Raw genomic sequence first — 115343 nt, forward strand, 5'->3', positions numbered from 1 at the left:
CGAGCGGCAGGCGCTGAAGCCGGTGCTGGTGCTGGTGCTGGTGCTGGTGCCGAAGGAGCCTGAGCGGCCGGAGCGACGGGTGAAGCGGACGCTGCAGGCCAAGTAGGGCCAGCTGGTGCCGGTGCGGCCTGAGCAGGCGCGGTTTGTGCAGGAGCAGCTGGTGCCGGTGCGGCCTGAGCGGGCGCAGCCTGAGCGGGCGCAGCCGAAGCGGGCGCAGCCGGAGCAGCGGCCGTTTGATTGGCTACTTCTTCGCGAGCACGCAGTTCACGCAATTCACGGCGCGTCAGTTGGCTCACATCGGCGGAGGCATCCGGCGCCGAAGGAACAGGGGCGGGAGGCGCAACGGCATTACTCTGGCCGGTGAACGTGGGCGGTGGCGCTGCAAGGTAGGCAGCGGGTGCAGACTGCGGGGCTACTGGAGGCGCGACAGGTGTCGCAGCTGGCGCTGCTGGTGGGGCCGAGGGCGCACTGCGGGGTGACGCGGTAGCGTCAGAAATCTGGTTGTCGTCGGCTTGCGACGGGAAGGTGGTGAAGCCTTCAACCGTGGGCTGCTCGTCGGACGAGTGGGTGCGCTCACTCTGACGCGCCGCACGGCGCGACTGCGGCGGCGGATCGTGAAAAGTGGTCATTAGTTACTCCGATACAAGTGGTGCTTGGCGATGTACTGAACGACACCATCCGGAACCAGGTACCAGACCGGGTAACCCCGACTGACCCTGTTTCGGCAATCGGTGGATGAGATCGCAAGCGCCGGCACTTCTAACGAGCTTACGCCTTGCTCAGGCAATCCACTAATAGTTAAGGCGTGTCCTGGCCGTGAAACTGCTATGAAATGGGCGAGGGTCCAGACCTCGTCAACGTCCTTCCATTCCATGATCTGAGCCACGGCATCCGCACCCGTAATAAAGAAAAGATCGGCGTCAGGATAGGTTTTGCGCATGTCGCGCAGGGTGTCGATTGTGTAGGTCGCCCCTTCGCGCTCGAGGTCGGCTCTGCTGACATCGAACACTGGGTTCGCCGCGGTCGCAATGACCGTCATGAGGTAGCGGTGCTCCCCCGACGTCGCGGTGTCTTTCATCCACGGCTTGCCGGTGGGAACAAATACGACCTGATCGAGGTCGAACTGAAGCTGAGCTTCGCTGGCCGCAACAAGGTGGCCATTGTGGATGGGATCGAAGGTTCCACCCATGATGCCGATGCGGGCGCGCCGCGGCGCCGTCTCGGCGGTCACAAAAAAGCCTTAGTGGCCCGCGTTGTGAGCGTCGCCAGCCTTCGCCGGCTTAGCTACATGACGGTTAGCAACATCACGGAAGCTCCAGGTAACAAAACCAAGAGTGGTAAGAACCACGGCCGCAATGAGCGGAAAAGCGAGCGCAGGCAGCACGAGGGGTGCGAGCTCTTCGCTCGATGCAAGAACGTTCAGAAAAATCGACATCAGATCTCCATTCACAAAACCGATAACAGTCTAGCCGCGGACTTGGCCGCTGCCGCGCACAACCCACTTGGTACTCGTCAGTTCCGGCAAGCCCATTGGGCCCCTGGCGTGCAGTTTCTGTGTTGAGATACCCACTTCAGCACCGAATCCGAACTCTGCACCATCGGTGAAGCGAGTGGATGCGTTGACCATGACCACTGCGGAATCCACTTCAGCAAGAAAGCGGTCTGCATTCGCGAGGTCGTTCGTAATGATCGATTCGGTGTGCTTCGTGGAGTAGGTATCAATGTGTTCGATAGCGGCATCGAGATCAGCGACGACCCGCACCGCGACATCTAAACTCAAATGTTCGATCGACCAGGCGTCATCGCCAGCGATCTCGGCGGTGGGGAACAACTCTCTGGTGCGCTCGTCGGCATGAATCGTGACTCCGGCCTCAGCTAGGCGCGCGAGCACCGCGGGAATCAGTCGTTCGGCGGCAGCTTCGTGAACCAAGAGCGTCTCGAGTGCGTTGCACACGCTGGGTCGCTGAACCTTGGCGTTGTGCACAATCTCAACAGCGGTGGTTTCGTCGGCAGATTCGTCCAAGAAGATGTGAACAATTCCTGCACCGGTCTCGATTACAGGAACAGTCGATTCATTGACAACGGTCTGGATAAGCTGAGCACTTCCGCGCGGAATGAGCACGTCAACAAAGCCTCGGGCTTGCATCAGCGCCTTCGCACCGTCGCGGCCGAACTCATCGACCGTTTGAACGGATGCGGGATCGATACCGACGCTCGACAGTGCAGTCTGAATCACGTCAACAAGCACGCGGTTGGAGTCTTCGGCAGCGGAACCGCCCCGAAGCAGAACAGCGTTGCCGCTCTTGAGCGCGAGAGCAGCAATATCGATCGTGACATTGGGTCGAGCCTCGTAAATGGCGCCGATGACCCCGAAAGGAACCCGTGTTTGGGCCACTGACAGGCCATTGGGCAACACCGAGCCGCGCACAACTGTGCCGACAGGATCTGCAAGTTCGACAACTTCTAGCACCGCGGCGGAGAGCTGTGCAATTCGTTCCGGAGTCAAGCGGAGGCGATCTTGAAGCCCGACCGTCATCCCGCCGTTCTGGCCGCGTTCAAGATCGCGCGCGTTAGCTTCCACAATCCGGTCGGCGTGTTCTATAACGCCCGCCGCGATCGCTTCTAGCGCGGCATTCTTCTGCACCGTGGTGGCGGTGGCAAGAGTGCGCGAGGCGGCGCGTGCGGCCTGGAGTTTGTCGTCTATTGAGAGCGCGGTTGCTGCTGAATCACCCATGATCTGAGTGTAGCGGCGCGTGCCTTGGTCAATCGAACGTTACGGTACGTGCACTACACAGCGGTGGGGTCAGCCTCAAACCAAGTGCCGATGGACTCCCCCGCCAGCGCAGCAGCAACGCTGCCCGTTTCGGCGAGCAGTACGGGAATACCAGCAGCAGCGGCATGCTTGGCTGCAGCAACCTTTGTCCCAGCGCCGCCCGTGCCCACACCGGCAGCGCCGATGTCACCAAAGGTGACGTGACTGAGGTCGTTCGCGAACGAAACCACGTCAATCCGCTCGGCTCCGGGATCTGACGGCGGCTTGGTATAGAGGGCGTCAATATCTGAAAGCAGCACAAGCACATCTGCGCGCACCAACACGGAGACGAGGGCCGCAAGTCGGTCGTTGTCACCGAAACGGATTTCGTGAGTTGCCACTGTGTCGTTCTCGTTCACGATGGGCAGTATTTTCAGCCCCAACAATCGTTCGAGCGCGCGCTGAGCATTGCTGTGGTGGGTGGGGTTTTCCATATCCCCTGCCGTCAACAAGATTTGCGCGGCGACGACGCCGTAGCGGTCGAAGCTCTCCTGATAGCGGTAGATCAGAACGTTCTGGCCCACGGCTGCTGCGGCTTGTTGAGTCGCGAGGTCGGTAGGCCGACCATCCAGCTTCAGGAAAGGAATTCCCGTAGCGATAGCGCCGGATGAGACAAGGATGACTTCAGCTCCGGCGGCATGAGCTGACACGAGAGCGTCAACAAGAGCACCGATCTGGCCCACATTGGCACCGCTAACCGACGAAGAGCCGACTTTCACAACGATGCGGCGCGCACGAGGGATCTCGGCACGCACTGTGGGCTTGTTAGTCACGATCCTCCGGCTCATCGTCACGCTGAATCGCGAAACCTTCATCGTCTTGCCAGACGCCAGCTTCGCGCTCACCGGCAAGTTCTGCACGGGCAGCGGCCTTGGCATCCATGCGCTCAAGGTAGTTCTGGCGACGGCTGCGGTTGGTTTCACGAGGATTGTCGTCGAGTCGCGGGTCAGTTCCACGCGGGGCGACAATAAGCTCTGCGGCTGAGGAAAGCGTCGGCTCCCAATCGAAGACAACGCCTCCGTTGGCACCGATGAGGACGGTCGAACCAGGAACAGCGCCCGCCTTGAAGAGGTCATCTTCGACGCCGAGGCGCGCGAGACGGTCGGCGAGGTATCCCACCGCTTCTTCGTTGGCGAAATCAGTCTGTGCAACCCAGCGTTCGGGCTTTTCGCCGACAACGTGGTAGACGTTGCCGTACGTGCCACCCTCGACCTTGACCGCGAAATCTTTCGCGTTAACCGCGCGAGGGCGCAACACAATGCGTTCCTTGACAGGCTCGGCGATGCGAGCTTCCCGGTCTGCGAGAACGAGAGCCGCCAATGCGAAGGAAAGTTCGCGGAGACCGTGGCGGGACACTGCCGAGACTTCAAATACGCGGTAGCCGCGGCCTTCGAGTTCGGCCTTCACCATGTCTGCGAGTTCGTTGCCCTCGGGAACGTCGACCTTGTTGAGCGCGATGATCTGTTCGCGCTCCAGGAGGGGCTTCTGTCCCTCGGGAACAGGATAGGCAGCAAGCTCGCCAAGAATGACGTCGAGGTCAGTGATGGGGTCGCGGCCGGGCTCCAACGTTGCACAGTCAAGAACGTGCAAGAGCGCAGTACACCGCTCAACGTGGCGCAAGAACTCAAGACCGAGTCCCTTGCCTTCGCTTGCGCCCTCGATGAGACCGGGAACGTCAGCGATCGTGTAGCGGACCTCTCCCGACTCGACCACACCGAGGTTGGGGTGCAAAGTCGTGAATGGATAGTCAGCGATCTTGGGCTTGGCAGCACTCATCGCAGCGATCAGGCTGGATTTGCCAGCAGAAGGGTATCCAACGAGCGCGACATCGGCGACAGTTTTGAGCTCGAGGTAAATGTCACCTTCGAAGCCGGGCGTGCCAAGCAGAGCAAATCCGGGCGCCTTGCGCTTCGTGGATGACAGGGCAGCGTTACCGAGTCCGCCTTGGCCTCCGGGAGCAACGATCAGTCGCATTCCCGGTTCATCCATGTCGATGAGAACTTCACCAGAAGCATCACGGATCAGCGTTCCGACAGGAACAGGAAGCAGTAGCTCCGCTCCAGCGGTGCCGGCCTTGTGGTCACCCTGACCTGGCTGACCGTGCTGAGACTTGCGGTGAGGCGAGCGGTGGTAGTTAAGAAGTGTTGTTACCTGCGGGTCACTGACGACAACGATGTCTCCACCGTCACCGCCTTTGCCGCCGTCGGGGCCAGCGAGAGGCTTAAATTTCTCGCGTTTGACCGAAACACAGCCGTTGCCACCATGGCCTGCTAGGAGATGAAGGGTTACCTGGTCGACGAACGAAGCCATAATGGTTCCTCCTGTTCTCGTGAGCTGATGATTGGCCTGTAGTGCCATCTTAAATGGCGAGAGCGAGCCGAAGCTCGCTCTTCGCTGTAACGCGTGCCTGCAAGCAGGCTGCGTGGAAATGCCGCGGAAAGTTACGCGGAAACGATGTTGACGACCTTGCGGCCGCCCTTTGCGCCGAACTGAACTGCGCCCGGTGCGAGAGCGAACAGAGTGTCGTCGCCGCCACGGCCGACGTTGACGCCGGGGTGGAAGTGGGTGCCGCGCTGGCGAACGATGATCTCGCCGGCGAGAACCTCTTGGCCGCCGAAGCGCTTTACGCCGAGGCGCTGAGCGTTGGAGTCGCGGCCGTTACGGGTGGAGCTTGCGCCCTTTTTATGTGCCATCTGTCTAGAAGTCCTTTACGTCCGTCAGCAGTTACTTGATGCTGGTGATCTTGATGCGGGTCAGTTCTTGACGGTGACCCTGGCGAACCTTGTAGCCGGTCTTGTTCTTGAACTTCTGGATAACGATCTTGGGACCGCGCTCATCGTTCAATACCTCGGCAACAACCTTGATCTTCTCAAGCGCCTTAGCGTCATGAGTGATCTTGTCGCCGTCGACGAACAGAACTGGAGCGAGCTCAACATTGCCGTTCTTGTCGGCTGCGATGCGGTCGAGAACGACAATCGTGCCGACCTCTACCTTCTCCTGCCGCCCACCGGCGCGCACAACTGCGTAAACCACTTTTGACCCTTACTTAACGATTGAATAGCTAGAACTACTGAAGCTTGTGGCGAATTCTGCGGGCTTTGCCCAGCACACGCCAAGGATCAACAATACTCGACGTGGGCACTCCCGGTCAAACGACACGCTGCGGTAGCTTTCGACTGAATCAATCATGATTGACGACTCGACGAAAAAGAAAACGAGAACGTGTACACCAACAGTGGTTACGATCTCAACGATCGGAACCACAACTCGGGTGCAGCAGGCTCTATAGTACGTTGCGAAGCGGCACCGGGTCAAAACCTTCGCCTAGTGATTCGCTGTCAATTAGGCTCACGACATGACCGTGTTGATCGACCAGCCCATTTGGCCAGCCCACAACACCGTCTGGGCACACATCATCAGCGACACTTCCCTCGAGGAATTGCACAAGTTTGCCGACCGCGCGGGCATCCCTCGCCGCGGCTTCGACCTCGATCACTACGACGTGCCTGCTCGCATGTGGGAAGAGCTCGTCTCCCTCGGAGCAGAACCAGTTGGCGTGCGCGAGTTCGTACGACGGCTCGAGGCCAGCGGACTGCGCGTAGCCCAGCGCGACCGCCCCACACAGTGATCACGGTGCCAAAAGCGGCCTGTGACGCGGACTACTATCCCGCGGCCCGCTGCAGTCCTCGCAGCGCTGCCATGGCGGCATCCGTCGATCCAGTGGGCACAAAAATATGGTCATGGTGATGGCCGGCAATGACATTGCAACTGATCTGAACATCACCAAGCGCCTGCGCGAACGCCGCCGTAAGCCCCACCGCTTCGAGAGCTGACGTTACCGTCAACGTTATCCACGACGAGCGAAACTCGTGCGGGATGCCCTGACGCAGAGCATCCGACTCGGTCATTACGACAGAAAGCCCTTCTGGTTCTTGCATGAGCGCGACGACCGACGCCCCGTCAACGTCTGCGATCGAGCCAACCGTCGCGAATACATAGACTCCCTCGTTGAGACGAGGTTCCATAGACGCTACCAACTCGTTGAGATCAGAAATCGCTGCCATCTGACGAATCTAGCGCCACAGGAAGCCAAAGCCCTCCACGCTGCGCGTCACCGTTCCTGTCGCAATCTCCACGAGATAGGTGGTCACGCTCTGTGGACGTGGATTCACCACGTACTCATCAGAGTCGAAATTGGAGACATTCGGCTGCACTTCAACCGCCACGAACTGGTTATTTGGCGAAACCTGGAAGTCCAAGATCGCCCCCTTATCGTCGACCGTTTGGTACAGGATCCGAGATTGCTCACCGTCATCGAACGCGAGCACGCTGCTGAACGAACCGCCGTCTTCGCTCACCAACACCATCTTGGCCACAAGGTTTCCGGCCACATCCGCATCGGTTTGTCCTAGGAACGGCTGTTCGTCACCGATCAATGACGGGAACAGCCGCAATTCGGCTCCGTCGGACAGCGTTACCGAAGCGCTGCCTCGCGCATCAACAACCACCACCGTCGAGCCGTCCGCCGAGACCCGATCGAACTCGAAGTAGCCGCCGAGTGGCACCACCAAGCCTGACGTCGTATCGACCCGCACCAGAGTGCTCTCGGTCGTGAGCGCCACGATCGTGGTGGAGTCGGGCACGAACTGCCAGCCGACAACACGCATCGGCTCGCCATCCAAATCGGTGACCGCGACAACATCGCGCCCCCGATCAACATCCATCGTATATAGCGTGTGGGAGACGGCTGAGATAGGCCCAGGGTCGAGGCTGGAGATGGTGAACCCCAAGAGTGAACCGGAACTCGTGGCATCCAGATCTGCAACCTCGCCTTCTTCAGGAAGGAGCACCTGTTCGCTCACCGCCGTCTCCGGGTTCACGAGCGTGAGAGTGCCAGCACGATCTGCGGCCGCGGTCGTGACCGCAAGCACATCGCCCACCGGCACGAACTCCTGAATGCCTTCGCCCGAGAACAGCACCGTGCGGTCCTGCGAACTCAGCGCAGTTTTAACGATTTCGTCGTTCGGCTCTCCACGGTCGAGGTAATAGAGCTGCGGTTCACCAGTAGTAAACGAATAATCCAGGGTGGACTCAGACCCGCCGGAGGGGCTCATAACGCCCTCAACCGTCACCGTGTACTCGGTGTTGTAATCCAGCGCCTCAGCGAACTGCACAGAGACCAGATCACCCTCACTAGACACGGTGGCAGCGGCGTCAGGTTCGACGGTGACCGCACCAGCCTCCACCGACGCGAGAGTCTGATTCGCAAAGAGGCGCAGGGTTTGATCTGATGACGACACCACGGCATCCACATCGACCTGAGCGCTCGACAACTTAGGCCCCTGAAGGTAACCCAGCGTCAGGAAAATGCCGCAGAGAACAAGCAGCACGGCACAGGTCCACGCGAACGTTCGCCGAAACGAGCGGATGCTGTGCTCTCCCTCCGGAGGACGCGGACTAATAGAGATAGGGCTCACTTGGCCGCTCCACTACCGTCATCGATTCTGGAACAAGGACGAGCGGCAGATCACTGCGCGAGCTCGGGTTGATTTCGAAAGAACCACTGATCTCGACCCACGCGTCAACATCGAAGTCGTTCGCCCAGTTTGGCGCATAGACAGCGACACCGGTGGGCTGCGCATCAACCGCACAGCACGTGACCGTGAAGCGAGACAGGTAGAAAATGTTGTCAGGATCATCTTCACTTTCCGTGATGAAGCCGATGACATCCGCCGTCTTGTTGGCATAGAAACTCGGGTCGCTCGTCTGACGCAACAGCGATGACCAATCGACGACAGTGAAACTCGCGATGAGCTCGTCGTCGGCGTTCTCAACCTCATCGGCGTTCTGGCTGTCAGAACCCACCGTGGAACCGACGATATCGCGCTGACTCGCCGTTGCACTCGACAGCGTTGCCGGGGGCACGAGGACCAGAGAGAGTGCTACAGCACCAGAAAGTAGCAGCGCTACTCCCCCAACAACTCGTGACCACCCGCGCGGACGTGGCGCTTCTTCGGTGTTCGCTGGCCGGACCGCGAGACTGAGAACTCCCATCACGAGGGCAATAGCCGCCATCACGACCGTGAACACCACGTAGCGGGGGTGAATGTAGAGAACGAGCTGCTGGGTGGCGGCAAGCCACACTGTGGCGCTGACGGCCACAAGAATCAGGATGACGCCCCACCAGCGTTGGAGGCTAGACCACATAGTTGATCACCAATCCGATAAAGGCACTCATCAGGGCAACAACAAGCGAGAGCTGCAGCAGCACCTTGGCCGTAAAGGTCGTGCGCATGATGGCCAGCATCTTGATGTCGATGATCGGCCCAAACACAAGGAAGGTGACGATCGAACCTGGCATGAAGGTGCTGGCGAACGGCAAAATAAAGAACGCATCAACACTGGAACAAACCGAAATCACAAACGCCAACAACATCATCGCGAGAATCGACCAGAGTGGATTGCTGCCCAGCGTGACCAGCACATCCCGCGGAACCGCGACTTGAATTGCGCCGGCGATAAGCGAACCGATAAATACAGCGGGCATCAGCACGCTGGACTCCCGCATGAAGATGTCGAGGCTTTTCTCGGTACGCGATTGCCGAGGCCCGTGAGAACCCACCGCACACTGCTGAGCAAAACGACCAGTGAGCATGGCGTTTGGCTGCGGGTGCAAGCTGAAGAGCCAACCCACGATGTTGGCGATTGCAAGGCCACCAAGAATTCGCCCTACCAGAATGCCGTCCTCAAAGCCGAAAGCCTGATGGGTCGTCACAATCGTGATCGGATTAATGATCGGTGCTGCCAAGAGGAACGTCATCGACTCGGGCACCGAGAAGCCTTTGAGAATAAGCCCGCGAGCCAAGGGCACGTTGCCGCATTCACACACGGGCAACGCAATACCGAATAGCGAGATCGCTGCGCGTCTCAGCACCGGTGTCTTCGGCAGGTAGCGCATCAACAGGTCTTCTGGGATCCACGCCTGCACCACGATTGACAGCAAAACACCGAGCACCACAAATGGCAACGACTCGATGATGACGCTCGTCGCCAACGTCACAAGGTCTGCGGTTAGACCGGGAACCCCGAGCGAATCTAGCTCGCCGGTGAACGCCCTAAGCGCGAATATTGCCGCGACGCCAATCGTGCCGATCGCCAACCACAACAGACGGTTGCGTGACCGGCGAGGTCGAAGATCATGCTGATGATCATGATCATCGACGCTCGCAGGCAAAGTTGTGGTCACTAGTAAACCTTACAAAGTCGAAACTCGAAAAGTACCGAGTGCCACAGTGTTAGTTGTCGTCGGCAGGCGTTGCGTTGACGGTCTTGCCTTGGCTGCTAGCACGACGCGAACCGCGAGCCTTGCCATGACCAGGCTGCTTGGGCTCAGGAAGAGCCTCAAGGACCGAGCCCAAGATCTGCTCCGCATCCTGCGTGCTGATCTTAGGAGTCGTGACCTCTGGCTTAGTGATCGGGATGTCGAAAATGGCCACTGAAGCCTCAGCAACAGGCTCGACAGCGTCACTCGACGCGGCCGCAGGCTGAGAAGACTTGTTTCCGCCCTTGCTGCGTCGTGACTTCTTTGGCCCGGGAGCCGCTGACGTCTCGGTCACTGCGGGAGCGCTCGCTGCGGCATCCGCTGCTGCCACCTCGCTCGCTGGGTTATCGACAGTAGGAACAACCGTGCTCGCTGCGACACGAGCAAGCGCGTTGCGAACGTCTTCCGTGATCGCATGAGTGCCGTTGCTCGGGCTCGAGGCCGACGCAGCCGCCTTCGCGGAACCGTTGGACTGCTGGGCTTGCGCCCCACCGCCGTTGCCGTTGTTGTTGCCATTGGAGTTGCTCGAATTATTGTTCGAACCACCAGCGTTATTGTTACCGCCACGGTTGCGCCCACGGCGTCCACCGCCTGCCTGCTCGTTCTGAGTCGGCTGCGAGCGGTGCTTGGTGACGGGGTCGTGATGAACGACAACACCGCGGCCAGCACACACATCACAGTTCTCACTGAACGTCTCAAGCAAACCAAGACCGAGCTTCTTACGCGTCATTTGCACGAGGCCCAGTGACGTCACTTCGGCGACCTGGTGCTTCGTGCGGTCACGGCTCAAGCACTCAACGAGGCGGCGCAACACGAGATCGCGGTTGGACTCAAGAACCATGTCGATGAAGTCGACGACGATGATTCCACCGATGTCGCGCAGACGCAGCTGGCGAACGATCTCTTCTGCAGCCTCGACGTTGTTCTTAGTGACTGTCTCTTCGAGGTTTCCGCCAGAGCCGACAAACTTGCCGGTGTTGACGTCGACAACCGTCATCGCCTCTGTGCGGTCGATCACAAGCGAACCACCAGAGGGCAGCCAGACCTTGCGGTCGAGAGCCTTCTCGATTTGCTCAGAAATGCGGTACTCCTCGAAGGAGTCAACGGTTCCCTCGTGAGCCTTCAGACGGTCAAGCAGGTCAGGCGCGACTGAGCGCACGTAACCCTCGATCGTCTTGCGGGCGTCGTCACCCTCGATAACAAGCTTGTGGAAGTCTTCGTTGAAGACATCGCGAATGATCTTGATCAGAAGATCGGGTTCCGAGTGCAGCAATGCTGGACCCTGGTTTTGGGCGTTGTCAACCTGCGCGCTGATGTCAGCCCACTGGTTCGTCAAACGGTTCACGTCGAGCGTGAGCTGCTCTTCAGTCGCGCCCTCGGCAGCGGTGCGCACAATGACACCGACGTTCTCGGGAAGCACACCCTTGAGGATCTTCTTGAGACGCGAACGCTCCGTGTCGGGCAGCTTGCGGCTGATGCCACTCATCGACCCGTTCGGAACGTACACGAGGTAACGACCTGGCAAAGAAACCTGACTCGTGAGTCGGGCACCCTTGTGGCCTACTGGATCCTTCGTGACCTGAACGAGAACACGGTCGCCTGGCTTGAGCGCGAGCTCAATGCGACGAGCCTGCGGCTTGCCATCGGCAGAGTTCTCAGCAGCGGCATCCCAGTCGACTTCACCGGAATAAAGCACGGCGTTGCGGCCGCGCCCGATGTCGACGAATGCTGCTTCCATGCTGGGCAGGACGTTCTGCACGCGACCAAGGTAAACGTTGCCGATGAGGCTCGCGTCTTGAGCCTTTGCTACATAGTGCTCGACCAAGACGCCGTCTTCGAGAACACCAATCTGGATGCGATCGAACTTCGAGCGGACCACCATGACGCGGTCAACGCTTTCGCGGCGCGCCAGGAACTCGCTCTCCGTTACAACGGGACGACGACGACCAGCATCACGGCCATCGCGGCGGCGCTGCTTCTTGGCTTCAAGGCGAGTCGAGCCCTTGACGCGCGTTGGCTCGTTGCTGGGCTCAGCCTGCTTGCGTGGCTGGCGAACGCGCACAACAGTGTTGGGCGATTCGTCACCGGGGCGAGCATCCTCACCCGAACGACGACGCGAGCGACGACGAACATTACCTGCTTCGTCTTGAGCATCATTGTCGTTCTTGCGACCGTCGTTGCCACGGTTGTCGCGGCTATCGCGGCTATCGCGGCTATCGCGGCTGTCGCCATTGCGGCTATCCGAGCCAGCACCGTTGTCGTTGCGCGAACGCGACGAACGAGCGGGAAGCTCTGGCAGGTCGGGAAGATCAGGTGCTTGAAAGAGCAGCGACGTCGTTGAAGGAGCAGTTCGCGGAGCGGTCTTCGCTGTCGCTGCTTTCTCGGTCGTCGCGTTGCCTGCTGGCTTCTTCGCAGCAGGACTCTTTCGTGTGCGGGTGCGAGCGGGCGTCGCCGTGCCAGTCTTCGCGTCGGCAGTTGCGTCTGCGTTTGCGTCGGACTTCGCCTCTGAGTTCGCCTCCGACTGTGCACCAGCCGGAGCTACTGAAGTGGCACTCTCAGTCGTGGGTTCAGCCGCAGCATTAGCCTTCATGCCGGTAACGGCATCCGGAACTTCGAGCCCGAGGTGTTCGCTGGCCGTCTTAGCGGCAGGACGCTGAGCAACCTTCGCTGTGCGGGGAGCGCTCTCCACAACCGGAGCCTCAACGGCGGGTTGTTCCACCTGCGGCTTCTGTGCCACTGGCTTCTCTACGGCTGCCTTTGAAGAAGGAAGAATGCGGCCGAAAAGGCCCTTCTTCTTCGGAACATCTTTCGAATTATTGCTTTCATTCACCATTGCTGGTGTACTCCTTGCCCTGTGTAGGCGACCGCGCCACCTACCGGGTACTCTCTCGTGCGCTATTCCCCCACCAAACCTATGGTTCAGGAACCGCTACTAATTCTTCAGGTCCTGCAACGGGCCCGTGGCTCGCGTTGCAGTTGTGCTCTCTCACAGCACTTCGGAACTGGCTATCCGACGCACGCAACTAGCGTTGCGCAACTGGTCCGGTCGCTATGCCCGGGAAGACTTCTTGGTGTTGTTCCGAGCGCGGCTCGGAATAACTACGCTTCATTATCGCACGCATTCTCAGAAAGTGAGCCTGACGCGCGTGCGATAATCCCAGCATGACTGCTTCCGGGGTTCGCAACAGGCCCATCGCCCTCGCTATTTTTCTGATCTTTGCTGGGGTGGTTGGACTCTGGGCCTCGTTCCAGCTCACGCTAGAGAAACTCCACGTGCTCGAAAACCCGGATGCCACGTTGAGCTGTGACTTCAGCATCGTTGTGCAGTGCGCGGCCAATCTTGAGTCAGCGCAGGGCGCGTTGTTTGGGTTTCCTAACCCCATCATTGGTCTGGTGGCGTTCATGGCCCCTGTCGTTGTCGGCGCCGCAATACTGGCGGGAGCGCGATTCAACAGTTGGTTCTGGGTCACGTTCAACCTTGGCGTAGCTGGCGCTTTCGTCTTCATCCTGTGGCTCGCCTACCAGAGCATTTTCCACCTTGGCACGCTCTGCCCCTGGTGCATGGTTGTCTGGTCCGTCACGATCCCCATGTTCTGGGCAGTGACACTTCGAAACATCAAAGTTGGCGCGATTCGAACTCCCCGCGCGCTTCGCAAAGCTGCCAGCGCCGCGTACAGCTGGGTGCCCGTGATCACGATCGTGGGATACATCATCATCGCCGTAGTCGCCCAGCTTCGCCTCGACGTTCTCTCTTACCTATAAACATATTCCCCAGCGGGAACACAACAATGGCGAGAGCCTGACGATGGTCAGGCTCTCGCCATTGTTGTCGTGGGATCAGCTCAACAGTTGCCTATTTCAGCACAGTGCTGCATCCCGTGCCCGTGAGGGCAAGAATCACCGATCTAGGAAAACCAGAGTGCGAGCTCGCGGGCTGCAGACTCAGGTGAGTCGCTGCCATGCACGAGGTTCTGCTGAACAGCGAGGCCCCAGTCGCGCCCAAGATCTCCGCGGATCGTTCCCGGCGCTGCCGTGGTGGGGTCAGTCGTTCCAGCGAGCGAACGGAATCCCTCGATAGCGCGGTTACCCGCGATGCGCAGAGCGACCGTCGGGCCCGACTGCATGAAGTCGAGCAGCGGCTCGTAGAACGGCTTGCCTTCGTGCTCGGCGTAGTGCTGCGACAGAAGGTCAACATCCGCCTGCACGAGACGCACGTCGACGAGCTGGTAGCCCTTTGCTTCGATGCGGCGCAGGATTTCGCCGGTGAGATTGCGAGCAACGCCGTCTGGCTTGATCAGTACAAGAGTCTCTTCGATATTCATTGTGTCTCCTCAGAGTGGTTTGTCATGGACTGGGTGTTAAGAATTTCGGCCTTGGCGCGGTCGAGTTGCTGGCCCTTGATGAAGCAATAGATCCAGATGCCAGCAAAACCTGCTCCCACGAAAAACATCGGCGTGAGGATGAAACCAAGAGCAATGAGACCGACCTGCAACGCCCAGCCGACCCAGAGGGCCCCCGGGCGGTGCAGCATCCGGGCAAGAGCGACGAACACGAGGATCAGAACTGCTCCCCCGATGAACGCCGGGGCCGGAGCAAGGGCTTTGAGCCCGAACGCCGTGAGCGCTACGAAGAAGATCAGCGTGGCATCGAGCACCAAGACGATGCTCAGTAGCAGTTCGGTGACGGAGCGCTTTCGGCGAACCGTGGGTGCGGAGGTCACGGCTTCCAGCCCTCTGCCTCGGCGAGAGCAAGAGCCTCGCCAACAAGAGTGATGGAACCCGTAACGACAACCGCGCGGCGTTCGTTTTCTGCTGCCCAACTACGTGCCAACTCCATCGCTTCAGCAAAAGAATCGAAATCGGTGGTCTCATCAGTGAATGCTCGCACTGTCTCCACGAGCTCCTCGGGAGGAACAGCGCGGTCAGACTGCGACGCCGTCACGTAGAAGCGATTAGCAACGGGGGCGAGAGCCTGCACAATGCCAGCAGCGTCCTTATCGTCAACGACCGCGAGCACGAAAGCGATGTCTTCAAAGGTGAAGTACTCCTTGAGCGCTACTGCGAGAGCCGCTGCGCCATGAGGGTTGTGAGCGGCATCCACAATAACGGTGGGTTCCGCACCAATAACCTGCAGTCGCCCCGGTGAGGCCACCGTAGCGAGGCCCTCAGCGAGCACATCGTGAACGAGCGCCTGACTGCCTGCACCCAAGAACGACTCGACCGCAGCGATGGCTAGAGCGGCGTTGTGGCCCTGGAACTCACCAAACAAAGGCATGAACAGGTCGGAGTAGGTGCCCGCGAGACCGCGCACCGAGATCAGCTGGCCGCCCACGGCGACATTGCTGCTGAGGAGTTCGAAAGCATCGCCCTCGACACCAATTGTCGACTCGGTAAGGTCTGCCGCTCGTTCCAATTCGATCTGAGCGTCCGTCGACTGAATCGCCGACACGATCGCTGCAGCAGGCTTGATGATGCCAGCCTTCGTGCGCGCAATCTGCGCGATAGTGCTGCCCAAACGATGCGTGTGATCAAGCGCGATCGGTGTGAACACCGCAACTTGGCCATCCGCGACGTTGGTGGAATCCCATTCCCCGCCCATGCCAACTTCGAGAATGGCAACGTCGATAGGGGCATCCGCGAAGCTCGCGAATGCCAGCACCGTCAGCGCCTCAAAGTAGGTGAGCGCTTCTTCGCCCTTAGCCATCAACTCGGCATCGACCATCAACAAGAACGGACGGATGTCAGCCCAGTTCTCGGCCAGCGCGCGGTTAGAAATCGCCCGGCCGTCGATCACGATGCGCTCGTTGACGCGCACCAGATGCGGACTCGTCATAAGCCCCGTGCGCAGCCCGTAGGCGCGCAAAATGCTCTCGACGATGCGACTCGTAGAGGTCTTGCCGTTGGTGCCCGTGATGTGAATCACGGGGTAGGTGCGCTGCGGGTCGCCGAGCAACTCGACGGCGCGACGAGTTGCTTCGAGACGCGGTTGAGGCGCCTGCTCCCCCACTCGAGCGAGCAGCTCTTCGAACACATTGTTGGCATCCGAGAGGTATTCGGTGTCTTCGAGTTCGAAGTCTGAGTCCTCGTCGATGTTCGTGCCTTCAAAACCATCCGCGAAGGGGCTCAGGTCGGCGAGGGGATGCTCCGGGCCAAGCTCGGCGCGTTCTTCGTCGGTCAGCGACGCCTCAATCGGGTCGCCGTTTTCGTCGAATTGGCCGTCATTGCCGAGTTCATCATCGCGGTCAGACATTGGTCGTTCCCATCTTGGTGATGTCGATCACCAGCGCGCCGTTGTTGGCGTATTTTCCTGCCGCGAGTTGCGTGCGGTGCACCTCTAGTGTGCCCTCTTCGAGATCATTCGCGAAGGCCTGAACCGTGGATTGCGCTGCAAGCGTTTCTGAGGAAATCATGGCGCTGTGGAATCCGATGGCCTCATGGTCGGCGGGGTCTAGCGCACCAATCGTCAGAGAGATGCGGTCGCTCACGTCGAAGCCTGCCGCCTTGCGGGCATCCTGAATCGCACGGATGACATCGCGAGCGAGGCCCTCCGCTGAGAGTTCCGGAGTGAGCTGGGTGTCAATGATCACAAAGCCACCCTCAGAGAGGAACGCGATCGCGCTGGCCTCGTCGGCGGCTTCCATCTGGAGTTCGTACTCGCCGGCTTCCAGCGGCATCCCGTCGACGGAAACACCGTCGGCCGTCGTCTCCCAGTTGCCAGCCTTGGCCTCCTTGATAACCTGCTGAACTTGCTTGCCGACGCGCGGGCCGAGAGCACGAGCGTTGACTGTGAGCTTCTTGGTGATGCCGAAGCTCTCCAACGAACCCTCTTCAAGGGCGTCAAATTTCACAGCCTTGACGTTGAGCTCATCGCGAAGGATGTCGCTAAACGGCGCGAGGGCCGCTGGGGTCTCGCTCACGACGGTCAGCGAAGCCAGAGGCAGTCGCACGCGCAGGCTGCGAGCCTTGCGCAGAGCAAGTCCGCTTGAGGCGATCTCACGCACGCGGTCCATAGAAGCAACCAGATCGTGGTCAGCCGGGAAAGCTGCGGCGTCAGGCCAGTCCGTGAGGTGAACGCTGCGGCCGTTGGTGAGGCCGCGCCACATCTCTTCCGAGATGAGCGGGAGCAACGGTGCCGCAACTCGCGCCACGGTCTCCAAGACCGTGTAGAGAGTGTCGAAGGCATCCTTGTCGTCGCCGCTCCAGAAGCGGTCACGGCTGCGACGCACGTACCAGTTGGTGAGCACGTCGGCGAAGTCGCGGAGCTTGGCCGCCGCCATCGGGCTGTCGAGGGCATCGAGTTCGGTAGTGACATCCTCGATCAGCTCGCGCGTCTTAGCCAGCAAGTAGCGGTCGAGAACGTTCGTAGAATCGGTGCGCCAGCTCGCCTCATAGTTATCGGCAGCGTTGGCGTAGAGAGTGAAGAAGTAGTACGTGCTCCACAGCGGAAGCAGCATCTGGCGAACACCATCACGGATGCCCTCTTCGGTGACCATGAGGTTTCCGCCACGGATCACCGAGCTCGACATCAGGAACCAACGCATCGCGTCAGCACCGTCACGCTCGAAGACTTCGGAGACATCCGGGTAGTTGCGCAGGCTCTTCGACATCTTTTGGCCGTCATTGCCCAGCACGATGCCGTGGCTGATGACGTTAGAGAAGGCCGGGCGGTCGAACAACGCCGTCGAGAGCGTGTGGAGGGTGTAGAACCATCCGCGAGTCTGACCGATGTACTCCACGATGAAGTCGGCAGGGCTGTGGGTGTCGAACCACTCCTGATTCTCGAACGGGTAGTGAACCTGAGCGAACGGCATCGAGCCCGAATCGAACCACACGTCGAGCACGTCTTCGATGCGGCGCATCGTAGACTGACCGCTCGGGTCGTCGGGGTTCGGTCGCGTCAGCTCGTCGATGAACGGCCGGTGCAGGTCGGGCTCGCCCTCGTGGTTGAGAGGCAAGCGGCCGAAGTCCGCTTGGATCTCGGCCAGGGAACCGTACACATCCACGCGCGGGAAGTCAGGGTTGTCGCTCTTCCAGATCGGGATCGGTGAACCCCAGTAGCGGTTGCGGCTGATCGACCAGTCGCGGGCGTTGCTCACCCACTTGCCGAACTGCCCTTCCTTGACGTTTTCGGGAACCCAGTTGATCTGCTGATTGAGCTCGCCCATGCGGTCGCGGAACTCCGGAACCTTCACGAACCAGCTCGACACCGCCTTGTAGATCAGCGGGTTGCGGCAGCGCCAGCAGTGCGGGTAGGAGTGCTCGTAGCTGGCGACCTTGAGCAGGCGGCCCTCTTCGCGCAGCAACTTCGTGAGCGGCTTGTTCGCATCGAACACTTGCATGCCTTCAACGGGCGGCACCGATGGCAAGAACTTGCCGCCATCGTCAACCGAGATGACAACGGGGATGCCAGCAGCAGCACACACATTTTGGTCATCTTCACCGTAGGCGGGCGCCTGGTGCACGATGCCGGTACCTTCACCGGTGGCAACGTAGTCGGCGACCAAGAACTGCCACGCGTTTTCGGTGCCGTAGGTTTCGGCATCCGCATAGAAATCCCAGAGGCGGTCATAGCGAACGCCCGCGAGTTCGGCACCCTTGATGGTGCGCGTGACTGCAGCGAGAGCTTCTTCAGCGGTCTCGTAGCCAAGTTCTTTCGCGTAGGCCGCGATGGTGTCGCCAGCGAGCATGAACTGGGCGGAACCCTGTTCCGAACCGTCGCCAGCACCGAGCGGGCCGGCAGGCAGCACCGCGTAGTCGATGTCAGGACCGACAGCGAGAGCAAGGTTGGTGGGAAGCGTCCACGGGGTGGTTGTCCAGGCAAGAGCCTTCACGCCGGTGAGCCCCAGCGCTTCCGCCTTCACACCATCGAGAGGGAACGTGACCGTGACGGTCTGGTCTTGACGCATCTTGTAGACGTCGTCATCCATGCGCAGTTCGTGGTTGGAAAGCGGAGTCTCGTCGTTCCAGCAGTACGGCAGCACCCGGAAACCCTCGTAGGCGAGGTCCTTTGTGTGCAGTTGCTTGAACGCCCAAATGACGCTCTCCATGAAGTTGACATCGAGCGTCTTGTAGTCGTTCTCGAAGTCGACCCAACGCGCCATGCGCGTCACATACTGTTGCCATTCGCCGGTGTACTTGAGCACCGATTCGCGAGCGGCGGCATTGAACTTGTCGATGCCCATCTCTTCGATCTGGCTCTTCTCGGTGATGCCGAGCTGGCGCATCGCTTCGAGTTCAGCGGGGAGTCCGTGAGTGTCCCAGCCGAAGCGGCGGTGTACTTGCTTGCCGCGCATGGTCTGGTACCGCGGAAAGAGGTCTTTGGCGTAGCCGGTCAGCAGGTGACCATAGTGCGGGAGGCCATTGGCAAAAGGAGGACCGTCGTAGAAGACCCACTCATCGGCGCCTTCACGCTGATCAATGGATGCCTGAAAAGTGCCGTCTGCCTTCCAGTACGAGAGCACTTGCTCTTCGATCGCCGGAAACTTCGGGGACGGCGCGACGGAATCATCTGAGCTGTGGCGGGGATACGACATGAGGCTCCAGTGGTACGTAGGTGCGAATAATCTGCACGAGGACGACCTCTCAGCCGCGGTACCACCCCGCTTATGCGCCCGGAGGCACACCACTCATATCGCTGTAACGGGCTTACCCGCTCGGTTCTACCGCCGCCTGCTCCCCCGCCGAAGCTGAAGTTGAGATGGTTTCTTCCGAACGCTCCCCGGTGATAGCCGGTTCATAGCGTGTGGCAGCAATGATACGCGAGTTAGCTGACCGTTGAGCGCTATTTCTTGGCGATAGTAGCGAGCGTTTCTGCTGCCAGCTGAGCATCGTGCATTGTGACGATGAACTTCTTGCCGTTCATCCGCGTCACTTCGATGGCATCACCTTTGGAGAGAACGATGCCACTGCGGCCATCGGGAGCCCAACGCCAGCCGTAGCCACCGAATTCGCCCATCGGGTTGACGTCGACGACGGCGACGGACTCGATCTGGTTTGGCGCGATGGTGGTGCGAGGAAAGCCCAGAGCGGAGCGGACCTTAAGCCCACGCTGATCGATTGTCACACGCCACGAAAGAGTGCTGACGGACAGTGCGATCACGAAGAGTCCGATGACAGCGGGCAAGAGGAGTTCGTCGGGATTGCTGACCGCCTGCACTGCGAGGGCAATGGCCAGAGCGGCGAGGGCAGCACCGACGATAATCACGACGCCGGGACCAACGCGCGTCGTGGTGGAGAAGTGCACGCGTTGCGTTGTAGCACCCTCGATGGGCTTCGCGGTGACCGGGGTCGACTGAATGTACTCGGCGGCAGGAAGCATGAGCCAGGCGAATAAGGCCATGATGAGCGCGATGGGGAACGCCGCGAGCGCAATTCCCGCAATCGCAGGAGCGTTCTCAGCATTCTCCAGCCCGCGCTGAACAGCTAGCGAGCCTGCCGCTGTGACGCTGAGCGAGATCGACAGGAACATGGATGCGGCGACGAGAACTTTGTGCCCCCAGAGCATTCCACCGTTGGGGCCGCCCTTCCAGCTGGCGAAGGCGGCGAGAGCGGCGAACACCAGTGTCATCAGTAGCGGCAACACAATCACACTGCCCACGGTGGAGTACCCATCTGGGCCGGAAGTGCCCCAGTGCGACGCAACCGGGCTCGGAAGCTCGGGAATCCACAGCGCCATGATGAAGGCAGCGGTCAGCGCAATCACGAGGGGAATCACCACGCCGATCACAATGATGAGACGGCGGTTGCGTGAGAGTTGGGGCGAAACGTTCTCGGCGGGAAGGGTCATTGGTATTCCTCTCGGATGAGCGCGGTAAGAGTAGCGAGTGAAACCTTTTGGGTGCGCGCTTCAGCAACAATGGCGGTGATGCCGTCGGCAAGCGAATCGTAACTCTGGGCGGTGGCGGCAACGATTGCTCCACGACCGCGGCGGAGTTCGATGAATCCCTCGTCGCGCAATTCTTGGTAGGCGCGTAGAACGGTGTGCATGTTCACGCCGAGAGAGCTGGCTAGTTCCCGCGCGCTGGGGAGCCTCTCCCCTGCCGTGACGGTCTTGTCGATGACGGATTGGCGGATGCTTGCCGCGAGTTGCTCGAAGAGCGGCGTTTCTGACGCGGGATCCACTCGAACTAGCATGACGCCATCATAGTTGTTCTAGTTTGACTAGCACAAGCGCACTCTAGGTGGCTCGACGTCCGTCTCAGAACCGCCGGCGTGCTGGCATCTCCTGCACATGCTTCAACTCCGCCGCGGATGCCGGTGCCGAGCTCAGGTGGCGTGCGAGTTGGGCGGTCCACGGGCTAGCCGTCGCGCCGTGCGCAAAGACACTGACGAGGATTGTCCACACCGCAACGGAGAACACGGTGTCGGCGACGGAGCCGCTCAGCTCATCGAACACTAAGAGGGCGAACAGAATCGAGGCGAGTCCCCGCGGCCCGAACCAGCCGATGAAGAGTCGGGTTTCGAAGCGGGTGCCCGACCACGCCATCGAGATGAGCACGGGAACCATACGCACCACCGTCAATGACAACACGACGTACAGCGCGATTTGCCACGTGAGGGATGTCAGAATCGGGGCCGCGAGTACCGCACCGAACACCAAGAACGTGATTGAGCCCAGGAGCTCGCCCTCATCTTCGGTGAAATCCTGAACGTCCTTGCAATGATCACGCGCGACCGCGCTGAAGGCGAGTCCAGCCACAAACGCGGCAATGAACCCGTTTCCTCCGACAACCCCGGCGCCAGCATAAGCCGCAACGGCGATGGCGATGGTCGCGAGTTGGCGATAGATACCGTCCACCTGCCCGGCGCTCGACGCGCGACTCAGCAGCCACCCACCAATAGCCCCAACGGCACCGCCCATGAGGATGCCGAAACCGATCTGCTGGGCGGCAAAAACGCCCCAGCTTTCGCTTGAGGCCACCCCGGTCTCTGCCGCCGCAACGGCGAGAAAAACCGTGACAACCGGAACCATGATTCCGTCGTTCAAGCCGCTCTCGACGTTGAGGGCTTGCCGAATCCGAACCGGCAACCGTTTATCACTGACGACCGCTTGACCGAGGGCGGCATCCGTCGGGGCAAGAATCGCAGCGATGAGCGCAGCTTCGATAAAAGTGAGTTGGTCGAAGAGAGCCGCAGCCGCCACCGCACCGAGCACAATCGTGAGGGGAAGCCCGATGCCCAGCAAGCGCAGCGGAAGCAAGACCTGCTTGCGCAATGCCCGAAGATCGATGCGCACCGCATCCGTGAAGAGCACCAGCACCAGCGTGGCTTCGACCAAGATCGACACAACGTCGCTCTTGAGATCAAGGTGAAACCATTGCGCGCCCGCCGTGCCGAGCAGAATGCCCACGGCAGTGAAGACCATCGGCGCCGTCACGGGAGACAACGACAGCCGTTGCGAGACCATCGCAAAGGCGAACACCACAACGGCAATGATCACGAGCTCTGTCATGGTTCCTCCAGTGCGGGGCTAGGCGCAGAATGCCCCGAAGCTGAGCACAAACGGTGCGCGCCACCCCGGGGTGGCTCAAGGCTACGGGAATGCCGCACGAATACACGCGGTTGCACCGGTGGGCCGACACACGTCGACTCTTCGACGTTCAGAAACGACTCATGAGCAGCCAGATTCCTCGCCCCCACGACGCGAGCATCCCGACCGGCACCAGCAGCACTGACGCCGGTGCCGTTGCACGCGCCCCTGCCGTGCGCGCTCGGCGCCGCCTGCTCCTGCGCGACCTCAACAGCCCTCGTGACGTGATCTCGAACATCAGCCCCAACTGGTTCGCCTCCGTGATGGGCACGGGAATCGTGGCGAACGCCGCGGCAACTCTGCCTCTCATCGCCCCACAACTCCACGTGTTTGCGAGCACCGTCTGGGTGATCGCGACTGTCTTGCTCCTCGGGCTTATCGCCGCGAGCGCAGCTCACTGGATCGCCCACCGCGAGGTTGCGCTTTCGCACCACCGGCATCCAGCAATGGTTCATTTCTACGGTGCACCGCCGCTGGCAATTCTCACCATCGGCGCTGGTGCTTTGCTCTTCGGCCCCGACATCATTGGAGCGGATGCTGCGCTCACCGTTGCGCTTGTGCTGTGGTCAATCGGCACCGTGCTCGGCCTCGCCACCGCCGTAATTGTGCCGTTCTTGACCTTCACGTCGTCAGCCATCACGGATCAATCGCCGTTCGGAGGCTGGATCATGCCCGTGGTCCCGCCCCTGGTCTCGGCAGCAGCCGGTGCACCACTCATCCCGTTCTTGCCTGAGGGCGAGGCTCGATTGACGATGCTGCTGGCCTGCTACGCGATGTTTGGGCTCAGCATGATCGCTACCGCCGTGATCCTTCCGCTGATCTGGGGTCGGCTAGCACGACACAACATCGGCAATTCGGCCGCAGTGCCAACTCTCTGGATTGTGCTTGGCCCGCTCGGCCAATCCATTACGGCCGCGATTGTTCTTGGGGCTGTCGCCCCCTCCGCGGTGTCTGCTGAGCTCGCCGAGGCGCTCAGTTTCTTCGGCTTCATTTACGGCGTCCCCACGCTCGGTTTTGCACTTCTCTGGACGGCGCTCGCAATCGCCATGACCGTGCACACCGCCCGCCGCGGCTTGCCGTTCAGCCTCACGTGGTGGTCGTTCACCTTCCCTGTCGGCAACATGGTGGTGGCGTTGAGCGTGCTCGCCGTGGCAACCGGTTCCGCAGTGCTCGAGGTGATGGCACTCGTGAGCTTCGTAGCTCTGGTGGGCGCCTGGGTGCTCGTGGCGCTGCGCACCTTTGCGGGAAGCGTCATCCGCGGCACTTTATTCTTGGCGCCTCCGGTCGTGGGCGAGGCGACAGCCGTTGCCGCACCAGCCACTCCGACGGCGTGAGAATCGCGATTGTTACGCATCACACAAATTTGAGCAGGATTGTTAGCACGAGGCGCACACCGATGCCCGCGAACTATGACTAGGGTTATTCAGGCACCCGCCTATTCAGGCAGGTCTCTCTACAGTTCGCAGACAAAGGAAAGGAGCGTCGCGTGTCGACTCTCACTTTGACCCTCGGCCGTCCCACGCTTGCCGACACCGTCTTCTCTCGCAGCCTCGCGACTGACATCACTCTCGTTAGTGCTGGCGCCGCACTCACCGCCGTGATGGCTCAGGTTGTCGTGCCGCTCTATCCTGTGCCGATCACCGGTCAGACACTTGCCGTTCTCCTTGTCGGTGCGTCACTCGGCGCTACCCGCGGCGCGATCTCGATGCTGCTCTACGCGCTTCTCGGCATTGTCGGACTGCCCGTCTTCAGCGAGGCTTCGTCGGGATTCAGCGTTATTGCTGGCACCACCGGTGGCTACATCATCGGCTTTATCTTCGCTGCCGGCTTCACCGGCTGGCTCGCCCAGCGCGACTGGGACAAGAAGTTCCTTGGAGCAGCGCTCTCGTTCCTCGGCGGAACCGTCGTGACCTTCGCCTTCGGACTCACCTGGCTCGCCATCGCGACGGGCGGCACGTTCGAGCAGGTTCTCGCGTGGGGTCTCTACCCCTTCATCATTGGTGGACTTATCAAGGCCGGTATCGCCGCAGCCGTGATCCCCACCACGTGGAAGATTGCCACCAAGTTCTCGCGCAAGCAGGACTAGCGCACACTGAATTAGCTTCACCAACCGGGTCGGTTTTGCTCACGCAAACCGGCCCGGTTTTTTGCCCAGTTGGACTTAATGTACTCAGTTCAACAATAATTGAGTGTCTCGCACCCGAGCAGCCTTCCTCCCTCACAAAAGGATCCCCGTGAACGCGCCCCGCATCCTGTTCCTCCCCCTCTCCATTGTGGCCAGCGCCGCGCTGCTTGCCGGATGCACGGCCACTACCGAACCCGCTGCCGAACCTGTTGATGGTGGCACGCTCGTCTACGCGACCGGGGATGCTGAGCCCGGCTGCCTCGACCCACACGTCGGCGGAAACTATCCGCAGGGGCTCATCAGCACGCAGTACCTCGAATCGCTCGTCTCGAAGAACAGCGACGGCGAGATCATCCCGTGGCTCGCAACCGACTGGACCGAAAGCGCAGACGGCCTCACGTGGGACTTCACCCTGCGCGACGACGTGAACTTCACCGACGGCACACCGTTTGATGCCGACGCCGTGAAAGCAAACATTGAGCACTTGAAAGACCCCGAAACCGCTTCGTCGACGGGCTACCTCGCCGTGGGCAAGATCGACGGAATCGAAGCCGTTGCCGCCAACCAGGTGCGCTTCACGCTGTCTGCGCCAGACAGCGCGCTACTCGAATCGTTCTCGCAGCCGTGGGTGAGCATCCAATCCCCCACCGCGCTCGAGCGCGACCAGGCTACCAACTGTGAGAGCCCCGTGGGCACCGGCCCCTTCATCGTGACCGATTGGGTCAAGCAGCAGTCGGTCACCCTCGAACGCAATCAGGACTACAACTCGGCTCCCGCTGACGCCGAGCACACCGGTGCTGCCCGTCTCGACGCTATTGAGTGGCGCTTCATTCCGGATGCCGCCACGCGCTACGCTGCCCTGCAGTCGGGCGACGTTGACGTGATCGACAACGCGCAGCCCAACAACATCTCGTCCGCCGCCGACGTGGCCACGATCGAAGAACTCGATGCGCCGCGCCCCGGCGCCGCCAACCGCATCGAACTGAACTCGGGCAAGGCGCCGTTTGACGACATCCGGGTGCGCGAAGCCTTCATCCGGTCCGTGGATGTGAACCCCGGCATCGAGAGCCTGTTCTTTGGCACGGCCGAACGTTCGTACTCGGTGCTCTCGAGCGTTGAGCCCGACGGCGTTTCGCTTCCCGACGTGTTCACCACCGACCCAGAGGCGGCAGCAGCGCTCCTCGACGAGGCAGGCTGGGACACGATCGATTCCGACGGGTACCGCACGAAAGACGGCGAGCGCCTGAGTCTGACGTTCCCGATCAGCACGAACCAGTCGATCCCCGCTGAGCAGTCACTGTTTGAGCAGATTCAGGCTTCCGCTAAGGACGTCGGCTTTGAGGTCATCCTGCAGCCCACCGATTTGTCGTCGTGGTACGGCGCTCTGTTCACGAACGAGTACAACCTCGTGAGCGCTCCGTACACGAAGGTCGGTGCTGACGTGCTGCGCATCCTGTACCACTCCGACTCGATCATCCCGGCTCCGAGTGGTTACTACGCGAACCTGGCCCAACTGAGCGACCCCGCGCTCGATGAGATTCTGACAACGGCCAGCGAAGTCTCGGATGCCGCTGAACGCCAGGAACTCTACGCCGAGGCTCAGTCGATCATTGTCGACGGTTTCTATGTTCTGCCCTTGTATGACCAGCAGAATCACTACCTCTACAGCACGAGCGTCGAGGGCTTCCGGGCGCTGCCTCCCGTTGCAGCGCCGACGTTCTATGACGCGTGGTTGAACAACTAGCGAGCCGCCCCCGCACGCGGTCGCTGGGGTGGATCGCGCGCCGGGTGGGCGGTGGCGTGTTCGTCTTGTGGGCTGTCGCGACTGTCATTTTCTTTGCGCTGCGATTGATTCCGGGCGATCCGGTGGATGCAATTCTGGGCGGCCCCGGTTCTCAAGCGTCCGCCGAAGCCCTGGCTCAGATTCGCACCGACTACGGCCTCGACCAGCCGCTGATCGTTCAGTATTTTCTGGCGATGGGCAAGCTCGCGGTCGCCGACTTCGGCACGTCATACGCGCTCAAGGTGGCGGTGGCTCCTTATGTACTGACGCAACTCTGGTCGACGCTCGTGCTCACGCTGGCCTCCCTCGTAGTGGCCTGGCTTGGCGCCCTTGCCCTCACGCTGGCTACGAGCGGTCGCGATCGCGTTGCGCGCGCGTTGGGGTCCGGGCTCGAACTCTTGGCGGCTGCCGTGCCCCATTTTTGGTTGGCATCGCTGCTCATCATTCTGCTGAGCAGTACGTTGCACTGGCTTCCCCCGATTAGCGTCCCCGGCCCGCTCGGGCTCGTGCTGCCCGTGCTCACCCTTGCGTTTCCCCTCACGGGCTTCCTCGGCCAAGTGATGCGCGAGTCGTTGGCTAACGCCTACGAACAACCCTTCGTGCTGTCAGCTCGGGCACGCGGCGAAAGCGAATGGGGTGTGCGGCTTCGTCACGTTCTGCGCCATGCGGCTCTTCCCGGCATTTCCCTCTCCGGTTGGGCCTTCGGCTCGCTGCTGAGCGGCGCTGTGGTCGTCGAGACAATCTTTGCCCGTCCCGGCCTCGGCCGAACCTTGTTGAGTGCCGTTACGATCCGCGACATTCCCGTCGTCACTGCGGTTGCCCTCGTCTCCGCGCTCACCTTCATCCTTGTCACCATTGCGACGGATCTCATTGATCGCATAGTCGACCCTCGCGTAACGGAGGTGGCAGCACGATGACCGAAATCTTGGCTGGCCGACTCTCGCAGCCTGCGGGACGCACTCCCGGCATCCGGGGCCCCGGCGGGTGGCTTCGCAACGCGGGCGTCATAATCGCACTGGCCGTGCTGGCGCTTATTCTGACCGCTGCTCTCGCGCCGCAACTCATTACGACCGCTGACCCGGATGCGGTTGCCCCCGCCGAGGCCTTCCAGTCACCATCGGCTGCCCATTTCTTCGGCACCGACGAATCCGGTCGCGACGTCTACACGCGCGTTGTCTTCGGAGCCGGAAACTCCCTGCTCATCGGAATCGCCGCCACCGCGGTCGGGCTGGGGCTTGCCCTCATTCTCGGCTTGCTGGGCGGTCTCGGCAGCAGACTCGGTGACTTCGTGAGCACCCGCATCGTCGAGGTCATGTTTGCTCTTCCCGGCTTGCTGCTCGCGCTGGTGTTCATCGCGATCGCCGGGCCCGGCGTGGTCACCTCGACCGTGGCGGTGGGCCTCTCGACCGCGCCCGGCTATGCGCGCATCATCCGCAGCCAATTGCGCAGCGTGCGCAACGCCAGCTACGTGGAGGCCGCAACGGTGCTCGGCCATTCACGAACCCGCATCGTGTGGCAGCACATTCTGCCCGGAGCGCTCTCCCCCATTTTTGTGCTCGGCACCCTCGGCGTTGGCCAAGCGATTGTCTGGGCATCCTCGCTCGGCTTCCTCGGCCTCGGTGTTGCCCCGCCCGCCGCCGAATGGGGCGCGATGCTCTCCAGCGGCCGCACCTACATCGACGTCGCCTGGTGGCTCACCGTCTTCCCCGGTCTCGCCATCGTTGCTACCGCCGCATCATTCACGGTGCTCGGTCGCGCTCTCAACGCCCGCACCCGTCAGGAGGCCCGCGGATGACCGACTCCCCGCTCCTGCGCGTGAGCAACCTCAGCGTGCACTTCGACCGCACCGCCAGCCCGGCCGTTGATGGCGTGAGCTTCGACGTCGCCGCTGGCGAATGCCTTGCCATTGTCGGAGAGTCGGGATCAGGCAAGAGCGTCACGGCCCGTTCCCTGCTCGGGCTTGCACCCGCCGGAGCCCACGTGAGCTTCAGCGAGTTGAGTCTGGCGGGAGAAAGCCTTCCGGCACCCGGTGCTCGACGGTGGAGGACGATTCGCGGAGCATCCATTGGGCTGGTGTTGCAGGATGCGCTCGTGTCGCTCGACCCGCTGCGCCCGGTCGGACGTGAGATCGATGATGTGCTGCGGTTACACACCACCCTCAGCCAGCGCGAACGTCAGGCTCGTGTGCTTGAGCTGCTGGATGCCGTGGGCATTCCCGATCCTGCGCTGCGAGCCCGGCAACGCTCCGGCGAACTCTCGGGCGGGCTGCGCCAACGCGCCCTCATCGCTGCCGGAATCGCGGCCGGCCCTGCCCTCATCATCGCCGACGAGCCCACCACAGCTCTCGATGTCACGGTGCAAGCTCGCGTGCTCGACGTGCTGTCGTCACTGCGCAACAACGGCACCGCCATGATCCTCATCACCCACGATTTGGCCGTTGTCTCGCGCATTGCCGACCGCGTTGCCGTAATGAGCGAGGGGCGCATCGTCGAGACCGGTGAAACGAAGGCCTTGCTCCGAGCGCCCACGGCAGCGGCGACCCAACGGCTGTTGGCGGCGATTCCGGTTGACGTGCCGCGCGGCGTTCCTCTGACGCTGCCATCGCATGCCGAAGCTGTCACATTTCCCGACACTTCCGCGAGCGCCGGGGCTGCTGTCACGGCGGCTGCTGCCACGGCTACCGCTGCTGGTTCACTGCTACCCGCGCTTGAACTGCGCGGGGTATCTCGCCGCTATCCCACCCCGCACGGGGCGGCAATTCAAGCGCTCGATAACGTTTCTCTCACGCTCACTTCCGGCACCACTCTGGGCCTTGTCGGTCAGTCTGGCTCCGGCAAGACCACCATCGCGCGCATCGCCCTTGGACTGGAGACGGCCGACAGTGGCGAAGTGCTACTCGCGGGCCACGAGTGGGGGTCACTCAGTGCCCGCGAGCGCCGCCCGCTGCGTCCAACGCTGGGTGCCATCTATCAGGATGCCTTGAGCTCGTTCGATCCTCGCTTGAGCGTCGAACGCATCCTCACCGATGCGTTGAGCGCTGGAGCATCCGCACACCACCAGTCGCTGACGACACCAGACGAGTTGCTCGATGCTGTTGGGCTGCCTCGCGCGGTGAAGAACCGTCGCCCGCTGCTCTTGTCGGGAGGTCAGCGTCAGCGGGTGGCGATCGCCCGCGCGCTCGCGCCGGGGCCGCAGACGATCCTCTGCGATGAGCCGGTGTCGTCACTGGATGTCTCCACTCAGGCCCGCGTGCTGAATCTGCTCGACGAGTTGCAGCGCCACCTGCACCTCAGCTATCTCTTCATCTCTCACGATCTCGGCGTGATTCGCCACATGAGTGACCGGGTCGCCGTCATCAACGAGGGCCGCATTGTGGAGACGGGCCCGACGGATGAGATCTTTATCGCACCACAGCATCCGTATACCCGGTCGTTGATTGCGGCCCTCCCGCGAGTGAGAGGATGATGCGGTGACACCTCCCCGCACTCCCACCCGTGGTCGCCCGCCCGCAGCATCCCGCGAACTCCTGCAAGAGGCCGCGTTTGAGTTGTTCGTTGAGAATGGGTATACCGGCACGACTGTTGACCAGATCGCGACCCGCGCGGGCGTCAGCCGCAATACGTTTTTCAACTATTTCGAGGCCAAGGGCGAAGTCTTTTGGGTGGAGTTGGATGCCGCGACCGAGCGATTGAAGGCGGCGCTGGCTGATCAGCCGACTGACGTCCATGACGCGGCATCCGCCCCACTCGCTATCCGTCAGGCGATGCTGCGTTCGCTGGCCGAGCTGGAATCGCGCCACGTGCCCTTTGTGCTCACCCAGTACGACCTGATCGGTAGCGCGACGGAACTGCAGGCGTCAGCGATGAGCCGTTTTGCGACCCAGGCTCGCCTGCTGAGTGGCTTCCTCGAGCGCCACGGGGCGGATTCGGCGACCGCGCGCACGCACGCCTACGCTCTCATCGCATGTGTCGTCTCGGCTGCCCAAGAGTGGGCCAACGCTGGTCCGCAACGCGGACGACTCGAACCCTTCGTGCACCGTGCGTTCGACACTGCTCTCGCACCCCTTCCAACGCCCGATCGCTGAACTGCACGGTGGCTGAGACTCTCTCGACAGAGGGCGAAGGTCGGGGTTAGGCTTCAGCCACGCTGGACTGCTTGCATGATCCCCCATCTTGGAGCTACGCCATGAGTGACGATCAACCGACCAAACGTTTCGATGTTCAGAATGATGACGCGCCCACGGTGCGGTTCGAGCCAGCGGGAGCAGCCCCACCTCCGGGTGGCGGGGAGCCACCGATCGAACCTCCGACATCTCCGGAGCCCAAGTCACGCAAGCTCCTCATTATCCTGTCGATCATTGGTGGGGTGCTGCTGATCGCGGTCGTCATCATGCTGACGTTGCTGTTCTCTCGCGGGGCTGGCGGCGACATCACGCCAGTGCCAACGGAAAGCCCTTCGGCCACTCCGAGCGAGACTCCCACTCCTAGCGCGTCTGCCTCGGAGGAAGCAGAGCCGAGCGCTGAACCGACGACTGCTCCGCCGCCCGCAACCGCGAGCCCGTCATTCGTCACATTCAGCGCGCCCACCAGCGCAAATTGCACCGACGCGAATCCGACAAGTCAACTCACCTTCGCCTGGAGCAGCACTGACGCGACCATGGCGTGGTTCGGAGTGCGCACCACTAACGCGAAAGAGGAGCCCTATGAAGAGGTTCCCACCACGGCGACCTACACCTTCGATTACCAGTGCAGCAACGAGACCGAGATTTATACGGTGACGCTCGAGGATGCGGCGGGAAACCTCACCCACAAAACAGTCACGGTGACAAAGAACTAGACGTCCTCGCGCGGCGCGCCTAATACGACGCTGTCCGTTACGATTGGTACTACACCTCACACTCAGGCACCTCTTCTTTGACTCGGTGCCGCACATATCGAACCGGAGTAATTATGTCGTCGAGCGTTCCCGAAAAACCTGCCCTAGAAGGCCTCGAAGACAAATGGGCTCCCGTGTGGGAGAACGAAGGCACCTACCGCTTCGATCGCCAGAAGGCGCTCACCGAGGGGTCTGACTGCGTATTCTCGGTCGACACTCCCCCGCCGACGGCATCCGGAAGCCTGCACATTGGCCACGTCTTCAGCTACACCCACATGGACTTGGTTACTCGCTTCCAGCGCATGCGCGGCAAAGAGATCTTCTACCCGATGGGCTGGGATGACAATGGTCTGCCCACCGAGCGTCGGGTTCAGAACTACTACGGTGTGCGCTGCGACCCCACTCTCCCCTATGACGAAGGCTTCGAGCCTCCCCAGCAGGGCGGCGAAGGCAAGTCGACGAAGGCTGCCGCGCAATTGCCGATTTCTCGTCGCAACTTCGTTCAACTGTGCGAGACGCTGACCGCCGAAGACGAAAAGCAGTTCGAAGACCTCTGGCGCCAGCTTGGTTTGAGCGTTGACTGGAACCTCACCTACCGCACCATCGGCGACGACGCTCAGCGTGCTGCTCAGCGTGCGTTCTTGCGCAACCTTGACCGCGGCGAGGCCTACCAGGCGTTCGCTCCGACGCTGTGGGATGTCACGTTCCGCACCGCCGTTGCCCAGGCCGAGCTCGAAGACAAAGAGCAGCCTGCCGCGTACCACCGTCTTGCTTTCCACCAGGCGGATGGCGACGACATCCACATCGAGACGACGCGCCCTGAGCTTCTGCCGGCGTGTGTTGCGCTCGTGGCTCACCCCGATGACGAGCGCTACAAGCACCTCTTCGGCACGATGGTCACGACGCCGATTTTCGGTGTTGAGGTTCCGATTCTGGCCCACCACCTTGCGCAGCAAGACAAGGGCTCGGGAATCGCGATGATTTGTACGTTCGGTGATGTCACTGACGTTGTCTGGTGGCGCGAGCTTGACCTGCCGAACCGCACCATCATTGGTGCCGACGGTCGCATCATTGCCGAGGCTCCCGATGTCATCGTGGGCGACGCCGCTCAGGCTGCGTACGGCGAGCTTGCGGGCAAGACGGTCTTCAGCGCGAAGGCTGCCATGGTTGCTCTGCTCAAGGAGTCGGGCGAAATGATCGGCGATGCCAAGCCGATTCAGCATCAGGTGAAGTTCTTCGAAAAGGGCGACAAGCCTCTCGAGATCATTTCGACGCGCCAGTGGTACATCACTAACGGCGCCCGCGATGAGAAGCTCCGCAGCCGCCTTCTTGAGGCCGGCAAGCAAATCAACTTCACCCCCGACCACATGCGGGTTCGCTACGACAACTGGGTGGGTGGCCTCACCGGCGACTGGCTCATCTCGCGCCAGCGCTTCTTCGGCGTTCCGATTCCCGTCTGGTACGAGCTCAATGCCGAGGGTGAAAAGGGTGCCCCGATCGTTCCGAGCGAGGCATCGCTGCCGATCGATCCTTCGTCGGATACCGCTCCCGGCTACACGGAAGACCAGCGTGGTGTTCCCGGTGGTTTCGAGGGCGAACTCGACATCATGGATACCTGGGCCACGTCATCACTGACCCCGCAGATTGCTGGTGGTTGGGAGACCGACCCCGAGCTCTTCAATGTGGTCTTCCCCTACTCGCTGCGCAGTCAGGGCCAAGACATCATTCGTACGTGGTTGTTCTCGACCGCGCTGCGTTCGGAACTCGAGCACGGAACAGTGCCGTGGAAGAACGCCGGCATCTCCGGCTTCATCGTTGACCCCGACCGCAAGAAGATGTCGAAGTCGAAGGGCAACGTTGTTACGCCCAAGGGCATGCTCGATGACCACGGTTCGGATGCGGTGCGCTACTGGGCAGCATCCAGTCGCCTCGGTACTGACGCAGCGTTTGACCCGCAGAACCCGAAGCAGATCAAGATCGGTCGCCGACTCGCGATCAAGGTTTTGAACGCGTCGAAGTTCGTTTATTCGTTCCCGGCGCCCACTGTTGCTGCGGGCTCGACTGCGGTAGTTACCGAAGCGCTCGACCTCGAAATGCTCGCCGAGCTAGCGTCGGTCGTTGACCAGGCCACCACGGCTCTGGAAAATTTCGATCACGCCAAGGCACTTGAAACCACGGAGAAGTTCTTCTGGACCTTCTGCGACGACTACCTCGAACTCGTGAAGGAACGTGCCTATGGCGCCGGAACTCCCGAAACGCAAGCAAGCGCCAACCGTGCGTTGCACACCGCCATCGACGTGTTCTTGCGTCTCTTCGCGCCCTACCTCCCCTTCGCTACCGAAGAGGTCTGGCGCTGGACGCACGACACCTCAGTGCACTCCGCTTCGTGGCCGACCGCCGACGAGCTCGGTGTCACGGCACAGCCGAGCGGACTGTTCCACGCGGTTAGCCAAGCGCTCATCAGCATCCGTCGCGCTAAGACAGACGCGAAGGCTTCGCAGAAGACTGAAGTGACCTCGGCTACCCTCGCGGGCCCAGCCCTGATCGCTGCCGCCATCGACGATTTGAAGGCTGTGGGCCGCATCCACGACCTCACGATTGTTGAAGCGGAAGAGATTGAGGTTCGCGACATCGTTTTGGTTGAGGCAGCACCCGAAGCTTCGGCCTAAAGTCCGGCAAAGGGTTCGGCGTCGAGTTCGGCGTCGAACCCAAAAACCGCGTATTGTTGAGTAAATGACGAACTCAGAGAAGCCTTCGTACACCGTTCGCGATATTCAAGAAACCGATTTCGAAGTGTGGAAAGACCACTTCGTCAACTACGGAGTGTTCTACGAAACCGAGTTCACCGATGCCATCGTTCAGGGTGTTTGGGAATGGCTCATGGATGACTCAGCACAGCTCAACGCGGTCGTTGCTGTAGCTCCTGAGGGCGCTCCCGATCCCGGCATTGTGTGCGCCTTTGGTCTCTACCGTCGTCTGCCCGATACTTTCACTGCTTCGTGGGGTTGGTTTATGGATGACCTTTACGTCGACCCTGAGCACCGTGGTGCCGGAGTTGCCGGAACGATCATCGACGACATCGCTGCGCGTGCCGCAGAAGATGGTGGCGGAAAGCTCCGCTGGATCACCAACAAGGAGAACGACAGCGCCAAGCGTCTCTACGACAAGGTCGCGGACCGCACGTCGTGGATCTTGTACGAAAAGAGCGTGTAGTGCAGCTCGGCACACGATGGTCGGTCGGCGCAGCGGTGCCCGATCGTCTTTCCGCAGAAATGCGCGAAGCGATCGCCGGCGTTGAAGCGGATGTCGCCCACCTCGATACGAGCGCGTGGCGCTGGACGCTCACGTGGCTCGAATCACGCCCCGTCGCCGAACTCGACGACGGCACCATCGTGCGCCAGAGTGCCGACGGCAGCGTTTCAGTAGAAGAAGCTGCCTCCTAGCCTCTACTCCTGTTGTGGACAGTTGAGCGCTCACTTCGCGTTGAATGCTTAGCGTCGTTGTATGCGGCTACCGAACCTCGTCCGACTCTCGATAGGCACGCTCCTCCTCGCAACGCTGAGCGGATGCGTGCCTTCCGAAGTCACCACCCCGGCAGAGCCGACCTCCACCTTCGTTGCGCCCTACGCGACCGACGAAGAAGCGCTGGCTGCGGCTGAAGCGGCGTATGCGGAATATACGCGGGTGGTCGGTGAGATTCTGCAGGATGGCGGGGCCGACCCGACACGCCTCGAGTCCGTCGCGGTGGGCCCCTTTCTGGACGCGTCCGTCGACGGGCTAGAGGAATTCGCAGCTAAAGGTGGTCACGCATCCGGAGATGTTCGCAACAACGGGTTCGAACTCCAAAGATATTCTCCCCGTGGCAGCACCGCTGAGGTCATCACCGTCTATTTGTGTTCGAACGTCTCAGGTTTAGACCTCACAGACCACGATGGAAATTCGCTAGTTTCCGATGATCGACCTGACGAGTCGACCATGCAGGTCACGTTCGATTTCAGCGTTGAACGTGAATTGCTTCTGGTGTCCGACGTGGAAGTCTGGAGCGCTGGGGAGTGCTAAAGACTCTTCTTTCGATTCCCGTTTTGGGACTTCTCGTCATGTTGCTTGTTTCAACCGAAGCTAGCAGCGCCTTCGCGGACGAGCCTACTTGCGGAGCGCTTTCGTACTATGACGGTAGCTGCCCTACCTATGATGTCGGGGATGACAGCATCGAACTCGGTGCTTCCGCTGAGGTGCCCGGCACCGGCGGCTCCTCTGGCGGCAGCTACGGCTACGACACCGGATACGACACCGGATACGACACCGAAGGTGCCGCCTACATTCCCGTCGACGATGAGCACGACAGTGTCGAGGAAGCCTGGTGCGATATCCAACGCTTCGAGTGCGCACCCTGGACCCCGCCGGCCGAGGACGCCGATGGTGAGACCGGCCCGATCACTATCTCCGACATCGCCACTTTCCGCCCACAAGCAACCACTGCGGGCATGCAACCCAACCAGTGGATGATCGTCGGCCTCGACACCAACTTCTACGCCAACGCAACCGCCCATGTCATCGACGGCACCCTCTTCGGCGGTACCGCCCAAGTGCGATTTACTCCGGTCACTTACAACTGGGACTACGGCGACGGCAGCACCGCCGCCACCAGTAACCCCGGCAGGACTTGGGGCAAATACCGGATCGCCGAATTCGATCCAACCCCCACCAGCCACGTGTTTGAAGAACCCGGCAACTACACGATCACGCTCGCCGTTACTTACGCGGCCGAATACCGTGTCGCCGGCAGCCGCTGGCAGAACGTCGTCGGAACCCTCACCATCGTCGTCCCACCCCTCGCCGCCACCGCGGGCCACGCCACTACAGTTCTTGTCGACCAAGACTGCATCGCCAACCCCACCGGCATCGGCTGCTAGCTAGCTTCACAAACCCCGAGATTCGAGAAACTGCGCCCGCTCACACTCGCGCCACAACCTCACCGTGCGGCATCGCCATCCACCCCTCCGGCGAATCAGCCCACTCGCGCCACGCAGCGCTAATCTCCTGCAGAACATCCTGAGTCGCCAACGACTTGCTCAGAGCGTCCTCGGCGAATGCCGACTCCAGCACTCGCGCCTCCCACATGCTCCCCCACCACTCCCGGTCGATGTCGTCGGAAAAATTCCAGATCGATGCCGACGTTGTGACGTCAGCCAATCCGGCCTGCATCGCCCACGACTTCAGCCGCCGACCCGCATTAGGTTCTCCCCCATTGCTGCGGTGTACCGCGTCGTACACGTCAGCCCAGACCTTCAGCCCCGGCAGTTCGGGAAAGCAAATAGTTCCCGCATAGTCGACATCGCGCACCGCAATCAGCCCACCGGGCTTGGCAACCCGCTTCATCTCCACAAGAGCCGCGACCGGATCGCCCAAATGCTGCAGAGTCTGATGTGAGTGCACGAGATCGAAACTGTTGTCCTCGAACGGCAGCGCATACGCGTCCCCCACGATGAAACTGAGGTTGTCGGCAGTGAAAGCCGACGCTTTGTCGATCACTGCGGGAGCAGCATCCAAACCAACAACACGGCCAGGAGCCAAACGTTCAGCCAATTCGGCCGTGATCGTGCCCGGCCCACACCCGATATCAAGCAACGAAAGCCCTGCCTCAAGGTGCGGCTCGAAGTACGCCGCCGAGTTGGCAATGGTGCGCCACGTGTGAGACTTCAAAACACTTTCGTGATGGCCGTGGGTATAACGCTCGCTAGTCATACTGACGAGAATAGAGTGGATGCATGACCAATCCTTTCTTTGAGCCCAGCACGCTGCCCTTCGGCATGCCCCCCTTTGCCGATATCGAAGATGAGCACTTCGCACCGGCCTTCGACAAAGGCATGGCAGAGCAGCTCGCAGAGATTGAAGCGATCACCTCGCAGGCCGACGCACCCACGTTCGAGAACACCATGATCCCGCTCGAAAAGAGCGGCCAGCTGCTCAACCGGGTTGCCACCGTGTTCTTCAACAAGACTTCCGCCGATGGCGATGCAGCATCGGATGCACTCGAAGAAGTCATCGCTCCCCAACTTGCCGCGCACAATGACGCCATCAGCCTCAACAGCGCGCTCTACGAACGCATCCGCAGCATCCGTGAAGCACTCGACGACACCGAGTTGGATGCCGAAGCCCGCTACCTTGTTGAGCGCTATTTCACCGAGTTCACGCTTGCCGGCGCCGGCCTCTCCGAAGACGCCAAAGCGACCCTTCGCGACTACAACTCGCGCCTCTCGACCCTCACCACGAAGTTCGAAAAGAACCTGCTTGCCGACACCAACGATCTTGCGATCGTGGTTGACAGCATCCAGGAGCTCGATGGTCTTGAGCCGTCAGAGATCTCTGCCGCTGCCAGCGCGGCCAACGATCGTGGTCTCACGGGCAAATACCTCATCACCTTGATTCTGCCCACGAACCAGCCGCACCTGTCGGTGCTGAAGAATGCGGATGTTCGCGGCCGGGTGATGGCGTCGTCACGTTCGCGTGGCATCCGTGGCGGCAAGTTCGATAACCGCGAGCTCGTGTTGGAGATTGCGAAGGTGCGTTCGCAGCGTGCGGCCCTTCTCGGCTACGAAAGCCACGCCGCCTGGGTTACCGCCGACGAGACAGCCCAAAACCCGCAGCGGGTCGCTGACATGCTCGGCAAGCTCGCTCCTGCCGCGGCACGCAATGCGCGCGAAGAGCACGCTGCCTTAGAGAAGCTCGCGGGCACCGAAGTGACCGCAGCGGACTGGGCGTTCTATGCCGAGAAGGTGCGCGCCGAGCAGTACAACGTCGATACCACCCAGATGCGCCCCTATTTTGAGGCCGAGCGCGTGCTGCGCGACGGAGTGTTCTTTGCGGCGACCCAGCTGTACGGGGTTACCTTCACCGAACGTCGCGACCTGCCCGCCTACCACCCCGACGTTCGCGTCTTCGAGGTCACGAACGAGGATGGCAGCGAGGTCGGCCTTTACACTCTCGATCTCTACACGCGCGACTCGAAGCGCGGTGGAGCGTGGATGAACTCGCTCATCTCGCAGTCGGATCTGCTCGGGCATCCGGTGATCGTCACCAACAATCTGAATGTGCCGAAGCCTGCTGCTGGCGAAACGACGCTCCTCACCTACGACGAGGTCAACACGCTCTTCCACGAGTTCGGCCACGCGCTGCACGGGCTTTTCGCTCGCGTGACGTACCCCAAGTTTGCGGGAACCAACACGTACCGCGACTTCGTCGAGTTCCCCAGCCAGGTCAACGAAATGTGGATGCTCTGGCCCGCGGTTCTCGACAACTACGCCAAGCACTACAAGACCGGCGAGCCCATGCCCCGCGAGATTGTGGAGCGCATCCAGGCCAGCGCCGCGTTCAATGAGGGGTTCCTCACGAGCGAATACCTCGCCGCCGCCCTCATCGACCAGGCCTGGCACCGCATAGCTGCCGACGACGACGTGACGGATGTCGCGGCCTTCGAAGCACAAGCGCTGGCCGAGGTCGGTCTCAACAACCCCGCGGTGCCGCCCCGGTACTCGAGCACCTACTTTCAGCACATCTTCGCGAACTCGGCCTATGACGCGGGTTATTACTCCTACATCTGGAGCGAGGTCCTCGACGCCGACACGGTCGAGTGGTTCACCGAAAACGGTGGGCTCACCCGTGCCAACGGCGACCGCTTCCGCTCGCGACTGCTGGGCGTGGGCGGCTCCAAGAACCCGCTCGAAGCGTTCCGCGACTTCCGCGGCCGTGATGCCGAGCTGCAGCCGCTGTTGAATCGTCGAGGCTTGAACTAACGGGGAGAGCGTGGCGTCGATGCCGTGGCGTCAGCGGCTGTATCCCAAGAGGTCGGTTGCTGCGCGCACGATCGCATCGGCATTGATTCCGTGCAGCTCATAGGCATCCTCGAGATTCGAAGATTGGCCAAACTGCGTGACTCCGAGATTGCGAATGCGGTCGCCACGCACGCCGGCCAGGAACGCGAGCGTGTGAGGGTGTCCATCGAGCACGGTGACCAGAGGTGTCCGCGCGTGCGCCGGAAAGAGTTCATCCGCAATCGAGCTGCGCGAGGACGACGCAACGTCATAGCGCTGGTTGAGCGAGCGGAACACCAGATCGGGGCTCGTGAGACACACCACGCCCACCGAGAGACCGCGCGCGGTGAGTCGGGCGGCAGCATCCATCACTTCGGGCATCATCGCGCCGACGCCTACCAAGGTGATGGCGTCATCACCGGGATCGTGATCACTCAACCGATATCCGCCAGCAATGACGTGCTGTCGGCGCCGTTCTCGCAACGCGGGGTCTTCCGGCAATGGTGCAAGCTGCTGGTCAATCGGCTTGGTTGAAATCCGAAAGTAGGCCGACTCTCCGTCGGCGCGCCCCATCTGCCCCATAGTCTCCAACAGACACCACTCAAGGTCTTGAGCGAACGCGGGCTCCCACGCGATACAACCAGGCTGCTCCAGGCCGATCGACGGTGTCGTAATTGACTGGTGCGCGCCGCCTTCGGGCGCCAACGTCACGCCGGACGGTGTGCCGATCAGGATCGACTGCCCACCCGAGTAGATGCCGTACGACCACGGCTCGAGGGCACGCGAAACGAAGGGGTCGTAAATCGTGGCGATCGGGATGAGAGGTTGCCCCCACCGACTCCACGTGGCGCCCAGTTCCCCCGCAAGGCACACTAGGTTGACTTCAGCAATGCCGAGTTCAATGTGTTGACCTTGGGAACCTTCGCTCCATTTGAGGAGGCGATCAGTGTCATCGGCAAACCAGTCATGGCGTTCACCGACCGACCACACTCCGGTCTTGTTGATCCATCCACCCAGATTTGTGGATGACGCAACGTCAGGGCTCAACGTCACGACTCGCCGCGCGACCTCGGGCGACGCTCGCTTCAGGTCGAGGAGGAATCGGCCTAGCGCCGCCTGCGTCGAGATGACGGGCTTGTAGCCCCACGGAAGTTCGCGCGGAACCGGAGCAACCTCATGCATTTCAACCGGCGGCCGGCGTAACCGAGCGGCTGCGTCGTGGCAGACAATGCCCTCATCGCTCGCGGCGGAGAATTTTTGCCACGGCGCATCGAGGGACATTCCGGATAGCTCAGCAAGCTGCGTCATTTGCCCTTCGGTGAGTTGCGCGGAATGGTTATTTGGGTGTCCTTCGGTCGCGAGCCCGCGCCCTTTCACGGTGTACGCGAAGATGACAGTCGGACGCGCCGGGTCGATGTTCTTGTAGGTTTCGAGCAGCAGTGTGATGTCGTGACCACCAAGATCCCGAATGCTGGCGGCAAGTTCCTGGGGCGAGAGCGACGCGAGAAGGGTCTGCAACGCAATCGCTGGCGTTTCTCCAAGCAATCGGCCATGAAGCTGATCAGGATGACTGCGCAGCAGCCGTTGGTATTCCTCGTTGGGCATTGCTTCGAGTCGTTCCCGCAGCTCGGCACCGCCCTCAGCGGCAAACAGGGACTGGATGCGCCGACCCCACTTGCACGTCAGCACCTGCCAGTCTGCGGCAGCGAACATCCCCTGCAACCGAGCGATCTGAACGTCGGGAATGATGCGGTCGAGCGACTGTCGATTGAGGTCAACTATCCACACAAGTTCACCGAGCTGACGCGCGCCCGAGTCAGTGATCGCTTCCCACACGGCACCTTCATCAAGCTCTGCATCACCAAGCAAGCTAATGAAGCGGCCGGATTCCGGGGTTTCCGGAAACTGATCGCGCACGTACCGGTGCGACATGGCTGCCCACAACGGAGCCGTCGCACCGATTCCGACACTTCCAGTGGAGAAGTCAACAGTGTCCGGGTCTTTGAGCCTGCTCGGGTAACTCTGTAACCCGCCGAGTGACCGCAGGGTCGGCAGGTATTCTTCGGCCAGCTCCCCCATGAGGTAGTTGATGGCGTGCAATACCGGCGAGGCGTGTGGCTTCACTGATACCCGGTCGATCGACGTGAGTTCCGAGAACCAGAGCGAGGTCATGATGCCGACCATCGATGCGCTCGACGACTGGTGACCGCCCACCTTCACACCAGACTCGTTGGTTCGCCCTCGGTTGGCCGCATCGATCATGGCGGTTGCTGTCCACAGCACTCGCTGAGCGATCGAGTCGAGCACGTCATCATCGAGACTTGCGGCTGCTGAAAGTGGACGCGAGTTCACGGTGGGCTCGGCGGTCTCGAATGTAGCGGTGGTTTCGTTCGGCATGCTCATTGATCCTTAGCGTCGTTGCGCGGGAGCGACAGGGGCGTCGCCGTTAGCGGAAGAGGCCGCTGTAGGCGTTGAGGGAGAGTTGACCTCCGAGGTGGGCGTAGAGAACGTTGCTGTCTGCCGGGATGTCGCGGCTCGAGACGAGGTCGATGAGACCGGCAAGCGACTTTCCTTCGTACACGGTGTCGGTGATCATGCCTTCGAGGGTTCCGCCCAGACGGATGGCTTCGAGCGTGGAATCGACAGGGATGCCGTAGAGATCGCCAGCCCAACCTTCCAGCACAGTGATCTCGTCGTCGCGCAACTCACGTTCGAGACCGATGAGCTGAGCGGTGTGACGAGCGATGCGAGCAACCTGATCGCGAGTCTTCTCCAGCGTCGCTGAAGCGTCGATTCCGATGACGCGGCGCGGACGCTCTTGACCAGCAAATCCGGCAATCATGCCGGCGTGAGTCGAGCCCGTGACCGTGCAGACGACGATGGTGTCAAAGAACACTCCGAGTTCGCGTTCCTGCTGCTCGACTTCGTCGGCCCAGTTAGCGAAACCCAGGCCGCCCAAGTGATGTTCGGATGCGCCAGCGGGAATCGGGTACGGCTTGCCGCCCGCTGCTTCTACATCCGCGATCGCGTTTTTCCAGCTGTCGCGAATACCGATGTCGAACCCAGAATTGTCGAGGCGAACATCCGCCCCCATGATGCGCGAGAGTTGGATGTTGCCGACGCGGTCGCTGAGCGGATCGGGCCAGTCAACCCAGTTTTCCTGCACGAGCACTGCCTTCATTCCGAGCTTCGCGGCCACCGCTGCGACTTGGCGCGTGTGGTTGGACTGGTAGCCACCGATGGAGACGAGGGTGTCGGCTCCTTGAGCGATGGCATCAGGAACGATGTATTCGAGCTTGCGGGTCTTGTTGCCACCAAAGGCGAGTCCGCTATTCACGTCTTCGCGCTTCGCCCAGACGGTCGCTCCCCCGAGGTGTGCGCTGAGGCGCGGAAGTTGGTGAATCGGGCTGGGCCCAAAAGTCAGCGGGTAACGTTCGAAGTCTGAAATAGCCATGGGGATTCCTGTCCTTGGGGGCTTCGCAGCAAAGCCAATATGCAATATATTGCAACTCATTTGCCCGGATGTCAACAGTCTGCGCCGCAAAGCCTCGGTTGCGACATACAATATTTCGCATGCCAGTGCCCGAGAAGAATGCCGTACACAAACGCTCACTGCTGCGCGATGATGTGTACACCTCGATCCGAGACGCCATTGTCGACGGCACTTTTGCCCCCGGCGAACGCCTCCGCGACACCGAACTCGAAAAGTGGCTCGGGGTCAGCCGCACTCCTATTCGCGAAGCGCTCTTGCGCCTGGAACGTGGCGGACTAGTCGTGTCGCACCCCGGCAAAGCCACCCTTGTCGCACCACACGACCCTGCATCCACCCTCGGGGTTCAGCAGGTCACCGCAGCCCTCCATGAACTCGCCGCACGGCTAGCTCTGCCCGTCGTCACCGCTGAACAACTCAGCGCAATGGACGAGGCAAACGCTCGATTCGCTGCGGCGCTCGACGCCGAAGACGTCGACGGAGCTCTGGACGCTGACGACGATTTTCACAACGTCTTCATCACTGCGAGCGGCAACGAAACCATCGCTCAAGTGCTCGGCCAGCTGACCCCTGTGCTACGACGGGTGGAACGCATGCGGTTCAGCTCGCACTCGGGCCGCGAATCGGTCCCCCAACACGAATTGATCGTGAAACATGCGCGCGCCGGCGAAATCGATGAGGCATTAGTAGCCGTGCGAGAGAACTGGTTGTCGCTTCCCCACGCTGCACCGGAGCACAACGACTAATTGTTGTGCTGGCTCCACAAAAATTGGTGAAAACCTTTCGCTAATGACCTGCTCTCGTGCACAATAGTGCGGGTCGCGCTTGTCGCGGCCACTCACACTTAGACGTCACCTAGCACGGTGCCCTGAGGGCGATCTCTTCGCAGCTTCCCCCGAATTCGGCTGCGATGCACTTGCCCGGTGCGATCGCCCTCAGGAACACCACTTACTGTCTAGCTCGTAAAGACAGGCGCCAGACGCTCCCAGGCCTCAGCCCGCACATACACGGGCACCTGATCCCACGGCACTACGCGAGTATCGACGCTGCCGCCCGCGACCCGTTCGCCAGTGAACGCGTATATCCAGTCGCCACGAGGAAGAGTCGCCGTGTGATCGGTGGCGCCTTCGTCAGTCACGGGCGATACGAGAATGTCGCGCCCGAGCATCCACTGCAACGGATGTGCCCAGAGGCGTTCATCGTCAGGCCAGTCGAAGAACAGCGGCCGCATGACGTTCGTGCCAGCAGAAACAGCCCACTCGCTCTCGGCGGTGAGGTACGGCACGAGCCGTTCGCGCAATTCGACGATGCTGCGGCTCATCTCGAGCACGCGTGCATCCCCCGATTGCTCGGCGATGTTCCAGGGCGTTCGGTCACGACTCGGTGATCGGTGGTGATTGAACTCCGAGTGGTACTGCATGATCGGCACGAAGGCCGCGGCAGCGAGTGAACGAACGTAGAGCTCTGCCGTGGGCACGTCGCCACTGAAACCAGCGAGATCCCAGCCCCAATAAAGGATGCCGCACGCGCTCGCATTGAGCCCGGCGAACAGCGACCAGCGGAAGGCATCCCACGTGGAGTTCTCATCTCCGGCCCAGAAAGCTCCGTGGGCTTGCGATCCCGTGTATCCGGCGCGCGAGAACGTCACTGGCGCTTTGCCAGCGCTCTTGAGGAGCTCGCCGTAGGCACGGGCGTAGTGCACCGGGAATGTGTTGTTCTTCTCGTCGCCGCGGCGGCCATCCTGATAGTGGAGTTCAGAGCCCCACGCGTGCTCACCACCATCAGTCTTGAAGCCGTCGACGCCCATGTCCTCTACAAGGTAGCGACGTTTCTCCGTCCACCACTGCGCAGAACGATCATCGGTGAGATCTGGCATCAACGAGAGCGGGAACCACCAACCACGATTGCGGTACGGCTTGAGCACACCGCGCGGCGTCTCATCCTGAATGAGCACGTTGTCTCGCTGAGCCGCCTCGGCGTCGAACCGAGCTTGACCCACGGGATGCGGGCGCATCTTGATAAGGGGAATCTGCCACAACAGCACGCGCACATCGCGATCATGCAGCTCGTCGATCATGGCTTTCGGGTCGGGCCACGCGCCCTCCGCGGGAAAGCTGAAATCGTTGAGCCGCAGCGGCCCACCGCTGTCGTTCGGCGCATACTGCGCATCCCGCCAGACCGTGAACGTGCTTTCGTCGCTCCATGCCTCAATAACCACAGATCCGACCGGGATACCGTGCTCCCGATGCGCATCCATCTGACGCATAACTTCGGCTTGAGTGTTCCACTCGTTGCCGCTCGCCCACAAACGGTGAACCCAACTCGGCAACGCTTCGGGGCGCCCGACCTCACCGAGGAACTGATCGAGAACTTCCGCCGGCGTTCCCGCATAGCCACCAACCGACAGCACTTCGGAGGCGTCACTGGGCGAATCAACCTCTGATTCGATCCACAGCAGGCCGGCATCGCTATCGGCAACATCGAACCACACACGCCTGCTGGTGCGCACGTGAAAGCCCCACCCGCGAGCGCCGATGACGTGAGCGAATGGCATCGGCAGGTACGTCTTGCGTTCCGCACCCTGAGACTTGTACTGCTCGAAAACGACCGAGTCGAGGCTCGCACCGCGCTGGTCGAGGGCGTCAAATCGTTCGCCGAAGCCGGAGACGTGCTCGCGCTCGTCGAGCCGCAGTGCGAACCGAACCCGGTGGATGCGTTCGCCGTCGTCGAGAACAGTGGTGCTGCCGGCGACAAGGCCAACCGTCTCGTTAGCGGCAACGATCGAATCGGGCGCAGCGCGCCATCCGGCCACTCGCACGTCGAACCAGCGGGTGGACTGCGAGCGCGGTGCCGCCGTTGGGCCACCGACGAACCGATAGCGATACCCGGCCGTTGCTTGGAGTTGGGAAACATCAACAGCGAAACCGGTGCTCGTTCGTGCCAGTTTCGCTTGCGCCGAGGCGAGGTGGCCGCCGTCGACGGCTTGGCCCCGCGAGCGTTGCTGCACTCGCTTGAGGGCGAAGTCGGCGACTGACTCTCCGTCATCCCATTCGAGAGTGACAACGTCGACATCCGCTGTGGCACGCACGCCGAGCCGGAGGGCCTCGCCCGCAATGGGAACGGCGGGGTGACGTTGTTCGGTGTCGACAGAGTACGGATGCCCCGAACCCAGTGGTCTATGTCTCAGCACTAGTCGGTCTCGCTTTCGTTTCTGAAATGATTTTCGGTGGTCGCGAGTGACGCCGGCCACTCTGCTGGTGGTGAGTACACGCCAATCTCGACGGCGAGGCGCACATACATTGCGTGACTCCAGAGCAGCGGTGTCGCCACACTCCCCCAGCGTTCCTGCCATTCGGCGACACGGCTGGGATCAAGCAGGTCATCGTCGACCTGTTCTGGCAGGAATCCCTCCGCAGTCACCGTGCTGGCCGCCCATTCCAGTTGGCTGCGTGCGCGTGCAGTGTCGCCGCAGGCCGCATAGGCCAGGCCGAGCATGCAACTGAGTAGCGGCCATTGGCCACCGCCATAGAACGTGTCGCCCCGGTAGCGATGCACACCACCGTCGACCGTGATTTCGTGGTCGATGCGCGCGGTAGTAGCAGCGGCGAGAGCGCTCGCGCCATCCACAACGGCCAGCGGGGAGATGAGCGCGGCAAGGGAACCATCGACGGCAACTGATCCCAGCCATTTGACGAGGTGACCGTCGCGAACACCGTCCAATTCGATGATCTCTCTGGCAGCGGTCGCGGCGACCATCGCTCGAGTGGCAATATCAGCGGGGAGCACATCAGCGGATACCGCAGCGCTCAGCCCCGCAATGACACAGCCGAGCGTTGACACGTGACGCTCGGTCTCAAACTCTTCCCACCAGTCGAAGCAGGGGCGCTCCCACGTCGCGAGCAGATAGCGGACGGAAAGCTCAATGCCTTCACGCCACCGCTCAAGATCGAGCCCGTGTCGCTGGGAGTGCGCGACTGCCGCCCACATCCAGGTGCCGAAGCCGTCGGTTTGGAAGTCCCACCAGTCGTCGTCGCCCTCGGCGCCATCGAAGGTAAAACGGGTAGCAAGCATCTGGGAGTTATCGAGCGGAGTGCCTGCCGCTTCGGCTCGCTCGATGGTCTCAATCTGGGTGCGGCGAGCGATAAGGATGCTCGCACACCAGTCGAAGAAGCGTGAGGCAGATTCGACGGCGTTGGCGCTCGACATTCCGTCAGCGATGAAGGCGCCGTCACGGAACCAGGAGTAGCCGGTGTATGCCGAAAAGGTAGGGCTGGCGGGGTACGCCCCACTGGGGTGCTGCAACGTGGAGATCAGCTCGACGCTGTGCGCTGCGAGCGACGCGAGGGACTCGTCGTCCAGGCGTGAAGTCATGAAGTGCCCTCCTGGGCCAGCTGGGAGTGAGGCCCATCTCGCGTCAACAAGATGGGCCTCACTCGGGAGACGTACTATCCGATTACGGCGTTGATTCGTTCTTCAGCGCTGGCCAGAGCGTCGGCGACGGACTTGCGTCCTGCCTGTGCTTCGATCAGTTCCTCGGTGACAATGTCTTGCATCTCCTGCTGGCCGTTCTCGACCAGTGGGGTAAGCGCGATCGAGTCAAGCGAGTCAAAGACGGCCTGGCGGTTAGCCGGAGTGTCCTTGGTCAGGTAGACGGCGAGTTGATCTTCGTCGCTCGTGGGCGGCAGTTCCCAACCGCTATCGAGGCGAACATCGATCATCGTCTGGGATGACGTCAGGAACTCTGCGAATGCGGTCGCTTCGGCAATGTGGTCGGATGCTGCTGACACACCGACCGCGTTAGAGAACACTGCGCTGGCCTGTTGGGTATTTCCAGGCTCAACGGCGATGTCCCACGTGAATGGTGCGTCGGCGAGTGCGCCGAAGACCCAGATGCCGGAGTGCATCATGCCGAGCTTGCCCTCGAGGAACAGGTTCGTGTCGAAGTCTGCTGTGCCCTGACCCTCTTCAATAGTGGGCATTACCGTGCCGCTCTTGTCAGTGAGCCACTCCGCTGCCTCGATACCTGCCGGGGTGTTGAACGCGACGGAGGTTCCGTCGTCACTCAAGAACGATGCACCGTTCTGGTCGAGCACCTTGTAGAACTCGTAGAACGACACAGGCTGGTGGTCGCCCCAGGTTCCGCTTCCGGAGTCAGTGAGAGCTTCCGCTGCCGCTTGCTCGTCAGCCCAGGTCCAGTCACTCGTCGGGTAGTCGAGTCCGGCCGCATCGAAGAGGTCAGCGTTGTAATACAGCACAACATCGGAGAATGAACTGGGCAGCCCATAACTGGTGCCGTCAACGGCATACGCGTCGATGAGCGACTCACGGTATGACTCGGGGTTAGTCACTTCGAGAGGAGCGAGCGAACCGCTCGAAGCCAACTGGGGGAAGAAGTCGTAGTTGGTGTCGACGACATCCGCCACCGTTCCGGCCGCGAGGTCGGTTTGGAGGGTGGTGAAGTAGTCGCCATAGGGAAGCGTCGTGATGTCAACAGTGACGTTGGGGTTCTCTGCCTCGAACGCATCAACGATCGTCTGAAGGTTGTCTTCGTTGCCGCCCGAAGAAGTGAAGTTCGAGTAGGTGATGGTGACAGGGCCGTCTTCGGCGGCAGGTTCGCTGGCGCAGGCACTCAACAGCAGTGCTGAGACGCCGACGATTCCTCCCGCAGCAAGTAGTGAACGTTTCATGCTAGATATCTCCTTTGATGTCAGGTTATGAATGGATCTCTGGTGCCTCGGGGCCTTACTTGATCCCTGAGCTTGCGACGCCCTGAATGATGTACTTTTGGGCGAAAATGTAGAGCGCGAGCATCGGCAAGATGCTCACGATCGAGCCAGCCATCACGACGTCCCACGCGGTCGTGTACTGACCTTGAAGCCCCGCTAGAGCGATCGGAAGTGTCTGCAACTCGGGTGAGCGCAGCACGACGAGTGGCCACAAAAACGCGTTCCAACTGCTCATGAAGGCGAACACGGTCAGCGTTGCGAGTGCGGGGCGAATGTTCGGGATGATGATTTGGGTAAACACTCGAAAGTGACCAGCACCATCAAGCTTCGCCGCCTCATCAAGCTCTCGGGGAACCTGATTCACGGCCTGGCGAAGCAAGAATATTCCAAAGGCGCTCGCAAACGTCGGGAGCAGAGCACCGAGGTAGGTGTCGAGCAACCCGAATGCCTTGAGCTCAGCAAAGAGCGGCACGATGAGCACTTGAAGCGGAATCATCATGGTCGCGAGGTAGACCGCGAAGACAACGCCGCGACCGCGGAACGGTAGTCGACTGAAGGCGTAGGCAGCGGTGGCACTCGTGAAGAGTTGCGCCAGCGTAGTCACGAGGGCGAGCCCGATGCTGTTCGCGACTACCCGACCGAATGGTCGCTCCGTAAACAGCGTTTGGTACGCCTCGAATGATGGGTTTTCGGGCCACAGCTGTGGAGCGATGGAGAACCCAGCGCCCGGAGTGATCGAGGTGATGAATGTCCACAAGAAGGGGAAGAACATCGCAATCGCGCCGGCGATGACAACGACATGCAAGACGATCGACCGGGGGCGAGTGCGCGGCGACTTAGCCATAGTGAACCCACCTCTTTTGTCCAATAATTTGAATGACGGTGACCGCGAGAATCACGATGAAGAGCAACCATGAGAGGGCGGATGCTTCGCCCGCAGCGCCATAGCGGAATGTGAGGTCGTAAATCTGCTGCACGACCACCTGCGTTGATCCGCCCGGTCCACCGCCCGTCATTGCATAGACCTGGTCGAATACTTGGAAGCCGTTGATCAGCGAGATCACGATGACAAAGAACGTGCTGGGGCTCAGCATCGGGATCGTGACGTTGAAGAAGCGGTTCCATGCCCCCGCGCCATCGACTTTGGCGGCGTCATACAGATCAGGGTTGATCGTCTGCAGTCCAGCGAGCAGGATGACCATCACGAAGCCGAGGTCTTTCCACGAGCTCGCAAGGATGATCGAGATCATTGCCCAGTCGGGGTCGGTCCACCAACCGGGGCCATCGATGCCGAACCAGCCAAGCGCGAGGTTGACGACACCGTTGTTGGGGTTAAGGAGCCAACGCCAGACAATGGCCACGGCGATCCAACTTGTGACGACAGGCAGAAAGTAGATGCCTCGCCAGAACGAACGCCCTTTGAGCGCTTGGTTGAGCGCGAGCGCTAATGCTAGTCCCCCGATGTAGACGAGCGGCAGGTACCCAGCGATGTAGCCGATAGTGTGCAGGAAGACTTGCCCGGTGCGTTCGTCGGCGAGAAGAGAACGATAGTTTTCCCATCCGATGAACTCCATTGGAGTGATGAGGTTCCACTCGGTGAAGCTGATCCACGCCGCCGCAACCATCGGACCAAGCACGAAGAGGGTCAGCGGGATGGCGCTCGGCAGCAGGAAGGCGAGCACGGTAAGCACATAGCCGGTACTAGCGCGTTTCTTCTTCCGGCTGAGGGGTGCGCGTTGCGGTGGTGGCGCCGTTGGCGCTGTGAGAACGGTCGGCAGAACCATCAGGAGTTCTCCTGCGGAGACGCCTGCTGCACAAGGCGCTGACGAACCAGGTCGCCTTGCTCGCCGGCGATTCCTTCAGCATCGAACGGAGTCGCGAGCACGAGCGTGGCTGCACCCTGAGCCCAACTGGCGTCCTGCCACGTCTCAACAGCAACGGGCACACCACGACGCGCGGGAATGAGTGCCGCTCGAAAGGCCGGCTCAAAACCATAGGACCAGTGTCCCCAGTCGGCTGTGCCCTCCCCCAGCAGAATGACGATCTCGGGATCAACCACGTGAACGAGCCCAGCAATTGCTCGGCCCAGCAGGTGGCCGGCCTCGCCAAAGACGGCGATGGCATCCGCATTCCCGCGATCTGCTGCGTCACGAAGTGCCGCAACTCCTGCGCCGGGAGCGATGATGTTGCGATCACGAGCCGTCGCCACTAGCGCGCTCTCCGATACGAATGTCTCAAGGCATCCGATGTTTCCGCACGTGCAGCGGGGACCATCGTCACGCACCGGAATGTGTCCGATTTCGCCAGCACCGCCGCCGAAGCCGCGAACGATGAGACCGTCAATCACGATTGCGGCGCCGATACCGGTTCCAATTGTCACGGCGAGAAAGTTGCGATGACGACGGCCGAGACCGTAGAGACGCTCCGCCATCGCGAGAGCGTTCACGTTGTTCTCCACGAGAACGGGGAGTCCCAGTTCGCGACGTAGAGTGGCGCCGATCGGCACGTTGTTCCACTTCAACTGTGTGGAACTCACTACCCCCGCGGCTTGAGAATCGACGGAGCCGGGAACACCGACTCCGATGCCGAGGAGCGGGGCAGATGAGCCACCAGCGATGAAGGAGCGAAGCAACCCAGCAAGTGACATCAGCATCGTGGTCGCCGAGGCATCAAAGGGTTCGCTAGCCGTTCGCAGCACGGTGCCATCGATTCCGACCTCAACGAATGCCACGTGATCGGAGGCCACCTTCACGCCAACCGCGCGCCCTGCGCTCGAGACGAGGCCGAGCATCCGTGCCGGTCGTCCGCCCTGCGATGCCTGGTGTTCGAGTTCTCGCAAAAGTCCGTCGTGAAGCAGATCTTTGGTGAGTTGCGTCATGAGCGCCGGTGACAGGCTCAGCGTGCGAGCAAGCTCAGCACGGGATGCCGGACCGTGTGCACCCAGGTGAGCAAGGATTGCTGACCGGTTTACATCGGTACGTGCCATCGGACGAATCGCCATTGGTTCCCCTTAGTTCAGGACTAAACAAACCATAGAATTAAGTACGGCCCCCTGTCAATGGCCACGAGACCACCGGCACAGACAACCCAGCGTTTCGGCGCGACAATAGGCACAATTGGGACGTGTTCACGGTCGCGTGCGTGTCCGAAAACGAAAAACCGCAGACGACCCAGTGGGTCGCCTGCGGTTCTATGCGGTGCGGTTAGGCCGACTTCTCGGCACGCACGGGCTCACGAGGAATGATCGTGGGTGCTGCGTTCTCCAACACGGCCGCCTTCGTCACAATGACGCGGCCAACAGTTTCGTCGGATGGAACATCGAACATGATCGGGCCGAGAACTTCTTCGAGAATCGCACGAAGGCCGCGAGCACCTGTCTGACGCAGCACGGCAAGATCAGCAATCGATTCGAGTGCATCGCGTTCAAACTCAAGCTCAACGCCGTCGATTTCGAACATGCGCTGGTACTGGCGCACGAGCGCATTCTTTGGCGTTGTCAGAATGTCCATCAGAGCCACCTGGTCGAGCTGCGTAACCGTGGTTACAACAGGCAGACGACCAATGAACTCAGGGATGAGACCAAACTTGTGGAGATCTTCTGGCAGAACTTCGCCGAAGAGGTTCACATCGTCGCCCTTGCTGTGCAGCGGAGCACCGAAGCCGATGCCCTTTTTGCCCGCGCGGTTCGAGATGATCTCTTCGAGGCCAGAGAATGCGCCGGCAACGATGAAGAGCACATTGGTGGTATCCACCTGGATGAACTCCTGGTGCGGGTGCTTGCGACCGCCCTGGGGCGGAACAGAAGCGACAGTGCCTTCAAGAATCTTGAGGAGAGCTTGCTGCACACCCTCGCCAGATACGTCGCGAGTGATGGAAGGGTTCTCGGCCTTGCGAGCGATCTTGTCGATCTCATCGATGTAGATGATGCCCGTCTCAGCACGCTTGACGTCGTAGTCAGCAGCCTGGAGAAGCTTGAGGAGAATGTTTTCGACATCCTCGCCGACGTAGCCAGCCTCGGTGAGCGCAGTGGCATCCGCAACGGCAAAGGGCACATTGAGGCGCTTAGCCAGAGTTTGTGCGAGATACGTCTTTCCGCAACCGGTAGGACCGATCAGCAGGATGTTCGACTTAGCGATCTCGACATCATCAATCACGGCATCCGCCGACGTGATGGTGTTGCGGGCACGAACACGCTTGTAGTGGTTATAGACGGCTACCGAAAGCGAGCGCTTGGCTGCTTCTTGGCCGATGACGTATTCCTCTAAGAAGTCGTAGATTTCACGCGGCTTAGGCAGGTCAAATTCGCTCGACGTTTCTTCGCCAGCTTCAGCAAGACGCTCTTCAATGATCTCGTTGCACAGATCTACGCACTCGTCGCAGATATATACGCCCGGACCGGCAATCAATTGCTGTACCTGCTTTTGGCTTTTGCCGCAGAAGGAACACTTGAGCAGGTCCGCGCTTTCCCCAATTCGGGCCATGCCGGTTCCTCTCCTTGAGTAAATACCTTGATTACGAGCCTAACCCGATATTCGTTCAGTCTCCGTCACAATTCCCGGCGGCGTTTCGGCGAGTCGCCCACCGGGGCTCAGCCCACGCTCCCCCGGCGTCGCTACAGCGCTATACGAACTAGGCTTGAGGGGCTAACGCCGCTTGAGATAAGGAGCCCCATGCATACCCGTGCCATGCGCGTGCTTCGTGGCAGTCTCGCGGCGCTCTTCGCAACTTTCGCGGCCGCCATCTCGCATCACATTGCGGGCGGCGTCACCCCCTCGCTGTTCGGCATCGGCGTCTCTCTCGTCATCTCAGTCACTATTTGCACACTGTTGGCCGGCCGCACGGTCTCAATCGTTCGCCTGAGCGCTTCAATTCTCGCGAGCCAAGCGCTTTACCACACACTGTTTAGCGCGATGCTGGCGCCAGACGGCATCGCGCCGCACAACATGGCGGCCATGACCTTTGACTTCTCCTCGGCGGCCCAGACAGCGGATTCCGCGATGTCGCTCTCGCATCTCGCTGCCGCAGTCATCACAATTCTGATGTTCCGCTACGCCGAGGTTGCGTTCTGGGGATTGTTCGAAACTGCCCGCGTCTTTGTGTCGCGGCTTCTCGCATCCGCAACCCTCGCCGGAACCTACATTCTCGAATTCCGAGTTGTGCCAGTAGCAGCGCCAGCAACGCAGCTCGTTGCCCGAGTTCTCTCCATCATGCGTTATCGGGGCCCACCAGCCACCGTGCCCGCGGTTTAGCACTTCGCCGCTCAGCATCCCCGATATTTGTCGCGCTATCGCGACCCCTTTTGAGAAAGAAACTAATGAAGAATTTCACTAAAGCTGCACTCGCACTTTCTGCGGGCGCCGCCCTCGCCATTGCAGCACCACTCGCCGCCATGGCCCACGTCACGATCGATCCCGGCCAGGCAGAACCAGGCGATTACTCACTCATCACCGTCAAGGTTCCGAACGAATCGGAAACGGAACAAACGAATCGGGTAGAGCTGTTCTTGCCCACCGATACTCCTTTCACGAGCGTGCGTTTCGTGCCGGTAGCCGGCTGGGATGCTGAACTCGTGCGCAGCGAACTGCCCGAGCCTGTCATGATCGGCGAAAGCGAAATCACCGAGGCTGTGACCTCGATCGTGTGGACAGCGCAGGCCGGCTCAGAGCTCGGTGATGGCGGACTCCTGCTGCTCCCCGTCTCCCTCGGCCCGGTTCCCGACGTCGGAAGTGTTGTGCTCGCTGCAGACCAGAGCTACACCGACGGAAGCGTTGTCAGCTGGAACGGTGTTGAAGAGGATGCCGAAAAGCCTGCGCCGATCCTCTACGTCAACGACGAAGCGGTCGACCACCACGACGCTGCAACCGACAGCGACGAAGGCGACCACGACGCTGACGAGGCCGATGAGGAAATGCACTCTGCCGATTCCTCAAGCAGCAGTGACGCCGTCGCTCGCGGTCTCGGCATCGCCGGCCTCGTAGCTGGTCTCGCCGGTCTCGTCGCCGCATTCGCTTTCCGCCGCCCCACCGCGAAGTAGTTCACCCCATGCGTCGAGTTATTCGCGTCGGCGCCGCGTTCGGCGCGGTCACGCTAGCAGCCCTCACGCTGCTCGTGGCCGCGCCCGCGTACGCCCACAACTATCTCGTCGAGAGCACCCCCCTTGAGGGCGAGACCCTCACCGTGCTCCCCGACGAATTTTCGGTCACCACAAACGACACGCTGCTCGATCTTGCTGACGACGGTGGTGGGTTCGCGATTCAGATCTTGGATTCCGAGGGCGGCTACTACGGTGACGGTTGCTTCACCATCCGCGACGCGACGTTGTCAACTGGCGCGACCTTGGGTGAAGCAGGCGACTATCGAATGCTGTGGCAATTGGTTTCCGCCGACGGCCACACTGTGTCTGCTGAGGTAGATTTCACCTGGGCACCAGAGGCCGAACAAGTCGTTACTGAGCCCCTGAGCGGACCTCCAGCCTGCGGAGGCGGAACCCTGGAGGAGTCCACTCCCCCGGCAGATTCACCCGACACAGCGCAGGACGACGCTGACAGTGAAGCCGCCACAGCAGACGCCGGCACCATCGTGCTCGTCGGTGGAGCTATCGCTCTCGTGCTTGTTGCGGGGGTTGCGATCTTCTTGATCACCGCGAAGCGTAAGAAGGACGAACACGACGCGTCCTAGCGACCGAGACTCCATCAACGCTAGACGCTGAAACGAAGCGTTAACGTACTAAGGCCGCCACTCTGAATGAGTGGCGGCCTTAGTACGTTGGAACATAAAAGCTAGCTGGTGATCGCCGGAAGCGTCTTGCGGCTCGTGAGCACCTGGTCGATGAGACCGTACTCCATTGCCTCAGCTGCGCTCAGGATCTTGTCGCGCTCGATGTCCTTGTTGATCTCTTCAGGAGTGCGGTTCGAGTGGAACGACAGGGTCTCTTCGAGCCATCCGCGCATGCGCAGAATCTCGCGAGCCTGAATCTCGATGTCCGATGCCTGGCTCGAGCCTTCAGAACCACCACTGGGCTGGTGGATGAGGATGCGCGCGTTGGGCAGAGCCAAACGCTTTCCCTTGGTTCCACCAGCGGTGATCACGGCAGCCGCTGATGCAGCCTGGCCGAGAACAACGGTCTGAATCTGCGGACGAATGTACTGCATCGTGTCGTAGATCGCCGTCATCGCGGTGAACGATCCACCGGGTGAGTTGATGTACATGACGATGTCGCGGTCAGGGTCTTGGCTCTCGAGAACGAGAAGCTGAGCCATAACGTCGTCAGCGGAAGCGTCGTCGATCTGCACACCCAAGAAGATGATGCGGTCTTCGAACAGCTTCGCGTACGGGTCTTGACGCTTGTAGCCATAGGCCGTGCGCTCTTCGAACGTCGGCAAGATGTAGCGAGCATCAGCATCCGGACGACCAATGCCGGCGGGAGCCTGTGCTCCGAGGTTAAAGTTCTCCATAATTAGTCCTTCTTGCCGGTTGCGTTGTCTTCAGTTCCGCCGCCGCCAACGACGTCGGAGGCGAATTCGCGGAGGTGATCGACGAAGCCATATTCGAGGGCTTCTTTGGCCGTGAACCAGTTGTCACGGTCGTTGTCGATGAGAACCTGCTCGACGCTCTTGCCTGTTTGCTCGGCGGTGAGCTCGGCCATGCGCTTCTTCATATCGAGGATGACGCCAGCCTGAGTCTGGATGTCTGCAGCGGTTCCACCGAATCCACCCGACGGCTGGTGCAGGAGCACACGCGCGTTGGGGGTGATGTAGCGCTTGCCCTTGGTGCCCGAGGAGAGCAGGAACTGCCCCATCGAGGCGGCAAGGCCAATGCCGACGGTGACGATGTCGTTCGGCACGAACTTCATCGTGTCGTAGATCGCCATTCCCGCGGTGATGGATCCACCGGGTGAGTTGATGTAAAGGTAGATGTCGCGCTTGGGATCCTCTGCTGCGAGCAGCAAGATCTTTGCGCAGATCTCGTTCGCGTTTGCATCGCGCACCTCTGAGCCGAGCCAGATGATGCGGTCCTTGAGGAGTTGGTCGAAGATGCTCGAGACCAATGCCGGTTGGGCCATTGTTGCGCTCCATTTCAGTTATCGCGTGATACGAATCTATCCGAGTACGCGCCGCTATTCTGGCGTGTTCGCCCTAGGCAAAGTACCGCGTCGCCGGAGGCTGCTTGTAGGCTCGCCAAATGCAGCAGACTTGGCGCGATCGAATCGCAGATATTTGGGCCCACGCCGCCACTATGGCCGAGGGAGATGTTGTCGCGGCAATTGATGAGCTCGTTGCTGAACGTGCCGCTGACGACGCTGAGGCGTTGTTCGAGGCAGCGGGCGCCCGCGACTATGCCGGGCGTGAGACTGAGGCAGAGCCGCTGTACCGCAGTGCTCTTAACAATGGGTTGGATGCCGCCCTGCGGCCACGCGCGGTCATCCAGTTGGCGAGTACGCTGCGCAATCTCAATCGCGTCGATGAGTCGATTGCTTTGCTCGAGCAGCAGTTGCACGAGCATCCCGACGATGAGTGGACGGGGCCAACCGCCGCATTTCTCGCCCTTGCCCTCACCACTCGCGGCGATCCAACGCTCGGGGCTTCGGTCGCGCTGATGGCCTTGGCTAACTATTTGCCGATCTATCAGCGTTCGGTGCGCGGCTACGCAGCGGAGCTGGTGGCGGAGTAGCGTCACCCAGCGCTTGCCACGGCAGCACTACGGCACCCCACTCCCCTCAGTCGCCTCAGCGTCGGCAGGCTCTTTGCGACCATTAGCATTGCCGAATGCAGCAAATGATTCTCGACGTTGATACCGGCATTGATGACGCGCTCGCGCTCCTGTTGGCGGTGCGGCATCCGGGAGTCAATCTGCGGGCTGTCACGTGCGTCGCCGGCAATGCGAGCCTCGAACAGGTGGTGCGCAACACTCTGACGGTCTTGGATGCTGCGGGCGCGGGAGATATTCCGGTTGCGGCAGGCGCTCACCGTCCGCTGCTCTCTGAGGCTCATTCAGCGGCTCACGTGCACGGCGCTGACGGTCTTGGCGACCTCGGTTTACCCGAGTCGCCGCGCACTGTCGTGCCACTGCACGCGGTTGAACTGCTGCGTCGAGAAATTCTGGCGAGCCCGACGCCGGTAACGCTCGTGCCGCTTGCGCCGATGACCAACATTGCGCTTCTCGTGCGACTGTACCCAGAAGTGTTAGACAACGTGGAGCGGATCGTCTTCATGGGAGGTTCAGCCTCTGTCGGCAATGCCACTGCGGTTGCCGAGTTCAATACGTGGCACGATCCCGAGGCAGCTGAAATCGTGTTGACCTCTGGTGTCCCCATCACCATGTATGGCTTGGATGTGTTCTATGCCGTGACAATCCCGCCTGAGGACATCGTTCGGCTCGCCGCCAGTCCCGAACCCGGCACGCAGCTCGCCGGGCGCCTGCTGCAGCATTTGGTCACAGTAAAAGGCAGTGAGGTGCGCGTCGCCGGTGATGGACACGGCGATATTGGCGATGCGGGCGCGGTGTGCGCTGCGATCGATCCGGATGGACTCAGCACCACACATCTGCCGGTGCGAGTGAGCCTGGCTGATCCTCTCACTCGCGGACAAACGGTCGTGGATCATCGCACGGCCGGCCACGACCAGGCCGGAGCAGGAGATCCCCTTTTCCGCCGAATTGATGTGGCGCTCGGGATCGATAGCGCTCGTTACGCGAAGCTGTTCCTCGACACGATCACACGATAGTTCAAGCGAAACGGCCCGTTAACGACCTCACGGCCAACTAGATAACTAGTCGGCCGTGAGGGTTAAGCGAAGTGTTTTAGGACTCGTCGTCTGCTGCTTCTACTGAAGCAACTTCGGGAGCTTCCTCAACGGGCTCGGCGTTTGCTACGGCGGTGAATGCCGAAACGTCTACCGACTTGCCCTTGGTGTCAACGACCTTGGCCTTGCTGAGCACGACTGCGAGAGCCTTGCTGCGAGCGACCTCAGCAACCATGGCCGGGATCTGGCCGTTCTTGTCCAGGATCTGGATGAACTCGCCGGGCTCCATGCCGTACTGCTGTGCGCCCTGCACGAGGTACGAGGTGAGCTCTTCTTGGCTGACCTTGATCTCTTCGGACTCAACGATGGAGTCGAGCAGAATCTGCGAACGGAAGGTCTTCTCGCTTGCGATAACGACCTCGGCGCGGTGCTCGTCGTCTTCGAGGCGGTTCTCGTTCTCGAGGTGACGGTGAACTTCGTCTTCAACGAGCTTCTCGGGAACGGGGATCTCAACGCTCTTGAGCAGCTCGTCAACGATCTGGTCGCGAGCTTCTGCACCCTGGCCGAACGACTTGGAGCGCTTGATCTGCTCCTTGAGGTCTGCCTTGAGTTCCTTGATGGTGTCGAACTCGCTCGCCATCTGAGCGAAGTCGTCGTCTGCTTCGGGAAGCTCGCGCTCCTTGACGGTGAGAAGCGACACGCTGATTACAGCGGTTTCGCCCTCGTGGTCGCCGCCGAGCAGTACGGACTCGAAGGTGGTCGATTCGCCGGCGCTGAGCGAGTCAAGTGCCTCGTCGATGCCTTCGATCAGTTCACCCGAGCCGAGCTCGTAGGAAATGCTGGTTGCGGAGTCAACCTCGGTCTCGCCGATCTTGGCGACGAGGTCGAGCTGAGCGAAGTCGCCCTTCGTGGCGGGGCGTTCGACGGTAACGAGCGTGCCGAAGCGGGCACGCAAGGTGTCGAGCTCGTCCTTGACGTCGTCTGCCGAAACCTTGACTTCTTCAACCGTGAGGGTGAGCTCGTCGTAGGCGGGCATGTCGAACTCGGGGCGAACGTCTACCTCAATCGCGAGAACGAGGTCTCCGCTGAAGTCTTTGACCTCGGGCCACGTGACAATGTCTGCCTCGGGGCGACCGAGAACGCGAATCTCTTCTTCGGTGACGGCCTGGCGGTAGAAACCGTCAAGTCCGTCGCTGACCGCGTGGTTCAGGATCTCTTCGCGGCCGACACGCTGGTCAACCAGCTGCGGCGGAACTTTTCCCTTGCGGAAACCGGGGATGTTGATCTGCGAGGCGATGTGGCCATACGCGTGATCGATGCTCGGCTTGAGTTCTTCGGGGGTGACCGAGATGTTGAGCTTGACGCGGGTCGGGCTCAGTTTCTCAACGGTTGTCTTCACGTCGTGGATCTCCTGTAATTCGATGGTGTATTTCGTCGGGGCGACAGGATTCGAACCTGCGACCTCTCGGTCCCAAACCGAGCGCTCTACCAAGCTGAGCTACGCCCCGGGGCGCCGTGCTGTTGTGCTGTCATGCAGTCATGGCACCGGGTAGCGGTGCCGTTACAAAATTGACCTCGGCAAGTCTAGCCTGAGCGCGCACCGAATGTTGACGAGATACCCAGATCAGTCTTTTTCGGGCCGCGCTGAGAGCATTTACTGGGCTAGAACCCAGTAATTTACGGATGAATTACGCGGGTAGCGATCTCGACTTCGCACTTTGCCAGGTTTCGGGTACAGTATTCCTCGGTGCACAGCATGATCGGGTGCCGAGTGGGGATGTAGCTTAATGGTAAAGCCTCAGTCTTCCAAACTGATGACCGGAGTTCGATTCTCCGTATCCCCTCCACTACAGAACGAAGGCCACCTCGGTTGAGGTGGCCTTCGTTCGTTAACGCTCAGGCCGCATCCCGTTCGAGAGAGCGCTAGGCGCCGGCAACGGAGCGCTAGTTGCAGTGCGGGCTAAGCAGCAGAGCTACCGCGAGTGATCGCGCTCGCGATCACTTGTCGAGCATCCGCGGCTTCGGGAATCGGCAGGAGTGGGTAATCGTGGATCATGCCCTCGCCAACGTGAAAGTCGAGCGCAACGCCTTCGCTCTTTGCGCGCGCACGGAGGCGCAGCGCATCCGCGTGCACAAGGCCGCGTGTGCCAGTGAACAGCGTGATCGGCCCGAGACCAGTGAGGTCGCCGTGGATGGGGCTGACGCGCCAATCACTCTCGTCGAGTTCGCCACGATAGAGGGCACCGGCCGCGTGGGTACCCGGAACCGCGAGCCAGGGGTCGCGCGGCGCAATCTCTGCGAGCATTGGATCTGTGCCGCTGATATCGAGCCACGGTGCGATCAGCACGATCGAGTGGAGCGGCGGAAGCTTGCGATCTCGAAGCTCCATTGACACCGCCATTGTCATCCCGCCGCCCGAGGAATCGCCCATGACACTGACGTTCTCAGCACCCACATCGGTGACAATCGACTGAACAATTGTTGCCGCACGATCGACGACAGCGGCGGCACGCGCTTCAGGCGCGAGCGGCATGATCGGCACCGTAAACGTTGCTCCGGTGGCACGCACGAGGCGGGCGATGAACTTCCAGTGCAGCGGATTGATCTGGAATACGTAAGACCCACCGTGAAGGTAGACAACGTGGCCGGCGTTCGATGGCGTCTTCGGCGCGATCGTAAACACTGGCCAGCCGCCAATTTCGTGGGATGACACGTTCACGTGCCGAGAAATCGATGCGGGTGGCTCGAACGAAACTGGGTTCTTTCGAAGTTCATCGATCCGCGCAAGAGTGCGCTGGGGATCGCTGAACATGCGTTTGGACCCTCGCAGGGTTAACGCAAGTGGAGCGAGCCGGCTAAGAAGGCTCGCCATAGTGAGCTAGCTGTCGACGCGCTTCATGACATGAATGGGGATGAAGACACCCGCCGTGGTAACGAGCAAGCCGCCGATGAATACGACCGACTCAAGGCCCTCCACGTAGAAAGCTTCGCCCATCATGTAGATGCCGCCCACAAAGAGTACGAAGGAGATTACGAAACCGAAGATATTCACGGCTCCATCTTACTCATGCGGGGCGGAACTTCGAAGTCACCCGCGCCGCCGAAAGTGACCTCTTGTCACGGCTCGCGCGTGCCCCCTATACTGGGGCTAGCCGTTACCCCGAACTGATCCTCCGCGGCTGGATCGAATGCCACACCCCGTATCGCCCCTCGTGGCAGGGCAACTTTGGACTCCCCCGATGTCTAACACCGCAACTCAACTTCCCCCTTTTGGCTGGTACCCGGACCCCGCAGGCAGTCACATGCTGCGCTGGTGGGACGGCAAGGCATGGACTAATCGTCTCGAAAAGCCTCGTCCCGAAATTCAGGCCGCACACGGTTACAACCACAATCAGTCCACACTTTCGCGCCTTATCGCTTCTTAAGCTTTAGTCAGCGATACTCTGGGGCTTCCTCCCGAAAGGAAGTCCCGAGTACATGGTTGATGCACCGCGTTCGTTCATAGAGCACGTCGGTCACGTTCTTTTTCCCCGTGGCCCGCTAGACCTCACAGATACTTCGCGATGCCCGGCGTGCTTTGTCGCGCTCCCGCCTTCCGCGGTGTGCTCACAATGTGGGCTTGATCTCAATCACCCGGATGCCGCCCTTCTCCGCGAAAAATCACTCGACGTCGCAACACTGCTCGATTCCCGGCTCGAGCTCATCGGCAAGATTCGTTTCGAGACCGCAGCCGAACGCAAACGCGTTCGTGACGAAGCTCGGGATGCCGAATACGCTGCGCTCGAAGCTGCGACAGCACAACGCGCAGCCCGCGCGGCCGCGATGTTGCAATCCAGCGATCACACCGTTGCGGCCCAAGAGACGCCGGCTCCGATCGAATCTCCGGCGCATCCCCAGTTCCCGCCGCCCGCGCACATCGCTGCTCCCACGCCGCAAGTCTCCACGCCGGTTATTCCCGCTCCGGCCGCTTCCACGACGCTGACTCCCGTTTCAGCTCCCCACGATGCGGAAGCCACAGCTCCGACAACGATCGACGCCCCCGCTGCTCGCTCGCACGCGGGCATCCAAGTCATCCTGCTGATCGTGGGTGTGTCGCTGCTCTCAGTCGGCGCAATCTTCTTCCTTATCTACGCCTTCATTAGCTTTGGGCTCATTTGGCGGTCGGCGATCATCGCAACCATCACTATCGCCAGCATCGTCGGGGCAACCATGGTGAAGAAGCGTGGGCTCTCTGCTACCGCTGAAGCCCTATCCGCACTTGCCATCGTGCTTGTCGGGCTCGATATCTACGCTGTGCGTGCGAATGAATTACTTGTCGTCGGCGACTCTGCCGGCCGCGTGTACTGGGGCTCAGCGATGATCGTCGCTGCGCTGGGATTCATGTGGTGGCATCGGGCGAGCACAATCAGGCTCGTCAATGTGGTGGCGTTCGTGGCTTTCCCGCCCGCGGCTGCCCTCGTCGTCGCCGGCTTGACCGACGGACGGTTCCCTGAGGCAAATGTGCTGCTCCCCATGGTGGCGTTCACCACCGCGACGCTCATCTACCTCGTAGCTGCGCACGGAGAATACTCTGGGCGAGTAGAGCGCACGACCATGCTCGTTTTCGCCTGCCTGGGGCTCTCGATCGGGTTCTTCAGCGCAATCATCTCTCTGTTCGTCTCGTCAGAATTCGCTGGCAATCGCTCGACGGGAATCTGGCTCCTCGTCTTGGGCGCGGTAGCGGCAATCCACAGCGTCGCGGCTCATCGCGCGGCCTTCGATCCGATCATCCGCAACACTTTCGCGATGATCGCAGGTCTCACGATCGCGACAGCAGTGTCGACTCTCCTATCGAACGACTCCCCTATCGCGGTGTTCTCCGTTGCCGCTGCGCTCACCACTCTTGCGGTGCTGAGCGAGGCGAGCGGGCGACACTTCGGCCCGACAAGCCGGAGTACCACCCTGTGGGCATCGCTCGGCGTGTGGGCGATTACCGCGATTGCGCTGATCGCGCCCCTCAGTGCGTCGCTCTCTGTAGCGCTGCAGTATTTCTCTCAGACGTCCCTGCGCCGCACTACCGCGGCGAGCGCGCCGTTCGCCATCAGCGACAATGGGTGGCCTCAGCTTGCCCTCCTCAGCGTTCCAGTAATTATGGCGTTGGCGTGGTGGGCTACGCGCCAACTCCGCGCTCGGCTTTCTCTGCTTCTCGCGAGCGCAGGTGCAGCGCTCGCCCTGGCAGCGCCGCTGGCCGGAACACTGCTGCTCGCTGTTGCCGTGTGGCTTGCGCTAGCTGTACTGGCTGTCGTGGCAATCGGTGTGAGCCAACGCCGCCGCCCCGGACCGCGCCTCAGCACAGTCATTCTTGCCCTGGGCGGCTTCACACCGTTAGCGCTTGCCTTCGGTTCAGGATGGTCGAGCTACGGAACGTGGCTTCTCGCCAGCCTCGGCACAGCGGCCGTGCTCTTTGCTGCCCGCTACCTCGTGACCGTCGTTTCAGTTCGCACGACGATGCTGGGCTTAACGACGCTTGTGCTGTTGCTCGCGGCTGCGGGCCTGGGAGAACAGCTGCAATTTGCGCTCACTCCCCTCGATCCCCATCCGCTCGAATCGTGGATGACCGTCTCCGTTCTTGCCGTCGTCATCAGCGCGCGATCGCTCTGGCCCCGCACCCGCGAAGTGACCGCCCTCGAACGACAGGTTCTGTGGTGGATAGGGTTTGTCGGCACCGCAGTTGCGGGCACCATTCTCTGGGCAGCAACAGGCAGCGGAGCCCCTTTCGCGAACGCACCACTCGCCCTGAGCCTCACAACCATCAGCCTGCTCGTCTCTGTGCTGTTCGTCGCAGTGCTTATCGTCACGATGCTGAACAACACCGCGCTAGTTGCCCGAGCATCAGCGAATACGGGCGCTACGAATGCCGCGAGCGCAACGAGTGCACCGAGTGCACCGACAGGGCGCTCGATCGAAAGCTTCGTTGCCGCTGCGGCGCTCGCGCCCGCACTGGTGTGGGCACTCGATAGTGCGAGCCGTACCGCTGGTCTCGGCGCTATAGCGATCGAATTAGCACCGGCCACGGCATCCGTTCTGGTCGGAGCGCTCACGATGACCCTGCGTGTGCGGGGCCGACACACATTCGTGCGACGTATCGCTGAACTCAGCGCGCTCACCGTCGCACTGCTCACGACAGCGAGTGCAATTCTTCAGCCCCACGAGACACACTGGCTGATCGCGCTTCTCGTCTCGATCACCCTTCTGCTGGCATCGATCTCCGCCGACGGAATTGTAGGCTCCGCTTCGCCACGGCGCTTCGTTATCTGGGGTGCGGTCGCGTTCTCCACGTGGGCCTTGTGGCTGCGCCTCGAGCAATACAGGGTCGAAGCTCTCGAGGCCTACGTGCTGCCGCTCGCCGCGGTTGTGGTGGCAATCGCCATCTTTACGGCCAGAGCAGAACTACGCGAATCCCGCCTGCGCTCTGGAGCGTTCATCGCTCTCGCTGGACTCCTTATCGCCGTTGTGCCGCTCGCGCTGAACTCCGCAAGTGGCTCAGGCACCAGCACCCTCGTCATCTCCGCCCTGTGTGCGGCGCTCCTGATTGCCGCGTCGTTCATTGCGCCGCGCGAGTCGTTGCTCAGTTTCTGGGGAATCGCCGTTGTTGCCTCAGCCACGGGACTCATCACCGCCACGGCAGCGCGCGTTCTCTACTCCGTGACCGCCGCACCGAGCGCGCTGCCCGAAGCAGAAGTGTGGCTCGTCGGCGCTGTAACCCTCATGACGATCGCGAGTTTCGGACTCGCCTCCGCCGGTTTCGTGAGTGTCTCGCACTCCACCCTGTGGCAGCGGTCGGGGCCCGTGCTGCTCGGCGCCGCCGTGACACTGCTGTATGTGGTTGAGGGCATCATCGTGATTGACCCGTCCACTTCGTCGACACCGCTCTCCGACATCCGGCTGCTTGCCTTAGTCACTCTCGGCGCGGTACTGCTCGTTGTGGGCGCGCGCTTCACGACGCCGCCTCTCACCCCCCACGTGACCTACCTTGCGTTCACCCTCGCGTCGTTCATTGCACTCGCTACCTACGCCCTGGGCGTTGTGCAGTACCTCGAGTTCTGGCTGATCGCCGCCATCCTTGGTTTCGGGATGATCGTACGAGCACTGATTATTCGCTCGCGTGAGGCCTCGATGCTCGAAACCCAAACACTCTGGTGGACAGGCTTCGGCGCGACCGTATTCGCCGGAGCACACTTCTGGAATGCAAACGTCGTCGGCGGATCAGGAGTCACTGCTCCTTTCATGCTCGATGTATCCCTCATCAACGCCCTTGGTGCCGCGCTGCTCGTCGTGGCGTTGAGCTTCACCATTTTCGCGCGAGGCTCAGACACGTTTGCGCCCGAGAACATTGCCGCAGCGGCAGCTCTCGCCCCAGCGACCGCCTGGCTGTTCGATAGCACTGCCAGACTGCTCGAGCTCTCGGCAGTCGTGATCGAACTAGCTCCCGCAACCACAGCCGTGCTCGTCGCAGCATTCAGCATGGTTCTGCGACTGCGGGATCACCGTAGCGCCGTTCGTCGAGCAAGCGAGATCAGCGCCCTTACGGTTGCCGCAATCACGACGGTGAGTGCGGTTATCGATCCACAGAGCACACCATGGCTGATCGTGTTGTTTGTGTCGGTCGCACTGCTACTCAGTGCCATTTCGACTGACGGAGTGTTCGGGTCGGCATCGCTTCGCCGCCACATGGTGTGGGCTGCGGTGGCGTTCGGCACGTGGGCACTGTGGCTTCGACTCGATCAGGCCCGCGTCGACGCTCTTGAAGCGTACGTTCTGCCTCTCAGCGCCGTCGTGATCGCCCTCTCGATACTGATTGCACGCGCAGAGCTGAGAGCGGCGCGGCTAGCTTCCGCACCGGCGATCGCGCTCGTCGGTCTCCTCATTGCCGTGCTTCCCCTCGCGCTCAATGCTGCTGACGGCAACGGACTCCGCACTCTCATCATTGCGGGACTCTGCGGAGCTCTCTTAGTGGCTGCCGCCTTCGTAGAACCACGCAGCGAGCTCATCGACTTCTGGGGCGTCGCAATCATTGCGTCCGCATCCGGGCTCATTCTCGCGACCGCGTCACGGGCATTCATCCTGCTGTCTGAAAATAGAGGACTGTTGCCCGAACTCGACTCCGGTCTGCTGGTCGCGGTTGCGCTACTGGCTCTCGCCAGCTTCGGTGCCGCTGCCAGCGGATTCTCTCGTGACGAAAACCGCCCGGGATGGGCAGTCATGAGCGAAGTGCTGCTCGGCAGTGCCCTCGTGCTGCTATACGGGATAGAAATTCTGGCGTTGCTCGGCACAGACCAGCGAAACGCGTCGGTCGACGCCGTTCGCATCATTGGCCTGGTCGCACTCGGCAGCGTTCTTCTCGTGCTCGCGGCTCGTGCCTCTACACGACCGCTTACCCACCGCATGAGCTACCTCGCTTTCACCCTCGCCAGCATCCTTGGTGTGATCGGGTATTTCGGAACGCTCGTGGAGCCACTCGAGTGGGTGTCCGTGCTTCTCGGGGTGGCTCTGCTCGCCCACGGAGGGCTGCGGATGATGAGCGATCCGGATGCGCGCAGCATGCAGTGGCTGAGCGGCGGCCTCGTTGTGCTGCTGGCCCCCAGTCTCATCGCGACGTTTGTGGACACCGATAGCGCGGGAACTCAGTGGCGCATTGTTGCTCTCGGCATCGTCGCCGTAACGATCATCGTGCTCGGAGCATGGCTGAAGCTCAAAGCGCCCCTCATCATTGCCACCATTGTCGTTCTCATTCACGCTTCGCACACGTTTGCTCCCGCGCTCATCAGCTTCTATCAGCTGACCTCGTGGTGGCTGTGGGCTGTAGTCGGTGGCGCGATCGTGTTGTTCCTCGGCATTACGCTCGAGCGGCGCATCCGCGATCTCAAGACGCTCAACACCAAGTTCAGCGCTCTTCGCTAAGCAGGAAGAAGGCGACGCTAGCGCTGCAACCAGGTGAGCACCGCGAGAACGCGGCGGTGGTCGCTGCCCGAATCTTCGAGATTCAGTTTCTGAAAGATTGCCGTCACGTTCTTTTCGACCGCGCCAACACCGATGACGAGCTGCTTAGCGATAGCCGCATTCGTGCGGCCCTCGGCCACGAGCGTCATGACCTCGTGCTCCCGCGGCGTCAACGACATCAACGGATCCTGCCGGCGGCCCACGAGCTGAGCCACAACTTCGGGATCAAGCACCGTGCTGCCAGCAGAAATCCGCTCCACCGCATCCTGCAACTCATCCAGAGAGGCGACGCGGTCCTTCAAGAGGTAGCCGACCCCGCCGCGACCTGACGACAAGAGCTCTTGCGCATACACAACCTCGACATACTGCGAGAGCAAGAGGATGCCGATCTGGGGCCGCAATTCACGCAAGCGAATGGCGGCGCGCACTCCCTCATCCCGAAACGTCGGCGGCATGCGCACGTCGAGCACCACAAGATCGGGAGCACAGTCGTCGAGGTTCGCGAGCAGCTCATCCGCGTCTCCAAACGCACCAACAACATCGAAGCCGGCTTCGACGAGCACACGCACGAGCCCTTCGCGTAGCAGTACCGAATCATCAGCAACGGCAACACGCAAAGGGCTCATGCGCTTAAGACTAGAGGTCAACGGGCGCCCGATCCGCACTCAGTTTGGGCAAAGGCAGCCGCGCCGCTACCGTCGTTGGCCCGCCAGCGGGGCTCTCGATCTCAAGGCGTCCGCCGACACCGCGAACACGTTCTTCGATGCCAGCAAGACCGTGGTCGGCGAGCACCGCGGCACCGCCCTGGCCGTCATCCGTGACCTGAACGAGGAGCCAGGGACGGCCATCCGATTGCTCGGTGAGAAGCCGAACGGAGGCATGGCCAGCGTGAGCGTGCTTGGCGACGTTGGTGAGCAATTCAGCGACAACGAAATACGACGCACGCTCGACTTCGCCTGGAAGAACGAGCGGGGTCGGAAGCTCGGAGGTGAGCGTCGTTGGCACGGCTGCGCGCGCGGCTACTGATTCAAGGGCTGCCACAAGGCCACGGTCGAGCAAAAGTGGCGGTGCGAACCCGCGTGACAGAGCCCGCAGTTCTTCGAGTGCTTCAGCCGACTGCGCTTGGGCTTCCGTGAGCAACTGGCGAGCCTTGTCTGGATTGGTGTCGAGCTGGCGTTCAGCAGCCGCGAGATCCATCTGCAACCGCACGAGACGCTGCTGGGGGCCGTCGTGGATGTCACGCTCCAGCCGGCGAAGCGAGTGACCTTCTGCCGAGAGGGCAGCGCCACGCGACTCTTCGAGGGACTGCACTTCGCGGCGAAGACCATCCGACTTGAAGGCGGTGAGGGTTCCGCGGGCAAGCCACCACTGGGTCAGAACGAGGCCGCGAGTGACGAACGGGAGGGTGGCGATGAAGATGAGGCCGATGACGAACGCAACGATGTTGTCGGCAATTACAGGGTTCCAACCGGCAGTGTTGACCCCGAAGAGGCCGAAGGACCACTCGCCGATCGACCAGTCGGGGTCGCCCGTCTGCACTTCACCATCGAGGGCCCACGCGAAGATTCCGGTAAGTCCGACGGTGAGCCACACGAAAGAGATCGTCCACGTGATGATCGTGAGAGTGAAGCCAAGAATTGTGGTGTGCAGCAGGTACAGCCAGTAGTGGGCGTTGCCGAGCGTCGCAGCGAGCCAGCCGCCGAAACCTGTAGCGGCTCGGTCGTCTTGCCAATCCGGGCGCTCTAGCCGGGCCCGGCCAGTCCATTCCAGAAGGTTGACGTGCGCGAGCCCGAACCCGCGCCCGACGTACAACGCCAGAATCATGACAAAGAAGCCGATGAGGAAGACAGCGAGCGTGCCGATGCCGGTGGCGACGAGGGAGATTGTCACGCCGAATCCGGTCATCGCAATCGGAAAACCGACAATGAGGTACAGCACCTCTTTTGGCGTGGTGCGCCACAGTTGCCAATACGGGTTTCGGGGCTTCGTCACGGTGTCTGTAGTCATGGGTCTCTCGCTTTAGTCTCGCGCATTCGCGGGGCGGATGTTCGTCTCCTACAGAATCGCGAAATCGAGGCACACTCCCCAGCGTGGATGCACACAGACCGGCAGTGGGGATATCCCCCGTGAGCGTGCTCTGCGTTGCGGGCCGGCATCCATTAGGCGCTGCCGGAAACCCCGCTTCGCGGCGGGTTAGCGTTGCCTCAGCTTGCTTGTGAAATTTTTGAGGCTGCGTAGCGTTGTCTTTGTAGAACAACGAAGGAGCACACAATGACCGAAATTAAAGCAGTTCCGCAGACCTCAGCAGACCCTGATGTCACCTCGGGTGTTGCCCAGTTCCTCGGCCCGGTTGTCACCGACCTCACGGCCCTGTCGATTGACGGCAAGCAGGCTCACTGGCACGTTCGCGGTGCGAACTTCCAAGCCATCCATGAACTTCTCGACACCATCGTCGACCACGCCCGCGACTGGGCTGACACTGCTGCAGAGCGTGTTGTCGCCCTCGGACTCCCGATCGACGCTCGCACTCAGACCGTCGGCGCTAAGGCAACGACCCCGAGCATGACCGCCGGCTTCCAGCAGGCCGACGACGTTATCGCTGAAGTCATCGCTGCGATCGATGCCACTCTCGTGACCGTCCGCACCGCCGTTGATGAGCTCGGTGAGCTCGACAAGGTCAGCGAAGACGTCGCCATTGAGATCGCTCGTGGGCTGGAGAAGGACCGTTGGTTCCTCTTCGCTCACCTCGCCACCAAGTAACTTCTCTGGCGGTCGCTTCGCCTGCGACTAGTTGCGCCTACGATTCGTCGTAGTTACAACTGGTTGTGCGTGAAGCGCCCGGCTAGGATTGTCGCGTCAACCCGCATCGCCCGCAGTTCTTCACCGCTGCAGTCGAGCGGGTTTTTGCGTGTCACGACAATGTCGGCCACTTCGCCGACGGCGATGGTCGACTGGGCTGACGCCGTGAGGGCTTCGGCCACAGTGATGCGCTGTTCGGGATACCACGGCTCCCGCCCATCGCGGCTGCGACTCACAGCCGACGCGATCGCTGCCCACGGGTCAAGCGGGGCGACGGGAGCATCCGAGCCCATCAGCAGTTCGATGCCAGCATCGAGCATGGAGCGCAACGCAATCGTGCGGTGGTTGCGTCCGGGCCAGAGAGCGTCCGCTACATCTCGGTCATCCATGGCGTGTTCGGGCTGCACGCTTGCGGCAATTCCGAGAGCCGCGAAGCGAGGCAGGTCCGACTCAGAAAGTGACTGGGCGTGCTCGATGCGGCCACGGCATCCGACAATCTCGAACGCATTGAGGGCAAGAGTGTTCGCGTCATCACCGATGGCGTGCACGGCGGGCGACAATCCTGCGCCACTGGCAGTGCGGATCCACTCGATGAGTTCATCGGCGGGGATGTTGAGCACTCCCCTGTTGTGTGGTTCGCCCGGGTAGTGCTCGACGCAGTACGCGGTGCGCGTGTTGAGCGATCCGTCGGTGATGATCTTGAACGGGCCCACTTCGAGCAGCGGTGCCAGCTGTTGACCGGTGGTGAGGCCTTCGAAGATGGCGCGTTCGAGAAAGCGCGGGTAGACGCCGACGCGCACCCGAAACAGGTCGAACCCTTCGAGCATGCGGCGCTGCCAGTTCTCGAACTCCCACGTCATTTCGAGGTCGACAATGCCAACGACGCCGCGGGATGCCGCTTCCGCAGCCCCGTCACGGATCCAACCGTCAAGAATGTCGGGTTCCACTCGGCTGAGCGCGCTTCCGACAGCGAAGGCTTCTTCTTCGCGCAGAAACCCGGTGGGGTGGTCGTAAAAACCGAAGCGTTCGAGGGCGAGGCTGTTGAGCCAGCAGGAGTGCAGGTCGCCGCTGACGAGCACGACGGCGATGTCGGAGACGGCGGAATCGAGCAGTTCGCGGGTGGGTTGGTCGGGCCAGAGGGCGTCGCGGAATCCTTGACCGACGATGATGCCGTCGGACTCAGGAAGAACTGACGTGGCAAGGGTGACGGCAACTTCGGTAGCCGAGGTCGTGTGACTGAGGTCGAGGCGCTGCGACTGCTGCGCCCACATGCTGGAGTGCACGTGCTGGTCCCAGAGGCCGGGCATGATCCAGCGGCCGTCGAGATCGATGGTGTCGCGGTTGAGGTCCTGGTCGGTAGCGCCGCTATCTGCAGCATCGTCGGCAGCGGCATCCGCCGAGCGCGTGTGGGGCTCGATAGCGGAGATGCGCCCCTCGGTGAGGGTGACATCGACCAGGGCGGAGGCATCGTTGCCGACGATGCGCGCGTTAGTCAGTTTCACTCGGTAAAGCCCTTGTCATTTCTGCGGCCAGTTCTGAGCTAGCGTACGCGCAGTTAGAGCGGTGACGCACGTTAGCTACCCAGCGGTGCTTGGCAGCTGGGGCACCAGTACAGTTTGCGGGCCGAAGCAAGTTCCATCGCAATGTTCGTGCCACACACGCGGCACGGCAGCCCTTCGCGGTGGTACACCCAGTGGCGGTCATCCCGGCTCGCGAGCGCGGCCGTGTAGTCGTCGCCAGTGAGCCCATCCATCGTCATCATTTGACCGGTGCGCACCCCGATCTCGAGCAGGTGCGCCCAGTCGCGCCAGAGCTCGCGCAGCAACTCTTCAGGGATTAGCTTGCCCGGCGTATGCGGATCGAGCCGTGCGCGGAACAAAATCTCGGCGCGGTAGACGTTTCCGATGCCGCTGACGACCGACTGATCCATCAGCAGCACGCCTATCGGTGTCTGCTTCTTGCGAACGGTCGCCACGAAACGTTCTTCGCCTTCGCCATTGTCGTCGACGAGCGGGTCGGGACCGAGCTTGTTGAGGGCGACCTGAACTTCGTCGGGGTTCAGCACTTCGCATGCGGTTGGCCCGCGCAAGTCGGCACAGGTCATGTCGGTCAGGAGGCGAACGCGCACGGCGCCGATGGGCTCGGGTGGAAACTCTGCGACGGTGTCGGTCGCTTTTTCTTGCTCCGACATCCGCAAGCGGGTGCGTCGTGGGGCGCCGATGCTCGCGAGCGAGTCTTCGTGCTCCCCCACCACTGAGTTGCCCGCACCAGCCGCAGCGCTGCTCATCTCGACAACGCCAGCGGCATCCGCGCCGTCAACAGCAGTGCCATCCACAACAGTGCCGTGCTGGTTGGTCTGCCCCATGCGACCGGCAGCGGATGCCGTAGTCGCGTCGGCGGTGAAGTTGCCCGCGAAATCCCAGGCTCCGTAGAGCCCGAGGTGCACGCGCAGCCAGCGGTCGTGCTCGAATTCGAGGAACATCTGCTTGCCCACGGCTTTGGCGCTGAGCATCCGCAGACCATCGAGGCGTTCGGCTCCCGCAGCAAAGCGACCTTGCGGTGAGGACACTGCGACGGTTTTGCCGACGAAGTGCAGCGCGAACTGGCGCGCAATGCGATGTACGGAATGCCCCTCAGGCATTACTGCTCGAAGGGGTGCGCGGCGATGGCGCCTGTCGTCTCGTACTCGGCAAGCTGAGCGATGCGGCGAGCGTGGCGTTCGTCGCCCGAGAAAGGTTCCGCGATGAAGAGGTCGATGAAACGGGTGGCTTCGTCGACGGTGTGCTGGCGGGCGCCAATAGAGATGACGTTGGCGTCGTTGTGCTGGCGAGCGAGAACGGCGGTCGAGTCGTTCCACACGAGGGCGGCGCGGATGCCCGTGACCTTGTTAGCGGCGATCTGCTCACCGTTGCCCGAGCCACCGAAGACAACACCGAGGGCTTCGACGCCGGCGGTCTGGTCGGCGGCAACACCGAGCGCTGCGGCAATGCAGAAGCCGGGGTAATCGTCGAGAGCGTCGTACTTAACGGGGCCGTGATCAATCACGTCGTGGCCTGCATCGGTGAGGTGCTGCTGCAGAGTGGCGCTGAACTCGAGGCCAGCGTGATCGGTGGCGATATGGATGCGCATTTATCCAGTCTACGGTCGCATTCGAGCGGTAGTGCTGACATTGAGGAGGCGCGGCATAAGCTAGTTGGGTGCGGTCACAAACCGCCCCAACACGAAGGAGTTGTACGTGCCCGGAGAGAACCTCACCCGAGTTGAAGCGCAAGAACGCAAAGCGATTGTCAACGTAGACAGCTATGAGATTGCGCTTGACCTCACAACGGGTCCTGAGACGTTTAAGAGCAGCACGACTGTTCGCTTTACTGCCACTGCTGGCGCATCCACTTTCATTGATTCGATCACCCGCACGGTTGACTCGGTCACGCTCAACGGCACCGCACTTGATGTTGCTGCCGTGAACGATGGTGTGCGCATCCAGCTCGACAACCTTGCGGAGAACAACGTTCTTGAGGTTGTGGCGGATGCCGAATACACCAACACCGGTGAGGGTCTGCACCGCTTCGTTGACCCGGTTGACGAAGAGGTGTACCTCTACTCGCAGTTCGAGGTGCCGGATTCGCGTCGCGTCTTCGCTGTGTTCGAGCAGCCTGACCTCAAGGCGACCTTCCAGTTCACGGTGACCGCGCCGGCACGCTGGGCCATGATCAGCAATTCGCCCACGCCCGAGCCTGTGGTGGATGGCGAAAATGCCACGTGGGAGTTCCCACCCACTCAGATCATGGCGAGCTACATCACCGCGATCGTGGCGGGCCCGTATGTCGAGGTTCGCGACGAGCTCACCTCGAGCGATGGCCGCGTCATCCCCCTCGGCATCTTCACGCGTGCTTCGCTGAGCGAGTACCTCGATGCTGACTACATTTTCGAGAAGACCAAGCAGGGCTTCGAGTACTTCGAGAAGCACTTCCAGTACCCGTACCCCTTCCCCAAGTACGACCAGCTGTTCGTGCCCGAGTTCAACGCGGGTGCCATGGAGAACGCGGGCGCTGTCACGTTCACCGAGACCTACGTGTTCCGCTCGAAGGTGACCGACGCCATCAAGGAACGTCGCGTTGTCACGATCTTGCACGAACTGGCTCACATGTGGTTCGGCGACCTCGTCACCATGAAGTGGTGGAACGACCTGTGGCTCAACGAATCGTTCGCCGAGTGGGCTTCCACCATCGCGACCGCTGAAGCTACCGAGTGGACCGAAGCGTGGACCACCTTCGCGGCCATGGAGAAGAGCTGGGCCTACAAGCAGGATCAGCTTCCGTCGACTCACCCCGTCTACGCCTCGATCAACGACCTCGATGATGTTCTCGTCAACTTCGACGGCATCACCTACGCCAAGGGCGGCTCGATTCTCAAGCAGCTCGTTGCCTGGGTCGGCCTCGAAGCATTCATGGCCGGCGTTGCGGCGTACTTCAAGAAGCACGCCTACGGCAACTCCGAGCTCAAGGATCTGCTCGTTGAACTGGAGAAGACCAGTGGCCGCGAGCTCATGGAGTGGAGCAAGCTGTGGCTTGAGACCGCTGGCGTGAACACGCTGCGTCCGGATGTTGTGACCGCCGAAGACGGAACCGTCGAAAGCTTCGCAATCGTTCAGACCGCAGCCGACGATTACCCCACGATTCGCCCGCACCGTCTCGCTATCGGTTACTACTCGCTGGAGGACGGCAAGCTTGTTCGCCACCACCGCATCGAGATCGATGTCGAGGGTGAGCGCACCGAGGTTCCTGAGCTCGTGGGCACGAAGCGCCCCGACCTCATCCTGATCAACGATGACGACCTCGCCTACGCAAAGATCCGTCTCGATGACGCATCGTTGGCTGTGGCCATGGAGCACCTCTCGGACATCACTAACCCGCTGGCTCGCGCCATCGTGTGGGGTGCCGCGTGGGATGCTGCTCGTGATTCTGAGACTCCGGCCAGCGATTATGTTGCCCTGGTTCTCGGCAACATTGCTTCGGAGACCGAGTCGACCACCATCCGCACCACGCTCGCGCAGCTGGTTCTGGTTGCTAAGCAGTACGTTGCTCCTGAGCGTCGTGCGGCCACGGTTGAGAAGATCGGCGACACGCTCTGGGCTCTCGATCAGAGCGCTGAGGCTGGATCGGATGCTCAGTTCCAGTTCGTGAAGTACTTCGCGAATGTGGCCTCCACCGAACAGCACGTCACGGTGCTTCGCGCTCTGCTCAGCGGTTCGACCACGCTTGAGGGTCTCGAGATTGACACTGACTTGAGCTGGGAGTTGCTGGAGGGCCTCGTGCTCAACGGTGCTGCCGGCGATGCTGAAGTGGATGAGGCTCTCGCCAACGACAAGACGGCAAACGGCCAGCAGGCTGCGGCTCGGGTACGCGCAACGATTCCGACCGAAGCGGGCAAGCAGGCTGCGTTTGATTCACTCGTGAAGAGCGACAAGGCGCCGAACGCGATCGTGCGCAACGTGACCATGGGCTACACCCACGTGAACGACCCCGCTGTGCTGGAAGCTTTCGTGGCTCCGTACTTCGAGGCGATCAACGATGTGTGGAACAACCGCAGCTACGCGATTGCCGAGACGGTTCTGCGTGGCCTCTACCCGGCACCGCTGGCAAACCAGGGACTCGTGGATGCCACGAACGCCTGGCTCGAGGCGAACCCCGATGTTCCGGCCCTGCGCCGCATCATCGTGGAAAACCTTGCGGGTGTTGAGCGCGCGCTGGTAGTTCAGGCTCGCGACAACTCCTAACCCCTTTCAGCCGCCTCACGGCGGGCATGCTGGGGCCTAGCGGTGACTACACAGAAGTCACTCGCTAGGCTCCGAGCATGGAAGATTTCACTCTGGGCGGCTTGCGCGACAGCGTTGCTGCCTTTTTTGAGGCATGGCCGGTCATTAAGAATCTCGTCTCGGCTGTCGTCATCATCGTGGTGGCGTGGTTTGTGCGCCTCGTTCTGCTGTTCATTATCAAGCGTGTCGTCGACCGCGTTGTGAACGGCGTGAAGCACAAAGAGAACATTCACGACACTCAAGTTCTGCTGACCTCTCCCCTCGCCGCAGTACGTGTGGTGCAGCGCACCCGCACTCTTGGTGGGGTGCTCTCGAGCCTCGTGTCGGTCGTCATCGTCATCGTCGTGCTGCTGTTGCTCTTCGATCTCTTCGCCCCCAACGCCACTGGCGCCTTCGCTCTCATCACGGCGGCGACCGGTGCTGGTCTCGGTTTCGGCGCCCAAAACGTGGTCAAGGACGTGCTGAACGGTCTCTTTATGGTGGCCGAGGATCAGTTGGGCGTTGGCGACATTGTTGACCTCGGGCCGGCGGTGGGTGTCGTGGAGTCGGTCGACATCCGCACCACCCAGGTGCGCGATGTGAACGGAACCCTGTGGTTTGTGCGCAACGGCGAGATCACCCGCGTGGGCAACATGTCGCAGGGGTGGGCGCGCGTGATTATCGATCTTGCTGTGCCGTATGACTCTGATGTGGATGCCGTACAGGAGCAGATTTTGAAGACGGCAGTCGACCTGTCGAAGACTCCCAAGTGGACTACCCGTATCTTGGAGGTGCCCGAGATTTGGGGCATCGAGTCCATTTCGGATGAAGCCGTGGTTGTTCGTTTGGTGGTGAAGACGGCATCCGCCACTAAGGATGATGTTGCTCGCGAGTTGCGGGCGCGCTTGAAGAAGTCTCTCGATGAGATGGGTGTCAAACTTCCCGCATTGAACTCGATCGTGTTGAGTGGGTTCGATGGTGCTGCGAGCGTTCGTGGTGCGCGTCCGCCGCGCACGCGTCCGGTGCCGCTGAACTTTGGCGAGGAGAAGCCCAAGAAATGACTGAAGCTGAGAACGTGACCGGGTCTGAAAACACGGCAGAGCCCACTGATAGCGCCGCGCCGACAAGCGATGCTGCTGCGACGAATGCTGCCGCCACGAAGCTGCCGAAAATTCGCCTGATTGCGAAGCCGGCGGTGACTCCAGATGCTCCGGCCGATTCGATGTGGGAACTCATCGGCGGTCGCGACACGTTCGAGAAGCTCGTGCGCGAGTTCTATGTTGGCGTCGCGACGGACGAGGTTCTGTTGCCGATGTACCCGGAGCAGCCCGACCTGGAGGGTGCCATCCAGCGCCTGACGGGCTTCTTGGAACAGTATTGGGGCGGCCCGAACACGTACAGCCAGGAACGTGGACACCCCCGCCTGCGCATGCGCCACATGCCCTTCAAGGTGAACCCGGATGCCCGTGACCGCTGGTTACATCACATGCGCAACGCCCTCGACACCCTCGAGCTACCGCCGCTCTACGATGCCGAAATCTGGGCATACCTCGACCGTGCCGCGCACGCCATGGTCAACACGTTTGAAGATTAGCCACAGGCATATCGCTCACGGCCGATGGCGGTGAGCGCAATACTCTGTTTGTGGGGTCGTTATGTGCGCGGCACGCGACGACGTTCGGTCTTCACAGCATAGGTGAGAGAATCTCTAAATTCAAGTCGATGCGCTCGCTGTCGGTGACCGGTCTCGTCATCATGTGCGAACTCGATGAGCCTGTTCCAGAGAACACCGGGCCGCACATGAGCATGAAGATGACCCAGTATTTACGTCTCTCCGACGATTCGATGATCCGCCTCGATATGGATCGTGGGGTGACTGGCTTTCATCATGGCCGCCGCGACGTCGTGTCGCGGAAACAGCCCGCAGCCGACGTGATCAATGAAGTTCTCGCTCTAGTGCGCGATGATGACCGCGAGAATCCCGACTCCTTCCCATGGGAAGCGTATGCCGAGGCCGCACAGCTCCGAGGCATCTCGGTTGATGCCGACGCTCTGCGCGATCTTCCGCACACGGTGCTGCTGTCAGATGAGCTCACTGAGATTTACGAATTCTGAGCGTGGCTGTGGCGCTCACCAGCACGCCTCCGTCATCGTCCGGACTACCTGTGGACGCCGTTCACGGGGCGTCCACTTCTTTGTTCCAGATGACGCGGAGCACGCTGATCACGTCGGCCAAGTCGGAACCTGCCTCTTCCGCTTCGGCGGTGAGATCACGAATGCGACGAACAACGGATGCCGGCAGCACCGCTGCTGTCTCCGAGACTCGCGTGCCTGCCGCGGTGCGCGTGACGACGAGTTGGTCGCGCTCGAGAAATTTGTAGGCTTTTGCCGCTGTGCCGGGAGCAACCCCGAAATCGTTCGCGGTTTGGCGCACGGTGGGCAGGCGTTCTCCGGAACCGAGCTGGCCTGAGGTAATTAGCCCGCGAAATTGCCGGTAGATTTCCTGCGCAGGGCTGCCCTCATCGGCGGGCACTGCGCCAGCCTGCTCGCTCATCACACTACCTCGGCAATTACGGCGTTCTCGCTCGGTTGCCGACGCGGGTGAGCCCGAAGCAGCCGACGCGCGGAAATAAGGAGGAGCACAAACGCCGCGACTTCGAGCAACGGCGCTACCCACCCTGCGGCAGCAGCGAGGTTGGCGTAATGCCACGTCATTTCATAGGGCTCACTGTGAGGGTCGCCATTGATCGTGAGCCCCCAGGGACCTCTGGCATTGCTGATCAGCCGGAAGGCGCCGCCTAACGCGAGCAGCATCGCCGCGGTCGAGATGCTGGTGATGCCAGCCGCAATCTGTCCACGTGCACGTCGCTCCATGCCGGTGTTCTCTGGCATCCGAAAGGGGCGTAGGGCATTCGCACGAAGCGTCAACCACGCCATGATGGCGAGTGCGCCAACGCAGATGATGACCGGGATGCCGTAGGCCCATCCGTAGAACCAGAAGCGCAACGGATCGATCGTTGTGTTCGCTGCGACCAGCTCGATGTAGATGTATCGTCCGCGATCGTCCGGCGACGATGCTGCCCCCGCTGCGAGGGTTGTTGCGACGAATGCCGCGACGAGCGCGCCGGCGCCAATGATGCCTGCACGAGGGCCGAAGCTCAGCCAGGTTCGGCGGGCCGTTGCCACGACCGGACGCGCGGGAGCAACGGTTTTGCGCGAAGCGATCTGGAACAGCACTACCGCGAGAATAAGCACCGCGGTGAGCAGAGGCGTCGCGTAACGCCACCAGTCGACGGTATCTGACAAGTTGAGCAGAAAGCCGCGCACCACGAATTCAACGGCGAACATGCCAATTACGGCGATCGCGCCGATGCCGAGCGTTCGGCGCTCGACCTCATATTCCGCCGGGATGGCGACGGCGGAATCTGAGCGGGAGCCTGACTGACCTCCAGCGTTTTTTAGCCGACCGAGCAGGACGAACGCCCCGATGACAAAGACCGCGAGGATTAGAGAAAATAGCGGCACTGATAGCGCCCACCCGAAAATCTCAAAAAAGTTGCGTGAATCAAATCTGTCCCAGAACACGATGCCCACTTCCCGTTGCGTGTTGTTGTGCCACTAAACTAGTACAACTTGTAGCAAAAAGGTAGCACAAAGAGTTCCGGGGTGACGCTCGACTTCACGCTCGGGTCGCGCGAGGTGTCGGGTTCGCTCGCAGCAACCCGGTCTGCGTGGGGTCTGGCGCGTCGGGTCCGCGGCGCGGGCGTTGGTGTTCGGTGTCTCCGCCTCCGACTCGGTTGCTGCGTTCGGTGAGCGCGACGAGCGCGAGGTGTCGGTCGGCAGTCCAACAAATCAACTTGCCTTTGTGGTCCTTGTTGCGGCCGAGGATGCCAGCCTCCGCGAGCTGTACGAGTGCTCGGTGTGCTGCGGCGAGAGAAACTTGGTGCCGCGCAGCCACCGTTTCTATCGTGAGCACGGGTTCCGTAGCCAACGCGTCGAGGATCCGCAGGATGACGGCATCGCGGCGGGGTGTCGCGGGTGAGACACCTTCGACTTGTCGATACCTGACGAGCGTGTCTCGGATTTCATTATCGAGCGCGGCGATGTCATCGGAGAGTCGCACTGCGTTTGCCGCGGCAAGCTCGGCCGCGTTAGCGAATGCGATGATCCAGTCATCCACTCGGGGTGGGTCTTGTCGGAATGCGGTGAGCCCGGCTATGTAGTCGTTGACGTCGCCGGCAAAGACCGTGCTGATGGGGATGAGGGTGTTTCTGAGAGCATCCGTGCGGCGAAGGACAGTGTGGATGAGGGCACGCCCGGTTCGGCCGTTGCCGTCAATAAAGGGGTGAATGGTTTCGAATTGCGCATGGGCGATCGCCGCGCGCACGACAGGGTTGCCGTGTGTTGCGGTCACGAAACGGCTGAGATCATCGACGAGCCGTCGCACTTCAGATTCCGGCGGGGGCACGAAGTCGGCGCGAAGCGGACTCCAGCCGGATCCGCCGACCCAGTTTTGCTCGGTGCGCAATCCCGCGTCTAGCCCGGGTTCAATCACGTGCTGTAGATGTTCGATGTCAGCCGTCGTGACGGGGCGCTCCCGGTCGGCTAGGGAGTCGATTGCTTCCTCGGTGGCACGGACGTTGCCCACAACATCCAAGGCGACACGGGTGCCGTGCTGGAGCAATTCGGCGATCGCGAGTTTCTTGGGGGTGACCCGGTTGCCTTCGATCCAGGATGAGGAGATGCTTTCGGAGCGGATCAGCAGGTGGTTGAGGTACCCACCGCGAGCACCGATTCTCTCGTCGGCGCGGGCGAGAACCGCGAGCGCATCTTCTGCCGCTTGCTGCGCTTCGTGGCCGATAGGGGGAAGCTGCTCCCCCAGTTCGTCGGGCACGTAGGCACGGTAGTGGCCCGGCGCTCGGTCTTTGCGACTGAGGTGGGCGGCATCGTGTGGATTCCAGAGCAGGTCGATGTAAAAGGCCATGAGAACTGCTCCTAACGTGGGTGACTGGTGTGCTAAATCAACTTTAGCCCCTCTAAAGGTGATATTGGATGTTTGTTCTCTCGTTTACGGTGAAGGTATGGAAATCACGCTGCAATACTTCGAGGGCTGCCCCAACTGGAAGGTTGCCGATCAGCACATCACCGAACTCGTACAAGAGTTCCCGGAGATCACGGTGTCGCGACACCTGGTCGACACGGTCGAAGAAGCTGAGCGCGTGGGGTTCCGCGGGTCGCCGAGCATCCTCTTCGATGGTGTGGATCCCTTTGCCCAGCCGGATGCCCCGGTCGGGCTTGCCTGCCGCCGCTACATCACCCCGGATGGCTTTGCCGGCGCACCCACCGTTGACCAGCTGCGAGAGAAGTTGAACAGCCATGAGTGACAACAACTATGACTTGCTCGTAATCGGCGCCGGAATGGCTGGCATTGCCGCCGCGAAGAAGACGGCGTCACGCGGGTGGCACGTCGGAATCGTGGATGCACTCCCCTATGGCGGCACGTGTGCGCTTCGTGGATGCGACCCCAAGAAGATCCTTCGGCGTGCGGCAGAGATCGTCGATTCTGCCCGCCTCTTCGCGGACAAGGGAATCAACGCGGATGACCTGAGCGTCAACTGGGCCGACCTCATGCAGCACAAGCACGGCTTCACCGATCCGGTGCCCGAGAGCATGGAGAAGAGCCTCAAGGCGGCCGGTGTTGACACCCTGCACGGCATCGCGACGTTCATCGATACCAACCACATCGAGATCGACGGCACGAAGTTTCAGGCGAACAAGTTCTTGATCGCTACCGGTGCGGTGCCCCGCGAGCTGGACTTTCCCGGCCACGAACACCTCATCGACAGCACCGGCTTTCTCAACCTCCCCGAGCTTCCGCGACGGATTGCGTTCATTGGCGGCGGCTTCGTATCGTTCGAGTTTGCGCACATCGCTGCCCGCGCGGGAAGCACCCCGGTAGTAATCGACCGCGGCCGCATCCCGCTGAAGGGTTTTGACCCCGACCTCGTTGAACTCTTGCTCAAGCGTGGCGAGAGCGCTGGCCTCGCGGTGCAGCGCGAAACGACCATTACGAGCGTCGAGAAGCTCGCCCAAGGTTTCCGCGTCACGACCCAACAGGGTGGCACGGAGTCCACGATGGATGTTGACCTCGTCGTGCACGGTGCCGGGCGCACCGCAGACCTCAGTCGCCTGAATCTCGAAGCGGCCAATGTCGCCTTCGGGCCTCGCGGCATCCAGGTTTCGGAGCACCTTCAGAGCACCACCAATCCGGATGTTTATGCGGCTGGCGATGCTGCAGATACCCCTGGGATGCCGCTGACACCGGTAGCGGTGTTCGAGGCGAAGATCGCGGCATCCAACATGTTGAAGCCAAATTCGGCGACACCGGATTACAGCGCCATTCCCACTGCGGTGTTCACCATTCCGGAGCTCGTTAGAGTCGGCATGCTCGAGCACGAGGCCAAGGAGAGCGGACTCGACGTTGACGTGCGCTTCACCGACACGAGCGGATGGTTCTCCAACTACCGCATTGGTGAAACGACTGGCGCGACAAAGATTCTGGTCGACAAGAGCACCGACCGCATCATCGGCGCCCACCTCCTCGGCCACGACTATGCCGAACTCGCCAATACGATCGCTCTCGCCATGAAGAACGGCCTCACCACCCGCCAAATCAAGTCGACAACCGCCGCCTACCCGACGACCGGGTCGGATCTTGGGTCGATGGTTTGAGGCGGTGCGGGGTTCGGAGTAGCCCGACCTTGAGAGTGCCATCGAACACCTAACCAGCCTCTTGAAACAGCTTTCGGGTGCGCGAATACCTGCGGCCAGTAGCGCAAACACGCTGCCTGCCATGCGTCATATGTCTTTTCAAGTGAACCCGAATGCGCGTGGCGGCTGGGTTTAGCGCACGTAGGCAACCTTCAACATGCTCGAATTACCGTCGCTCCACGATGCTGAAATCTGGGTGCGCTTAGACCGGGCTGCGCAGGCCATGGTTAGCGCATCTGAGCTAATCGCTATGGGGATTCCTACCTCGCGCAAAGCGGGCTAGAATTGAGGTTAGCGCTCAAGAATTGTGGATCCGCAAGCTCAGGAATGAGTTTTGAGAGCTGCAATTGGAGCATAGCGAGCTACGGGGCTATCGCGGGCACAGCCGCAACTGCTGAGTACCGAATTTCGAGTTTCAATCTTGCTTGGGTGCGATAAGCAAGCCGTCTCGAAGTCGTCCAGTCGGTGTCAGCACGGTAGAAAGCGATCAATCTTGGAAGATGAACGTAAGCCAAATCATAGACGGCTTGAAGGGACTCATTTTGTACGCCCGCTTTTACTGCGTAATGCGTACCACTCAGAAGTAAAGTGAAAGAGCCATCAGCCCACAAAGTGAGAGAAATTTTCGCCGGGATCGACGGGATACGAATCGTGAACCGGATAGGGCCGAGGTCGTGCCCATCAGCGACTGCAGTGAGAAAGTTGGCTCTGTCGCCATCGATCTCGTCTCTCAACAAGTTTTGGCGGGCTCGATTGTCGCGGGTCTCAATACCAGTGATTGAAGCAATAGTTAGGTTCGCATCAACCACTGGGTTGGTCGTTCGGCGTTCAACCATCCACAAGAAGAAATCGCTACCACCAACGTGAATCGCCGACTGCGTTATGGAATCAAATTCAGAGGATGGATCGATGGACAGCATAGCGTTCAACACCGAGGCAATCGGTGGGTTTAGCTCGCTTTCGGTCCGGGTCGATGCGAGCACCAAGTAGTCGTTGGAAGAGTTTTCTTCACTGAAAACAAAATCGACGGCTTCGAGACGATGGGTCTCGAACAGCGTGGGCGAGATACCGGCGGCAGCTAGAACCGCTTCGCGTGAAGCGTCGTGCACCCAGTGGTAGTAGCGAGCAATTAGCCGTTCTGGGTGCGCACCGTCTTGCGGGTATATGTGCGGGTGTGCAAGATTGCTCGGCGAACCGCCAATAACGCCAATCCCAGCGTCGGTCTCGTCGAAGATTGCCCAGCCGGGTGAGAGCGACGCCACAACCGGAGGATTGTTACCCAACTGCGCACAGATTTGGTTAAGGGTCGCCGAGGTCGTGGCTCGCATCGGTGTGATGCTGACTCGGCCTGTACTAATGGTTGCCACTACACGCTCCGGAACTTCGCTATCTTCACTTCTGAATTGACCCTCAACACCTTGGCAGAGAAACGATGGCGGAAGCCGGAACTTGAGCATTTGTAAATCGTGTCGATTGTTAGTCCATTCAGCCCCGGAGCTGCGGTCTCAAACCTTACTTCCGCCCACGTCCACAAGCTCTTAGGGCGCGTGGTGTTCGCAAGTTCCAAGTCGAATCCGTTTCCGTCATTGGGCCGAGCGCGCATTCGTTCGGTTTTCGGATCGCGCGGTGCCCGATCGACTACGACTTTGGCGGGCGAAGAGGGAAAACGAACGGAAATAACAGCATCGGAATCGATCAGTGAAAGCACCATGAACCTCGTCAGGTAGCTCCCGCCGGTCAACGTCGCCTGAACTGAGTAGCGCAAACTTGTAGGCATGTCGGCCTGAATTTCAAAAAGAGGAGTCGGATCTTGTTCCAATCGCCACACAAGCTCCATGACGGGCCGCCCGAAAATCAGGATGCTGATGAACTCGACGAGCAACGCGGACGCTATCGCGAGGCCTGCGAGCACAGCCCAAGCGGGAGCTTCAGGGAAAATTTCTGTTGCCCGAGGCTCGCAGAAAACTGTCACAAATACTGCGACTGCGAGCTGTGCAGCATGAATTAGCGCTGCCTTCAATACAGGGCTCATGCGAACTGGAGCTGCTTCCAAGCTGAGGACAGGAAATCTGTGGCAAGCGAAGGCAAATCCGACTCGATCACCCCCAGACGCCGGACGGTGAGCGAATGCATATCTGGCGAGGTGAGCACAAGACCTGCCACGAAGTGCCCCGGATATTCACGAGAGAATATGGTTGCGGCATAGTTAGCGCCGGACGCGAGATTGCCGATGAGGCTCGCTGAGACTAGCTCAGCGGCGCGTTCTTCAAGCGGCGCTCCATGACGGCCCACAACCGCGAATTCGTCTACGAGGTACCCAACGGACTTCGCAAATGCCGCGATGTAAATCAGGTCGTCAGAACCCAAGCGTGGCACATAAATACCCGATGCCGAGTTTTCGAAAGAAAGCGGAGGTGCTGAGCCTTCGTTCGAAATCGCTTCAAAGACAGGCTCTTCCGACCGGCGCCTGCGCACGATCACTTGATTCACCATCTGCTCATCCTCCAACACGCAGTCGAAATCAGCTATCTATATCTAGAGTTTTCCCCATAAAGGGGGTCTATCTCCCACCACTGCTCGTAGCCTCGCTGTCTCCACAAAGAGCCGACTTCTCGCGCCTGAAGAAGCGGAAGCTGTTTTACAAGCATCCTGCCTCGTGCAGCCGACTTTCTTGCCATTCGACTTCGCGAGTCGTCCTTTGTCGAGCGAGTCTACAGTCAGCTGAAGGGCCGAACTTATTCGGGTCTTGGGGCCGCGTGAGCCACCTATGTGACCGCAATGACGAATTCGTTCGCGGGCTAGTCGATCCATCTGCGCGGGAAATGAAACTGCCGCGAATGGCTGCCCCTCGCGCAACCCCGCCCGCGCGACCACACACTCCGCGTGCCTCAGGATGGGGCCGTCGACCGTGCGACCCTCGAAGCTGAAGACTCCGGGCTGCGATTCCGCGGCGGCGAGACGTGCTCGTGCTGACGCGATTTGCTCGACCGTGGGCGCATAACTTTCGCGCACGATAGCGACCTGAGAGGGATGACTGCAGGCCGTGGCCGTGAACCCGAGAGCAGCGGCATCCCGAGCCTCCGCACCGAGACCCTCAACGTCTGCGATGTCGAGATGCACCGCATTAATCAGAGCCTTCGAATAGGCTCCCGCCGCCAGCAGGACCGACGAGCACGCATGCAACGCGACACCACGGTAGGGGCCGGAATTCTCGCGGGACGACGAGCCGCCGAGCGACGCCACCACATCTTCGGCACCCCACATGAGGGCAACCACGCAATCCAGCGCCGCCAGACTTGTCGCCGCGAGCACACCCCGCGCCGTCTCGCACAGAGCAATCACGTCGAGCTCTGTGAGCGCATCGAAGGCGCGACGCACCAACTCCTAGATGCTGAAAACCGCTCAACGATGTCATAGAGTCGAGACAGCGGCACCGTTGCGTTCGTCCGCGAACGGGTAAAAATCTCTGTGCCACACATCTGGTGGAAACTCTCTCAAAGTAGGTTTGATGCTCGATTTCACTGCGATTGATTTTGAAACGGCTAATTCGTTTCGCGGCTCTCCCTGCTCGGTTGGGCTTATTAAAGTCCGTGACGGGCGGGTAGTCGATACGCAACACTGGTTGATCCACCCGCCTGAAGGCGCTGATTGGTTCGATGCCTGGAACACAGCGATTCACGGGATCACCGCCGAGATGGTAGCTGACGCCCCTAGATGGAGAGAAACGCTTCCGGGGATAGTCAATTTCATCGGTGACGACGTGGTTGTCGCTCACAACGCAGCCTTTGACCTCGGGGTTATCCGCTACGCGTGCGAAGTAGACGGAATCGAATGGCCCGAAACTCAATTCCTTTGTAGCCTCGTCATGGCTCGCCGGGCCCTGGCGTTGCCCTCGTACCGACTCCCCTTTGTAACCGCGGCGCTGGGTTTCGAGTTGGAGAACCACCATGATGCCCTCTCGGATGCGATGGGTGTGGTCGAGATTATAGGTCGACTCGCGACGCGACAAGAATCCCCCGACATTTCTAGCCTCGCTGCGAGCGTAGGCGTTCGTGTAGGTCATTTATCTACCGGCGGCTACCGCGGTTGCGTGGCCGACCACGCTGGCGACCGCGGCTTTTCCCCTATCGAAGTAAATGTGGACGCCGACCCAAGCGGCTACCTCTACGGCCGAGTTGTGGTTTTCACAGGGGCCCTGATCTCAATGACCCGTGATGCGGCTCGGCAGGAATGCGCTAAAGCCGGCGCAATCCCCGAACAGAACACCACAAAACGGACAAACGTCCTCGTGGTCGGAGATATCAACGTAGCGTCCTTACGCCCAGGATCGAACGTAACGGGCAAAGCACGGAAGGCTTTCGAGTTGCAAGACAAGGGGCAGGAGATTGAGGTGATGACCGAGGATGATTTCCTTCGCTGCCTCGACGGAAACCGACTCGATGGCGCGGAGGTGATTCTCAACGCGAGCGAGCCCCGAAGCGCGGACGGCGAGTCACACACACCGCCATCCGGTTCAATTAGAAGTCGGGGCGTTGGCACCACTGAGCGGCAACCGCTACAGCGACCAAAGCCGGTATCACCTCCGAAACCTCTGCGTCGAAACCCGGTGCCAACCGAACAAGTTTGCTCGGTTGAGGGCTGCGAATCGACAGCAGCATTCAAGACTCGAAAGAAACCGACATGGTGTGTATCCCATGTCGAGGAGATTCAACTCGTTGGCGGACTCCGTCCTTTGGAGACTTTCACTCATCCCGACGACTGGCAGCTCACTGAGTGCCTCACGTGCGCTGTTCAGGCGCACTACCGGTTCAATTACACTCTGGAAAAGAACAGCTGGAATGAGCGAACCTGCCGCGCTTGTTACTGGCGATATTGGGCTATTGAGGCGCGAGGGAACTCGTCATACCTAACACCCACGTCGTTTAGCGAAGCCGAGTCACACCTCGACGACAATGGATTCGACTATTTGGGGCCGCTAACTGCACCGTCACTTCGCGACGATCCACACCTCACGAAATGTCGTCGCTGCGGAAAGATCAGCGCCCAGAGACTTGGGGACAGCAGCTTTGGGTGCACGTGCATATCCAAACCTTGATCGCTAAGGCGTGGAGTTGGGGTGCTCCATCTTCGAAAGTTGGCAGACCAACTAGGCTATTTGTCTGGTTGTCGACGGCTTGTGTTCTGAGAAGCGCCCGGTCTTTGTTTGGGCGCACAACGCCGACAGCATCTTCCGCGGCCCCAACGCCAGCAACAGCTCTACGCTTTTCCGCTTAGATGAACTCGACCGCTGACGGTTTGTCGTTGTCACCGGTCGCTCCTGTCGAGGGAAACAGCCAGCCTGCGGTCAAAAGACCCCGTACGATATGCCCTGGTCGCGTCGAGAGTACGTTGCTCAGGAAAGGGCGAACAGTGTCCAAATTGGCCAGCTGCGAATCTGCGCCAGATCAGCTTCTGTAAAGCTCTCTAGCGCGAGATCTAGCTCTTCGTAATCCTCTAACAAGATCGAAAGGCATGCTTCTCGAAGTTTTGCGTTATCGGCACTACTCTGCTGCTCTGTGCGTCGATAGGTTCGGATGTCACGTTTATCCTGCGCCGATAATCTGCCCCGACGCCGAGCTATCTGCCACAAATTAATCTTGTAGACCAAAGTGTCTTCGCCACACGCGACCGTCCATTCGCAGAGCGTGTTAGCTCCGTCTAGTAGGTAGTCACGGCGAGCCCCCTCGACCGAGTCCGCAGCGGCTATCAGATCGAGCGTCTTTTGATTAGCAGTGCTAATAGCCCCCTGACGATCTTCCAACATCTCATATGACCGCACGATGCCGTTCAGACGAAGGTTCATTGTGTTGGCCAAGTCTTCGCCGTTCATCGGCTCGTAGACAGTCCCCCACTCGGCTTCCTCGACCGCGCTATCACCGACTGAACTGTAAATGCGAAGCTTCGCCCGCATTCCGGGGTCAAACGGGTCAATGATCCGCTTATGGCCTTCGGTCGAGCCGTTCGTGACGAGTGTGACGATCTTGAATTTTCCGATTGGAAAATCGTAGCGACCGATGCCGTCCGAGGTCGCTTCCACCTCTTCGCCCCGAACAATAGCTTTGTGGAGCGTGAGCAAGGTGCGTTTGTCGTCGGCCGTGAGCTCCAGAGCATCAATATAGGTGTCGTCTAGCCCGAAGGCGTCGAAGAGCTCCATCAACCGAGCTATCTTGTCGCGGAGTATTTCAGGCTGCCCCTTAAGTTCATCCGTGGCGCTAAATAATGCCTGAGCGACCCCGTCAATGACGAGAGGCATTCCACGTCGCGCTGCAAGGAAAAAGTCCAAATCTTTCAACTGGCTTCTTACACTTCCCTCGAGATTGAGAGCGATACTCGTTTCCAATGAGTGGTTCGCTCCACCGATGAAGTTGAGAGCCAGTCCCTTAGAGAACTGAATACAGCCTGTATTCTCGTCAGAAAACTGGATCATCGGGTCAAGGTATTCGATTTCTCCACAGCTAATTGCAACTTCAAGTCCTTGGGATGCGTAACTCCCGGGATAGACCGTGAGATCGATATCTACGGGGAGGCTAAGCCCTCCGGCTGTATGAGCAGTTACCGCAAAATCATTCTGCTCCAAATTGAGAACCGTAGGCCGGTCAGCGTTTATACCGTCCACCGAATAAATAGTGAGGCTCTGCATCTGCTCAAGAAGATTGCCGTCGAAGCCTGACGTCTTGCCTTGATTGCGACCTTCTAACGCATATCCCACAATTGTTTGAATCTTCGAGGCATCTTGGGGGAATCTTTTGAATGGTATGGAGAACGACTTCTGATCGAGGCCTTTTCCGTTCAATATTCTGTCGATCTTGTACGGCGCGAGCACAGCGTAGAACACAGTGCGCTTCGTCCCGTCCGGTAGCATCGAAACGTAAAAATAGATGCCGCCGCCGTCGTCTCGAAGGAACCGCAGCACTTCGTAATTCACCGGGAATTTTATGCTGTCTCTTCGCTGCTTGATCTTCTTATCAGTCGCCCTGCCCTTGACCTGGATTGGCACGCGTCCTACAAGAGTGGAATTGCTCTTCTTCTCACTGCTATGAACGTCAATGTGCCCATCGGTCACGGGCGTCCGATCATTCGACGCGATGTAATCAGACAACTTCGGGCAGCGGCCTATGAGGTCAGTTACCGCGTTGACAGCAAGTTGTTCGATGTTAGCCACGGAATCATTCTTGCCTAAGGCAGAAGCAATTGCAGTTAGCGTTCGACCCAACTTTTCCAGAGGACGCCGATCGCAATCATGTTGATTTCTAGCGCCAAGCGTGTTCGCGAGACCGATACGAGCGCGAGGAGCTACTCAGTTTTGCTTAATCACTGTGTCCAGATGCAACCGCCTCGCAGAAGGCGATACCCGACGATGCCACAAGAACGAACACATCGTTCTTAGCATGAAGGAAAGCCCTCCCCTTGGTACCTCAGCGACCACCCCCGAAGTGGTCTAAGTAGCTGAATGACCAACTCGATATCCTGAAAGCGAATGCAACTTACGTTTAGAAAAGAAGGCCCCATGCCCACCGAGTCGGATTTTGAATCAGCTTCTGATTCCCCTTTCATCGAAGCAGGTTTTGCGCAATCGCGGATCCCCGGCCGCACTTACGTCTCGAAGAGCTTTGAAAATGGCAATCCACACTCGAAAGATTTCGGGAAACCTAGTCGCTTCGTTTACGAAGTCTTTGACGATGACGGTGCTGCTTCGACCCTAATCCGAACTGGCGAAGAATGGACGGTAGAGGCGGGCGAGAGCTCTCGAACCCAAATCAAGATTCTTATCTCCCGGGAGGCCGGACAGCTTGTCGATCTCTGGATTCAACGCGTGCCAGCAGCGGGCGTTATCGGCCCTGTAAAAGAGGTGCTCAGGGTGCGGCGCGACGATGCAATCCGGATGGCCGAGTTCTTTCGTCGGCTGATGCTAGTTGAACCCGCTGGTGCGTCCGAGGGGACTCGTATCGACGACGAGATGCTGACACAATTGATCAACGATCCGGCCTCAATTCAGCGGGTCTATAATTCTGGATCCGACCAGCTTCGAATGATGGTTGCGTCCGATGCAAACGCGCGCGACATAGTTGCGCTGGAAGGGCGCAGAAGCGCCCTGACAGAATTTCGTAAGTTGCTCGCCGACGATTCCTATTTCGATGCTCTAGCTCAAGGACAGGTGGGGAAAGAAGCCGTCTGGCAGCGATTCTTTGAATCAAACCTATGGGTTCTCGGCATCGGGCTTGGGGCACAGCTCTTCACATCTTGGTCAGACTCAAAGTTGGAACAAGTAGTTGCAGGGTACTCAATTGCTGCGGTTGGAAAGCGTGCAGATGCGCTTCTTCAAACTAATGGACTCATCAAATCTTTGGTCTTTGCAGAGATCAAACACCATCGCACCCAGCTCTTAGCCAGACCTGAATACCGCTCTGGTGTATGGCCTCCGTCTAAGGAGCTTGCTGGCGGAGTTTCTCAATCTCAAGTAACCGTCCATCGAGCGGTCGAACAGATCGGGAGCCGATTGCGCAAAAGCGATGAGAATGGGTTTGAGACTGACGAGGTTTCGTATTTGGTGAGACCTCGGGCCTTTTTGATCGCGGGCAGGCTTGGTGAGTTCACGAACGAACAGGGCGGTCATAATTCAGAACAGATCACGTCCTTTGAGCTGTACCGTCGAAATCTCCACGAGCCAGAAATCATCACCTTCGACGAGCTATTAGCCCGAGCGGAATGGATCGTAGAAAATTCATGATCCTCGGATCCGTCTATTTGCCCCCGTAAGAATCGAGGTGCTGTCGGGGGTCAAGGCACTCAAGGATCGCGCTCTATCGAGGGCGCTAGGTTGAAAGCGATTGTCGCTCAGCGGCTTTGCGAGCTGCCCGCTCGACGCTGTATGCACATGAGTGCGCGAGCTGCAACGGGTTGAAACAGCCAAAATATGGCTCGTGAATGAGCTCGTGTTTGTAGCGCTACTTAGCAGCGCCGGTGCTGCTCTGGTGGGGATTTCAAGTGCTATGGCGACCATCTTCGGTCCTGCTTGGAGAGAGCGTAATCAACGTGAAGCAATTACCCACCGAGCACAAGCCAAAGTCCGATACGCACAGACGCCTGAGTTTGTGGATGCCTTGCCAAGCGCCGCGCTCAACAGCGTTTGGCTCGACACCGTCGTTCTCCATATGGCAAGGACCTAATTCGTGCCGACTCTATGTGGCGGTGAAGGCGCAATCGAACGCTACTCCGCGTCGGCTATCGAATGAGTGCTTGAAACCTATCAAGCGCCGAAACGGCTAGAGAGGGCAGATGCCGCAGGGTATCCAATCTTTGGACGGCTTCGTAGTGAAGTGACGATCTTGGAGGTCGAAGACGCTCTTCAACGCATCAACAGTGAGATTCACTACCTGACCTCGAAATAAATACCACCCAAATCAACGAGGAGTGGAACTTAGAAATCGACTGCGCACGCAAATTTCGTGGCGCGACATCTATCTGCAGATGCAAGCGAATTCATCGTGTCCATTTTGCCTTTTGTGCGTGTGCATTCGTATTGAGAGAAAAGCAACCCCGTCACGCGCGTGATGATCCGCACGTTGTATGCCTAAACACTTGCAGCATCTCAGAGTAAGGGTTCGCTCGACGAGCTAACCCTCGCGCAACCCTGCCCGCGCCACCACGCACTCCGCGTGCCGCAGGATGGGGCCGTCGACCATGCGACCTTCGAAGCTAAAGACTCCGGGCTGCGATTCCGCTGCGGCGAGAAGTGCCCGGGCTGACGCGATTTGCTCGACCGTGGGCGCATAACTTTCGCGCACAATAGCGACCTGAGAGGGATGAATGCAGGCCGTTGCCGTGAACCCGAGCGCAGCGGCATCCCGAGCCTCAGCACCAAGACCGCCTAGGTCTGCGATATCGAGATGCACCGCGTCAATCACAGCCTTCGAATAGGCTCCGGCCGCCAACAACACCGACGAGCGCGCATGCAACGCGACACCACGGTAGGGGCCGGAATCTTCGCGCGACGACGAGCCACCGAGCGATGCCACCAGATCTTCGGCACCCCACATGAGGGCAACCACACAATCCAGCGCCGCCAAACTTGTGGCCGCAAGAACACCCCGCGCCGTCTCGCACAGCGCGATCACGTCGAGGTCAGTGAGCGCATCGAAGTCAGCAACCGACTCCGATTTGGAGAGCATCACCGTGCGATACTCCGTCTGCTCCAGCGCCTCGAGGTCACTATCGTGATCCTCCGTGCCGGCCGGATTCAGTCGCACAATCGTGCGGGCCGGATCCATCGGGTTAGCAATAAGCGCAGCGCGGGCCGCAGCCTTATCGACACTGGCAACGGCATCCTCAAGGTCGATGATGATGGCATCCGCGCGTTCCAGTGCCTTGGCATAACGGTCGGGGCGATCGCCCGGAACAAACAGAATCGACGGCCCTAGAGTGAAACTCACGGTGCGCCCTCCTCAGTCCAGACCATCACCGAACGGGTCGCAACAGCCACTACAACACCATCCTGATTCTTGGCCGTGTGACGCAACGAAATGATTCCCTGGCCGGGGCGCGACTTCGACAGCCGCTTCTCCAGCACCTCACTCTCGGAATACATCGTGTCGCCGTGATACAGCGGATGCGGAAAGTTGACCTCCGTGAAGCCCAGATTCGCCACAATCGTGCCCTGCGTCAGCTGAGCTACGGAGGCTCCGACCATCGTCGAGAGTGTGAACATCGAGTTCACCAAACGCTGGCCAAAAGGCTGCTGCTCTGACCACGCGGCATCCAAGTGCAGCGACTGGGTGTTCATCGTCATCGTCGTGAAAAGAACATTGTCAGCCTCCGTGACAGTGCGGCCGGGAGCGTGCAGATAAACCGAGCCCTCCTCGAACTCGTCGAACCAGAGACCGCGCTGCTGAATACGCTTGCCGGTCATAGGGTCGCGAACCCCAGCTCACGAGCAATGACCATCATCTGCACCTCAGTGGTGCCCTCACCGAGCTCCAGCACCTTTGAGTCACGGTAGTGGCGGGCGACAGGGTTCTCGTTCATGAAGCCATAACCACCAAAGATTTGGGTGGCATCCCGAGCGTTATCCATGGCCGCCTCGCTGCTGATCATTTTCGCCAAGCTCGCCTCCATCTTGAAAGGAACTCCGGCAACCAGTTTGCGGGCTGCGTCGTAGGTTGCCAAGCGTGCCGAGTGAACTCGGGCCTGCATCCGCGCAATCTTGAAGGCGATGTGCTGGTTCGAACCGATAGAACGACCGAAGACGTGACGCTCGTTGGCGTAACGGATGGACTCCTCCAGGCACCCCTGCGCCGCACCCGTGCAGAGTGCCGAGAATGCGACGCGACCCTCATCCAGAGCCTCAATGAAGTTAGCGAAGCCACGGCCGCGCTCCCCCATCAGGTTCTCTTCGGGAACCCGCACGTTGTCGAACGACAGCGGGTGCGTGTCCGACGTGTGCCACCCGACCTTGTCGTAGGGCGGGTGCACCGTGAAGCCGGGCGTACCGTTCGGAACGAGGATGGCGCTCAGCTCAGGACGCCCATTCTCACGACGACCCGTAACGGCCGTGACCGTCACGACTTTCGTGATCTCGCTGCCCGAGTTAGTGATGAACTGCTTCGTGCCATTGATAACCCATTCGCCATCAACGAGCTCGGCAGTGGTCTTGGTTCCCGCAGCATCGGAGCCAGCATCCGCTTCAGTCAGACCGAAACCCGCGAGAGCTTCACCGCGCGCGAGCATCGGAACCCACTGCTGCTTCTGCTCTTCGCTACCGTGCTTGAAAATCGGCATCGCACCAAGACCGATGCCGGCCTCAAGCGTCACCGCGATCGACTGGTCAACACGAGCAAGCTGCTCAATCGCGAGACACAACGAAACGTAGTCTTTGCCCTGCCCGCCGAACTCCTTGGGGAACGGCAAACCGAAGAGACCCATCTCACCCATTTGAGCGATGATGCCGTAGGGCAGTTCACGCTTCGTGTCGTACTCATACGCGGCCGGAGCCACAACCTTGTCAGCAAAGTCGCGCACATCAGCGCTCAACTTCAGCTGCTCATCGGTGAGGCCGAGGTGGGTGATTTCGCCGCGGGTAGCGTCGTGACTCATGAGGTTTCTCCTTCAGTGCTCGCTTGTGGCGATTCGATTCGGGCAACGATCTGATCGCGTGTGACCAGATCGCCAGGCTTCAAACTGATGTCGACAACCCCATCGAGGGTCGCGACAACGGGGTGTTCCATCTTCATGGCTTCAATCGTGAGCACCGTCTGACCGGCAGTCACGGAGTCTCCGTTCGCTACGGCCACGGCCACAACCGTGCCGGGCATGGGCGAACGCAACTCGGGATCGACCACACCGGCGACTCTCGCGAGAGTGGCGCGGTGGGCCGCGAGCGACTCGGCGCGAGACTGCGCAGTGAGAGCCCAGGAAGTGCCCACCTGCCCAATCCACACCGTGGCGTCAACTGTTTCTATCGCCAGGCGGATGCTCTGGGCGCCCCACTCGACACCGGTGCTCGTCAAGCGCGCCGGGGTGGTGGTGCCGTCGATCGTGACTTCCGCTGCGCTCGGCGGGCCGGCAACCAGAACCTCGTGCACCTGCCCCGCACACGCGAGACGGTAGCGGGCAGGGCGATGCTGCCCCACACGCCAGCCGCTGGGCTGCTGCCAGGGTGAGCCCGGCATCCAGCGTTCCGAATGGATGCTCAGAGCCGCCGCTGCGAGCACCGCCGGGGTTGGCGCGGCGAACTCGATCTCGGTAAGAGCTCGTTCGATGAGGCCTGTGTCGAGATCGCCGGCTTGTACGTCGTCGCGGTTGAGGAGGGCTCGGAGGAATTCGATGTTGGTGGTGACGCCCAGAATGACGGTGTCGGCGAGGGCGCGGTCGAGGGCGTGGAGGGCTTCGGCGCGGGTGGCGCCGTGGGCGATGACCTTCGCGAGCATTGGGTCGTAGTTGGCCGAGACGGTGCCGCCCTGGATAAGTGAGCTGTCTACGCGCACGTTGGTTGCGGCTGGGCTCGTCGTGCTGGCGCGGCTCGTGCCAGCACTGGCCGCACTGCCGTCGCCAGCTTCGTGCAGGTGCACGATCTGGCCGGCGGAGGGCAGGAAGTCGTTGGCGGGGTCTTCGGAGTAAATGCGCGCTTCGACCGCGTGACCGGTGAGCGCCGGTGTTTCCACCGTGAGCGTCTCGCCGGCAGCGATTCGCACTTGCCACTCCACGAGGTCAATGCCGGTGACCATTTCAGTGACGGGATGCTCCACCTGCAGGCGGGTATTCATCTCCATGAAGAAGAACTCGTCGGGCGCATTGTCGGAGACGAGGAACTCGACGGTTCCCGCACCGACGTAGCTCACGCTGCGCGCAACCTCACAGGCTGCTTCGCCGATGCGCTGACGAGTCGCTTCATCGAGCAGCGGTGATGGAGCTTCTTCGATGATCTTCTGGTGGCGACGCTGCAGCGAACATTCGCGCTCGCCCAAGTGGATGATCGTGCCCTGGCTATCGGCCAGCACCTGCACCTCGATGTGCCGAGGCTTCTCCACGAGGCGCTCAAGGAAGAGCGTGTCATCGCCGAACGCGGCGCTGGCCACGCGACGAGCAGAGTCGAGCGCACCGGCAACGGCATCAGGCTCGCGCACGATCGTCATGCCCTTGCCACCACCACCGGCAGACGGCTTGATCAACAGCGGGAACCCGACCTCGGCGGCAGCGGCCACCAGGTCGTCGTTCGTCATGCCCGGCTCAGCGATGCCGGGGATCACGGCGACGCCACGCTCGGTCACGTGCTTCTTCGACGCAATCTTGTCGCCCATAATCTCGAGCGCTTCAACGCCCGGACCAATAAACGTGATTCCGGCAGCGGCGCAGGCCTCTGCCAGAGACGCATTTTCGGAGAGGAAGCCATAGCCCGGGTGAACCGCGTCGGCCTGCATGCCGTCTACGGCATGGGCGGCGGCGACGATCGATTCGACCGAGAGGTAGCTGTCGATCAGTACTGCGGCATCCGCAACCTGAACGTGCTTCGCATCACGATCGTGCTCCGTGTAGACCGCGATCGAGCGGATGCCCATCGAGTGCAGGGTGCGCGTGATGCGACAGGAAATTTCGCCACGATTGGCGACCAGAACGGCAGAGAACATGGCAATCACATCCGGAAGAGGCCGAAGCCCGGTTCAGGCAGCGGGGTGGCCGCGGCGATGTCGAGGGCCATGCCGAGCACGTCTCTGGTGTCTTTGGGGTCAATGATTCCGTCATCCCACAGGCGAGCTGTCGAATAGTAGGGGCTGCCCTGGCGTTCGTACTGCTCGCGGATGGGCTTCTCGAACTCGGCCTTGTCATCGTCGGTGAAGGCGTCTTCGCCGAGCTGATCGCGGCGCACCGTGGAAAGCACAGCAGCAGCCTGCGGGCCGCCCATGACCGAGATGCGGGCGTTGGGCCACATCCACAAGAAGCGCGGTGAATACGAGCGGCCACACATCGAATAGTTTCCGGCACCGAACGAGCCGCCGATCACGACCGTGAACTTGGGAACGCGCGTCGTGGCGACCGCGGTCACCATCTTGGCGCCGTTCTTAGCGATGCCGCCGGCCTCATATTCCTTGCCGACCATGAAGCCCGAAATGTTCTGCAGGAACAGCAACGGGATGCCGCGCTGGTCGCACAGCTCGATGAAGTGCGCGCCCTTGAGCGCCGATTCGCTGAACAGCACCCCGGCGTTAGCAACGATGCCGATCGGATGCCCGTGCAGCGTCGCAAACCCGGTGATGAGCGTCGTGCCGTATTCCTTCTTGAACTCGTGGAACTCGCTACCGTCGACGAGCCGGGCGATCACTTCGCGCACTTCGTAGGGGCTTTGCACGTCAGTGGGTACGACCCCGTAGAGCTCGTCAGGGTTGACGGCGGGAGGCCGCGAGGCGACAACATCCCACGCGGGAGCGGCAGGCTTGGGGATCGTCTTGATGATGTCCCGCACAATTTCGAGCGCGTGACGGTCGTCGTCGGCGAGGTGGTCGGTGACGCCCGAGGTGCGCGCGTGCACATCTCCCCCGCCGAGTTCTTCGGCCGTGACGATCTCGCCGATGGCGGCCTTCACGAGCGGCGGGCCGCCCAAGAAGATCGTGCCCTGATTGCGCACGATGATCGTCTCGTCGCTCATCGCGGGAACGTAGGCACCACCCGCGGTGCACGATCCCATGACCGAGGCGATCTGCGGGATGCCCGCGGCCGACAGTCGAGCCTGGTTGTAGAAGATGCGCCCGAAGTGGTCGCGGTCGGGAAAGACTTCGTCTTGCATCGGGAGAAACGCGCCGCCTGAATCGACGAGGTACACGCACGGAAGCTTGTTTTCGAGCGCGATCTCTTGCGCCCGCAAATGCTTCTTCACCGTGAGCGGAAAGTAGGTGCCGCCCTTGACCGTCGCGTCGTTGGAGATCACGAGCACGGGGCGAGAGTGGATGAGGCCGATACCGGCAATAACGCCAGCGCCGGGAGCCTGGTCGTCGTAAATTCCATTCGCGGCGAGCGGGGCGATCTCAATGAAAGGGCTGCCCTCATCGAGCAGTTCATCGACTCGGTCGCGAGGCAACAGCTTGCCGCGGGAGACGTGGCGTTCGCGAGACTTCTCCGAGCCACCGAGAGCCGTCGTCGCGAGTCGTTCGCGCAATTGCTCGACAAGGCCGCGCATTGACTCTTCGTTAGCCGCAAACGTCGGGTGAGACGGTTGAGCGGCCGTGGAAATCTTCTCCATCGAACACCTTCGTTCATCGCAGCTTGTGGCCACTTGGGTTAGTCATTACTAACTGAATTTAGGTTAGCGAGCATTAACCGAACTGTCTAGACTCAGAACATGAACGAGACGCCAACTCCGCGAAGCCAAGCGAAGGCCGACCGCCGCGAGGCTCTCCTCGACGCCGCCGCCAGCCTCTTCGCCGAGCGCGGCTTCACGCGCGTCTCGCTCGAAGAACTCGGTTCCGCCGCCGGCGTGAGCGGCCCCGCTGTGTACCGCCACTTCGACGGCAAACAAGACGTGCTCGCCGCGATGCTTGTGGATGCCAGCTCCAACCTGTGCCGCGGAGCCCAGAACGTGATCGAGCACGCCGCCACACCGCGAGCCGCGCTCGAAAGCCTCGTTCAGTTTCATGTGGAGTTTGCGCTCGGCAATGCCGACGTCATCCGGGTTCAAGATCGCGACCTCGACAGCCTGACCGCCAGCGACCAACACGAGGTGCGCGCCCTGCAGCGCAGCTACGTCGAGCTGTGGGTTGGCGTGCTCTCTCAACTTCATCCGGATGCCGCGACCACCGAGCTGCGCACCCGCGCCCACGCCACCTTCGGGCTCATCAACTCCACTCCCCACAGCGGGCGGGCCGGCGCCACCAGTGCCGTGCTCGAGCGGATGGCGCTAGCCGCCCTCGACGCGTAGCCGCTCTCGACGCCGGCCAGCCGCCGGCATCCCGCGGCCGAACTCAGCGCCGCGCATAGCCGCCTCATTGGGTTACATCAGCACTTCCCCACGGGGCGTGCAGTGCCAGCACAGTGCCTTGATAGACCCGGCCCGCAGTGTTGGTTTCGTACACCGGAGATTCCGGAAATGACGAAAAGGATCAACCATGAAGAAGACAATGATTGCAGGAGCGGCCGGAGTAGTTTTGGCATCGTGCGTCGGACTCGCAGTGGCCCTGCCCGCTCAGGCCGAGACTCTCACGACCGCCACCTCCAGCTCAAGCGCCTCTGAATCGGGCACTTCCGCCACCGGCGACCGTGCTGCTCGCGGTCACGGCCAGGGCGGTGCCCACATTGATGCTGCAACTCTCGCGACCGCACTCGGACTCACCGAAACTGAAGTCTCTGATGCCGTGACTGCTGTGCGGGACGCAACCGAACCATCCGAAACAACGCTCGATAAAGACGCGACCGCCGATGAAAAGATGGCCGCCAAGGATGCCCGCCAGGCCGCGTTCGTGACGGCTCTCGCTGCCGAACTCAACGTTGACGAAGACGCGGTAACCACCGCACTTGCGGACATTCGAACTGACCGCGAAGCCGCCAGGGAAGCTTCGGGCGACGAACGCGTCGGCGGCGGCGACGGCGACAGCGAAGGCACCCCGGGCGCCCGCGCGGGCCACGGCGATCGCGGCGACGTCGCAGACCGACCCAACCGTGATGAGGACGCTGACGCGGTCGAAGAAGCACCTACCGACGACTAACCACCACCCAGCACCTCCCCCGAGGACGAAGGGCCTGCGACTGATCGGTCGCAGGCCCTTCTTTGTCTTCAAAGCAGACTCTCTGGCGGCTCCTTGCAGGCTCACAGCTAGTTCATGAGGTCGCGATAGCAACTCGTCATTCACTGGGACCATGCGAAAGAAACCTCTGAGAAAACGGCACATCGTCATCGGCTCCGTGCTGGTGCTCGTGCTCGGTCTGGGCAGCACCGCTGCGTGGGCTCTCGATCGATTTGTCATCGAGCACGTCGAGATTTCTGACGTCGCGCAGTACGAAGCCGACAACAGCACCACCACGACGAGTACCGAGCCGACGGCCGCAGCGACGACCGAGCCCGTTCTTACCGACACCAGCTATACCTCCGACGACGCCAACGTCACAATCTCGACGGTCGTCTCCGGCAGCGGTGCCGATACCGTCACCTACTACGTCGCGGATGTCGAACTGACGGATGCCACCGCCCTGCGGTCAGCGTTTGCCCAGAACAGCTTCGGTGAGAACATCATCGATCTCACCTCGTCCATCGCGGCTGAGCACGATGCGATCTTCGCCATCAACGGCGACTACTACGGCTTTCGCGACACCGGCATCGTCATCCGCAACGGTGTCACCTACCGCGACGAACCGGCCCGCGATGGGCTCGCGTTCTACCTCGACGGCAGCGTCGAGGTCTATGACGAAACCACCACCTCTGCCGACGAGCTGATCGCCGACGGCGTCTGGAACACGCTCTCCTTCGGGCCCGCAATCGTCGAAGACGGCGATGTCGTTGCCGGTATTGAGAACGTCGAGATCGACACCAACTTCGGCAATCACTCCATCCAGGGCGAACAGCCCCGCACTGCGGTCGGCGTGATCGACGACAACCACCTCGTCTTCGTTGTCGTCGACGGCCGCGACCCCGGCTACAGCGCCGGCGTGACCCTGCCCGACCTGGCCGTCATCATGCAAGATCTCGGTGCCACTACCGCCTACAACCTCGACGGTGGCGGCTCCTCGACCATGTACTTCAACGGCACTGTCATCAACCAACCGTCCAATGGCGGAGAACGCGAAACCTCAGACATCCTCTACGTGGGAGCCGCATCATGATCATCCTCATCCCCTCTTTCGAACCGGATGACCGCCTCGTGCAACTCGTGTGCGATCTGCGTGCGACTGCCCCTCTGCTCCGCGTTGTCATCGTGGATGACGGCAGCGGCCCGGCCTATGCCAACCTGTTCGCTGCCGTGCAGCGCGTTGGCGCTGAGGTGATCGGCTACGACGACAATCGCGGCAAAGGCCACGCCCTCAAACTCGGCTTCCGCCACATCCGCGACAACTATCCGGGCGAAGCCCTTGTGTGCGCCGACAGCGACGGACAGCACAAAGTGAGCGACATCCTGCGCGTTGTTGCCCAACTGCAGGCGTCCGACGGCGCCATGGTTCTCGGCGGACGCGCCTTTGCTGGCGACGTTCCCACTCGTAGCCGCTTCGGCAACGCCGTTTCGCGCGCCGCCTTCAAATTCGCCACCGGTGTTGCCGTGCGCGATACTCAAACAGGGCTGCGCGGCTACCCCGCTTCAATGCTCGAGTGGCTGCTGAGCATCAAGGGCGAACGGTTCGAGTACGAACTGAACGCGTTGCTGGCAACGCGTTCGGCCGGCATCCGCATCGAAGAAATCGAGATTGAGACGGTCTACTTGCAGCACAATGCCTCCTCGCACTTTCGCCCGATCGTTGATTCGGTGAAAGTGTTCGCGCCACTGCTGCGCTACATCTCCTCATCGCTGGCGGCCTTCCTGATTGACGCGATCGGCCTCTTCATCCTCTTTGCCCTCACGCAGTCGCTGCTCGTGTCTGTCGTCGGCGCTCGGCTCGTGAGCGCCTCCGTGAACTTCCTTATCAACCGCCACCTCGTGTTCAACTCCAGCAATCGTGACCATGTGGCCCGGGATGCCCTGCGCTACGTCATCCTGGCGCTCGCGCTCGTCGCCTCCAGCTACGTGTGGCTCTCGGTGCTCGTCGACTGGGGCGTTCCGCTCGTCATCGCCAAGGTCTTCTCCGACGTCACGCTCTACATCATCAGTTTCCAGGTGCAGCGACGCTTCGTTTTCAAGTCCGGGGCGGCACCAGGATCGCCGGTGCAGTCGGAGACTGACGCAGCGCTCGGCGCTGATCGACCAGCCCTGCGTACTGCGGCGAGGAGCCACGGTACTAGCGTGTAACTATGAGTGACGCTCCTAAGAAAACAGCACAAGTGCGCACCGTCGTGGTCGCCTTCGTTGCCAACCTTCTCGTAGCAATTGCGAAATCGATCGCAGCATTGATTACCGGCTCGGCCTCAATGCTCGCCGAGTCCGCACACTCGTGGGCCGACGCCGGCAATGAGATCTTTCTCCTCATTGCCGAACGGCGAGCGGTGAAGCCAGCCGACGCGAGCCATCCGCTGGGATTCGGGCGTGAGACCTACGTCTGGTCACTCTTCGCGGCCGTTGGTTTGTTCACCGCGGGCGCTGTTGTCTCGGTGCAGCATGGAATCTCCGAACTCATTGATCCTGAACCGGCGAGCGACTTCGGGATCGCCTACCTCGTGCTCGCGATCGCTGCTGTGCTCGAAGGCGTGTCCTTCGTGCAGTCGATGGTCCAAGCCAAAAAGGGAGCCGCGCGCTTCGGCCGCCGCACCCTCGAATATGCGCTCAACAGTTCCAACACGACCCTTCGTGCGGTGCTGGCCGAAGATGCTGCCGCCCTGATCGGCCTCACCATCGCCTTCTTCGGCATCCTGCTGCACCAGCTCACGGGCAATTCAGTGTGGGATGCCGTTGGTTCGCTCGCGATCGGCCTCCTTCTCGGTGTGGTTGCGATCGTTCTCATCAACCGCAACCGCCGGTTCCTCGTCGGTCAAACGCCGGGCGATGCTGCTCGCGCTGTAGCCGGGCGGGCTCTCGCCGAGCATCCCGAAATCAGTCGCGTCACCTACCTGCACCTCGAATTTGTGGGCCCGTCACAACTGTTCGTCGTGGCAGCCATCGACCTGGAGGGCAACCACCGCGAAGAAGAAGTCGCACGTCAACTGCGTGAGCTCGAACGCTCGATCGAGGGTAATGATCTGATCAAGAAGGCCGTGCTGACGTTGTCTGTCAGCGACGAGCCGTCGATCAGCTTCGACTAGCTACAAAGCGTTACGAAGCGCTACGACGAGGCGCGGTCTGAAGACAGGCCGCCCAGACGCCGCAAGACTGCGTTCAAGAGCGTGCCCGCGGCATCCGGAATCACATGGTGGTTGAGGTAAATACCCTCGAGCCACGGCAAGACCTCTTCGGCAGCAAGCCCAATGACGTTCCAGTCGATACCGGGCACCGCTTGAGAGCGGGGCTCGCCCGTGCGCGGATCAGTCCACGCTTGAGCAATCGGTCGGTCGGGCTCTGACTCAGCTGCGCCCCAGAGCAGCGCAATCGGATGATTCTCGCCCTCGATGTGGTCGTGCGTCACTGTGCCGGCACCGAGCCACGGGAGCGTCAAGAGCTCTCCCTCGACCTCGATCTCGAGCAGATCGAGCTGCACTGGCTCTTCGACCTCGCAAATGTAGAGATCGAGCCCGGCATCGTGCCAAGCCGCAGCCTGGGTGATGTCGTCGAGCAGCTTTGGCAGCAGAGAGTGAAAGGCGCTGGCAAGCTGCGTTGCCCACTGCAGGAGCACACGGGTGTCGTTAGCCGACCAGGGGCTCGAGCCGCGATGCTCACCGGCCGGAGTGTGGAAATGGTGATCGCTGCCCGCACTCGTTGTTTCGAAGTGCAGTTGCCCATCGGGATACTCAACGTAGAGATCGCTCACCTGAGCCTCGTCATCCCAGTCGCCAAAGAGCTCCGGAGCTTTCAGCGCAGGCGGGAGGTCGAGCGCCGGTGAGCGCTGCGTTCCGAGGTTGAGCACTGCCCGCAGACGCGTGTTGGGCATGCGCAGGCTGAGATCGGTCATTCGGTGGTCGTTGCTTCCGCCGGAGCATCCGCGTCGCTGCTCGCGACGGGTTCGGGCTTAGCGGCGATTCCCATGAGGGAAATGATGACGATCATGATCGCACCGCCCACAAGGGCAATGTCGGCGATGTTGCCAATGAAGTAGCCGTTGTAGTTGATGAAGTCGACAACGTGACCGCGCGCAAAACCGGGGTCACGGAACAGGCGGTCACCGAGGTGAGTGATGGCACCGCCGAGGAGCATGCCGAGCGCGATCGCCCAAGCGCGGGACTGAACTGTCCACGCGTACCACGTGATCGCGACCACGGCGAGCGCCGCAATGATCGTGAGCACCCAGGTGTATTCCTCGGCAAGCGAGAAGGCAGCGCCGGGGTTGTAGACCAGCTGGAACGACAACAGATCACCAATGATGGGGATGTTGATGCCGCCACCGAGATTGGTTTCAGCCCACCACTTGCTGAGCTGGTCTGCCGCAATCACAAAAGCGGCGAGCGCGAAAACACCAACCAACAGGCGGCGCGGAGCGCGTGGCGCGCGTGAAGAAGGGGTGGCCGCAGCAGGGTCGAGATTCTCGGTCATAAGACCATTCTTACCTGTTGCGGCCGCCGCTGCTTTCACACCATCGACAGAACCGTGCCGGGATCGTTCAGAATCGAACCAACATCGGTCAAGAAACGGGCTCCTTGCTCGCCATCAACGAGGCGGTGATCGAACGAGAGGCTCAGCGTCATGACGTCGCGTAGGGCGATGTCGCCGTGGTGTTCCCACGGCATCCTGCGAACAGCACCCATCGCCAGAATCGCGGCTTCCCCGGGGTTCAGGATGGGGGTGCCCGCGTCGATACCGAAGATGCCCACGTTGGTGATCGAAATAGTTCCACCATTGAGCGATGCCGGAGTTGCTTTGCTCGCTCGCGCATTACGCGCCAAGTCGCCAATCGCCTCAGTGAGCTCGGCGAGGCTCATGGCATCCGCATCCTTGAGGTTCGGCACCATCAGGCCCCGTGGCGTCGCGACAGCAATACCCAAGTTGATATAACCGAACTCGACGATTTCATTAGCTTCGGCATCCCACCGCGAATTCAGCGACGGATGACGCGCCACTCCAATGCACAGCGCCTTCGCGACAACGGAGAGAACGGATGCTGCGGTGCCCTTCGCCTTCAGCTTCGCTACCAGCTCCACCGTGCGCGTGACATCGATCGTCAAGAATTCGGTGACGTGGGGCGCCGTGAACGCACTCGCCACCATCGCGGCCGCGGTTGCCTTGCGCACCGACTTGATCGGCGTGCGGGTTTCGCGCGGACGAGTGCCCGCGAAGGCTCTCGCCGTCTGCGATGCGGATGCTCCTGCCGCACTCTCCTCGCTGGTCGCCGCCGCGACGGACGATTGCTCCGCCGCACTCAGCACGTCATCACGAGTGATGATGCCCTCGGGGCCCGTGCCGGTCAGCTGCGTCAGGTCGACGCCGCGATCGGCCGCGAGCTTGCGCACCGGTGGAGTCGTCTTGGTGCGGGCGTCGGAGGATGTCACGGCAGGCTCGGGCGCCGTCTGTGGCGCGGTCTCGGGTTCAGGCGCTGGCGCGGCCGTTGGCGCGGGTTCCGCAACAGTCGCAGCCGAAGGGGCTGCGGATGCCGCCCGCGCGGCGCGAGGCTTGCGCATAGGGCGCTTGCCGCTCTCGACGGCGGGACCGTACCCGACGAGCACGGCGTTGCGCTCAGGGGCAGCCTCAGCGACCGGCGCCTGTTCCGCGCTATCCGCTTTCGCGCTCTCTGCGCCAGCGTCAGTTCCAGCGTCAGCGTCCGTAGCGGCACCACCGACAGCCGGAGTGCCAGCAGCGTCAGGGGCGGCGCCAGAGCCACCATCCAATTCGAACGTGACAATGCGGGTGCCGACCTGCACGGTGGAGCCGGGCTCAGCGTGCAGCGCCGAGATAATCCCCGCGACGGGCGACGGCAACGACACGATGGCTTTCGCCGTTTCGACCTCCGCGATGGGCTGGTTGAGCGTCACGAGGTCGCCGACAGCAACATGCCATTCAACAATCTCAGACTCGGTCAAGCCCTCACCCAAATCGGGCAGAGCAAACTCTTTGACAGCCATTACGCGCTCCAACCGGTGAGTGAATTCACGCGACCCAGCGCACGGTCAACACCGTCAAGGATGCGGTCAAGGTCAGGCAAGAAGTGGTCCTCCAACTTTGCGGCCGGGTACGGCACATCGAAGCCCGTGATGCGCACTGGCGCTGCCTCCAAATAGTAGAAACAACGATCCGTGAGCGTCGCGGCGATCTCGGCACCGAGCCCGCCAGACTCCGAGGCCTCGTGGGTAATCACGAGCCGCCCCGTCTTGCGCACGCTGGCCTCAACAGTGTCGAAGTCGACCGGGGACAGCGAGCGAAGATCAACCACCTCGATAGAGACGCCGTCATCGGCGGCGGCGACTGCGGCATCCAGAGCCGTGGCGACGAGCGGGCCGTAGGTCACGAGAGTGACGTCGGTTCCCTCGGTGACGACGCGCGCTTTGCCCATGGGCAGAGCGGTGGCGTCTTCGTCGACCTCGCCCTTGGTCCAGTAGCGACGTTTGGGCTCAAAGAACAGCACCGGGTCATCGCTCGCAATGGCTTCGCGCAACATGCTGTGGGCGTCCTGCGGCGTCGAACACGTGACAACGCGCAGTCCAGCGGTGTGCGCGAAGTACGCCTCCGGTGACTCGGAGTGGTGCTCGACAGCGCCGATACCTCCGCCATAGGGAACACGGATCGTCAGCGGCATCCGCACCTTGCCTGCGGTGCGGTAGTGCAGCTTGGCCACCTGGGCAACGATCTGGTCGAAGCCGGGATAGATGAAGCCGTCGAACTGAATTTCGCAGACTGGCCGGTAGCCACGGAACGCGAGGCCGACAGCCATACCGATGATGCCGGCTTCAGCGAGCGGGGTGTCGATCACGCGTTCCTTGCCGAAGTCGCGCTGCAGACCGTCGGTCACGCGGAAAACGCCTCCGAGGGTGCCGATGTCTTCACCAAGTAAGACAACTTTGTCGTCGTCGCTGAGGGCACGCCGCAACCCAGAACCGAGAGCTTTCGCAAGAGTGAGTTCAGTCATTTTTCAAACCCCTCAAGGTAAGCCTTGTACTGGCTCTTTTGACGCGCCAGCCCCGAGTGCTCGGTCGCATAGACGTTGTCGAACACACTGAGCGGTTCTGGGTTCTCGAGCGCCAAGCATCCGGCGCGGAATTCGGCCGCCACCGCATCCGCTCGCGCTTGGATGGATGCCGCCAATTCGTCGGTCAGCACCCCTTCGCTGCGCAAAAACGCTTCCACGCGCGCAATGGGGTCGCGTGCTTCCCACTCCTTGGCAACGACCGGGTCGACATAGCGACTCGGATCATCGGAGGTCGTGTGCGGCCCGCGACGGTACGTCACGGCCTCGATGAAAGTAGGCCCGCCGCCATTGCGCGCCCGGTCAAGGGCACTGCGGGTCGCCGCCATGACGGCCAACACGTCGTTGCCATCGACGCGGATGCTCGGAATCCCGAACCCCGGAGCCCGGTCGGCAATCGGCCGCTGGGCTTGCAGCCCCACGGGCTCAGAAATCGCCCACTGGTTGTTCTGGCAGAAGAAAATCACGGGAGCATTGAAGGAGGCCGCGAATACCATCGCTTCGCTGACATCCCCCTCACTCGTAGCGCCGTCGCCAAAGTAAGCGACCGAGACGCTGTCAACGCCGTCGAACTTACAGCCAACGGCATAGCCGGTGGCGTGCAAAGTCTGAGCGCCGATGATGACAGCGGGCGTCGCCATGCCGACCTCGAAGGGATCCCAGCCGGAGGATGCCGTGCCGCGCCAGACGCGAAGAAGGTCGGGCAGCTTCACCCCGCGGCAGTACGCGACAGCGTTCTCGCGGTAGCTGGAGAAGACAAAGTCGTCGGGGCGCAGAGTGCGGGCAGAGCCGACTTGAGCGGCTTCTTGCCCGAGGAGTGGTGGCCAGAGGCCAAGTTCGCCCTGACGTTGCAGAGCGGTTGCTTCCGTATCGATACGGCGCACGATGATGAGGTCTTCATAGAGACTCGCGAGCTGATCACCGGTGACGTCTGACACCCAGGGGTCGTAGAGTTCGTCGCTTAACCGTTTTCCGTCTGGGTCAAGAAGTTGCACAAACTCAGGAGTTTGCTTCTTCGCTCCAGACATCGGGGCTTTCACGGGCACGGTGGTACTCATCGTTTCTCCGATCCGCCAGCGCGCCTGCTGATGTGCTGCGCCCTAGCGATCCTCACAACCGCGATTGGTAAATCACAGGTTGACCCGAGCCTCGTCGCTCGGAGTTAATCTGACGGTACCTACCCCGTGGTCGGGGCACAAGGTTCCACGCCAAAGTTGCGTCAGATTGTGAGGATGACCGGCATACTGTCAGCGCAGGGGTCGCCAATGTCGGCGGCACCGAGTGTCGAAGGAGTCACGGATGCCGCAGTCGCGCGAGTTGGATGCCATCGTTGTCGGAGCTGGCCTGTCTGGCCTCGTCGCTGCCGCCGAATTGATGGACGCCGGCAAGCGCGTCGCGATTGTTGAGCAGGAGCCCGAAGCGAGTCTCGGTGGCCAAGCGTGGTGGTCGTTCGGTGGCCTTTTTCTCGTTGACTCCCCCGAACAGCGGCGCATGGGCATCAAAGATTCACTTGAGCTTGCCCGCCAAGACTGGTTCGGCACCGCTGGTTTCGACCGCGACGAAGATGAATGGCCGCGCCGGTGGGCGGAGGCGTATCTCAGGTTCGCTGCCGGCGAGAAGCGGGAATGGTTGCGCGAACGCGGCGTCGGTTTCTTTCCCGTCGTCGGTTGGGCCGAACGCGGCGGCTATACGGCGCTCGGGCACGGCAACTCGGTTCCCCGATTTCACGTGACGTGGGGCACCGGGCCCGCTGTTGTTGAGCCGTTCATTGCTGCGGCGCGCCAGGGCGTTGCCGATGGGCTCGCGAGCTTCCATTTTCGCAGCCGTGTCGATGACCTCATCGTCGAGAACGGTGCCGTGGTCGGGGTTCGCGGGGCAACATTAGCCTCGGATGACGCCCGGCGCGGTGCCGAAAGCAATCGAACCATCATCGGCGACTTCGAACTCCGTGCTCCCGCCACGATCGTGACCTCGGGCGGAATCGGCGGCAGCCACGAGCTCGTGCGCGCCCAGTGGCCGAAGCGGATGGGCGCTGCGCCCAAGAACCTGCTCAGCGGTGTACCTGCTCACGTCGACGGCAGGATGCTCGGCATCACCGAAAAAGCCGGTGCTCGCCTCATCAACGGCGACCGCATGTGGCACTACGTCGAGGGCATACAGAACTGGGATCCGGTGTGGCCGAAGCACGGCATCCGCATCCTCCCTGGCCCGTCAAGCGTGTGGCTCGATGCCACCGGCCACCGCCTGCCGACACCCCTGTTCCCCGGCTTCGACACCCTCGGCACCCTTGAGCACATTCTGTCGACCGGCTACGAGCACTCCTGGTTTGTGCTCACTCAGGCCATCATCGAAAAGGAGTTTGCCCTCTCCGGCAGCGAGCAAAACCCTGACCTCACCGGCAAAAGTGTGCTCGAACTGCTCAAGCAACGACTCGGTAAGGGCGCGGCAGCTCCCGTGGAAGCGTTCAAAGAACACGGTGCGGATTTCATCGTCGCCGACACCCTCGACGAACTCCTCACGGGCATGCAGAATCTGACCCCGGATGTCGCGATCGACCTCCCGCACGTGCGCCGCGAGATCGAGGCGCGCGACCGCGAACTCACCAACCAGTTCTCCAAAGATTCCCAAATCAATGCGATTCGCCAAGCTCGCCGCTACCGCGGAGACAAGTTGATTCGGGTGGCCAAGCCCCACCGCATCCTCGATCCGAAAGCGGGACCGCTCATTGCGGTCAAGCTGAATATTCTTACCCGCAAGAGTTTGGGCGGCATCCAGACTGACCTCTCGGCCCGCGCGCTTGGAGCCGATGGCACCCCCGTCACCGGACTCTGGGCTGCGGGCGAAGCGAGCGGTTTTGGCGGCGGAGGGATGCACGGCTACCGTGCGCTCGAGGGCACCTTCCTCGGCGGGTGCCTCTTCAGCGGGCGGGCAGCCGGACGGAGCGTTGCAGGGAAGAGCGACTCCAGCGAGTAAATGTCACATTATCGACTTTCCGTGGTTAGACTCGCAGGGTGACTGACGCATCGACTCCCCTTCCCCCTGCTGGCTGGTACCGCGACCCCGCGGGAGGAGCTGCACCTCGCTGGTGGAACGGAACCGAGTGGGCACCCGCCAATACGGTGCCCGCTGATGCGACCCCGCTACCAAGCCCAGCCGCCAGCGCCACGCCTGCTGCAACTACGCCTGCCGCAACCATCCCGTCAGCGGCAACCGTCGGCCCGGCCACAAATTACACTCCCGCGCCAACCAGAGAACTCAGCGACGCTGCCACTAGCACCTGGCAAATCTGGGTGCTCGTCTTACTGCCCCTGATCGTGATCCCGGGCCAGTTCGCGATTGATGTGTCAACCTGGTTCCCGGTAGCGGGCGAAGATCCTTTCGCCGCTCAGTTGCGTCAATACTCCGATCCTGGTTATCTCCTGACGCTAGCGACCGGCTGGCTGGTATACGGGCTCAGCATTCCGCTCGCAATTTTTGATCGCCGTGCACTTAGCTCCCGTGGCGTCGACCGACCGTTTCACTGGGCCTTTGTTTTCTTGGGCGCCATTGTTTATGTGATTGGACGATCCGTAGTGGTTCGACGCCGCACCGGTCAGGGTCTCGGGCCTCTCTGGGCAGCAATCGCGGTGCAACTCATCGCACTCCTCGCCGGCGTCATCCTCATGGTCTCCGTGTTCAGCGAGATGACGAACTTCATATCAAACGTTCCCTACTAAGGGTGCCGTGAATGAGCTCGCCAGGTTGTTAGCGAGCCACTGACCAGGCGCGGCGCTTCACAAGAATGTGACCGCGCTTAGTCGACAGTCGCGTCCACGCTCCAGATTCAAAGACGGATGCGGCCTCATCGTCGGCGAGAAAACCCAAGCTAACGGCGGCGAACCCTGCACCTGCGGGCACGTAGTCGGGTTCGTCGAGCGGACGCCCCCACACTTCGGTGCGCACTTTGTGCACGATCGCTTCGCCGGTTCCGGTGGGAATAGCTGCGGCGACTTCTTCGATGCCTGCCCGCGCTGCTTCTTCGAGCACAGCACTCGGAACAGAATCGATCGCAACCCATCCCCCTCGCGGCGGTGAAATTGCCGCCCAGGTGACGGTGTTGACGCTCATCGGCAAGTTGACGGCAACAGGCTCAGAAAAGCTAGCGGCTGAAGCCTCGACGGCGCTTTCAATGCGGCCAAGCAGTGAGCGAACCGGAACGACGGCATCGAAATCATCCGTTGATGACAAAGCGAAGGTGCGAAGTCCCAGCACTGTGGGGCTCTGATCGAGTAACCCAGCGGGGTGCAGAACAGAAACGTACACGGCAAGAACGCCAGCGCCGCCGATGAGACGCACCGATCCTTCATCGACTCGGGCAGCGCGGCCTAAGAACACTTGCAGGTCACCCAGCGCGAGGGAGTCGACCAAAGTAAACGATCCAGTCATAGGCCTCTAAACTACAGGCATGACGGACCCTATGGCTGGACTTCTGACTGCCCTTGATCTCACCGACACCGGCGCACGAACGAGTGAAGACATTTTCACCGGCCCAAGCCAGTGGATGCCGCAGGGCCGTGTCTTCGGCGGGCAAGTGTTAGCGCAGGCTCTCGTTGCCGCGCAGCGCACTCTCGCAGAGGACCGCGTCGTGCATTCCATGCACGGATATTTCTTGCGCCCGGGCGATGTCAACCTCCCCATCACGTTCTCGGTAGACCGCATTCACGATGGTCGTTCGTTCTCGACGCGGCGCACTCAGGCTTACCAAGAGGGCGTACCGATCCTGTCGGCAATTGCCTCTTTTCAGGATGACGATGCTGGTCTTGATCACCAGATCGACATGCCCGCCGACCTTCCTGACCCGGAGTCGCTGCCGACGACGGCCGAGTCTCTGGCTAGTGTCGATCATCCGGTAGCCCGTTATTGGTCATCGCAGCGCCCCTTCGACATGCGATACGTGACATCGCCCATCTTTATGAGCGTTGATGGCGGCAACGTCCCTCATCAGGCAGTGTGGATCAAATCGGTTGGACCGATGCCTGACGATATGAACTTGCACCGGGCAGCGTTGGCCTACGCAAGCGATTACTCGATTTTGGAGTCGATCATGCGACGCCACGACCTCGCCTGGGTCACTCCCGGGATCAAGGTGGCGAGCCTCGATCACGCCATGTGGTGGCATCGCGACGCCCGCGTTGATGAGTGGCTCCTCTATGTCCAAGAATCACCGAACGCCATTGGTGGCCGTGGTCTTTCGCTCGGTCGGATCTACGACCGCTCTGGCCGTTTAATCGCGAGCGTTGCACAAGAGGGAATGGTGCGTCCTCCCCGCTAAAAGGTCTCGATTCGTCAAATTGGACGGCAGTTTTACGGTCGATAGGTAACAAACCAGTAACAAAGATGACCCCGTTCGATCCCTACTGTGCCGCGGATCGAGCTCGGACACCGTCACCGTATGTCCCCAATCTGGTGGACCTGAAACTGCGGAAAAGCCCAAAAAACGTTACCGTTGACATCGGCCTTGCTGCAGGTGTGCCCCGTTTTGGGCCCTCTAAGCAAGGTGCTACGAAATCAGGCCGCGCGCGCCAACCCGTCACCGGGATGTCGTTCGTACGGTTGTTTCGCAGTGGAGTTGCTCCGAAAGCGCTCCCCTATCGTTTCCCACCAGAACCACCCCCGGATTCGCTAGAGCCCTGCGTTCAACCCGGACCGTAATCGAGAGAAGCGAAGCCCTTAAGGTGCCGAGTAATCAGGAGAACGTGACCGAGAAATTTGCTGTCAGTGCGAAGAACATCTACAAGGTGTTTGGACGCCGTCCACAGGAAGCCGTTGAAAGGCTTCAGCATGGCGCCACCCGCGATGAGATCAAAGAGCTTGGTACCGCTGCCGTAATCGACGCCAGCTTCGACGTTCGCCCCGGCGAAATATTCGTAGTCATGGGCCTTTCCGGTTCGGGAAAATCCACGCTCATCCGCATGCTCAACGGACTGTGGGACACCACGTCAGGCAGCGTCACCGTCGGTGGCGACCTGATCACCGGAATTTCTGGTCCCAAGCTTCGCGAGGTTCGCCGCCGTCACATTTCGATGGTCTTTCAGCACTTCGCTCTGTTCCCGCACCGCACGGTGCTGGAGAACGCTGCTTACGCTCTCGAAGTTCAGGGAATGCCGAAGACTGAGCGTCTCGCTCGCGCGCAGAAGACCATCGACCTCGTAGGTCTCAAGGGCTGGGGTTCCAAGCTTCCCTCCGAGCTTTCTGGTGGAATGCAGCAGCGCGTCGGCCTCGCCCGCGCCCTCGCCGCCGACACCGACATCCTTCTTATGGACGAGGCCTTTAGCGCCCTCGACCCGCTGATTCGTCGCGAAATGCAAGAGCAGTTGCTCGAGCTTCAGACCGAGCTCGGCAAGACCATCATCTTCATCACTCACGATCTCAACGAGGCAATGTTCCTCGGAGATCGCATCGCAGTGATGCGTGACGGCCGTATCGTTCAGATCGGCACGCCAGAGGACATCCTCACCGACCCGGCCAACGACTATGTTGCTCAGTTCGTTCAGGATGTTGATCGCTCACGTGTTCTCACGGCCGCCAGCGTCATGGAGCCTGTGCGCGCAACCGTATTCGCCAGTGGCGGACCTCGCGCCGCGCTTAAGGTCATGCGTGACCTTCAGACCTCAACCGCCTTCGTGATCAGCCGCGACCGCACGCTTCAGGGCGTCGTTCGCGATGCCGACGTGATGAAGCTCGTCCGTAAGGGCGTCAGCGATCTGACGACGATTTTGAGCGACGAATACAACGCTGTGGACGAAAACACCTACCTGTCGGAACTCTTCGTTCCGTCGGTCGAAAGCCCGCTTCCGCTCGCTGTTCTCGACGAGCGTGGCCGCCTGAGAGGTGTCGTTCCGCGCGTCACCCTCCTCGCCGCTCTCGGCAACGTCACCACCGACACCGATGAATTTCAAGCGATCGAACCACCTCTTACCGTCTCGACCTCGGTGATTACCGACGCCCTTGACGCCAGCGATACGAGCTCCGACGCGAAGGAGGACGCACGATGAACGACTTCCTCAGAATTCCCCTCGGCCAGTGGGTCGAAAACGGTGTTGATTTCATCACCAACACATTCGGTTTCTTCTTTGACTTCATCAAGCTGATCGTTTCCTCGGTCGCCGACGGAATGAGCTTCGCGTTCACTTCGCCGCCATTCTGGGTCATTGTCATCATCCTCGCGGTTATCGCGTTCGTTGCACGTGGATGGGTTTTCTCGCTCGGCACTGCGCTCAGCTTCCTCTTGATCCTCAGCTTGGATCAGTGGGAAAACGCGATGGATACCTTGGCGCTCGTCCTGGTTGCCGCGGCTATCGCCGTGTTGATCAGCGTTCCGCTCGGAATTCTTGCCGCAAAGTACCGCACGGTGTCCACGATCGTGAAGCCCATTCTCGACTTCCTGCAGACTCTGCCGGTCTTCGTTTACCTCATCCCCGCACTGATCCTGTTCCGCGTGGGTGATGTTCCCGGAATCGTGGCAACTGTGCTCTTCGCGCTCGCTCCCGGTGTTCGCCTCACCGAACTCGGAATTCGCGGCGTCGATAGCGAAGTTGTTGAAGCAGGACAGGCCTTCGGTGCATCGCCCGGCCGCATCCTTCGACAGATTCAGCTTCCGCTGGCTCTGCCGTCAATCATGGCCGGTATTAACCAGGTCATCATGCTCTCGCTCTCCATGGTCGTTATCGCGTCCATGGTTGGTGCCGGCGGCCTCGGCCAGCCCGTTATCCAGAGCTTGAGCCGAGCGGATGTCGCACTCGGCTTCGAGGCTGGACTGTCTGTAGTTATCTTGGCCATCTTCCTGGACCGCCTCACGGCATCCTTCGGATCGGGCAAGGGCTACTTCCAGTTCATTATCGAGTCATTCAAGGTTCGTAGCCGTGGTGAAGAATCTGTAGTGGTTGAGACCACCGCAGATAGCTCGGCCGCTACGACCGAACCAGCCGAACACACTCCCCCCGTTCGCTAATTTTCGGGCGCCAACCCGCGCTCGTTTCCCCGCATACAGAGAACCCTGTGTGCATCGACGTCAACATCGTCGACGCTTTAGCGTTGACAGAAAAGGACGACACAATGAAGAAGCAGACACGTGCTGCAATTGCAATCGGAGCCGCTGCGCTCCTCGGTCTGTCGGCTTGCGCCGCAGGCGGAGACGACACCGCGTCCGACGACGCTGTTGAGAGCAAAGATCTCAGCATTGCCGTATTCAACGGATGGCCTGAGGGCGAAGCAGTTTCGTACCTCTGGAAGGCAATCCTTGAAGACAAGGGTTACAACGTAGAGCTCGAATACGCTGACGTTACCCCGATCTTCTCGGGTCTCAGCACCGGTGACTACGACATCGCGCTTGACGGATGGCTCCCCATCACTCACGCAAGCCTGATGGAAGAGTACGGCGACACCATTGA

Annotated in this window: 103 protein-coding genes and 2 tRNA genes (2 of these 105 cut by a window edge); 45 read left to right on the top strand and 60 right to left on the bottom strand. The window is 60.9% G+C overall.

Annotation, left to right across the window (positions count from 1 at the left end; all coding sequences use genetic code 11):
* The 8 genes from I6E56_RS02765 to rplU all read right to left on the bottom strand — a co-directional run.
* On the bottom strand, positions 1 to 629 hold the beginning of the coding sequence (locus I6E56_RS02765; protein ID WP_197135879.1) for a hypothetical protein. The gene continues 1210 nt to the left of window position 1, outside the view; the window shows 629 of its 1839 coding nt (coding positions 1-629); it begins with the start codon at positions 627 to 629; its stop codon lies beyond the left edge, outside the window.
* On the bottom strand, positions 629 to 1231 hold the full coding sequence (gene nadD / locus I6E56_RS02770; protein ID WP_197135881.1) for a nicotinate-nucleotide adenylyltransferase: 603 nt from the start codon (positions 1229 to 1231) through the stop codon (positions 629 to 631). Before nadD ends, I6E56_RS02765 begins: the two co-directional genes overlap by 1 nt.
* Positions 1232 to 1240: 9 nt before the next feature.
* Positions 1241 to 1435 carry a hypothetical protein gene (locus I6E56_RS02775; protein ID WP_197135883.1) on the bottom strand — a complete coding sequence of 65 codons (195 nt, stop codon included), beginning with the start codon at positions 1433 to 1435 and terminating at the stop codon, positions 1241 to 1243.
* 30 nt (positions 1436 to 1465) lie between these two features.
* Complete coding sequence (locus I6E56_RS02780) at positions 1466 to 2734, bottom strand: glutamate-5-semialdehyde dehydrogenase (protein WP_197135885.1); 1269 nt, start codon at positions 2732 to 2734, stop codon at positions 1466 to 1468.
* 53 nt (positions 2735 to 2787) lie between these two features.
* Complete coding sequence (proB, locus tag I6E56_RS02785) at positions 2788 to 3585, bottom strand: glutamate 5-kinase (protein WP_307842741.1); 798 nt, start codon at positions 3583 to 3585, stop codon at positions 2788 to 2790.
* Complete coding sequence (gene obgE / locus I6E56_RS02790; protein ID WP_197135887.1) at positions 3578 to 5122, bottom strand: GTPase ObgE; 1545 nt, start codon at positions 5120 to 5122, stop codon at positions 3578 to 3580. Before obgE ends, proB begins: the two co-directional genes overlap by 8 nt.
* Before the next feature lie 131 nt (positions 5123 to 5253).
* Positions 5254 to 5505 (bottom strand): 50S ribosomal protein L27, encoded by a 252-nt coding sequence (rpmA, locus tag I6E56_RS02795; protein WP_197105879.1) that lies wholly within the window; start codon positions 5503 to 5505, stop codon positions 5254 to 5256.
* A 31-nt stretch (positions 5506 to 5536) separates the two neighbouring features.
* Positions 5537 to 5845, bottom strand: coding sequence for a 50S ribosomal protein L21 (rplU, locus tag I6E56_RS02800; protein ID WP_009772527.1), 309 nt, complete (start codon positions 5843 to 5845; stop codon positions 5537 to 5539).
* Positions 5846 to 6167: 322 nt separating this feature from the next.
* Between rplU and I6E56_RS02805 the strand changes: the two genes are divergently transcribed.
* On the top strand, positions 6168 to 6440 hold the full coding sequence (locus tag I6E56_RS02805) for a DUF4031 domain-containing protein (protein ID WP_197135889.1): 273 nt from the start codon (positions 6168 to 6170) through the stop codon (positions 6438 to 6440).
* 34 nt (positions 6441 to 6474) lie between these two features.
* Here the strand turns inward: I6E56_RS02805 and I6E56_RS02810 are convergent, their stop codons facing one another.
* The 5 genes from I6E56_RS02810 to I6E56_RS02830 all read right to left on the bottom strand — a co-directional run bounded on the left by I6E56_RS02810 (position 6475) and on the right by I6E56_RS02830 (position 12723).
* A complete protein-coding gene (locus I6E56_RS02810) occupies positions 6475 to 6876 on the bottom strand; it encodes an ACT domain-containing protein (protein ID WP_197135890.1) in 402 nt (133 codons plus the stop codon).
* 9 nt (positions 6877 to 6885) lie between these two features.
* Complete coding sequence (locus I6E56_RS02815) at positions 6886 to 8289, bottom strand: hypothetical protein (protein ID WP_307842742.1); 1404 nt, start codon at positions 8287 to 8289, stop codon at positions 6886 to 6888.
* The gene (locus I6E56_RS02820; protein WP_197135892.1) at positions 8270 to 9019 is read right to left on the bottom strand and encodes a TIGR03943 family protein; all 750 of its coding nucleotides are present in this window, start codon (positions 9017 to 9019) and stop codon (positions 8270 to 8272) included. Before I6E56_RS02820 ends, I6E56_RS02815 begins: the two co-directional genes overlap by 20 nt.
* Entirely contained in the window at positions 9009 to 9971 is a 963-nt protein-coding gene (locus tag I6E56_RS02825) for a permease (protein ID WP_197138017.1), read from the bottom strand. The genes I6E56_RS02820 and I6E56_RS02825 overlap by 11 nt, the downstream gene beginning before the upstream one ends.
* A 136-nt stretch (positions 9972 to 10107) precedes the next feature.
* Positions 10108 to 12723 (bottom strand): Rne/Rng family ribonuclease, encoded by a 2616-nt coding sequence (locus I6E56_RS02830; RefSeq protein WP_374061769.1) that lies wholly within the window; start codon positions 12721 to 12723, stop codon positions 10108 to 10110.
* A 572-nt stretch (positions 12724 to 13295) separates the two neighbouring features.
* Here I6E56_RS02830 and I6E56_RS02835 point away from each other — a divergent pair.
* The gene (locus I6E56_RS02835) at positions 13296 to 13895 is read left to right on the top strand and encodes a vitamin K epoxide reductase family protein (RefSeq protein ID WP_197135896.1); all 600 of its coding nucleotides are present in this window, start codon (positions 13296 to 13298) and stop codon (positions 13893 to 13895) included.
* A 143-nt stretch (positions 13896 to 14038) separates the two neighbouring features.
* On the opposite strand, the gene ndk is transcribed toward I6E56_RS02835, so the two are convergent.
* The 7 genes from ndk to I6E56_RS02870 form a co-directional block, all read right to left on the bottom strand.
* Positions 14039 to 14455 (bottom strand): nucleoside-diphosphate kinase, encoded by a 417-nt coding sequence (gene ndk, locus I6E56_RS02840; protein WP_197124287.1) that lies wholly within the window; start codon positions 14453 to 14455, stop codon positions 14039 to 14041.
* Positions 14452 to 14853, bottom strand: coding sequence for a DUF4233 domain-containing protein (locus tag I6E56_RS02845; protein WP_197135898.1), 402 nt, complete (start codon positions 14851 to 14853; stop codon positions 14452 to 14454). Before I6E56_RS02845 ends, ndk begins: the two co-directional genes overlap by 4 nt.
* Positions 14850 to 16382 carry a folylpolyglutamate synthase/dihydrofolate synthase family protein gene (locus I6E56_RS02850; RefSeq protein ID WP_197135900.1) on the bottom strand — a complete coding sequence of 511 codons (1533 nt, stop codon included), beginning with the start codon at positions 16380 to 16382 and terminating at the stop codon, positions 14850 to 14852. Before I6E56_RS02850 ends, I6E56_RS02845 begins: the two co-directional genes overlap by 4 nt.
* Positions 16375 to 19665, bottom strand: coding sequence for an isoleucine--tRNA ligase (gene ileS / locus I6E56_RS02855; protein WP_197135902.1), 3291 nt, complete (start codon positions 19663 to 19665; stop codon positions 16375 to 16377). Before ileS ends, I6E56_RS02850 begins: the two co-directional genes overlap by 8 nt.
* 248 nt (positions 19666 to 19913) lie before the next feature.
* Positions 19914 to 20918 (bottom strand): DUF1648 domain-containing protein, encoded by a 1005-nt coding sequence (locus I6E56_RS02860; protein ID WP_197135904.1) that lies wholly within the window; start codon positions 20916 to 20918, stop codon positions 19914 to 19916.
* Positions 20915 to 21265, bottom strand: coding sequence for a GntR family transcriptional regulator (locus tag I6E56_RS02865; RefSeq protein WP_197135907.1), 351 nt, complete (start codon positions 21263 to 21265; stop codon positions 20915 to 20917). The genes I6E56_RS02860 and I6E56_RS02865 overlap by 4 nt, the downstream gene beginning before the upstream one ends.
* A gap of 64 nt (positions 21266 to 21329) precedes the next feature.
* Positions 21330 to 22583 carry a sodium:proton antiporter gene (locus I6E56_RS02870; protein WP_197135909.1) on the bottom strand — a complete coding sequence of 418 codons (1254 nt, stop codon included), beginning with the start codon at positions 22581 to 22583 and terminating at the stop codon, positions 21330 to 21332.
* Positions 22584 to 22672: 89 nt separating this feature from the next.
* On the opposite strand from I6E56_RS02870, the gene I6E56_RS02875 reads away from it, so the two are divergent.
* The 13 genes from I6E56_RS02875 to I6E56_RS02935 all read left to right on the top strand — a co-directional run bounded on the left by I6E56_RS02875 (position 22673) and on the right by I6E56_RS02935 (position 36357).
* The gene (locus I6E56_RS02875) at positions 22673 to 23995 is read left to right on the top strand and encodes a TDT family transporter (protein ID WP_231606217.1); all 1323 of its coding nucleotides are present in this window, start codon (positions 22673 to 22675) and stop codon (positions 23993 to 23995) included.
* Positions 23996 to 24147: 152 nt separating this feature from the next.
* Positions 24148 to 24747 (top strand): biotin transporter BioY, encoded by a 600-nt coding sequence (locus tag I6E56_RS02880; protein WP_197135912.1) that lies wholly within the window; start codon positions 24148 to 24150, stop codon positions 24745 to 24747.
* Between the two features lie 148 nt (positions 24748 to 24895).
* Positions 24896 to 26530, top strand: a complete 1635-nt coding sequence (locus I6E56_RS02885; RefSeq protein ID WP_197135914.1) for an ABC transporter substrate-binding protein — start codon at positions 24896 to 24898, stop codon at positions 26528 to 26530.
* On the top strand, positions 26515 to 27486 hold the full coding sequence (locus I6E56_RS02890; RefSeq protein WP_197135916.1) for an ABC transporter permease: 972 nt from the start codon (positions 26515 to 26517) through the stop codon (positions 27484 to 27486). The genes I6E56_RS02885 and I6E56_RS02890 overlap by 16 nt, the downstream gene beginning before the upstream one ends.
* The gene (locus I6E56_RS02895; protein WP_197135918.1) at positions 27483 to 28364 is read left to right on the top strand and encodes an ABC transporter permease; all 882 of its coding nucleotides are present in this window, start codon (positions 27483 to 27485) and stop codon (positions 28362 to 28364) included. Before I6E56_RS02890 ends, I6E56_RS02895 begins: the two co-directional genes overlap by 4 nt.
* Positions 28361 to 30034 carry an ABC transporter ATP-binding protein gene (nikE, locus tag I6E56_RS02900; RefSeq protein ID WP_197135920.1) on the top strand — a complete coding sequence of 558 codons (1674 nt, stop codon included), beginning with the start codon at positions 28361 to 28363 and terminating at the stop codon, positions 30032 to 30034. The genes I6E56_RS02895 and nikE overlap by 4 nt, the downstream gene beginning before the upstream one ends.
* A gap of 4 nt (positions 30035 to 30038) precedes the next feature.
* The gene (locus I6E56_RS02905; RefSeq protein ID WP_197135922.1) at positions 30039 to 30653 is read left to right on the top strand and encodes a TetR/AcrR family transcriptional regulator; all 615 of its coding nucleotides are present in this window, start codon (positions 30039 to 30041) and stop codon (positions 30651 to 30653) included.
* 101 nt (positions 30654 to 30754) lie between these two features.
* Entirely contained in the window at positions 30755 to 31405 is a 651-nt protein-coding gene (locus I6E56_RS02910) for a hypothetical protein (protein ID WP_197135923.1), read from the top strand.
* A 113-nt stretch (positions 31406 to 31518) separates the two neighbouring features.
* Positions 31519 to 34113 carry a valine--tRNA ligase gene (gene valS / locus I6E56_RS02915; protein ID WP_197135925.1) on the top strand — a complete coding sequence of 865 codons (2595 nt, stop codon included), beginning with the start codon at positions 31519 to 31521 and terminating at the stop codon, positions 34111 to 34113.
* Positions 34114 to 34177: 64 nt separating this feature from the next.
* Positions 34178 to 34657, top strand: coding sequence for a GNAT family N-acetyltransferase (locus tag I6E56_RS02920; RefSeq protein WP_197124097.1), 480 nt, complete (start codon positions 34178 to 34180; stop codon positions 34655 to 34657).
* Positions 34657 to 34887, top strand: coding sequence for a hypothetical protein (locus tag I6E56_RS02925; protein ID WP_197135927.1), 231 nt, complete (start codon positions 34657 to 34659; stop codon positions 34885 to 34887). Before I6E56_RS02920 ends, I6E56_RS02925 begins: the two co-directional genes overlap by 1 nt.
* Positions 34888 to 34948: 61 nt before the next feature.
* Complete coding sequence (locus I6E56_RS02930) at positions 34949 to 35503, top strand: hypothetical protein (RefSeq protein WP_197135929.1); 555 nt, start codon at positions 34949 to 34951, stop codon at positions 35501 to 35503.
* On the top strand, positions 35497 to 36357 hold the full coding sequence (locus I6E56_RS02935) for a PKD domain-containing protein (RefSeq protein WP_307842745.1): 861 nt from the start codon (positions 35497 to 35499) through the stop codon (positions 36355 to 36357). Before I6E56_RS02930 ends, I6E56_RS02935 begins: the two co-directional genes overlap by 7 nt.
* Before the next feature lie 40 nt (positions 36358 to 36397).
* Here the strand turns inward: I6E56_RS02935 and I6E56_RS02940 are convergent, their stop codons facing one another.
* Positions 36398 to 37189: a class I SAM-dependent methyltransferase gene (locus I6E56_RS02940; RefSeq protein WP_197135931.1), complete on the bottom strand. Its 792-nt coding sequence runs from the start codon at positions 37187 to 37189 to the stop codon at positions 36398 to 36400.
* 23 nt (positions 37190 to 37212) lie between these two features.
* On the opposite strand from I6E56_RS02940, the gene I6E56_RS02945 reads away from it, so the two are divergent.
* Positions 37213 to 39237 (top strand): M3 family metallopeptidase, encoded by a 2025-nt coding sequence (locus I6E56_RS02945; protein WP_197135933.1) that lies wholly within the window; start codon positions 37213 to 37215, stop codon positions 39235 to 39237.
* 30 nt (positions 39238 to 39267) lie between these two features.
* Here I6E56_RS02945 and I6E56_RS02950 read toward each other — a convergent pair whose 3' ends face one another.
* Together I6E56_RS02950 and I6E56_RS02955 are read right to left on the bottom strand one after the other, a co-directional pair.
* The gene (locus I6E56_RS02950; protein ID WP_197135936.1) at positions 39268 to 41652 is read right to left on the bottom strand and encodes a pyruvate dehydrogenase; all 2385 of its coding nucleotides are present in this window, start codon (positions 41650 to 41652) and stop codon (positions 39268 to 39270) included.
* A 49-nt stretch (positions 41653 to 41701) separates the two neighbouring features.
* Positions 41702 to 42709 (bottom strand): 1-aminocyclopropane-1-carboxylate deaminase, encoded by a 1008-nt coding sequence (locus I6E56_RS02955; protein WP_197135938.1) that lies wholly within the window; start codon positions 42707 to 42709, stop codon positions 41702 to 41704.
* 119 nt (positions 42710 to 42828) lie between these two features.
* Here I6E56_RS02955 and I6E56_RS02960 point away from each other — a divergent pair, with 119 nt between their 5' ends.
* Positions 42829 to 43491 carry a GntR family transcriptional regulator gene (locus I6E56_RS02960; protein ID WP_197135940.1) on the top strand — a complete coding sequence of 221 codons (663 nt, stop codon included), beginning with the start codon at positions 42829 to 42831 and terminating at the stop codon, positions 43489 to 43491.
* 209 nt (positions 43492 to 43700) lie between these two features.
* On the opposite strand, the gene I6E56_RS02965 is transcribed toward I6E56_RS02960, so the two are convergent.
* The 7 genes from I6E56_RS02965 to clpX form a co-directional block, all read right to left on the bottom strand.
* Positions 43701 to 45935 (bottom strand): TIM-barrel domain-containing protein, encoded by a 2235-nt coding sequence (locus tag I6E56_RS02965; RefSeq protein WP_307842746.1) that lies wholly within the window; start codon positions 45933 to 45935, stop codon positions 43701 to 43703.
* Positions 45935 to 47116: a glycoside hydrolase family 15 protein gene (locus I6E56_RS14950; protein ID WP_231606218.1), complete on the bottom strand. Its 1182-nt coding sequence runs from the start codon at positions 47114 to 47116 to the stop codon at positions 45935 to 45937. The genes I6E56_RS02965 and I6E56_RS14950 overlap by 1 nt, the downstream gene beginning before the upstream one ends.
* A 74-nt stretch (positions 47117 to 47190) precedes the next feature.
* A complete protein-coding gene (locus I6E56_RS02970) occupies positions 47191 to 48432 on the bottom strand; it encodes a sugar ABC transporter substrate-binding protein (RefSeq protein ID WP_197135942.1) in 1242 nt (413 codons plus the stop codon).
* Positions 48433 to 48487: 55 nt separating this feature from the next.
* Positions 48488 to 49315 carry a carbohydrate ABC transporter permease gene (locus tag I6E56_RS02975; protein WP_197124248.1) on the bottom strand — a complete coding sequence of 276 codons (828 nt, stop codon included), beginning with the start codon at positions 49313 to 49315 and terminating at the stop codon, positions 48488 to 48490.
* Positions 49308 to 50255, bottom strand: a complete 948-nt coding sequence (locus I6E56_RS02980; protein WP_197135943.1) for a carbohydrate ABC transporter permease — start codon at positions 50253 to 50255, stop codon at positions 49308 to 49310. Before I6E56_RS02980 ends, I6E56_RS02975 begins: the two co-directional genes overlap by 8 nt.
* Positions 50255 to 51472 carry an ROK family transcriptional regulator gene (locus I6E56_RS02985; protein ID WP_197135944.1) on the bottom strand — a complete coding sequence of 406 codons (1218 nt, stop codon included), beginning with the start codon at positions 51470 to 51472 and terminating at the stop codon, positions 50255 to 50257. Before I6E56_RS02985 ends, I6E56_RS02980 begins: the two co-directional genes overlap by 1 nt.
* 202 nt (positions 51473 to 51674) lie before the next feature.
* Positions 51675 to 52952, bottom strand: a complete 1278-nt coding sequence (gene clpX / locus I6E56_RS02990; RefSeq protein WP_197124245.1) for an ATP-dependent Clp protease ATP-binding subunit ClpX — start codon at positions 52950 to 52952, stop codon at positions 51675 to 51677.
* 189 nt (positions 52953 to 53141) lie between these two features.
* Between clpX and I6E56_RS02995 the strand changes: the two genes are divergently transcribed.
* From I6E56_RS02995 to I6E56_RS03005, 3 genes are all read left to right on the top strand, one after another.
* Positions 53142 to 53720 (top strand): hypothetical protein, encoded by a 579-nt coding sequence (locus I6E56_RS02995; RefSeq protein WP_197135945.1) that lies wholly within the window; start codon positions 53142 to 53144, stop codon positions 53718 to 53720.
* A 65-nt stretch (positions 53721 to 53785) separates the two neighbouring features.
* Positions 53786 to 54505: a YcnI family protein gene (locus tag I6E56_RS03000; RefSeq protein ID WP_197135946.1), complete on the top strand. Its 720-nt coding sequence runs from the start codon at positions 53786 to 53788 to the stop codon at positions 54503 to 54505.
* An 8-nt stretch (positions 54506 to 54513) separates the two neighbouring features.
* Positions 54514 to 55149 (top strand): copper resistance protein CopC, encoded by a 636-nt coding sequence (locus I6E56_RS03005; protein ID WP_197135948.1) that lies wholly within the window; start codon positions 54514 to 54516, stop codon positions 55147 to 55149.
* 101 nt (positions 55150 to 55250) lie between these two features.
* Here the strand turns inward: I6E56_RS03005 and I6E56_RS03010 are convergent, their stop codons facing one another.
* Positions 55251 to 55925 (bottom strand): ATP-dependent Clp protease proteolytic subunit, encoded by a 675-nt coding sequence (locus tag I6E56_RS03010; RefSeq protein WP_197135950.1) that lies wholly within the window; start codon positions 55923 to 55925, stop codon positions 55251 to 55253.
* A 2-nt stretch (positions 55926 to 55927) separates the two neighbouring features.
* Positions 55928 to 56533, bottom strand: a complete 606-nt coding sequence (locus I6E56_RS03015) for an ATP-dependent Clp protease proteolytic subunit (RefSeq protein ID WP_197105930.1) — start codon at positions 56531 to 56533, stop codon at positions 55928 to 55930.
* 119 nt (positions 56534 to 56652) lie between these two features.
* On the opposite strand from I6E56_RS03015, the gene I6E56_RS03020 reads away from it, so the two are divergent.
* Positions 56653 to 57141 (top strand): tetratricopeptide repeat protein, encoded by a 489-nt coding sequence (locus I6E56_RS03020; RefSeq protein WP_197135952.1) that lies wholly within the window; start codon positions 56653 to 56655, stop codon positions 57139 to 57141.
* 95 nt (positions 57142 to 57236) lie between these two features.
* Entirely contained in the window at positions 57237 to 58193 is a 957-nt protein-coding gene (locus I6E56_RS03025; RefSeq protein WP_231606219.1) for a nucleoside hydrolase, read from the top strand.
* Between the two features lie 76 nt (positions 58194 to 58269).
* On the opposite strand, the gene tig is transcribed toward I6E56_RS03025, so the two are convergent.
* Together tig and I6E56_RS03035 are read right to left on the bottom strand one after the other, a co-directional pair.
* On the bottom strand, positions 58270 to 59610 hold the full coding sequence (gene tig, locus I6E56_RS03030; RefSeq protein WP_197109773.1) for a trigger factor: 1341 nt from the start codon (positions 59608 to 59610) through the stop codon (positions 58270 to 58272).
* Between the two features lie 35 nt (positions 59611 to 59645).
* Positions 59646 to 59719 (bottom strand) — tRNA-Pro (locus I6E56_RS03035).
* Between the two features lie 265 nt (positions 59720 to 59984).
* Between I6E56_RS03035 and I6E56_RS03040 the strand changes: the two genes are divergently transcribed.
* A tRNA-Gly gene (locus I6E56_RS03040) sits at positions 59985 to 60058 on the top strand.
* Between the two features lie 113 nt (positions 60059 to 60171).
* On the opposite strand, the gene I6E56_RS03045 is transcribed toward I6E56_RS03040, so the two are convergent.
* Positions 60172 to 61023 carry an alpha/beta hydrolase fold domain-containing protein gene (locus tag I6E56_RS03045; RefSeq protein ID WP_231606220.1) on the bottom strand — a complete coding sequence of 284 codons (852 nt, stop codon included), beginning with the start codon at positions 61021 to 61023 and terminating at the stop codon, positions 60172 to 60174.
* 66 nt (positions 61024 to 61089) lie between these two features.
* Complete coding sequence (locus tag I6E56_RS03050; protein WP_197135956.1) at positions 61090 to 61263, bottom strand: hypothetical protein; 174 nt, start codon at positions 61261 to 61263, stop codon at positions 61090 to 61092.
* A gap of 187 nt (positions 61264 to 61450) precedes the next feature.
* Here I6E56_RS03050 and I6E56_RS03055 point away from each other — a divergent pair, with 187 nt between their 5' ends.
* Together I6E56_RS03055 and I6E56_RS03060 are read left to right on the top strand one after the other, a co-directional pair.
* Positions 61451 to 61636, top strand: coding sequence for a DUF2510 domain-containing protein (locus I6E56_RS03055; protein ID WP_197135957.1), 186 nt, complete (start codon positions 61451 to 61453; stop codon positions 61634 to 61636).
* A 175-nt stretch (positions 61637 to 61811) separates the two neighbouring features.
* Positions 61812 to 67151 carry an SCO7613 C-terminal domain-containing membrane protein gene (locus I6E56_RS03060; protein ID WP_197135958.1) on the top strand — a complete coding sequence of 1780 codons (5340 nt, stop codon included), beginning with the start codon at positions 61812 to 61814 and terminating at the stop codon, positions 67149 to 67151.
* Between the two features lie 17 nt (positions 67152 to 67168).
* Here I6E56_RS03060 and I6E56_RS03065 read toward each other — a convergent pair whose 3' ends face one another.
* Positions 67169 to 67816: a response regulator transcription factor gene (locus tag I6E56_RS03065; RefSeq protein ID WP_231600582.1), complete on the bottom strand. Its 648-nt coding sequence runs from the start codon at positions 67814 to 67816 to the stop codon at positions 67169 to 67171.
* A gap of 10 nt (positions 67817 to 67826) precedes the next feature.
* A complete protein-coding gene (locus I6E56_RS03070; protein WP_197135959.1) occupies positions 67827 to 69197 on the bottom strand; it encodes a sensor histidine kinase in 1371 nt (456 codons plus the stop codon).
* A gap of 264 nt (positions 69198 to 69461) precedes the next feature.
* Here I6E56_RS03070 and I6E56_RS03075 point away from each other — a divergent pair, with 264 nt between their 5' ends.
* A complete protein-coding gene (locus tag I6E56_RS03075) occupies positions 69462 to 69950 on the top strand; it encodes a Dps family protein (protein ID WP_197135960.1) in 489 nt (162 codons plus the stop codon).
* A 53-nt stretch (positions 69951 to 70003) separates the two neighbouring features.
* Here I6E56_RS03075 and I6E56_RS03080 read toward each other — a convergent pair whose 3' ends face one another.
* From I6E56_RS03080 to I6E56_RS03090, 3 genes are all read right to left on the bottom strand, one after another.
* A complete protein-coding gene (locus I6E56_RS03080; protein ID WP_197135961.1) occupies positions 70004 to 71491 on the bottom strand; it encodes an amidohydrolase in 1488 nt (495 codons plus the stop codon).
* Between the two features lie 71 nt (positions 71492 to 71562).
* A complete protein-coding gene (locus I6E56_RS03085) occupies positions 71563 to 72630 on the bottom strand; it encodes an Fpg/Nei family DNA glycosylase (protein ID WP_197135962.1) in 1068 nt (355 codons plus the stop codon).
* Positions 72630 to 73118 (bottom strand): ribose-5-phosphate isomerase, encoded by a 489-nt coding sequence (locus I6E56_RS03090; RefSeq protein ID WP_197135963.1) that lies wholly within the window; start codon positions 73116 to 73118, stop codon positions 72630 to 72632. The genes I6E56_RS03085 and I6E56_RS03090 overlap by 1 nt, the downstream gene beginning before the upstream one ends.
* A gap of 106 nt (positions 73119 to 73224) precedes the next feature.
* On the opposite strand from I6E56_RS03090, the gene pepN reads away from it, so the two are divergent.
* The 4 genes from pepN to I6E56_RS03110 all read left to right on the top strand — a co-directional run bounded on the left by pepN (position 73225) and on the right by I6E56_RS03110 (position 77898).
* Positions 73225 to 75765, top strand: a complete 2541-nt coding sequence (pepN, locus tag I6E56_RS03095) for an aminopeptidase N (protein ID WP_197135964.1) — start codon at positions 73225 to 73227, stop codon at positions 75763 to 75765.
* 77 nt (positions 75766 to 75842) lie between these two features.
* Positions 75843 to 76844 carry a mechanosensitive ion channel family protein gene (locus I6E56_RS03100; protein ID WP_197135966.1) on the top strand — a complete coding sequence of 334 codons (1002 nt, stop codon included), beginning with the start codon at positions 75843 to 75845 and terminating at the stop codon, positions 76842 to 76844.
* Positions 76845 to 77005: 161 nt separating this feature from the next.
* Positions 77006 to 77377 (top strand): globin, encoded by a 372-nt coding sequence (locus tag I6E56_RS03105; protein ID WP_100389287.1) that lies wholly within the window; start codon positions 77006 to 77008, stop codon positions 77375 to 77377.
* Between the two features lie 128 nt (positions 77378 to 77505).
* Positions 77506 to 77898, top strand: a complete 393-nt coding sequence (locus I6E56_RS03110) for a hypothetical protein (protein WP_197135970.1) — start codon at positions 77506 to 77508, stop codon at positions 77896 to 77898.
* A 61-nt stretch (positions 77899 to 77959) separates the two neighbouring features.
* Here the strand turns inward: I6E56_RS03110 and I6E56_RS03115 are convergent, their stop codons facing one another.
* The 3 genes from I6E56_RS03115 to I6E56_RS03125 form a co-directional block, all read right to left on the bottom strand.
* Positions 77960 to 78337 carry a GntR family transcriptional regulator gene (locus I6E56_RS03115; protein ID WP_197135972.1) on the bottom strand — a complete coding sequence of 126 codons (378 nt, stop codon included), beginning with the start codon at positions 78335 to 78337 and terminating at the stop codon, positions 77960 to 77962.
* A complete protein-coding gene (locus I6E56_RS03120; RefSeq protein WP_197135973.1) occupies positions 78337 to 79308 on the bottom strand; it encodes a hypothetical protein in 972 nt (323 codons plus the stop codon). The genes I6E56_RS03115 and I6E56_RS03120 overlap by 1 nt, the downstream gene beginning before the upstream one ends.
* 154 nt (positions 79309 to 79462) lie before the next feature.
* Positions 79463 to 80767: a Fic family protein gene (locus I6E56_RS03125; RefSeq protein ID WP_197135974.1), complete on the bottom strand. Its 1305-nt coding sequence runs from the start codon at positions 80765 to 80767 to the stop codon at positions 79463 to 79465.
* A gap of 97 nt (positions 80768 to 80864) precedes the next feature.
* On the opposite strand from I6E56_RS03125, the gene I6E56_RS03130 reads away from it, so the two are divergent.
* Positions 80865 to 81167, top strand: coding sequence for a thioredoxin family protein (locus I6E56_RS03130; protein ID WP_197135975.1), 303 nt, complete (start codon positions 80865 to 80867; stop codon positions 81165 to 81167).
* Positions 81160 to 82515, top strand: a complete 1356-nt coding sequence (locus tag I6E56_RS03135; protein WP_197135976.1) for an NAD(P)/FAD-dependent oxidoreductase — start codon at positions 81160 to 81162, stop codon at positions 82513 to 82515. Before I6E56_RS03130 ends, I6E56_RS03135 begins: the two co-directional genes overlap by 8 nt.
* A 401-nt stretch (positions 82516 to 82916) precedes the next feature.
* Here I6E56_RS03135 and I6E56_RS03140 read toward each other — a convergent pair whose 3' ends face one another.
* From I6E56_RS03140 to I6E56_RS15390, 4 genes are all read right to left on the bottom strand, one after another.
* Positions 82917 to 83921, bottom strand: coding sequence for a hypothetical protein (locus I6E56_RS03140; RefSeq protein ID WP_197135977.1), 1005 nt, complete (start codon positions 83919 to 83921; stop codon positions 82917 to 82919).
* Positions 83921 to 84466, bottom strand: a complete 546-nt coding sequence (locus I6E56_RS03145; RefSeq protein ID WP_197135978.1) for a hypothetical protein — start codon at positions 84464 to 84466, stop codon at positions 83921 to 83923. The genes I6E56_RS03140 and I6E56_RS03145 overlap by 1 nt, the downstream gene beginning before the upstream one ends.
* A 116-nt stretch (positions 84467 to 84582) precedes the next feature.
* Positions 84583 to 85047 carry a hypothetical protein gene (locus I6E56_RS03150; RefSeq protein ID WP_197135980.1) on the bottom strand — a complete coding sequence of 155 codons (465 nt, stop codon included), beginning with the start codon at positions 85045 to 85047 and terminating at the stop codon, positions 84583 to 84585.
* A 42-nt stretch (positions 85048 to 85089) separates the two neighbouring features.
* Positions 85090 to 85932 (bottom strand): CoA ester lyase, encoded by an 843-nt coding sequence (locus I6E56_RS15390; RefSeq protein WP_374061309.1) that lies wholly within the window; start codon positions 85930 to 85932, stop codon positions 85090 to 85092.
* 130 nt (positions 85933 to 86062) lie between these two features.
* Between I6E56_RS15390 and I6E56_RS03160 the strand changes: the two genes are divergently transcribed.
* Positions 86063 to 87649, top strand: coding sequence for an exonuclease domain-containing protein (locus tag I6E56_RS03160; RefSeq protein WP_231606222.1), 1587 nt, complete (start codon positions 86063 to 86065; stop codon positions 87647 to 87649).
* A gap of 297 nt (positions 87650 to 87946) precedes the next feature.
* On the opposite strand, the gene I6E56_RS03165 is transcribed toward I6E56_RS03160, so the two are convergent.
* Entirely contained in the window at positions 87947 to 89755 is a 1809-nt protein-coding gene (locus tag I6E56_RS03165) for a hypothetical protein (RefSeq protein ID WP_197135984.1), read from the bottom strand.
* A gap of 345 nt (positions 89756 to 90100) precedes the next feature.
* Here I6E56_RS03165 and I6E56_RS03170 point away from each other — a divergent pair, with 345 nt between their 5' ends.
* On the top strand, positions 90101 to 91321 hold the full coding sequence (locus I6E56_RS03170) for a Shedu immune nuclease family protein (protein ID WP_197135986.1): 1221 nt from the start codon (positions 90101 to 90103) through the stop codon (positions 91319 to 91321).
* 886 nt (positions 91322 to 92207) lie between these two features.
* Here I6E56_RS03170 and I6E56_RS03175 read toward each other — a convergent pair.
* The 5 genes from I6E56_RS03175 to I6E56_RS03195 are packed head-to-tail and all read right to left on the bottom strand — an operon-like array spanning position 92208 to position 98320.
* Positions 92208 to 93023 (bottom strand): CoA ester lyase, encoded by an 816-nt coding sequence (locus I6E56_RS03175; protein ID WP_197135988.1) that lies wholly within the window; start codon positions 93021 to 93023, stop codon positions 92208 to 92210.
* Positions 93020 to 93499 carry a MaoC family dehydratase gene (locus I6E56_RS03180; RefSeq protein WP_197135989.1) on the bottom strand — a complete coding sequence of 160 codons (480 nt, stop codon included), beginning with the start codon at positions 93497 to 93499 and terminating at the stop codon, positions 93020 to 93022. The genes I6E56_RS03175 and I6E56_RS03180 overlap by 4 nt, the downstream gene beginning before the upstream one ends.
* Positions 93496 to 94683: an acyl-CoA dehydrogenase family protein gene (locus tag I6E56_RS03185; RefSeq protein WP_197135991.1), complete on the bottom strand. Its 1188-nt coding sequence runs from the start codon at positions 94681 to 94683 to the stop codon at positions 93496 to 93498. Before I6E56_RS03185 ends, I6E56_RS03180 begins: the two co-directional genes overlap by 4 nt.
* Complete coding sequence (locus I6E56_RS03190) at positions 94680 to 96713, bottom strand: biotin carboxylase N-terminal domain-containing protein (protein WP_231606223.1); 2034 nt, start codon at positions 96711 to 96713, stop codon at positions 94680 to 94682. The genes I6E56_RS03185 and I6E56_RS03190 overlap by 4 nt, the downstream gene beginning before the upstream one ends.
* 5 nt (positions 96714 to 96718) lie before the next feature.
* Positions 96719 to 98320: a carboxyl transferase domain-containing protein gene (locus I6E56_RS03195; protein ID WP_197135993.1), complete on the bottom strand. Its 1602-nt coding sequence runs from the start codon at positions 98318 to 98320 to the stop codon at positions 96719 to 96721.
* 99 nt (positions 98321 to 98419) lie between these two features.
* On the opposite strand from I6E56_RS03195, the gene I6E56_RS03200 reads away from it, so the two are divergent.
* From I6E56_RS03200 to I6E56_RS03220, 5 genes are all read left to right on the top strand, one after another.
* Positions 98420 to 98995, top strand: coding sequence for a TetR/AcrR family transcriptional regulator (locus I6E56_RS03200; protein ID WP_197135995.1), 576 nt, complete (start codon positions 98420 to 98422; stop codon positions 98993 to 98995).
* Positions 98996 to 99182: 187 nt separating this feature from the next.
* On the top strand, positions 99183 to 99779 hold the full coding sequence (locus I6E56_RS03205; protein WP_197135997.1) for a hypothetical protein: 597 nt from the start codon (positions 99183 to 99185) through the stop codon (positions 99777 to 99779).
* A gap of 151 nt (positions 99780 to 99930) precedes the next feature.
* On the top strand, positions 99931 to 100890 hold the full coding sequence (locus I6E56_RS03210) for a phosphodiester glycosidase family protein (protein WP_197135998.1): 960 nt from the start codon (positions 99931 to 99933) through the stop codon (positions 100888 to 100890).
* Complete coding sequence (locus I6E56_RS03215) at positions 100887 to 102005, top strand: bifunctional glycosyltransferase family 2/GtrA family protein (protein WP_197135999.1); 1119 nt, start codon at positions 100887 to 100889, stop codon at positions 102003 to 102005. Before I6E56_RS03210 ends, I6E56_RS03215 begins: the two co-directional genes overlap by 4 nt.
* Positions 102006 to 102007: 2 nt before the next feature.
* The gene (locus tag I6E56_RS03220; protein ID WP_197124183.1) at positions 102008 to 102952 is read left to right on the top strand and encodes a cation diffusion facilitator family transporter; all 945 of its coding nucleotides are present in this window, start codon (positions 102008 to 102010) and stop codon (positions 102950 to 102952) included.
* A gap of 20 nt (positions 102953 to 102972) precedes the next feature.
* Here I6E56_RS03220 and I6E56_RS03225 read toward each other — a convergent pair whose 3' ends face one another.
* The 5 genes from I6E56_RS03225 to pdhA are packed head-to-tail and all read right to left on the bottom strand — an operon-like array spanning position 102973 to position 107972.
* Positions 102973 to 103755 carry a hypothetical protein gene (locus I6E56_RS03225; RefSeq protein WP_197136001.1) on the bottom strand — a complete coding sequence of 261 codons (783 nt, stop codon included), beginning with the start codon at positions 103753 to 103755 and terminating at the stop codon, positions 102973 to 102975.
* Positions 103752 to 104333, bottom strand: a complete 582-nt coding sequence (locus I6E56_RS03230; RefSeq protein ID WP_231606224.1) for a signal peptidase II — start codon at positions 104331 to 104333, stop codon at positions 103752 to 103754. Before I6E56_RS03230 ends, I6E56_RS03225 begins: the two co-directional genes overlap by 4 nt.
* 35 nt (positions 104334 to 104368) lie before the next feature.
* Complete coding sequence (locus tag I6E56_RS03235) at positions 104369 to 105856, bottom strand: dihydrolipoamide acetyltransferase family protein (protein ID WP_197136002.1); 1488 nt, start codon at positions 105854 to 105856, stop codon at positions 104369 to 104371.
* Positions 105856 to 106857, bottom strand: coding sequence for an alpha-ketoacid dehydrogenase subunit beta (locus I6E56_RS03240; protein WP_197136004.1), 1002 nt, complete (start codon positions 106855 to 106857; stop codon positions 105856 to 105858). Before I6E56_RS03240 ends, I6E56_RS03235 begins: the two co-directional genes overlap by 1 nt.
* Positions 106854 to 107972 (bottom strand): pyruvate dehydrogenase (acetyl-transferring) E1 component subunit alpha, encoded by a 1119-nt coding sequence (pdhA, locus tag I6E56_RS03245; RefSeq protein ID WP_197136005.1) that lies wholly within the window; start codon positions 107970 to 107972, stop codon positions 106854 to 106856. The genes I6E56_RS03240 and pdhA overlap by 4 nt, the downstream gene beginning before the upstream one ends.
* A gap of 241 nt (positions 107973 to 108213) precedes the next feature.
* Here pdhA and I6E56_RS03250 point away from each other — a divergent pair, with 241 nt between their 5' ends.
* Positions 108214 to 109887 carry an FAD-binding dehydrogenase gene (locus I6E56_RS03250; RefSeq protein ID WP_197136006.1) on the top strand — a complete coding sequence of 558 codons (1674 nt, stop codon included), beginning with the start codon at positions 108214 to 108216 and terminating at the stop codon, positions 109885 to 109887.
* A 38-nt stretch (positions 109888 to 109925) separates the two neighbouring features.
* Positions 109926 to 110630 carry a DUF2510 domain-containing protein gene (locus I6E56_RS03255; RefSeq protein WP_197136007.1) on the top strand — a complete coding sequence of 235 codons (705 nt, stop codon included), beginning with the start codon at positions 109926 to 109928 and terminating at the stop codon, positions 110628 to 110630.
* Between the two features lie 28 nt (positions 110631 to 110658).
* Here the strand turns inward: I6E56_RS03255 and I6E56_RS03260 are convergent, their stop codons facing one another.
* The gene (locus tag I6E56_RS03260) at positions 110659 to 111339 is read right to left on the bottom strand and encodes a hypothetical protein (RefSeq protein WP_197124170.1); all 681 of its coding nucleotides are present in this window, start codon (positions 111337 to 111339) and stop codon (positions 110659 to 110661) included.
* Between the two features lie 19 nt (positions 111340 to 111358).
* Between I6E56_RS03260 and I6E56_RS03265 the strand changes: the two genes are divergently transcribed.
* From I6E56_RS03265 to I6E56_RS03280, 4 genes are all read left to right on the top strand, one after another.
* Entirely contained in the window at positions 111359 to 112225 is an 867-nt protein-coding gene (locus I6E56_RS03265; RefSeq protein WP_197136008.1) for an acyl-CoA thioesterase II, read from the top strand.
* A 424-nt stretch (positions 112226 to 112649) separates the two neighbouring features.
* Complete coding sequence (locus I6E56_RS03270; RefSeq protein WP_197136009.1) at positions 112650 to 113948, top strand: glycine betaine/L-proline ABC transporter ATP-binding protein; 1299 nt, start codon at positions 112650 to 112652, stop codon at positions 113946 to 113948.
* Positions 113945 to 114904 (top strand): proline/glycine betaine ABC transporter permease, encoded by a 960-nt coding sequence (locus tag I6E56_RS03275; RefSeq protein ID WP_197136011.1) that lies wholly within the window; start codon positions 113945 to 113947, stop codon positions 114902 to 114904. Before I6E56_RS03270 ends, I6E56_RS03275 begins: the two co-directional genes overlap by 4 nt.
* 104 nt (positions 114905 to 115008) lie before the next feature.
* A protein-coding gene (locus I6E56_RS03280; protein ID WP_231606225.1) for a glycine betaine ABC transporter substrate-binding protein crosses the window boundary here: on the top strand, positions 115009 to 115343 show its start. It continues 559 nt past the right edge of the window; 335 of the gene's 894 nt are visible here — the first part of the coding sequence; it begins with the start codon at positions 115009 to 115011; its stop codon lies off the right edge, out of view.

The sequence above is a fragment of the Salinibacterium sp. NK8237 genome, assembly GCF_015864955.1.
In the GTDB taxonomy this organism is placed as follows: domain Bacteria; phylum Actinomycetota; class Actinomycetes; order Actinomycetales; family Microbacteriaceae; genus Rhodoglobus.

Coding starts and splice junctions, on each gene's coding strand:
- I6E56_RS03260 (WP_197124170.1), bottom strand. CDS start 111,339: ATGACTGGATCGTTTACTTTGGTCGACTCCCTCGCGCTGGGTGACCTG.
- pdhA (WP_197136005.1), bottom strand. CDS start 107,972: ATGAGTACCACCGTGCCCGTGAAAGCCCCGATGTCTGGAGCGAAGAAG.
- I6E56_RS03235 (WP_197136002.1), bottom strand. CDS start 105,856: ATGGCTGTCAAAGAGTTTGCTCTGCCCGATTTGGGTGAGGGCTTGACC.
- I6E56_RS03190 (WP_231606223.1), bottom strand. CDS start 96,713: ATGTTCTCTGCCGTTCTGGTCGCCAATCGTGGCGAAATTTCCTGTCGC.
- I6E56_RS02950 (WP_197135936.1), bottom strand. CDS start 41,652: ATGCCGAACGAAACCACCGCTACATTCGAGACCGCCGAGCCCACCGTG.
- I6E56_RS03205 (WP_197135997.1), top strand. CDS start 99,183: ATGAAGAAGACAATGATTGCAGGAGCGGCCGGAGTAGTTTTGGCATCG.
- obgE (WP_197135887.1), bottom strand. CDS start 5,122: ATGGCTTCGTTCGTCGACCAGGTAACCCTTCATCTCCTAGCAGGCCAT.
- I6E56_RS02830 (WP_374061769.1), bottom strand. CDS start 12,723: ATGAAGGCTAATGCTGCGGCTGAACCCACGACTGAGAGTGCCACTTCA.
- I6E56_RS03230 (WP_231606224.1), bottom strand. CDS start 104,333: ATGACCGAGAATCTCGACCCTGCTGCGGCCACCCCTTCTTCACGCGCG.
- ileS (WP_197135902.1), bottom strand. CDS start 19,665: ATGTCGTATCCCCGCCACAGCTCAGATGATTCCGTCGCGCCGTCCCCG.
- I6E56_RS02820 (WP_197135892.1), bottom strand. CDS start 9,019: ATGTGGTCTAGCCTCCAACGCTGGTGGGGCGTCATCCTGATTCTTGTG.
- I6E56_RS02955 (WP_197135938.1), bottom strand. CDS start 42,709: ATGGCTATTTCAGACTTCGAACGTTACCCGCTGACTTTTGGGCCCAGC.
- I6E56_RS03045 (WP_231606220.1), bottom strand. CDS start 61,023: ATGTTCAGCGATCCCCAGCGCACTCTTGCGCGGATCGATGAACTTCGA.
- I6E56_RS03090 (WP_197135963.1), bottom strand. CDS start 73,118: ATGCGCATCCATATCGCCACCGATCACGCTGGCCTCGAGTTCAGCGCC.
- I6E56_RS03225 (WP_197136001.1), bottom strand. CDS start 103,755: ATGACCGATCTCAGCCTGCGCATGCCCAACACGCGTCTGCGGGCAGTG.
- I6E56_RS03215 (WP_197135999.1), top strand. CDS start 100,887: ATGATCATCCTCATCCCCTCTTTCGAACCGGATGACCGCCTCGTGCAA.
- I6E56_RS03200 (WP_197135995.1), top strand. CDS start 98,420: ATGAACGAGACGCCAACTCCGCGAAGCCAAGCGAAGGCCGACCGCCGC.
- I6E56_RS02805 (WP_197135889.1), top strand. CDS start 6,168: ATGACCGTGTTGATCGACCAGCCCATTTGGCCAGCCCACAACACCGTC.
- I6E56_RS03195 (WP_197135993.1), bottom strand. CDS start 98,320: ATGGAGAAGATTTCCACGGCCGCTCAACCGTCTCACCCGACGTTTGCG.
- I6E56_RS02920 (WP_197124097.1), top strand. CDS start 34,178: ATGACGAACTCAGAGAAGCCTTCGTACACCGTTCGCGATATTCAAGAA.
- I6E56_RS02875 (WP_231606217.1), top strand. CDS start 22,673: ATGCCGCACGAATACACGCGGTTGCACCGGTGGGCCGACACACGTCGA.
- I6E56_RS03065 (WP_231600582.1), bottom strand. CDS start 67,816: ATGAGCCCTTTGCGTGTTGCCGTTGCTGATGATTCGGTACTGCTACGC.
- I6E56_RS03015 (WP_197105930.1), bottom strand. CDS start 56,533: ATGGCCCAACCGGCATTGGTCTCGAGCATCTTCGACCAACTCCTCAAG.
- I6E56_RS03000 (WP_197135946.1), top strand. CDS start 53,786: ATGAAGAATTTCACTAAAGCTGCACTCGCACTTTCTGCGGGCGCCGCC.
- I6E56_RS03115 (WP_197135972.1), bottom strand. CDS start 78,337: ATGAGCGAGCAGGCTGGCGCAGTGCCCGCCGATGAGGGCAGCCCTGCG.
- I6E56_RS03055 (WP_197135957.1), top strand. CDS start 61,451: ATGTCTAACACCGCAACTCAACTTCCCCCTTTTGGCTGGTACCCGGAC.
- I6E56_RS02895 (WP_197135918.1), top strand. CDS start 27,483: ATGACCGAAATCTTGGCTGGCCGACTCTCGCAGCCTGCGGGACGCACT.
- I6E56_RS02865 (WP_197135907.1), bottom strand. CDS start 21,265: ATGCTAGTTCGAGTGGATCCCGCGTCAGAAACGCCGCTCTTCGAGCAA.
- I6E56_RS02910 (WP_197135923.1), top strand. CDS start 30,755: ATGAGTGACGATCAACCGACCAAACGTTTCGATGTTCAGAATGATGAC.
- I6E56_RS03220 (WP_197124183.1), top strand. CDS start 102,008: ATGAGTGACGCTCCTAAGAAAACAGCACAAGTGCGCACCGTCGTGGTC.
- I6E56_RS03135 (WP_197135976.1), top strand. CDS start 81,160: ATGAGTGACAACAACTATGACTTGCTCGTAATCGGCGCCGGAATGGCT.
- I6E56_RS03275 (WP_197136011.1), top strand. CDS start 113,945: ATGAACGACTTCCTCAGAATTCCCCTCGGCCAGTGGGTCGAAAACGGT.
- I6E56_RS02835 (WP_197135896.1), top strand. CDS start 13,296: ATGACTGCTTCCGGGGTTCGCAACAGGCCCATCGCCCTCGCTATTTTT.
- I6E56_RS03005 (WP_197135948.1), top strand. CDS start 54,514: ATGCGTCGAGTTATTCGCGTCGGCGCCGCGTTCGGCGCGGTCACGCTA.
- clpX (WP_197124245.1), bottom strand. CDS start 52,952: ATGGCCCGAATTGGGGAAAGCGCGGACCTGCTCAAGTGTTCCTTCTGC.
- I6E56_RS03160 (WP_231606222.1), top strand. CDS start 86,063: ATGCTCGATTTCACTGCGATTGATTTTGAAACGGCTAATTCGTTTCGC.
- I6E56_RS03110 (WP_197135970.1), top strand. CDS start 77,506: ATGCGCTCGCTGTCGGTGACCGGTCTCGTCATCATGTGCGAACTCGAT.
- I6E56_RS03240 (WP_197136004.1), bottom strand. CDS start 106,857: ATGACTGAACTCACTCTTGCGAAAGCTCTCGGTTCTGGGTTGCGGCGT.
- I6E56_RS02975 (WP_197124248.1), bottom strand. CDS start 49,315: ATGGCTAAGTCGCCGCGCACTCGCCCCCGGTCGATCGTCTTGCATGTC.
- I6E56_RS14950 (WP_231606218.1), bottom strand. CDS start 47,116: ATGACTTCACGCCTGGACGACGAGTCCCTCGCGTCGCTCGCAGCGCAC.
- I6E56_RS02945 (WP_197135933.1), top strand. CDS start 37,213: ATGACCAATCCTTTCTTTGAGCCCAGCACGCTGCCCTTCGGCATGCCC.
- I6E56_RS03105 (WP_100389287.1), top strand. CDS start 77,006: ATGTGGGAACTCATCGGCGGTCGCGACACGTTCGAGAAGCTCGTGCGC.
- I6E56_RS03020 (WP_197135952.1), top strand. CDS start 56,653: ATGCAGCAGACTTGGCGCGATCGAATCGCAGATATTTGGGCCCACGCC.
- I6E56_RS02775 (WP_197135883.1), bottom strand. CDS start 1,435: ATGTCGATTTTTCTGAACGTTCTTGCATCGAGCGAAGAGCTCGCACCC.
- I6E56_RS03125 (WP_197135974.1), bottom strand. CDS start 80,767: ATGGCCTTTTACATCGACCTGCTCTGGAATCCACACGATGCCGCCCAC.
- I6E56_RS03265 (WP_197136008.1), top strand. CDS start 111,359: ATGACGGACCCTATGGCTGGACTTCTGACTGCCCTTGATCTCACCGAC.
- rpmA (WP_197105879.1), bottom strand. CDS start 5,505: ATGGCACATAAAAAGGGCGCAAGCTCCACCCGTAACGGCCGCGACTCC.
- I6E56_RS02870 (WP_197135909.1), bottom strand. CDS start 22,583: ATGACAGAGCTCGTGATCATTGCCGTTGTGGTGTTCGCCTTTGCGATG.
- I6E56_RS03075 (WP_197135960.1), top strand. CDS start 69,462: ATGACCGAAATTAAAGCAGTTCCGCAGACCTCAGCAGACCCTGATGTC.
- nikE (WP_197135920.1), top strand. CDS start 28,361: ATGACCGACTCCCCGCTCCTGCGCGTGAGCAACCTCAGCGTGCACTTC.
- I6E56_RS03250 (WP_197136006.1), top strand. CDS start 108,214: ATGCCGCAGTCGCGCGAGTTGGATGCCATCGTTGTCGGAGCTGGCCTG.
- valS (WP_197135925.1), top strand. CDS start 31,519: ATGTCGTCGAGCGTTCCCGAAAAACCTGCCCTAGAAGGCCTCGAAGAC.
- I6E56_RS02860 (WP_197135904.1), bottom strand. CDS start 20,918: ATGACCCTTCCCGCCGAGAACGTTTCGCCCCAACTCTCACGCAACCGC.
- I6E56_RS03185 (WP_197135991.1), bottom strand. CDS start 94,683: ATGAGTCACGACGCTACCCGCGGCGAAATCACCCACCTCGGCCTCACC.
- I6E56_RS03025 (WP_231606219.1), top strand. CDS start 57,237: ATGCAGCAAATGATTCTCGACGTTGATACCGGCATTGATGACGCGCTC.
- I6E56_RS03100 (WP_197135966.1), top strand. CDS start 75,843: ATGGAAGATTTCACTCTGGGCGGCTTGCGCGACAGCGTTGCTGCCTTT.
- I6E56_RS02985 (WP_197135944.1), bottom strand. CDS start 51,472: ATGGCGATTCGTCCGATGGCACGTACCGATGTAAACCGGTCAGCAATC.
- I6E56_RS02850 (WP_197135900.1), bottom strand. CDS start 16,382: ATGTCTGACCGCGATGATGAACTCGGCAATGACGGCCAATTCGACGAA.
- I6E56_RS03070 (WP_197135959.1), bottom strand. CDS start 69,197: ATGACTACAGACACCGTGACGAAGCCCCGAAACCCGTATTGGCAACTG.
- I6E56_RS03010 (WP_197135950.1), bottom strand. CDS start 55,925: ATGGAGAACTTTAACCTCGGAGCACAGGCTCCCGCCGGCATTGGTCGT.
- I6E56_RS02940 (WP_197135931.1), bottom strand. CDS start 37,189: ATGACTAGCGAGCGTTATACCCACGGCCATCACGAAAGTGTTTTGAAG.
- ndk (WP_197124287.1), bottom strand. CDS start 14,455: ATGAATATCGAAGAGACTCTTGTACTGATCAAGCCAGACGGCGTTGCT.
- I6E56_RS03150 (WP_197135980.1), bottom strand. CDS start 85,047: ATGGTGAATCAAGTGATCGTGCGCAGGCGCCGGTCGGAAGAGCCTGTC.
- I6E56_RS02810 (WP_197135890.1), bottom strand. CDS start 6,876: ATGGCAGCGATTTCTGATCTCAACGAGTTGGTAGCGTCTATGGAACCT.
- I6E56_RS03130 (WP_197135975.1), top strand. CDS start 80,865: ATGGAAATCACGCTGCAATACTTCGAGGGCTGCCCCAACTGGAAGGTT.
- I6E56_RS03180 (WP_197135989.1), bottom strand. CDS start 93,499: ATGACCGGCAAGCGTATTCAGCAGCGCGGTCTCTGGTTCGACGAGTTC.
- I6E56_RS02980 (WP_197135943.1), bottom strand. CDS start 50,255: ATGGTTCTGCCGACCGTTCTCACAGCGCCAACGGCGCCACCACCGCAA.
- I6E56_RS02930 (WP_197135929.1), top strand. CDS start 34,949: ATGCGGCTACCGAACCTCGTCCGACTCTCGATAGGCACGCTCCTCCTC.
- I6E56_RS03085 (WP_197135962.1), bottom strand. CDS start 72,630: ATGCCTGAGGGGCATTCCGTACATCGCATTGCGCGCCAGTTCGCGCTG.
- I6E56_RS02970 (WP_197135942.1), bottom strand. CDS start 48,432: ATGAAACGTTCACTACTTGCTGCGGGAGGAATCGTCGGCGTCTCAGCA.
- I6E56_RS03170 (WP_197135986.1), top strand. CDS start 90,101: ATGCCCACCGAGTCGGATTTTGAATCAGCTTCTGATTCCCCTTTCATC.
- I6E56_RS02995 (WP_197135945.1), top strand. CDS start 53,142: ATGCATACCCGTGCCATGCGCGTGCTTCGTGGCAGTCTCGCGGCGCTC.
- I6E56_RS02780 (WP_197135885.1), bottom strand. CDS start 2,734: ATGGGTGATTCAGCAGCAACCGCGCTCTCAATAGACGACAAACTCCAG.
- I6E56_RS03210 (WP_197135998.1), top strand. CDS start 99,931: ATGCGAAAGAAACCTCTGAGAAAACGGCACATCGTCATCGGCTCCGTG.
- I6E56_RS02960 (WP_197135940.1), top strand. CDS start 42,829: ATGCCAGTGCCCGAGAAGAATGCCGTACACAAACGCTCACTGCTGCGC.